At 44.2% G+C, this 115,343-nt stretch carries 99 protein-coding genes, 1 tRNA gene, 2 other RNA genes and 1 pseudogene (1 of these 103 running past the window's edge); 38 read left to right on the top strand and 65 right to left on the bottom strand.

Annotated features, from left to right (window positions below; translation table 11 throughout):
• Positions 1-110 precede the first annotated feature (110 nt).
• Both AB2J24_RS01835 and AB2J24_RS01830 read left to right on the top strand, forming a co-directional pair.
• Entirely contained in the window at positions 111-1,067 is a 957-nt protein-coding gene (locus tag AB2J24_RS01835) for a methyltetrahydrofolate cobalamin methyltransferase (RefSeq protein ID WP_367384214.1), read from the top strand.
• Between the two features lie 51 nt (positions 1,068-1,118).
• Positions 1,119-3,164: an ASKHA domain-containing protein gene (locus AB2J24_RS01830; RefSeq protein WP_367384213.1), complete on the top strand. Its 2,046-nt coding sequence runs from the start codon at positions 1,119-1,121 to the stop codon at positions 3,162-3,164.
• A gap of 17 nt (positions 3,165-3,181) precedes the next feature.
• Here AB2J24_RS01830 and AB2J24_RS01825 read toward each other — a convergent pair whose 3' ends face one another.
• The 4 genes from AB2J24_RS01825 to AB2J24_RS01810 all read right to left on the bottom strand — a co-directional run bounded on the left by AB2J24_RS01825 (position 3,182) and on the right by AB2J24_RS01810 (position 8,571).
• The gene (locus tag AB2J24_RS01825) at positions 3,182-3,394 is read right to left on the bottom strand and encodes a cold-shock protein (RefSeq protein ID WP_162652584.1); all 213 of its coding nucleotides are present in this window, start codon (positions 3,392-3,394) and stop codon (positions 3,182-3,184) included.
• Between the two features lie 298 nt (positions 3,395-3,692).
• Positions 3,693-6,056: a mechanosensitive ion channel family protein gene (locus AB2J24_RS01820; protein ID WP_367384212.1), complete on the bottom strand. Its 2,364-nt coding sequence runs from the start codon at positions 6,054-6,056 to the stop codon at positions 3,693-3,695.
• Positions 6,057-6,228: 172 nt separating this feature from the next.
• Complete coding sequence (locus tag AB2J24_RS01815; protein WP_367384211.1) at positions 6,229-7,338, bottom strand: endonuclease/exonuclease/phosphatase family protein; 1,110 nt, start codon at positions 7,336-7,338, stop codon at positions 6,229-6,231.
• A gap of 57 nt (positions 7,339-7,395) precedes the next feature.
• Positions 7,396-8,571, bottom strand: a complete 1,176-nt coding sequence (locus tag AB2J24_RS01810; protein ID WP_367384210.1) for a PLP-dependent aminotransferase family protein — start codon at positions 8,569-8,571, stop codon at positions 7,396-7,398.
• Between the two features lie 174 nt (positions 8,572-8,745).
• On the opposite strand from AB2J24_RS01810, the gene AB2J24_RS01805 reads away from it, so the two are divergent.
• Positions 8,746-9,345, top strand: a complete 600-nt coding sequence (locus tag AB2J24_RS01805; protein WP_367384209.1) for a LysE family translocator — start codon at positions 8,746-8,748, stop codon at positions 9,343-9,345.
• Here AB2J24_RS01805 and sthA read toward each other — a convergent pair.
• The 5 genes from sthA to AB2J24_RS01780 all read right to left on the bottom strand — a co-directional run bounded on the left by sthA (position 9,342) and on the right by AB2J24_RS01780 (position 14,490).
• Positions 9,342-10,733 carry a Si-specific NAD(P)(+) transhydrogenase gene (gene sthA, locus AB2J24_RS01800; protein WP_367384208.1) on the bottom strand — a complete coding sequence of 464 codons (1,392 nt, stop codon included), beginning with the start codon at positions 10,731-10,733 and terminating at the stop codon, positions 9,342-9,344. The two genes, AB2J24_RS01805 and sthA, sit on opposite strands and share 4 nt — an antisense overlap.
• A 133-nt stretch (positions 10,734-10,866) precedes the next feature.
• The gene (locus tag AB2J24_RS01795; protein WP_367384207.1) at positions 10,867-11,709 is read right to left on the bottom strand and encodes a hypothetical protein; all 843 of its coding nucleotides are present in this window, start codon (positions 11,707-11,709) and stop codon (positions 10,867-10,869) included.
• 304 nt (positions 11,710-12,013) lie between these two features.
• Positions 12,014-12,583, bottom strand: a complete 570-nt coding sequence (locus tag AB2J24_RS01790) for a hypothetical protein (RefSeq protein WP_162652591.1) — start codon at positions 12,581-12,583, stop codon at positions 12,014-12,016.
• A gap of 176 nt (positions 12,584-12,759) precedes the next feature.
• On the bottom strand, positions 12,760-13,779 hold the full coding sequence (ilvC, locus tag AB2J24_RS01785) for a ketol-acid reductoisomerase (protein WP_162652592.1): 1,020 nt from the start codon (positions 13,777-13,779) through the stop codon (positions 12,760-12,762).
• A 57-nt stretch (positions 13,780-13,836) separates the two neighbouring features.
• A complete protein-coding gene (locus AB2J24_RS01780) occupies positions 13,837-14,490 on the bottom strand; it encodes a TetR/AcrR family transcriptional regulator C-terminal domain-containing protein (RefSeq protein WP_367384206.1) in 654 nt (217 codons plus the stop codon).
• Between the two features lie 169 nt (positions 14,491-14,659).
• Here AB2J24_RS01780 and AB2J24_RS01775 point away from each other — a divergent pair, with 169 nt between their 5' ends.
• Both AB2J24_RS01775 and bfr read left to right on the top strand, forming a co-directional pair.
• Positions 14,660-14,986, top strand: a complete 327-nt coding sequence (locus tag AB2J24_RS01775; protein WP_420883604.1) for a (2Fe-2S)-binding protein — start codon at positions 14,660-14,662, stop codon at positions 14,984-14,986.
• Between the two features lie 126 nt (positions 14,987-15,112).
• The gene (gene bfr, locus AB2J24_RS01770; protein ID WP_162652594.1) at positions 15,113-15,598 is read left to right on the top strand and encodes a bacterioferritin; all 486 of its coding nucleotides are present in this window, start codon (positions 15,113-15,115) and stop codon (positions 15,596-15,598) included.
• A 45-nt stretch (positions 15,599-15,643) separates the two neighbouring features.
• Here the strand turns inward: bfr and AB2J24_RS01765 are convergent, their stop codons facing one another.
• Both AB2J24_RS01765 and AB2J24_RS01760 read right to left on the bottom strand, forming a co-directional pair.
• Positions 15,644-16,399, bottom strand: coding sequence for a pyridoxine 5'-phosphate synthase (locus AB2J24_RS01765; protein ID WP_367384205.1), 756 nt, complete (start codon positions 16,397-16,399; stop codon positions 15,644-15,646).
• 205 nt (positions 16,400-16,604) lie between these two features.
• Positions 16,605-18,248: a chloride channel protein gene (locus AB2J24_RS01760; protein ID WP_367384204.1), complete on the bottom strand. Its 1,644-nt coding sequence runs from the start codon at positions 18,246-18,248 to the stop codon at positions 16,605-16,607.
• 113 nt (positions 18,249-18,361) lie between these two features.
• On the opposite strand from AB2J24_RS01760, the gene AB2J24_RS01755 reads away from it, so the two are divergent.
• Positions 18,362-19,777: an FAD-binding oxidoreductase gene (locus AB2J24_RS01755; protein ID WP_367384203.1), complete on the top strand. Its 1,416-nt coding sequence runs from the start codon at positions 18,362-18,364 to the stop codon at positions 19,775-19,777.
• A 111-nt stretch (positions 19,778-19,888) separates the two neighbouring features.
• Positions 19,889-23,794, top strand: a complete 3,906-nt coding sequence (locus AB2J24_RS01750; RefSeq protein WP_367384202.1) for an AsmA-like C-terminal region-containing protein — start codon at positions 19,889-19,891, stop codon at positions 23,792-23,794.
• 12 nt (positions 23,795-23,806) lie between these two features.
• Here AB2J24_RS01750 and AB2J24_RS01745 read toward each other — a convergent pair whose 3' ends face one another.
• The 3 genes from AB2J24_RS01745 to ssrA all read right to left on the bottom strand — a co-directional run bounded on the left by AB2J24_RS01745 (position 23,807) and on the right by ssrA (position 25,040).
• Positions 23,807-23,986 carry a DUF4169 family protein gene (locus AB2J24_RS01745; RefSeq protein ID WP_162652598.1) on the bottom strand — a complete coding sequence of 60 codons (180 nt, stop codon included), beginning with the start codon at positions 23,984-23,986 and terminating at the stop codon, positions 23,807-23,809.
• Between the two features lie 15 nt (positions 23,987-24,001).
• Entirely contained in the window at positions 24,002-24,529 is a 528-nt protein-coding gene (locus tag AB2J24_RS01740) for an SspB family protein (RefSeq protein ID WP_162652599.1), read from the bottom strand.
• A gap of 140 nt (positions 24,530-24,669) precedes the next feature.
• Positions 24,670-25,040: a transfer-messenger RNA gene (ssrA, locus tag AB2J24_RS01735) on the bottom strand.
• 142 nt (positions 25,041-25,182) lie between these two features.
• Here ssrA and AB2J24_RS01730 point away from each other — a divergent pair.
• The 7 genes from AB2J24_RS01730 to AB2J24_RS01700 all read left to right on the top strand — a co-directional run bounded on the left by AB2J24_RS01730 (position 25,183) and on the right by AB2J24_RS01700 (position 30,830).
• Positions 25,183-25,497 (top strand): DUF2853 family protein, encoded by a 315-nt coding sequence (locus AB2J24_RS01730; RefSeq protein WP_367384201.1) that lies wholly within the window; start codon positions 25,183-25,185, stop codon positions 25,495-25,497.
• Between the two features lie 132 nt (positions 25,498-25,629).
• A complete protein-coding gene (locus tag AB2J24_RS01725) occupies positions 25,630-26,424 on the top strand; it encodes a thymidylate synthase (protein ID WP_367384200.1) in 795 nt (264 codons plus the stop codon).
• Positions 26,425-26,453: 29 nt separating this feature from the next.
• Positions 26,454-26,972, top strand: a complete 519-nt coding sequence (locus tag AB2J24_RS01720) for a dihydrofolate reductase (RefSeq protein ID WP_162652602.1) — start codon at positions 26,454-26,456, stop codon at positions 26,970-26,972.
• A 118-nt stretch (positions 26,973-27,090) separates the two neighbouring features.
• Entirely contained in the window at positions 27,091-28,188 is a 1,098-nt protein-coding gene (hflK, locus tag AB2J24_RS01715; RefSeq protein ID WP_162652603.1) for an FtsH protease activity modulator HflK, read from the top strand.
• A 2-nt stretch (positions 28,189-28,190) separates the two neighbouring features.
• Positions 28,191-29,093, top strand: coding sequence for a protease modulator HflC (gene hflC, locus AB2J24_RS01710; RefSeq protein ID WP_367384199.1), 903 nt, complete (start codon positions 28,191-28,193; stop codon positions 29,091-29,093).
• Between the two features lie 15 nt (positions 29,094-29,108).
• Positions 29,109-29,294, top strand: coding sequence for a DUF2065 domain-containing protein (locus AB2J24_RS01705; protein WP_162652605.1), 186 nt, complete (start codon positions 29,109-29,111; stop codon positions 29,292-29,294).
• A gap of 111 nt (positions 29,295-29,405) precedes the next feature.
• Complete coding sequence (locus AB2J24_RS01700; protein ID WP_367384504.1) at positions 29,406-30,830, top strand: Do family serine endopeptidase; 1,425 nt, start codon at positions 29,406-29,408, stop codon at positions 30,828-30,830.
• A gap of 13 nt (positions 30,831-30,843) precedes the next feature.
• On the opposite strand, the gene serB is transcribed toward AB2J24_RS01700, so the two are convergent.
• Complete coding sequence (gene serB / locus AB2J24_RS01695) at positions 30,844-31,734, bottom strand: phosphoserine phosphatase SerB (RefSeq protein ID WP_367384198.1); 891 nt, start codon at positions 31,732-31,734, stop codon at positions 30,844-30,846.
• Between serB and miaA the strand changes: the two genes are divergently transcribed.
• On the top strand, positions 31,733-32,635 hold the full coding sequence (miaA, locus tag AB2J24_RS01690; RefSeq protein WP_367384197.1) for a tRNA (adenosine(37)-N6)-dimethylallyltransferase MiaA: 903 nt from the start codon (positions 31,733-31,735) through the stop codon (positions 32,633-32,635). The two genes, serB and miaA, sit on opposite strands and share 2 nt — an antisense overlap.
• Positions 32,636-32,639: 4 nt before the next feature.
• Here the strand turns inward: miaA and AB2J24_RS01685 are convergent, their stop codons facing one another.
• Entirely contained in the window at positions 32,640-34,556 is a 1,917-nt protein-coding gene (locus AB2J24_RS01685) for an ATP-binding protein (RefSeq protein WP_162652608.1), read from the bottom strand.
• A 326-nt stretch (positions 34,557-34,882) separates the two neighbouring features.
• Here AB2J24_RS01685 and AB2J24_RS01680 point away from each other — a divergent pair, with 326 nt between their 5' ends.
• The 8 genes from AB2J24_RS01680 to AB2J24_RS01645 all read left to right on the top strand — a co-directional run bounded on the left by AB2J24_RS01680 (position 34,883) and on the right by AB2J24_RS01645 (position 45,048).
• Positions 34,883-36,682, top strand: a complete 1,800-nt coding sequence (locus AB2J24_RS01680; protein WP_162652609.1) for an acetolactate synthase 3 large subunit — start codon at positions 34,883-34,885, stop codon at positions 36,680-36,682.
• 12 nt (positions 36,683-36,694) lie between these two features.
• Positions 36,695-37,288: an acetolactate synthase small subunit gene (gene ilvN, locus AB2J24_RS01675; RefSeq protein ID WP_162652610.1), complete on the top strand. Its 594-nt coding sequence runs from the start codon at positions 36,695-36,697 to the stop codon at positions 37,286-37,288.
• A gap of 59 nt (positions 37,289-37,347) precedes the next feature.
• Positions 37,348-38,475: an ATP-dependent DNA helicase gene (locus AB2J24_RS01670; protein ID WP_162652611.1), complete on the top strand. Its 1,128-nt coding sequence runs from the start codon at positions 37,348-37,350 to the stop codon at positions 38,473-38,475.
• 27 nt (positions 38,476-38,502) lie between these two features.
• Positions 38,503-39,243, top strand: coding sequence for a DUF2259 domain-containing protein (locus AB2J24_RS01665; protein WP_367384196.1), 741 nt, complete (start codon positions 38,503-38,505; stop codon positions 39,241-39,243).
• A gap of 34 nt (positions 39,244-39,277) precedes the next feature.
• A complete protein-coding gene (locus tag AB2J24_RS01660) occupies positions 39,278-40,051 on the top strand; it encodes a phosphatase PAP2 family protein (RefSeq protein ID WP_367384195.1) in 774 nt (257 codons plus the stop codon).
• Between the two features lie 80 nt (positions 40,052-40,131).
• On the top strand, positions 40,132-41,394 hold the full coding sequence (locus AB2J24_RS01655; RefSeq protein ID WP_367384503.1) for a DUF3422 family protein: 1,263 nt from the start codon (positions 40,132-40,134) through the stop codon (positions 41,392-41,394).
• 57 nt (positions 41,395-41,451) lie between these two features.
• Positions 41,452-43,905: an ATP-dependent helicase gene (locus tag AB2J24_RS01650; RefSeq protein WP_162652615.1), complete on the top strand. Its 2,454-nt coding sequence runs from the start codon at positions 41,452-41,454 to the stop codon at positions 43,903-43,905.
• Between the two features lie 111 nt (positions 43,906-44,016).
• A complete protein-coding gene (locus AB2J24_RS01645; RefSeq protein WP_367384194.1) occupies positions 44,017-45,048 on the top strand; it encodes a Fe(3+) ABC transporter substrate-binding protein in 1,032 nt (343 codons plus the stop codon).
• A 99-nt stretch (positions 45,049-45,147) separates the two neighbouring features.
• Here the strand turns inward: AB2J24_RS01645 and AB2J24_RS01640 are convergent, their stop codons facing one another.
• On the bottom strand, positions 45,148-46,767 hold the full coding sequence (locus tag AB2J24_RS01640; RefSeq protein WP_367384193.1) for an ABC transporter permease: 1,620 nt from the start codon (positions 46,765-46,767) through the stop codon (positions 45,148-45,150).
• Between the two features lie 176 nt (positions 46,768-46,943).
• Between AB2J24_RS01640 and AB2J24_RS01635 the strand changes: the two genes are divergently transcribed.
• Positions 46,944-47,279 carry a TIGR01244 family sulfur transferase gene (locus AB2J24_RS01635; protein ID WP_162652617.1) on the top strand — a complete coding sequence of 112 codons (336 nt, stop codon included), beginning with the start codon at positions 46,944-46,946 and terminating at the stop codon, positions 47,277-47,279.
• A 2-nt stretch (positions 47,280-47,281) separates the two neighbouring features.
• On the opposite strand, the gene AB2J24_RS01630 is transcribed toward AB2J24_RS01635, so the two are convergent.
• Together AB2J24_RS01630 and AB2J24_RS01625 are read right to left on the bottom strand one after the other, a co-directional pair.
• The gene (locus AB2J24_RS01630) at positions 47,282-47,797 is read right to left on the bottom strand and encodes a hypothetical protein (protein ID WP_367384192.1); all 516 of its coding nucleotides are present in this window, start codon (positions 47,795-47,797) and stop codon (positions 47,282-47,284) included.
• Positions 47,798-47,803: 6 nt separating this feature from the next.
• Positions 47,804-48,703: an FG-GAP-like repeat-containing protein gene (locus AB2J24_RS01625; protein WP_367384191.1), complete on the bottom strand. Its 900-nt coding sequence runs from the start codon at positions 48,701-48,703 to the stop codon at positions 47,804-47,806.
• A 110-nt stretch (positions 48,704-48,813) separates the two neighbouring features.
• Between AB2J24_RS01625 and uvrB the strand changes: the two are divergent.
• A pseudogene (uvrB, locus tag AB2J24_RS01620) lies at positions 48,814-51,294 on the top strand (excinuclease ABC subunit UvrB); the annotation flags it as partial.
• Between the two features lie 21 nt (positions 51,295-51,315).
• Here uvrB and AB2J24_RS01615 read toward each other — a convergent pair.
• The 3 genes from AB2J24_RS01615 to AB2J24_RS01605 form a co-directional block, all read right to left on the bottom strand.
• Entirely contained in the window at positions 51,316-52,053 is a 738-nt protein-coding gene (locus AB2J24_RS01615) for a polysaccharide deacetylase family protein (protein ID WP_367384190.1), read from the bottom strand.
• A 125-nt stretch (positions 52,054-52,178) separates the two neighbouring features.
• Positions 52,179-52,898, bottom strand: coding sequence for a glycosyltransferase family 25 protein (locus tag AB2J24_RS01610; protein WP_367384189.1), 720 nt, complete (start codon positions 52,896-52,898; stop codon positions 52,179-52,181).
• Positions 52,899-53,021: 123 nt separating this feature from the next.
• Positions 53,022-53,098: transfer RNA gene (locus tag AB2J24_RS01605), tRNA-Ile, on the bottom strand.
• Between the two features lie 156 nt (positions 53,099-53,254).
• Here AB2J24_RS01605 and AB2J24_RS01600 point away from each other — a divergent pair.
• Complete coding sequence (locus tag AB2J24_RS01600; protein WP_367384188.1) at positions 53,255-53,995, top strand: SIMPL domain-containing protein; 741 nt, start codon at positions 53,255-53,257, stop codon at positions 53,993-53,995.
• 51 nt (positions 53,996-54,046) lie between these two features.
• Here the strand turns inward: AB2J24_RS01600 and AB2J24_RS01595 are convergent, their stop codons facing one another.
• The 3 genes from AB2J24_RS01595 to AB2J24_RS01585 all read right to left on the bottom strand — a co-directional run bounded on the left by AB2J24_RS01595 (position 54,047) and on the right by AB2J24_RS01585 (position 55,646).
• Positions 54,047-54,412 (bottom strand): hypothetical protein, encoded by a 366-nt coding sequence (locus AB2J24_RS01595; protein WP_162652622.1) that lies wholly within the window; start codon positions 54,410-54,412, stop codon positions 54,047-54,049.
• Between the two features lie 105 nt (positions 54,413-54,517).
• Entirely contained in the window at positions 54,518-54,934 is a 417-nt protein-coding gene (locus AB2J24_RS01590) for a secondary thiamine-phosphate synthase enzyme YjbQ (RefSeq protein WP_367384502.1), read from the bottom strand.
• 1 nt (position 54,935) lies between these two features.
• Entirely contained in the window at positions 54,936-55,646 is a 711-nt protein-coding gene (locus tag AB2J24_RS01585) for a glutathione S-transferase (RefSeq protein WP_367384187.1), read from the bottom strand.
• 137 nt (positions 55,647-55,783) lie between these two features.
• Between AB2J24_RS01585 and AB2J24_RS01580 the strand changes: the two genes are divergently transcribed.
• Entirely contained in the window at positions 55,784-56,383 is a 600-nt protein-coding gene (locus AB2J24_RS01580; RefSeq protein ID WP_367384186.1) for an SCO family protein, read from the top strand.
• A 72-nt stretch (positions 56,384-56,455) separates the two neighbouring features.
• Complete coding sequence (locus AB2J24_RS01575; RefSeq protein WP_367384501.1) at positions 56,456-57,343, top strand: 50S ribosomal protein L11 methyltransferase; 888 nt, start codon at positions 56,456-56,458, stop codon at positions 57,341-57,343.
• A gap of 54 nt (positions 57,344-57,397) precedes the next feature.
• Here AB2J24_RS01575 and AB2J24_RS01570 read toward each other — a convergent pair whose 3' ends face one another.
• Positions 57,398-57,571 carry a hypothetical protein gene (locus AB2J24_RS01570; protein WP_174244218.1) on the bottom strand — a complete coding sequence of 58 codons (174 nt, stop codon included), beginning with the start codon at positions 57,569-57,571 and terminating at the stop codon, positions 57,398-57,400.
• Positions 57,572-57,756: 185 nt separating this feature from the next.
• Between AB2J24_RS01570 and AB2J24_RS01565 the strand changes: the two genes are divergently transcribed.
• Positions 57,757-59,586 (top strand): aminopeptidase P family protein, encoded by a 1,830-nt coding sequence (locus tag AB2J24_RS01565; RefSeq protein WP_367384185.1) that lies wholly within the window; start codon positions 57,757-57,759, stop codon positions 59,584-59,586.
• Here AB2J24_RS01565 and AB2J24_RS01560 read toward each other — a convergent pair.
• Positions 59,583-59,900, bottom strand: coding sequence for an AzlD family protein (locus tag AB2J24_RS01560; protein WP_420883603.1), 318 nt, complete (start codon positions 59,898-59,900; stop codon positions 59,583-59,585). The two genes, AB2J24_RS01565 and AB2J24_RS01560, sit on opposite strands and share 4 nt — an antisense overlap.
• The gene (locus AB2J24_RS01555) at positions 59,897-60,598 is read right to left on the bottom strand and encodes an AzlC family ABC transporter permease (RefSeq protein WP_162652626.1); all 702 of its coding nucleotides are present in this window, start codon (positions 60,596-60,598) and stop codon (positions 59,897-59,899) included. Before AB2J24_RS01555 ends, AB2J24_RS01560 begins: the two co-directional genes overlap by 4 nt.
• Before the next feature lie 98 nt (positions 60,599-60,696).
• Here AB2J24_RS01555 and AB2J24_RS01550 point away from each other — a divergent pair, with 98 nt between their 5' ends.
• Positions 60,697-61,425, top strand: a complete 729-nt coding sequence (locus AB2J24_RS01550) for an SDR family NAD(P)-dependent oxidoreductase (protein ID WP_367384184.1) — start codon at positions 60,697-60,699, stop codon at positions 61,423-61,425.
• Here AB2J24_RS01550 and ligA read toward each other — a convergent pair.
• The 25 genes from ligA to AB2J24_RS01425 all read right to left on the bottom strand — a co-directional run bounded on the left by ligA (position 61,422) and on the right by AB2J24_RS01425 (position 90,881).
• Positions 61,422-63,536: an NAD-dependent DNA ligase LigA gene (gene ligA / locus AB2J24_RS01545; protein WP_367384183.1), complete on the bottom strand. Its 2,115-nt coding sequence runs from the start codon at positions 63,534-63,536 to the stop codon at positions 61,422-61,424. The two genes, AB2J24_RS01550 and ligA, sit on opposite strands and share 4 nt — an antisense overlap.
• A 3-nt stretch (positions 63,537-63,539) precedes the next feature.
• A complete protein-coding gene (gene recN, locus AB2J24_RS01540) occupies positions 63,540-65,213 on the bottom strand; it encodes a DNA repair protein RecN (RefSeq protein WP_367384182.1) in 1,674 nt (557 codons plus the stop codon).
• Positions 65,214-65,231: 18 nt separating this feature from the next.
• A complete protein-coding gene (locus AB2J24_RS01535; RefSeq protein ID WP_420883609.1) occupies positions 65,232-66,104 on the bottom strand; it encodes an outer membrane protein assembly factor BamD in 873 nt (290 codons plus the stop codon).
• 176 nt (positions 66,105-66,280) lie between these two features.
• Complete coding sequence (gene lpxC / locus AB2J24_RS01530) at positions 66,281-67,234, bottom strand: UDP-3-O-acyl-N-acetylglucosamine deacetylase (RefSeq protein ID WP_162652630.1); 954 nt, start codon at positions 67,232-67,234, stop codon at positions 66,281-66,283.
• 255 nt (positions 67,235-67,489) lie between these two features.
• Complete coding sequence (ftsZ, locus tag AB2J24_RS01525) at positions 67,490-69,208, bottom strand: cell division protein FtsZ (protein WP_367384181.1); 1,719 nt, start codon at positions 69,206-69,208, stop codon at positions 67,490-67,492.
• Positions 69,209-69,259: 51 nt separating this feature from the next.
• Positions 69,260-70,585, bottom strand: a complete 1,326-nt coding sequence (ftsA, locus tag AB2J24_RS01520) for a cell division protein FtsA (RefSeq protein ID WP_367384180.1) — start codon at positions 70,583-70,585, stop codon at positions 69,260-69,262.
• On the bottom strand, positions 70,582-71,511 hold the full coding sequence (locus AB2J24_RS01515; protein WP_367384179.1) for a cell division protein FtsQ/DivIB: 930 nt from the start codon (positions 71,509-71,511) through the stop codon (positions 70,582-70,584). The genes ftsA and AB2J24_RS01515 overlap by 4 nt, the downstream gene beginning before the upstream one ends.
• Complete coding sequence (locus AB2J24_RS01510; RefSeq protein ID WP_367384178.1) at positions 71,499-72,425, bottom strand: D-alanine--D-alanine ligase; 927 nt, start codon at positions 72,423-72,425, stop codon at positions 71,499-71,501. The genes AB2J24_RS01515 and AB2J24_RS01510 overlap by 13 nt, the downstream gene beginning before the upstream one ends.
• 203 nt (positions 72,426-72,628) lie before the next feature.
• On the bottom strand, positions 72,629-73,600 hold the full coding sequence (gene murB, locus AB2J24_RS01505; protein ID WP_367384177.1) for a UDP-N-acetylmuramate dehydrogenase: 972 nt from the start codon (positions 73,598-73,600) through the stop codon (positions 72,629-72,631).
• A 2-nt stretch (positions 73,601-73,602) separates the two neighbouring features.
• Complete coding sequence (murC, locus tag AB2J24_RS01500; protein ID WP_367384176.1) at positions 73,603-75,012, bottom strand: UDP-N-acetylmuramate--L-alanine ligase; 1,410 nt, start codon at positions 75,010-75,012, stop codon at positions 73,603-73,605.
• Positions 75,009-76,133: a UDP-N-acetylglucosamine--N-acetylmuramyl-(pentapeptide) pyrophosphoryl-undecaprenol N-acetylglucosamine transferase gene (locus tag AB2J24_RS01495; RefSeq protein ID WP_367384175.1), complete on the bottom strand. Its 1,125-nt coding sequence runs from the start codon at positions 76,131-76,133 to the stop codon at positions 75,009-75,011. Before AB2J24_RS01495 ends, murC begins: the two co-directional genes overlap by 4 nt.
• Before the next feature lie 7 nt (positions 76,134-76,140).
• Positions 76,141-77,301 (bottom strand): putative lipid II flippase FtsW, encoded by a 1,161-nt coding sequence (gene ftsW, locus AB2J24_RS01490; protein WP_367384174.1) that lies wholly within the window; start codon positions 77,299-77,301, stop codon positions 76,141-76,143.
• A complete protein-coding gene (murD, locus tag AB2J24_RS01485) occupies positions 77,301-78,725 on the bottom strand; it encodes a UDP-N-acetylmuramoyl-L-alanine--D-glutamate ligase (RefSeq protein WP_367384173.1) in 1,425 nt (474 codons plus the stop codon). The genes ftsW and murD overlap by 1 nt, the downstream gene beginning before the upstream one ends.
• Positions 78,726-78,729: 4 nt before the next feature.
• Positions 78,730-79,833 carry a phospho-N-acetylmuramoyl-pentapeptide-transferase gene (gene mraY / locus AB2J24_RS01480; protein ID WP_162652640.1) on the bottom strand — a complete coding sequence of 368 codons (1,104 nt, stop codon included), beginning with the start codon at positions 79,831-79,833 and terminating at the stop codon, positions 78,730-78,732.
• 27 nt (positions 79,834-79,860) lie between these two features.
• Positions 79,861-81,288 carry a UDP-N-acetylmuramoylalanyl-D-glutamyl-2,6-diaminopimelate--D-alanyl-D-alanine ligase gene (locus tag AB2J24_RS01475; protein WP_367384172.1) on the bottom strand — a complete coding sequence of 476 codons (1,428 nt, stop codon included), beginning with the start codon at positions 81,286-81,288 and terminating at the stop codon, positions 79,861-79,863.
• Positions 81,288-82,736, bottom strand: a complete 1,449-nt coding sequence (locus AB2J24_RS01470) for a UDP-N-acetylmuramoyl-L-alanyl-D-glutamate--2,6-diaminopimelate ligase (RefSeq protein WP_420883608.1) — start codon at positions 82,734-82,736, stop codon at positions 81,288-81,290. The genes AB2J24_RS01475 and AB2J24_RS01470 overlap by 1 nt, the downstream gene beginning before the upstream one ends.
• Positions 82,737-82,815: 79 nt before the next feature.
• On the bottom strand, positions 82,816-84,540 hold the full coding sequence (locus AB2J24_RS01465; RefSeq protein WP_420883602.1) for a peptidoglycan D,D-transpeptidase FtsI family protein: 1,725 nt from the start codon (positions 84,538-84,540) through the stop codon (positions 82,816-82,818).
• The gene (ftsL, locus tag AB2J24_RS01460) at positions 84,537-84,878 is read right to left on the bottom strand and encodes a cell division protein FtsL (protein WP_162652644.1); all 342 of its coding nucleotides are present in this window, start codon (positions 84,876-84,878) and stop codon (positions 84,537-84,539) included. Before ftsL ends, AB2J24_RS01465 begins: the two co-directional genes overlap by 4 nt.
• Positions 84,879-85,910, bottom strand: coding sequence for a 16S rRNA (cytosine(1402)-N(4))-methyltransferase RsmH (gene rsmH, locus AB2J24_RS01455; protein ID WP_367384169.1), 1,032 nt, complete (start codon positions 85,908-85,910; stop codon positions 84,879-84,881).
• A 14-nt stretch (positions 85,911-85,924) separates the two neighbouring features.
• On the bottom strand, positions 85,925-86,365 hold the full coding sequence (mraZ, locus tag AB2J24_RS01450; protein WP_367384168.1) for a division/cell wall cluster transcriptional repressor MraZ: 441 nt from the start codon (positions 86,363-86,365) through the stop codon (positions 85,925-85,927).
• Between the two features lie 344 nt (positions 86,366-86,709).
• Positions 86,710-87,123: RNase P RNA component class A (rnpB, locus tag AB2J24_RS01445), an RNA gene on the bottom strand.
• A gap of 56 nt (positions 87,124-87,179) precedes the next feature.
• Positions 87,180-87,668 (bottom strand): lytic transglycosylase domain-containing protein, encoded by a 489-nt coding sequence (locus AB2J24_RS01440; protein WP_162652647.1) that lies wholly within the window; start codon positions 87,666-87,668, stop codon positions 87,180-87,182.
• A gap of 139 nt (positions 87,669-87,807) precedes the next feature.
• Complete coding sequence (locus AB2J24_RS01435) at positions 87,808-88,554, bottom strand: N-acetylmuramoyl-L-alanine amidase (RefSeq protein ID WP_162652648.1); 747 nt, start codon at positions 88,552-88,554, stop codon at positions 87,808-87,810.
• Positions 88,554-89,264, bottom strand: a complete 711-nt coding sequence (locus AB2J24_RS01430; protein ID WP_367384167.1) for a TerB family tellurite resistance protein — start codon at positions 89,262-89,264, stop codon at positions 88,554-88,556. Before AB2J24_RS01430 ends, AB2J24_RS01435 begins: the two co-directional genes overlap by 1 nt.
• A 129-nt stretch (positions 89,265-89,393) precedes the next feature.
• Positions 89,394-90,881: a diguanylate cyclase domain-containing protein gene (locus AB2J24_RS01425; protein WP_367384166.1), complete on the bottom strand. Its 1,488-nt coding sequence runs from the start codon at positions 90,879-90,881 to the stop codon at positions 89,394-89,396.
• 268 nt (positions 90,882-91,149) lie between these two features.
• Between AB2J24_RS01425 and AB2J24_RS01420 the strand changes: the two genes are divergently transcribed.
• On the top strand, positions 91,150-92,322 hold the full coding sequence (locus AB2J24_RS01420; RefSeq protein WP_244627919.1) for a lytic murein transglycosylase: 1,173 nt from the start codon (positions 91,150-91,152) through the stop codon (positions 92,320-92,322).
• Positions 92,323-92,337: 15 nt separating this feature from the next.
• Positions 92,338-93,612: an amidase gene (locus AB2J24_RS01415; RefSeq protein ID WP_367384165.1), complete on the top strand. Its 1,275-nt coding sequence runs from the start codon at positions 92,338-92,340 to the stop codon at positions 93,610-93,612.
• Here the strand turns inward: AB2J24_RS01415 and metF are convergent.
• The 3 genes from metF to ettA all read right to left on the bottom strand — a co-directional run bounded on the left by metF (position 93,609) and on the right by ettA (position 97,428).
• The gene (gene metF / locus AB2J24_RS01410; RefSeq protein WP_367384164.1) at positions 93,609-94,538 is read right to left on the bottom strand and encodes a methylenetetrahydrofolate reductase [NAD(P)H]; all 930 of its coding nucleotides are present in this window, start codon (positions 94,536-94,538) and stop codon (positions 93,609-93,611) included. The two genes, AB2J24_RS01415 and metF, sit on opposite strands and share 4 nt — an antisense overlap.
• 9 nt (positions 94,539-94,547) lie before the next feature.
• Positions 94,548-95,534 carry an ArsR/SmtB family transcription factor gene (locus AB2J24_RS01405; protein WP_367384498.1) on the bottom strand — a complete coding sequence of 329 codons (987 nt, stop codon included), beginning with the start codon at positions 95,532-95,534 and terminating at the stop codon, positions 94,548-94,550.
• A gap of 244 nt (positions 95,535-95,778) precedes the next feature.
• Entirely contained in the window at positions 95,779-97,428 is a 1,650-nt protein-coding gene (gene ettA, locus AB2J24_RS01400; RefSeq protein ID WP_367384163.1) for an energy-dependent translational throttle protein EttA, read from the bottom strand.
• Between the two features lie 134 nt (positions 97,429-97,562).
• Here ettA and AB2J24_RS01395 point away from each other — a divergent pair, with 134 nt between their 5' ends.
• Entirely contained in the window at positions 97,563-98,492 is a 930-nt protein-coding gene (locus AB2J24_RS01395) for an alpha/beta fold hydrolase (protein ID WP_367384162.1), read from the top strand.
• An 82-nt stretch (positions 98,493-98,574) separates the two neighbouring features.
• Entirely contained in the window at positions 98,575-99,360 is a 786-nt protein-coding gene (locus AB2J24_RS01390) for a TerC family protein (RefSeq protein WP_367384161.1), read from the top strand.
• A 19-nt stretch (positions 99,361-99,379) separates the two neighbouring features.
• On the opposite strand, the gene AB2J24_RS01385 is transcribed toward AB2J24_RS01390, so the two are convergent.
• The 6 genes from AB2J24_RS01385 to AB2J24_RS01360 form a co-directional block, all read right to left on the bottom strand.
• Positions 99,380-99,682, bottom strand: coding sequence for a DUF1905 domain-containing protein (locus AB2J24_RS01385; RefSeq protein WP_197742808.1), 303 nt, complete (start codon positions 99,680-99,682; stop codon positions 99,380-99,382).
• Positions 99,672-100,355: a helix-turn-helix transcriptional regulator gene (locus AB2J24_RS01380; RefSeq protein ID WP_367384160.1), complete on the bottom strand. Its 684-nt coding sequence runs from the start codon at positions 100,353-100,355 to the stop codon at positions 99,672-99,674. Before AB2J24_RS01380 ends, AB2J24_RS01385 begins: the two co-directional genes overlap by 11 nt.
• A gap of 6 nt (positions 100,356-100,361) precedes the next feature.
• On the bottom strand, positions 100,362-100,661 hold the full coding sequence (locus AB2J24_RS01375; RefSeq protein ID WP_162652658.1) for a hypothetical protein: 300 nt from the start codon (positions 100,659-100,661) through the stop codon (positions 100,362-100,364).
• 124 nt (positions 100,662-100,785) lie between these two features.
• Positions 100,786-102,834: an RNA polymerase sigma factor RpoD gene (gene rpoD / locus AB2J24_RS01370; RefSeq protein ID WP_367384159.1), complete on the bottom strand. Its 2,049-nt coding sequence runs from the start codon at positions 102,832-102,834 to the stop codon at positions 100,786-100,788.
• A 333-nt stretch (positions 102,835-103,167) separates the two neighbouring features.
• Entirely contained in the window at positions 103,168-105,114 is a 1,947-nt protein-coding gene (gene dnaG, locus AB2J24_RS01365) for a DNA primase (protein ID WP_367384158.1), read from the bottom strand.
• 114 nt (positions 105,115-105,228) lie between these two features.
• On the bottom strand, positions 105,229-105,948 hold the full coding sequence (locus AB2J24_RS01360; protein WP_162652661.1) for a helix-turn-helix transcriptional regulator: 720 nt from the start codon (positions 105,946-105,948) through the stop codon (positions 105,229-105,231).
• Between the two features lie 254 nt (positions 105,949-106,202).
• Between AB2J24_RS01360 and carA the strand changes: the two genes are divergently transcribed.
• Positions 106,203-107,393, top strand: coding sequence for a glutamine-hydrolyzing carbamoyl-phosphate synthase small subunit (gene carA / locus AB2J24_RS01355; RefSeq protein WP_162652662.1), 1,191 nt, complete (start codon positions 106,203-106,205; stop codon positions 107,391-107,393).
• Positions 107,394-107,407: 14 nt separating this feature from the next.
• Here the strand turns inward: carA and AB2J24_RS01350 are convergent, their stop codons facing one another.
• From AB2J24_RS01350 to AB2J24_RS01340, 3 genes are all read right to left on the bottom strand, one after another.
• Positions 107,408-108,775 carry an MATE family efflux transporter gene (locus tag AB2J24_RS01350; RefSeq protein ID WP_162652663.1) on the bottom strand — a complete coding sequence of 456 codons (1,368 nt, stop codon included), beginning with the start codon at positions 108,773-108,775 and terminating at the stop codon, positions 107,408-107,410.
• A gap of 160 nt (positions 108,776-108,935) precedes the next feature.
• Positions 108,936-109,862: a neutral zinc metallopeptidase gene (locus AB2J24_RS01345; RefSeq protein ID WP_367384157.1), complete on the bottom strand. Its 927-nt coding sequence runs from the start codon at positions 109,860-109,862 to the stop codon at positions 108,936-108,938.
• 90 nt (positions 109,863-109,952) lie between these two features.
• Positions 109,953-110,351 (bottom strand): DUF2306 domain-containing protein, encoded by a 399-nt coding sequence (locus tag AB2J24_RS01340; protein ID WP_162652665.1) that lies wholly within the window; start codon positions 110,349-110,351, stop codon positions 109,953-109,955.
• An 83-nt stretch (positions 110,352-110,434) separates the two neighbouring features.
• Here AB2J24_RS01340 and AB2J24_RS01335 point away from each other — a divergent pair, with 83 nt between their 5' ends.
• The 3 genes from AB2J24_RS01335 to carB all read left to right on the top strand — a co-directional run.
• Positions 110,435-111,229 (top strand): LytTR family transcriptional regulator DNA-binding domain-containing protein, encoded by a 795-nt coding sequence (locus AB2J24_RS01335; protein ID WP_367384156.1) that lies wholly within the window; start codon positions 110,435-110,437, stop codon positions 111,227-111,229.
• Between the two features lie 157 nt (positions 111,230-111,386).
• The gene (locus tag AB2J24_RS01330; RefSeq protein ID WP_367384155.1) at positions 111,387-111,863 is read left to right on the top strand and encodes a hypothetical protein; all 477 of its coding nucleotides are present in this window, start codon (positions 111,387-111,389) and stop codon (positions 111,861-111,863) included.
• 239 nt (positions 111,864-112,102) lie between these two features.
• Positions 112,103-115,343, top strand: partial view of a carbamoyl-phosphate synthase large subunit gene (gene carB, locus AB2J24_RS01325; RefSeq protein WP_367384154.1) — the 5' portion only. It continues 245 nt past the right edge of the window; the window shows 3,241 of its 3,486 coding nt (coding positions 1-3,241); the start codon lies at positions 112,103-112,105; its stop codon lies off the right edge, out of view.

The raw sequence follows: 115,343 nt of genomic DNA, 5'->3' as shown, positions 1-115,343 counted from the left end.
TTGGTATTGTAAGAAACCATCACTTCATATAAAGATATCTTTATATCTTGATGGCATTGCATTTTAATGACTTACAATGTCGCTAAATCAGGCAAAAGGAGCCGCCTTAAATGACACGTACGATCGTCGCCTCAGCAACAAAAGAAGTTATCATTGGTTTTGATCAACCATTTTGCGTTATCGGAGAAAGAATTAATCCGACGGGCCGCAAGAAACTTGCAGCTGAGATGAATGCCGGCAACTTTGACACTGTGAAAGCTGATGCTTTGGCGCAGGTTGCAGCCGGTGCGAGTATGCTTGATATCAACGCGGGTGTCACTGCCGTTAATCCCAATGAGACCGAACCTCCCCTGCTCGTGAAAACGCTCCAGATGGTTCAGGAACTAGTCGACGTACCGCTTACAATTGATAGCTCTGTGACAGCGGCAATCCAAGCGGGTCTGGAAGTTGCAAAAGGTCGCCCATTGGTAAATTCGGTAACGGGCGAAGAAGAAAAACTCGAAGCCATTCTTCCGCTCATTAAAAAATATGATGTTCCGGTTGTGGCTATCTCCAATGATGAAACAGGTATTTCTGAGGACCCGGATGTACGCTTTGCCGTAGCAAAGAAGATTGTGGAGCGTGCCGCAGATTTTGGAATTAAACCGGAAGATATTGTTGTAGACCCGCTGGTTATGCCAATCGGTGCGATGGGAACTGCGGGTGAGCAGGTTTTCAAGCTTGTTCGCCGCCTTCGTGATGAACTTAAAGTCAACACAACATGCGGACTTTCAAACATCTCATTTGGCCTACCACACAGGCATGGTATTAATGCGGCATTTCTACCGATGGTCATTGGCGCAGGCATGACATCTGCGATCATGAACCCCTGCCGCCCTCAAGAGATGGAAGCCGTACATGGTGCAAATGTTCTAAATGGAACAGATCCAAATTGTCAGAATTGGATTATGACCTACCGTGACCACAAGCCGACAAGTTCCACCTCATCTGCGGCTGCAGGCGGCGAAGCTTCCGGCGGGGGACGTCGCAGAGGTGGCCGTGCAGCGCGACGTAGTGGCGGTGAATAAGACATGATGTTCAATGGATAGTTACTGAATGATAGAAAGCCACATCTTCAAATGACAGATCATCTCGTCCTTTTCATGCCATCTGGCAAACGAGGCAACTTTGCAACGGGCACCCCCATTTTGGAAGCAGCCCGTCAGCTTGGTGTCTATGTTGAAAGTGTATGCGGCGGTCGCGGCATATGTGGACGATGTCAGGTGGAAACACAATTCGGGCACTTTGCAAAACATGGTATTACATCTGAACAAAGCAGCATTTCCGAGCTGGGTGCCAAAGAAATTCGTTATGCCGAAAAACGTGATCTAAAAGAAGATCGGCGTCTTTCATGTTCGGCCCTCATCATGGGTGATCTGGTTGTCGATATACCGCAAGACACAGTTATCAACGCACAAGTAGTACGCAAAGATGCAGATCAACGTGTTATTGAACGCAATTCAGCAGTTCGCATGTGTTATATAGAGGTTGAAGAACCAGATATGCATAGCCCTTCGGGTGACATGGATAGGTTGATCGATGGGTTAGAGAAAGACTGGCAGATTTCTAACCCACGAATAGACTCTCATCTTGTTTCCGAGGTGCAATCGGTCCTACGTGCTGGAAATTGGAGCGTAACTGTTGCTGTCCATCAAGAAACTGAAAAGTCTCAGGCAGAAATTATTGCAATCTATCCCGAGCTTAAAAATGAAGCCTATGGCATAGCCTGTGATATCGGCTCAACGACGATTGCGCTTCATCTGACATCCCTACTGTCAGGCTCAAATATAGCATCTGCTGGCACATCAAATCCACAAATTCGCTTTGGCGAAGATCTGATGAGCCGTGTTTCCTATGTCATGATGAACCCAGATGGCCGAGAAGCCATGACGAAAGCGGTACGAAAATCTATCAATGAATTAATCGATCAAGTATGCGAAGATAGCGGCATAGACCGTCATAACATTTTGGACAGTGTATTTGTTGGCAATCCCGTCATGCATCACCTTTTCTTGGGCATAGATCCAACAGAACTTGGCGGCGCGCCCTTTGCTCTGGCTGTTTCTGGTGCAGTTCACCTGAAGGCAAAAGAGATTGATATCGAATTGAATGAAGGTGCTCGCACATATATATTACCCTGTATTGCCGGCCATGTTGGCGCGGATGCCGCAGCTGCCACGCTTTGCGAAGGGCCGCATCGTCAAGATGAAATGATGCTACTTATTGATGTTGGTACAAATGCTGAAATCGTTCTCGGAAACAGTAGTCATGCCGTTGCAGCGTCATCTCCAACTGGCCCCGCATTTGAAGGCGCTGAGACATCTTGTGGTCAGCGGGCAGCACCTGGAGCCATCGAACGCATTCGAATTGATCCTGAAACCTTAGAACCGCGTTATCGTATCATCGGTGTTGAACAATGGTCAAATGAAGATGGCTTTGAGGAAAAAGCAAAAGAAATCGGCATTACGGGCATATGCGGTTCCGGTATTATCGAAGTTATTGCCGAAATGTATCTAGCAGGCATCATTAGCGAAGATGGTGTTTTAAATGGGAAACTCGCAGAAAAGTCTGACAGAATTTTTGAAGATGGCCGTACATTCTCCTACCTCGTAAAAGAAGGCGAGCCTCGCATTATCGTAACGCAAAATGACGTTCGGGCAATCCAGCTTGCAAAAGCAGCTCTTTATGCTGGCGTCAAATTGTTGATGGACAAACAGAAAGTCACGTCAGTAGATAAAATCGGTCTGGCTGGTGCATTTGGTTCGTTTATCGACCCTAAATATGCAATGGTTTTAGGACTGGTCCCTGATTGCATCGTTGAAAATGTTAAAGCTGTTGGAAATGCGGCAGGAACGGGCGCACGCATGGCCCTACTCAACCGCGACTATAGACGCGAAATTGAGAAGACAGTTCGGGATATTGAAAAAATCGAAACGGCTTTGGAGCCAAGCTTTCAGGAACATTTTGTCAATGCAATGGCATTTCCTAACAAGGTAGATCCATTTCCAAAGCTTGAAAAAACAGTCATATTACCACCGCGAGAAATGAATTCCGTGCAGAGAAAACAATCGGATCAGACTCAGCAGTCCCGCAGACGAGGTGGGCGTAATCGGCGGCCTAGGTAAAATAAGCCGCCAAATAATTAATCGTTTATCAACTGCAATGAAGCAGCTGCGGATCTACCATTTCGACCTTCTTCCAACTCATAAGAAAGCTTCTGATTGTCCTGCAATTCTGAGAGGCCTGCCGCTTGCACCGCAGAAATATGCACAAATATATCCGCTCCGCCATCATCGGGCGCGATAAAACCATAGCCCTTAGTTGCATTAAACCACTTTATTGTACCGGTTGCCATAAAACTCGACTCCATATTCCAATCATAAGAAGCAAGCAAAACGACCAAGAATTGCCCGCTCGCAATCTCTCAGCGATCAGACACCTCTAACGGTTTGAGACCTTCCAGAAACTGCACAAAAATAAACTAGCCAATTAGATTAAAATTGCAAGTAAGATTTTTTGACAGAACAAAAGGTCAAAATAGCGATAGCTCAACAAAAAATTATGCAAAAGATGAGTTATCAGACTTATAGAAGATAACTTTATCTATAAATTTCAATACACAAGGGGTGCATCAAATAAAATAACTCACCATCTTAGTTTTCAGATTCTTCAGGTCCGTGCAAATAAACCTCCCGATGAGGATATGGAATTTCAATTCCTTCAGCCTGAAGACGATCATATATTGCGACACGCAGCTCATTACGAACATTGAATCCATTGCTAATATCCGCAAGAAACCCTCTTAAAGAAAAATCCAGTGATGACGCTCCAAAGTCAACAAATTCAACACTTGGCTCAGGTATTTTAAGAAGATTTGGATTTTCATCCGCAATCTCCAGCAATAGATCCATAATTTTCTTTGGGCTATTATCGTATGAAACACCAATCGGAACCTCAACACGTCCAATAGAGTTTCGATGGGTCCAGTTCCCCACAGCACCATTTACCAGCTCTGAATTGGGTACGATAACTGATTTACGGGAAAAAGTTTCAATCTCAGTAGCACGAACGGATATTTCTTTTACAATGCCCTGCACACTGGTTGTCTCTACCCAATCACCAGCCTTAAAGGGTCTTTCCGCCAGAAGAATAAGACCAGATACAAAGTTACTAACAATAGTTTGAAGTCCAAAACCAATACCCAATGAAAGCGCACCAGCTACAAGTGCCAGCGAGGATAAGTCAAATCCTGCGGCGCTCACCGCGATCATCGCAGCAACAGCTATTCCAAAATATCCGATAACTTTGCGAACAGAATTACGAACTCCTAACTCAACCTTACCACGACTTAAAATATTACGATCCAACCATTGTTGGAAGCGCCGCGTCGCAAAATAACCTATAGCAAAGAGGATGAGGCCAATTCCGATATTAACAATCGAAATTGTTATTCCGCCAATTTGTATGCGAGTAAAAAGATCAAGCCCCCCAGTAATCAACTCCTGCGGCCGATACCCCCACTGCAAGAGCACAAATGACAGACCAAGCCCAAATAAAAGGATGTTAATAATAATGCCTGTAACAAGACCAAGACTATTCAATAGGCTCTGTGAAAACTGAAAAGTTGTGATCAGATGCTTGCCCAAAAGAGATTCGGCGAAAGCATTTTCCTGCATAATTGCTTTTCCAGATAGCAATCCAAAATAAACTACAATCAAAATAGCGCCCGTAACAATGATTTGCGATGACATGAACGCACCCAATGCAACGTAACCAGCCAAACAGCTAAAAATTAATCCAACCCCTGTCATCAACATTGGCAGGCGAACCCATAGCGGCCAAGGTTCGCCATGACTACCAGAGCTCTCGTCTTTCGGAACCAGCGGTCTCAGTTGCGACGTGATAATCAGTATAAGTGCAAAAAGTACTGTTTCGACAAATGCTTGAAGAACACTGCTCTGGATAGGTAAGTTCAACAATTCACGCACACCAGCACCAAGATAACTGACGGTCTGAATTAAAAACGTGAAAACTGCCAGACCATAAAGAGCCTTTGCGCTTCGGTCTGTCAAATTCAATAATCGCCCGCGAGGTGCCCACGGCCCCAAGATAACTGACGCCAGCTTCAAAACGAGAACGAGCAAAACAATAGCCTGAAGAACGCGTGCGAATAGGGACGCAAAGTCCACTCGCAACACACCGAAGTTCAACAACAGAAAATACGTGCTTACACCAAAAGCTGCGACCGACAGGGTGGGAATAATAGCTGACCAAAAAGCCGAATTGAGCCTACTTCCAAAGCTTAGTTCGGCACGAGTGCTCTCATTATGTATAAACTGGCCAAAATACCTGTACCCACCAAAAAAAATCGCCATACCCGCAAGTATAGACAATGCAATGGAAATCAGGACACTTTGTTTTTTAAACTGCCAGACGAATGAAAGCCAAGAAAATGTCTTTGCTTTAAATACGGCAAATTCTCGCGAGAATGCTGTGGTAATATTTTCAAACGAAATCGTATCTATCTTCACGCGTTCAAACACTTGCGAGGTGAACATATCCCGACGCAGAAGACCAATATCAAAAATTAAATCCTCACCGGCAGCAGCAACTCCATCCAATTTCCCAATAAATACGGTAAGTAGCGCACTGTTTTCGGTTAGTTTATTGCGTTCTACCGTGATCGCCTCAGCCTCGGGTTCTGCACCATCAGCGGGTGCATCGCCGAGCGCGGTAAGGCGCTCCTTGTCCTTAACGCCTTCAGCACGCAGTCGATCAAGCATCTCCAAAACAGGTGCTAGAAAATCCTCTGTATCCGTGCGTAACTTAATAAGCTCATCTTCATTTTCCTGGTTATCGGTAAACCGCCGCTCCAAAATTTGTATCTGGGTCTCAAAAGACTCGATTTGCTTTTGATCTCGCTCAAAAGACGGAGAAATATTCTGCGCAGATGTAACCGTCAGCACACTGAAATTAACAAACAACATTGCAATGAAAAATCGCAAAAAATTACTCATATCTTAGCCTTTGGAATCAAGTGCTTCTTTAGATTTAAGGTTACTTTATCATATAGTTTTTTAAAAACACCAATCCAACATTGTTTTCAGATGGAGCGGCATTCTTTTGGATGGTCTGTAAAATAACAAACGATCATCATCTTCCCAATCAACCAATCAGAATTTCAAAAAATTACACTATATTGATCGACATCGCTAAAGGACAATGATCCGAAGCTTTCGGCCTATCCCAACCGACACGTGGATAACGCTCTACGTCCTGCCCATCGGGAAATACTGTACGCCAAGGCTGGCCGGCGCGAATTATATCCGGCTTTATGCTTGCAGAAGATTTTGCGAGAGCTGGAGATAATAAAATGTAATCAAGTTGACACAAATGCTGCACATCTGGTCCACGTGTATGGTAAACTGTCCAGCGATCTAATTCACTTCGGCGCTGTATTACATTCTCTGTAAACCCATCAGATAAAAAAACATCTATTGCACTTTGTTTTTCGTGCTCAACCTTAAAATCATAACCTGTTCTTCGATCACCAGTTACGACAACACGCTCATCGTAGTCATTCATGTCCCCACAAATGATAAAGCGTTTACTGTCAGTCTTCCCCTTACCAAAACGCTTTTCAATGATTTTGCGAACTGCCTTTGCCTCCGCCGCCCTCACTGGCATCGTATAGGTTTTCCCATCCAACCCATTTCGTGAAGATCCCATTGATTTAAAATGGACGACATAAATGGTCAACGGTTTACCGCCAACTAGCACGTCAATCTCTAGGCAATCACGTTTGAAAATGCGATCCTTAGGATTATATCTTTCTGACAATTCTTCGGTAAATAGATCAAAATCTTCATAGGTTACATGGGCATGGCTTTGCATACGTACAAATTCTATGTCCTGCCCGTCTCTGGTTTGCTCGCGCATCATAACACCAACATCGATGCCCCGACGGTCATTGCCTTCCGCTAGGTATTTCTGGCGATAACCTTCACCAACCATCTTATAGAGATAGCCACGCTCAAATGCACTCAATGTATCGATATCTTCAACTTCTTGCAGGCAGACAATGTCAGCGTCAGTATCTGCTATAGCAAGCGCAGTGAGTTGTCGTGTATCATCTGTTAGAGAAACAATCCGAGCAATCTCCATCTGCTTATATTGTTCTTTGTCTTTCGGATCATACAATTGATTGACACGATCTTGACGATGATCTCGTTCGAAACCGGAAAAATCAAAACGACTTAATAGATTTTCAGCGTTAAACGTCGCTATTCTCAATACCATACTGACCACATTCCCTCATTATCCTGAAATGAGGGTTGGGCTTTTTTGCACCCAAGGTCAAGTGAAGTTTGATATACATTGACCAAGTTCAGCTATTCCCGTTTGGATATTCTCAATACTTGGATGCGAAAAATTTAGCCGCAATGTATTTTTACCCTCACCATTTGCATGAAATGCATGCCCCGGCACAAATGCGATTTTGTGCTTATGCAATGCATGTTTTAGCAGCTTTGTCGCATCCATTGTCGTTGGCAATTTCAGCCAAATGAACATGCCGCCCTCTGGTTTTGTCCAACTTACGCCGTTTGGCATATTTACATCCAACGCGCCCAACATGGCATCACGTTTTTGGCAATAAACCAACTTGAGACCTTCAACATGTTCATCAAAATCATGTTGCACGACCTCGTAAACAGCCATCTGATTTATCGTTGGCGAATGTAGATCCGCAGCCTGTTTTATGAGCACCAGCTTTTCGATGATTTCCTTTGATGCGCAAACCCAACCTATCCGCAAGCCAGGACTAAGTGTCTTTGAAAAACTTCCACAAAAAATCGTTCGTACGTCATTGATACTTTTCCCATCTTCCATTTCCAACGCCAAAAGAGAAGCTTCATCAGTCCCAGAATAACGCAGAGCCTTATAGGGTGCATCCTCAATGACAATTGAATCCGAAACCTCCGCACTCTCAAGAATTCTGCGCCGCTCATGTTCACTTAGTGTAACTCCCGTTGGGTTTGCAAAATCAGGCACAGTATAAATAAACTTTGCTCGCCCATTCCGTTTTTGCTCGATTTGAAGCGGTTCAAATTCAGGCTCATAAGGCCTAAATGCCTGCAATGCTCCAAGATATGTCGGATTATCAACAACGGCTACATCATCCTTAGAGAGAAACATTTTTCCAAGATAATCTAATGCCTGCTGCGATCCCGACGTTATGAGAATATTATCGACATCACAATCAACATTCAGCTTCGCCATATACTCGACAAGCCAATGTCTCAGTGGCAAATACCCTTCGCTAACCGAATATTGTAGGCTTTGTTCTGCATTCTCGCCACTAAGAATTTTGCTAAAAGCACTTTCAAATCGCTTCTTGGGAAACAATGTTGGATCAGGAATCCCGCCTGCAAAAGAAATAATATCATCTTGATCCAAAATTTTCAAAAGTTCACGAATTTCTGAAGCTTGCATATTCTTCATGCGATTTGCGAATAGGTCTGATATATTCATCGGATTCTCATTTATGTCAGCATTACTGACCTAGTCAGATATATTGACGTATTGAAAATTGCAACACTTTTCTTTTGTTTGATGTGCAGAACTTCCTATTTGGAAAAATAGATATAAGGTTTAATGGAACTCATACACTTTGTTTCATATGAAATTGAACTTGCGGAATAACCTTTGATTACGTTTATAATTGCAGTGTTTCTTCTTCTAACCACACCAGGTCCCGGTGTTTTAACGCTCGCCGGTGTTGGTTCAGCATATGGCTACAGACATGGCTTTCGATATCTAATCGGTCTGCTTATCGGTCAAAACATTGTTGCCATTGCAGTTGCTACCGGTCTAGCGGCCATATTGCTAGCAGCGCCAATCATTCGAAATATTCTACTTGTTTTATCCGTATCTTATATGATCTTTTTAGCATATAAGATTGCATTCTCAGGTTCAAAAATTGCATTTATTGGCGCCAGCAAATCACCTGGAGTACGCGGCGGCATTATTCTGCAAATCATCAATCCCAAAGCTTATGTCGTTAATACGAGCCTATTTACGGGCTTCTCAATTTGGCCTGATAGTTTCACCACAGAGATTACATTCAAATTCTTTGCATTAAATCTAATTTGGCTATGTATCCACATATTGTGGTTAGCTATGGGGGTAACGATACATAGGCTTAGTTTATCCGCGAGAATTCAGCATTTTATCAATATAAGCATGGCCATAGCGCTCATAGCCGTTGTAGGGTTAGCATTATGGGCACAATTCTACACCAACTAATGTGGCATTTTATTCCAAGCATCCAGCGCGGCAATTTTGTAAGCTTCTGCGAGCGTCGGATAATTGAATGTATTTTCAACAAAATATTCAAGCGTGCCACCAAGATTTATTACCGCCTGACCAACATGGATTAGCTCTGTAGCTCCCTCACCCACGATATGACAACCAAGCAATCGACGTGTTTTCAATGAAAATATCATTTTTAACATGCCTGTTTCCAGACCCATAATATGTCCGCGCGATGTCTCACGAAAACGCGCTATGCCACACTCATAGGGAATATTACGTTCGTTAACTTCTTCTTCCGTCATGCCAATAGTCGAAATTTCGGGCACAGCGTAAATACCATAAGGGAAATATTCTGGCGGTTCATGCGCCTTTTCTCCAAACGCATGGCACGCAGCAATTCGACCCTGCTCCATTGATGTCGAAGCCAAACTAGGAAACCCGATAACATCACCAGCGGCATATATGCCATTAACACTTGTTTCAAAAGTATTTGCATTAACGGAAATACGCCCGCGATGATCGCACTCAATCCCACAATTTTCCAAACCTAGACTATCTGTTGCACCCATCCGGCCAGCGGCAAATAACACCATATCCGACTTAATTGAGCGTCCATCTTCCATGTCAATCTGACATCCAGCTCCATCGAGTTTCTTCACTTTTTCAACTTTCTTGCCAAATCGTAGAATCATTCCGCGATCACGCAACTGGTAAGTAAAATCGCTGATTAGTTCTTTATCGACAAAATCGAGCATAGAGTCCCTCGGCTCAATCAAGGTAACATGCACATCCAGCGCATTGAAAATAGTCGCATATTCGACACCAATCACACCTGCACCAATAATGGCGATACTACGCGGCAGGTTCACCAAATCCAAAATCTCATCACTATCCAAGAATGTTTTACCATCGAAAGGATAGTCTTTTGGCCGAAATGGTTTTGTTCCTACTGTGAGAAGAAATTTATCGGCTGTTAGTTCGATAATCTCACCATCTTCCCCCTGCACCGAGATCTTCTTTTCTGCAATGAACTTGGCTTCACCCTTAATCGTATCCACGCGATTTCGTGCAAATTGATGTTCAAGCACTTCAACTTCGTGATTAAGCGTAATATGCAGACGCTCGCGCAAATCATCAGCCGAAAGGTTTTCCTTCACACGATATGCACGACCGTAAAAACCCCGTTCCCGCCATCCACTCAGATTTAGCGCGGTTTCTCGTAGAGTTTTTGATGGAATTGTACCAGTATGAACTGAAACGCCACCTACTCGTCTGCCTTTTTCAACAACACAGACTGATTTCCCCAGTTTGGCGGCTTGAATTGCCGCACGGCGCCCAGCCGGCCCGCTGCCGATAACAATAAGGTCATGATGATCCAATGCATTCTCCCCAGATAGAATGGATAATTCATCTCATCAAAAACATATTCTAATTGCGTCGGGCTTACCCATACAAAAAGGGCCCGCTTTCATAACAGAAGCGAACCCAATTATTTACTTGTAGGAATTTGCGTCAGTAATCGTTGTAAAATGAGTCCGTAAACAGACTTGGCAACTGCTCGCGCGCATTTTCTGCAATTGTTTTCATAATTTCAAGCGCGGCTTCCATCTCTAGATCAACAATAGCTGCAGCAGTTAATGGGTTTTGTCCGGCAGGTTGAGGACCGAGAGAACCGCTTGGACCACCATCAAACAGACTTGCCATATCATTTAAACTTGCAGAACCTCCGCCGAAGCCGAGGCCGCGCTGGTCACCATAGGCCATATAAGATGCTTGTGTTACTTCCGACCGCTCGAAAGACAATGTGGAAATTGAATTTCCGTTCTCATCTTCGGTGACAGAGAAACTGATACTAAACGATTGGGTATTTGAATAAGAAATATTTTGATATCCACCCGAAGCATTGGAGCCCTCGAACGAGAATGCAGTCGACATCTCAAAATCAAGATTAAAACTTGTTAACTTGCCGTCGACTTGCTCCATATCGAATGAAAGCCCTGCATAAGACTCCAAATCAAGACCCGCGCTGTTGCCACGGCCATCGCTTTTGGATGCAGATACAGAAAGCGAACTCTCAAATTCGGCGCTTGTAAGCTGGGTAAGACTTCCCGCATTATTCCCACCCTTTACAGGTTCATCCGAAATTCGGTTCTGCATACTATCTAGGAAGGAGGTAAGGATCTGCGACGCAGCTTTATCAAAAGCCTGTCTGGCACCATCAGTATGGCCCTGCAGCGCACCTAATACATTTCTAGGGCCGGGAGGTGCCGATTTTTGCTGCCCGCCATTATCGCTTCCAGATTGTTGGAGTGATACATTGGCAAATTGTTGGTAACCTGCATATGCTGAAATCATAATACTTGTCCGTTACTCCGTGTCCCCCCGAACACAAATTGAATATGGCATGCCTTAAAAAACATGCACCATCTACGATCAAGAATACCTCTCTAGTATTAAGTGCGGCTTAACTTACCATTGCCAGAAATCGCGATATATCGTTAAGATTTGGGAAACCATAACAGCCCCCTTAAGCAAATTTGCACTCAAATAAATAGCAAACTATTCTCATAAATAATTAAGCCCTGAGCAAATGCACAGGGCTTAATTATTCGACAAACTCGCGAATGACGCAAATAAAATTAACAATCAGACGGCAAGCCTATCGCGCATTTTTGAGCCATTTTTTCAAATTATTAGAAAAGGAAGTAACAATTAAATCAATACGCTTGTCCGTCTTAGCCGTTGAGACATTCTTGATAGCGGAATAAATTAAGCCAACAGGGATACCATTGATTGAAGAGCCATTATTGCTACCTCGATCCTCTCCTCTAATTTTGTGCGCAGCAATAGTCGCATTAGTGTCCACATCAACAATGCTTACGACACCGCTGACATAGGAATCAGAAGCCAGCGCAACGCGACCAACGCCGGAAGCTATGCTGGCTTTATCCAAAAGAATAACAAGACGGGCTGGCTTTTGCCCAGTCATCAAATTTGGTAAATCAGCAGTAACACGCGCTTTGACTTGATCCGAAAATTTTTGTGCCAAAACCTCGGACGACTCATCTCCAAGTGATTTAACTCCTGTGCTAAACCGCAAAGATCTATTAACGACAACCGACTGGGCATAGTAATTAGAAACCGCATTCACTGTGGCTGGATCTGGCTTTGTTTGGCAGGCAGTAATACTAACAAGAACAATAAGTAATACAAAAAAACGTTTAATCATCTGCAAGTCCCTAAGATTTTGAAGCCTTTTGGCTTAATAAGAAATAGATAGTCAAAACTACAAAGTAATGTAGATGCAATGCACCATTTGGCACAAAAAAACCAACCCCATCCAATTATTTAATAAAATCAATAATTGGATGGGGTTGGCAAAAGAGATCAAAATTGAAAATCGCTCTAGTTTTTAGCTTTATCAACCAACTGATTTTTGGCAATCCAAGGCATCATACCGCGAAGTTTTGCGCCAACTTCTTCGATCTGATGCTCATCGTTCAAGCGACGGATACCTTTAAAGCGGGCACCACCAGCACGGTATTCTTGCATCCAGTCAGATGTAAATTTACCAGTTTGAATATCAGTTAGAACACGTTTCATCTCAGCTTTTGTTTCGTCTGTGATGATGCGTGGACCTGAAACATACTCGCCCCACTCAGCAGTGTTTGAAATTGAGTAGTTCATGTTTGCAATGCCACCTTCATAGATAAGGTCAACGATGAGTTTTACTTCGTGCAAACACTCAAAGTAAGCCATTTCAGGCGCATAACCAGCCTCTGTCAATGTCTCAAAGCCAGCACGGATCAATTCAACAAGACCACCACAAAGAACAACCTGCTCACCGAATAGATCAGTTTCACACTCTTCACGGAAGTTTGTTTCAATGATGCCTGAACGACCACCGCCAACGCCACAAGCATATGACAATGCAAGATCATGTGCATTACCAGAAGCATCATGATGAACAGCGATCAGGCATGGCACGCCGCCGCCCTTCATGTATTCGCCGCGCACTGTGTGACCAGGGCCCTTCGGTGCAACCATAACAACATCTACTGTTGATTTTGGTTCAATAAGACCGAAATGAACATTAAGACCATGGGCAAACGCAATCACAGCGCCATCGCGAATGTTCGCCGCAATGTGGTCCTTATAAATGTCAGCTTGAAGTTCATCAGGAGCCGCCATCATCATAAAGTCAGCCCAAGCAGCCGTATCGGCTACAGACTTAACTTCAAAACCATCTGCTTCAGCTTTTTTCACTGTCGGAGAGCCTTCACGAAGCGCAATAACAATACCTTCCGCGCCAGAATCTTTAAGGTTCATAGCATGAGCACGACCTTGTGAACCGTAACCGATGATTGCAACTTTTTTCGATTTGATGAGATTTAGATCCGCATCAGCATCATAATAAACGCGCATTTTATATCCTTCCAATAACAAGACTTATGTCTGTTTTTCTATTAATTATTTTCTCACTCAGCTCTTTATTGAGCCAAACAACTTGTAAAACTGTTCAACCGCTTGGTTGGCAGTATTCTCTATTTCATCTGCGCTCATATTATTGTTATCGCCGAGCAACAAACGCACATGAAAATCTGAAACGATAAGCCCGTATAAAACTCGATAAGTTTCATCGACCTTCGCAAATTTTAAAAAGCCTTTATCCTTCGCCGAATTGAGAAATGCGTGTGCACGCGCCTCAATCAATCCGCGACCATTCTTCATCAAAAGCGGCCCAAGCTGAGAAGCCTCGTCACTCGCCTGCCCTATGGCAAGCCGATTTAATGCTAATGAAATTTCACCCGACAAAACCGTAAGCAACTCGGTTGCAAAACGTACGAGATATTCTTTAAATGCAGCCGTACTTTTAAAAACATCATTATTCAAAACAGCTCCTACTTTGCTGCCTTGAACCGTCATCATTGCAGCAAGCAAACCATTGCGATCACCAAACCACTTATAGAGACTTTCTTTGGAACAATTTGAAGCCCGCGCAATGTTTGCAGTCGTCAACGCCTTCCCGCCGCCGGAAACAAGCAAATCCAGAGCGTTTTCCAACACTTCTTTCTGACGTATTGTCAGTTCGGATTGTCCATAATCTTGGACACCTAAATGATCAGTTTGCAACATTAATTTCTCCAGTACCGTACGGTACGGTTCTTCAATATTTCAAGTTTATGTCGTCGTCAACCATTTTTGCCAATTAATGAGCGGAATCGTCATCTTGGATCAAAATATATTGACTCCAACGCGCGACTGGATAATAAGGTGACTTAATTATTCATGTTAAATAACGTTGATGCGTATGATTGTTTGTAGCTGCAATATTATTTCCAAACAAGAAATTGAAGAAGTCATAATTGAGCTTCTCCAAGATGACCCTTGGCGCCTAATTGTCCCCGGTGTTGTATACCATGCGATGAATGCACGTGGGAAATGCTGCGGATGCTTCCCTGGTGTTGTGGACATCATCGTCGCAACAACTCAAAAATTTCATGAAGAACAACAGACACCTTCAGCAGAGATTATTTGCTTCATGGATAAATTGAAAAAGCATCATGATGCCTGTGAAACAGCACGTATGATTGCTCGGCATCGTCAACTAAAGACCCGCAAACAAGCTTAGTTTCTTTTTTCTTTAAAAAACCACTCCCTCCCCCCTAGACAAACTCACGCAAATCACTACTTTAGAATTATTCTAATCTGTAGATTCCACTGGAATCCAACCTATGTTAAAGAGAAGGGGTTAGCCATGAAGGGTAGCGCAAAAGTTATTGAACGATTGAATGAAGCTCTATTTTTAGAACTTGGAGCTGTAAACCAGTATTGGCTACATTATCGTCTAGTTGATGATTGGGGATTTGCTTTGCTTGCAAAGAAAGAACGCGAGGAGTCAATTGAAGAGATGCAACATGCTGACAAGCTGATCGACCGCATTATTTTTCTCGGTGGACACCCGAATATGCAAACCATAGCACCACTTAAAATTGGCCAAAACATCAAGGAAGTTTTAGAGGCTGATCTGGAAGGCGAATATGGTGCACGCAAATCCTACTCAGAATCTCGCAAAATATGCGAAGCTGAAGGTGATTTCGTTTCGATGCGTCTTTTCGATGATCTATTGGCCGATGAAGAAGGTCACATCGACTTCCTTGAAACTCAACTTGAGCTATTGGAAAATATTGGCGTTGAGAAATACGGCCAGCTAAATGCCGAACCAGCAAACGCTGCGGAATAATAATCAATATGTCTGGGTAACGCCTGTCGTTAAACGTTACCCAGACTAAGTCGTCGGCCAGCCACTAGCAGACAAAAACCGCTTTACGGTTCCTTCCATCCCAAATTCAAGTGCGTCTGCAATTAAACCATTTCCAATTGAAACTTCTAAAAGATTATCAACTGCACCTGCCAATCCTAGCATATTTGCGACGGTTAAGTCATGCCCCGCATTAACATCCATCCCATATTTGGCTGCAAAACCTGCCGTATGAGAAAGATCAGCGAGAGCATTCTCCGCAGCATCCGAATCGTCAAAAGTACTGCCATAGGGACCAGTATAAAGCTCAATCCGATCAGAACCAGCTTCACTAGCTGCAATAATTTGGGTTTCATCAACATCAGGGTCGCAAAAACACGATACGCGAAATTGCTTTGTTTTTAAGCGCGTTATTATCGGCACCAAAACATTGTGGTTTGAAATAAAGTCCCATCCATGATCAGATGTTGCTTGAGATGGATCATCTGGCACAAGCGTCACCTGGTCGGGCTCGTGTTTTTCAACCAACTCCAGAAACTCACCTGTTGGGTAGCCTTCAATGTTCAATTCAGCATCGGGGAATTCATCATCAATAAGCGCACGTAGCGGGGCCAAATCTGAAAACCTTATATGCCGCTGGTCAGGTCTTGGATGTACCGTCAAACCATGAGCCCCGGCATTTAACGCAATACGCCCTAAACCAACGACATCTGGCCAAGGTAGATCACGCCTATTTCGAAGCAAGGCGACCGCATTCAAATTTACAGATAATTTAGCAGGCATTTCACTAACCTCAACTTCAAACACTATCTTAATATACGCTAGTACATTGTCTATGAATACCAATATAAATTGATGTAACCAGTTAAAAAATTCATATGTGACAGCTTTATTTTGAGATTGCATAACGCAAGGCGCTGCAATTTGATACAGTAAACTAAACTGTTCTCAAGTTTCATCACATGTCAAGTTTCATACTCCGACAACATCATTGATGTTCTTCTTCCTGAACATCTATAAGCGACTGATTAATAAGGTCGATCGCGTTGGTATATTCTGCCCATGCAATGATTTTTCTGTGATCATTTGATCCAACAACAGGCAATCGCATCTCACCTGTTTCATCAAACAACTTCAATGCAGTTTCAAAATTATCTGTCGACTTCAAAACCAAAACATCGCCCTCAGCAAGAACATCATCACCTTGGCCACTTGCAGATCCATCAAGCTCAATCATGATATCAGAAACCCAAAGATTTCTCAGCATTGCGCGGTACGGCCCGTGTCTTACGTCCAACCCACGCAACTCAAGCTGCCAATGGAAAAAGGAGCGACCATGGATAGCCTGATTTATCCCGTGAGAAACCGCGATAGTAAGAAGCAATGCTATAGAAAGCGTATATCCTCCCGTCAATTCAAACGCGATCACCGTTGTCGAAATCGGAGCTCCAATGACAGTTGCAGCCACCGCCCCCATGCCTAAAATTGCATATAGACCTGGATCAGAGGCCATCTCTGGCAATATTCCTGCCGCAGTAATACCGAATACACCACCCGTAAGCGCACCTAAATAAAGAGCTGGTGAAAACACACCACCACCAAATCGGGAGGCATACGTGAGAGCCGATGCAAATATTTTCAGCGTGATCAAAACGACCATAAGCATAACGGGAATTCTTGTCCAAAGAGCATCATTTGTCGTCTCATAACCAATGCCCAATATTTGCGGATAGTAAGTACCGATTATCCCTAATGCTAAACCACCAAGAACGGGCCTGATCCACAACGGAAGGTCCAGCTTTTTCGCCGAATAGTCCGCGAGGAACAGACTAAATTGGAAGACAATAGCAACAAACGCACAAACCATTCCCAAAAGGAAGAAAGCCGGAAATTCAAAATATGAGATAATTTCATAACTTGGAATAGAAAATACCGTATCTTCACCCAACCAAAGTCGGGAAATGACAGTACCTGATACCGAAGACAATACAATTGGAACAAAAGAACGAGCAGAATAGTGCCCAAGTATGACCTCATGAGCAAACAATACGCCAGCAATCGGCGCATTGAAGCTAGCAGACACGGCAGATGCAGCTCCCGCAGCCAGCAATGTTCTACTCGATTTTTCTGGCAATTTCATCTTGCTTGCAAGTGAACTCGCAAATGATGCGCCAAGATGAATGACTGGACCCTCACGACCTGCGCTTGCTCCTGCCCCAAGAGAAATGACAGTTACAATTGCAGACCAAACACCTTCTCGAAAACTCAATTTACGACCAGAAACATGTCGAGCTTCCATAACATCAGCTACACTTCCAGCGCGGTGTATTTTCAATACAAACTGCAACAGTAGACCTACAATTAACCCGCCGGCAGCTGGCGTTAGTAAAATTACGAGGAAGTGTACATCTTTAAGCTTTGCAAGAAAAATTTCGCTCCGTTCACCTGACCAAACATATTGTACGAAACCGATAAATTCATTGAATAAAACAACAAGGATTGCTGCGCCAATACCGATTATAATGCCAAGCATCCAAATTAGAGGCTGTCGATGTGTTGTAAAGCTAGATAAGTTAGGCCGTATCCACTGAGAAAAAAGCCCTATGGTTTTACTGGTGATTTCAAAGAGCAATTATATTCCCCATCCATTTATATTGCTTCAATTTCGTGCACTAAATCACTAAAATCTAGACAAGTTAGACGAACCCTATCATAAAGAATCAAAGCTTTTTGGAAGGATAACATATGCCTGCGGCAAGTTCCGAGCAACGGTCTGAAAAAGTCTCTCTCGTGATAGATGTATTGCGGCAGCAGTTAGGAGAAAAAATCAACACAGGTGAGAGCGTACGTTCACAGCACTCTCATACAACGACATCTCTCCCTCCCCAACTTCCAGATGCAGTTGTCTTTGCAGATAATCCTGATGACATTACTATAGTTGTTAACACCTGCGCTAAATATGAAGTACCAGTTATACCGTTTGGAATTGGTACATCTCTTGAAGGACAGATAAATGCTGCAAACGGCGGCATCTCAATCGATGTATCCGGCATGAATAAAATCCTTTCAGTTAATTCAGAAGATATGGATTGCACAGTCGAACCCGGGGTAACCCGCGAACAGCTTAACAGTTACTTAAGGGACACAGGCCTTTTCTTTCCCATCGACCCTGGAGCCAACGCAACAATTGGCGGAATGACTGCCACGCGCGCCTCAGGCACAAATGCTGTCAGATACGGTACAATGCGCGAGAATGTAATTTCAGTTGAAGCTGTCACGGCAGATGGAAAGAAGATCAAGACAGCGAATCGCGCTCGCAAATCATCCGCAGGCTATGATTTAACACGGCTTTTCGTTGGTTCCGAAGGCACCTTAGGTGTAATAACAGCCATAACGCTGAAACTACATAGTGCCCCGTCAAGTATATTGAGCGGTACTTGCGTGTTTGACGACATTGAAGCAGCTACAAACACGGTGATCATGACCATCCAAATGGGTATCCCTGTAGCAAGAATAGAGCTTATGGATGCCGTGCAAATTAGAGCTTCAAACATTTACTCCGACATGGATAATCCTGAGAAACCTACGCTCTTTATCGAATTACACGGAGAGGAGGAAGATGTTGAAAAACAAGCAGAAATGTTCGCTGAAATCGCAAAGGATTTTGGCGCACAAGACCCACAATTTTCTTCTATTTTGGAAGAAAGAAACAAACTCTGGAAAGCACGCCATGATGCTTATTGGGCAATGAAAAGCCTTAAACCAAATACTGATATGATTACGACGGATGCATGTGTGCCCTTATCCCGGTTTTCTGAGTGTGTTGTAAAGTCTCAACAAGATCTAGCTGAATTGAACCTGTTCGGCGCAATTATTGGACATGCCGGAGATGGAAATTTTCATACTCAAGTCATGATCAATCCTGATGATGATGATGAACTTGTTCGAGTAAGAGAATATGCCTCACGCGTAAGTAAGCGGGCAATTGAGATGGATGGAACTTGCACGGGTGAACATGGCATCGGACAGGGAAAGCAAAAATATTTAGATCTAGAACTTGGAGATAGTGTGGATATTATGCGACAGATTAAAAAAGCACTGGACCCAAAAAATATAATGAACCCGGGTAAGGTTTTTCAATTGAACGGACAAACAAAATGAAACCGTTGCGTTACTTAAATTCACCGCACTTAAGTGCTAAAAGTAACATCTAGCGCAATCTCATCATATTAAACTTGTCATAGCGAGAACAAAAGAGTGTAACATAGAGCCATGATTTTAGTTCGGTTGTTTATTTTTTTTGGTGGTTTGCTCGCTCTTGGGCTTATAGCACTTCTCGTCGGTCCGTATTTTATCGATTGGTCAGATTATCGATCAGACTTTCAAAAACAAGCAAGCCGCATATTAGGGCAAAAAGTCATTGTTAATGGTGATGCTGAGCTCCGGATACTCCCTTTCCCGTCCCTCACATTTAATGACTTAACTGTCGGAGAAAACGCCTCCGGTCAACCAATGATGACTGCCAAGCAATTCGAAGCCGATTTAGAAATTACTCCTTTTTTAAGTGGAGAAATTCTAATTTTCGACATGAAGATTGTTGAACCTGATTTGACAGTTACCCTGCTTGAAGATGGAACTCTTGATTGGGCTTTAAGGAGCGAAAAACAACTCGCGGGCAACACGCTGGTTCTAGAAAATATCATCGTATCAAATGGTAAGATCACCCTTGTTGATCTACAAAACCAACGTAGAAAACGTGTTTCCGATATTAACGCGACACTTGCTGCACCAGAAATTTCCGGTCCGTGGAATATCAACGGTTCAGCTATACTTGAAGATCACACCTTCAACTACACATTAAACACGGGAATAGCCAATGAAGATGGTCATATTCGATTAAGATCCAAACTATCAATCGATGGCTTTCCATTGCAGTTAGAAAGTGAAGGCGATGCCAAAATCATTAACAATAAGCCTTCCTACCTTGGTAAATTTTCCGTAGCAAAACAATCAGATAAGAATGTTCTTAATACGAGTGCAGAATTCAGATCGTTACTTTCATTAAATATCAAAGGTGAATTCAAAGCCAATAGCGAGCGACTTGATATCCCCACTTACAGGCTAACATCAGGCAAAACATCCGATCCTTACATTATCGAAGGTAAGGCGCTTATTGATACCGGCTCAAAGCCTGAATTTTCAATAACGGCGAAGGGACAACAAATAGATCTAACCCAACTTGCCGCTACAAAAAACCAAGAAAAACCACATACAGATATCACGTCCGGCTTTATCCGATTGAGCGAGATCGCCCAAGATATCCCTATCCCAGACATGCCTGGTCAAATAGATCTATCCCTTCCAGCCGTTGTCGCAGGGCAAACCACTATTCGCGAGGTAGAACTACGAGCAAGACCTATAGGCAGAGGCTGGTATCTCGACCGATTTGAAGCGAAATTACCTGGCCGAACGAGCATCGAAGCAAGAGGTAGCATTCAACTTAGCGAAAGCCCTAGTTTTGAAGGAAACATGCTGGTCGCTTCTCGCCAACCATCAGGATTTTCATCATGGCTAATCGGAAGTGTGGACCCTGTTATACGAAAAATGGGCACAGCAGGCTTTTCAGCAAATGTCCTGATCAATGAAAAAATTCAACGCTTGGAAAATCTGGAACTGATACTCGGCACCGCTATCATTAACGGCAAGGCAGAACGACAAAGTCTTCCTAAACGGAAACCATCACTGACAGTAAATTTGATTGGTGATGAAATTGACTTAGACAGAATAGCTGCCGTAGCAAGACTTATAAATTTGGATAAAACAATTGATGAAAGCGGTGGTCTTCTTAACCATGACGTAGCGGTTCAAGTTGATGCAAAGGTCATGAAATATACCCACCTTTCCGCTAAAGAGGTTGCAGCGATAGCAACTTGGAGGTCGGGAAGTTTAAACCTTGATAAAATTACGTTCGGCAATTTTGCAGGCGCTAAGGGTAGATTGTTTGGCTCGCTTGAGAACCTGTTTGAAAAACCTACCGGGAGTATCGATTTCAATTTTTCTGCCAATAGCGCAAACGATATCTTCTCACTCGCAGGAAGCATGTCAAATAAACATCCAGTTGTTGAACGGTTGCGAAGAAATCAATCATATTTCTCCAACATGGACTTAACCGGAAATCTTACAATCGCAGACGATCAAATTCCGGAATTCATACTAAATGGCAAGATCAACGAAAGTGAAATAACTCTCATAGCCAAAGGAGCAGAAAATTTCGGTGCGATATTGGCCAGTCCATCCACCGCATCCTTTGCAGCAAATGTTACCGCAAGCAATCCACAAAGCGCAAAACTATTATCGCAACTAGGTTTTGAAGTTCTACCGTTTGATTTTGAAGAAAGTGCGGAAATTAATCTTGAAATATCTCAACTTAATTCTACTAACACTGATGTAGCAGCAAAACTAACATCCGGCTCTACAAGTGTCGCCCTTGAAGGAACTTTACTATCTGACAAGAACGAGGATATTTCTCTTGCTACTGGTGAATTCGCACTCGAAGTAAACTCTGACGACATTGAACCACTCCTACTCTCTTTAGGCCAAAACCCTCCTGCGATTGGCACCGGACAACCGCTAAAATTTAGTGCAGATATGCAAACCTCTGGTGAGGTCATTGGACTTAAAAACATTCAAGGTAACGCAGACGGAAACGAATTTAGTGGTGAATTGGTATTCGATAGTAGCAAACGAAATTTGCGCGTAAACGGTCATCTTAATGTAGACCAACTAGAGCTAGAATGGTTCTATGAACTAGCGCTCGGCGTCCGCATTCAAACCTTGTCTGATGAGACCTGGAATTCAACATCTTTTCTTCCACCATATGAGTTTACACCTCATGCAGAATTGAAATTATCTGCAAACAAATTATTCATACCTAACACTGAAACAGTAGAAAATTTCTCGTCTAAGATAGCCATCGGACCTGGTGATATAGCCATATCGGATATATCCGGCCAATGGTTTAGTGGAGAGTTTCTTGGAGACCTGTCCATCTCAAACCCAGACGGGAAAGCATTTACCAGTATAAAAGGCACCCTCATCGGTGCTGATCTCAATCATTTCACCTGGATCAATAACGAACAACCGGTGTTTGAAGGCGAGATAGATATTTTAGGCCATATAGAGGGCGCCGGCACAAGCTTATCAACCATCACGGAATCGTTAAATGGAGGAGGGCTTTACAAGATCAGCAATATTAAAATCTCAAACTTCAACCCTGATATTTTAGATGGATTGCTGAGCAATGTGGACAAACAAGGTCTTGAGATTACACCCGAAACAATAGCTGATCTGAGTGGTCAGCTCGTATCGGAGAGCGATTACAACATTGAGAGCCTATCCCTGCCCTTTACAATTACTGGTGGACAACAACGGCTTTCAAGCATCAAAGTTGACGATGCCTTATTTAGTCTCACAGGCGAAGCCAAATTTAACATTCCAACCAGAAAAATGGATGTAAAAGTAGATGTACTTCACGACCCCCAACTTGAAATACAGACAGGCGCAACCTCTGAACTAACCTACATATTTGACGGTCCCATTGAAGCCCCTTCGCGTTCGGTGGATGCCAATGCGATGAGTAACTTTCTATCTATTCGCGCCTATGAGCGAGAACGCAGGCGCGTCGAATTACTTCAAGCCAGCATCTTGGAAAAACAAAGTCTGCGACGCGAAATCTCACTTGTTAAAGACCAACAGTTCAAACGCGAAGAACAGGCACGTTTAAAAGCAGAGGAAGAAGCTCGTATCTTAGCCGAGCAAGAAGCTTTGAGATTGGCAAAAGAGAAAGCCGAACAAGAAGCAGAGGAAAAACGTTTGAAGGCCTTGGAGCAAGCACGCATTGCCGAGGAGGAAAAGAAGGCAAAACGTTTAGCCGAAGCACAAAAACGCGCCGAGGAGGAAGAAAAGGCCGCTGAACTTAAGGCACAGTTAGCTGCAGAAGAGGCTAAAAGGCTGGCGAAAGAGCAAGAACAAAAAACTGCTGCTGCAAAAGAAGAGAAGGCTAAGATAAAGACCGAAAACTGGGAAAATTCTGTCGAACGAATTTTAAGAGGTGATCAAGACGCGGCCACGATTGATGGCATTATTGTCTTACCTTTAGATGCACCAACCAGTGAGTAATTTCAAATAGACTCAATCTTCAATTTTCTTTTTATCGATATCTGAAATTGCTTTCTGATTTAATCGGTCGGTCAACTTCTTTTCGCTTTTTGTGCGGCCAAAGCTAATTCTATTCTGCTCAGCGACCTTGTCTTTGTCCGAGCGCTTCTTTTGTTTTCGAACTAATCTGAGATTAACAACATTATCTGCCATTAAAGTGCTCAATATCTAAGTTTTTTTGCGAAAAGCATCCAACGATACGACATCTGCGCTGGCATCACCTTGCTCTTTTTCATCATCATCATCGGAAGTTTTATCTTCAATAACAACGGGCTTTGTTTCAAGCGTCTGAACATCAGCATCTGCTTGATCTTCACTTGCCTGCTCTTCTTCGGTTATCAAGTTATCAAATTCTAGCTCAAAATTAACCGAAGGATCATAAAATCCTCTAATAGCACTGAATGGCACAACCAACTTTTCCGGTTGATCAGAAAACGAAAGCCCGATTTCGAATAATGTGTCCGTAACTTTCAACTCCCAAAATTGATGTTGAACAACGATAGTCATCTGATCAGGATAACGTTCTTGCAAAGCGCTTGAAATTCGAACACCAGGAGCTGTCGTAAGAAAGGTTATGAAAAAATGATGCTCCCCGGGCAATTGCCCGGCAGCAGCAGTCTCGATCAGCACTTTTTTTATAACGCCTCTAAGCGCTTCTTGTGCCAAGATGTCATAACGAATTTGATCTTGCGACATATTTATCCCCAAACTTGCGCCAACTTATCTCAACGCCACCTAAAATATTTAAAGCGCTATAGAAATAAACCGAGTCGATTTCAACTAAATATACCGCAATATTACGTTAAACCAAACAATTACCAAAATTTTGAAGAAAAAGTGAAGGCTTCTGTTGCCAGGTGCCTTCGAACCCCGCCTAGTCGTGCGAACAACTAGGACTTAATGTGAAACTATCGAACCGCAATTAAGCAGCTAGACGTGCTTCCGCATAGTTGTTATCATTTGCAACTACAAGTTTAGTCCGATAACGGTGGTACAATGCCGAGTAAAAGTACAATCTTTACGCCCTCGTCGATCCTATTTCGCCCCCATCATAATTAGATCTATCTTGATCAGAAGGATCAAATTATGGTGGAGGCGCCGGGTACCGCCCCCGGGTCCGAATGGTTTATTACACTGCCAATTTATTACCATAGCTACACAAGGTAGCCTCCTATATATAGTGCCTTATGAAGTTCATGAAAAGGGTCATCAGATTAAAATTCAGAAATCAGGGAGAATTCATCGCAATTTTAATGGTTTTTGCTTGCAAAATTGTCATAAAACATGTGTTTATTAGCAGATAGAACAGCAAATAACTTGCGATTATGGGGAATAGGTGAGGAAATTTTATGAGTGATTATCTAGCAGACGTACAAAAATATGATTCCGGTGCGGACGAAGCCGTTGTAAAGAAGATCGTAAGTCATCTTGGCATTGCGCTTCGCAACAAAGATTCATCAATGGTAGCGTGCTCAGACACAAGTGAACTTGATCGCGTTGTTGAAAAATGGTGTGGCAAAAAACTTGGTGTAACTGGTGATAAAGCTGAGGACGCTGTTTCAAAGACTTGCGAAACAATGAACGCTGATCGTTCAAAATCTCGCGTCACATTTTACTACCTTGTTGCCAAAGAACTTGGCAAACTAGGTGAGTTAGCAAGCTAATTCGTCCAATTTTTTAACTACAGCAAACCCTGCTCCAGTGCGGGGTTTTTTGTTGGAAACCAACCATCCTACTTGTTTCAAACATCAATTACCTTAGCTTAACAACAATGATTCTATCCTGATAGGAAGACAATGCAGCAATATCTCGATCTGTTAAAGCATGTAATGAAAAATGGGCATGACAAGGGTGACCGCACAGGAACTGGTACGCGGTCGGTATTCGGCCATCAAATGCGATTTGACCTTTCAGAAACGTTTCCTGTTCTAACGACAAAGAAACTGCATTTGCGCTCAATAATTCATGAACTTTTATGGTTTTTGCAAGGCGATACGAACATAAAGTACCTTAAAGACAACGGCGTACGTATTTGGGATGAGTGGGCCGATGAAAACGGCGATCTTGGGCCTGTCTATGGTGCACAATGGCGATCTTGGCCGACTCCAAATGGAGAAAGTATCGACCAGATAACAAAACTTATTGATAGCATCAAAAATAATCCAAACTCACGCCGACATATCGTATCCGCATGGAATCCGGCTTTGGTCGATGAGATGGCGCTACCACCCTGCCATTGCTTGTTCCAGTTCTATATTGCTGATGGCAAACTGTCTTGCCAGCTCTACCAACGATCCGCGGACATATTCTTGGGTGTTCCGTTTAACATCGCCTCTTACGCATTACTGACACTTATGCTTGCGCAAGTCACAGGCCTCAAACCAGGTGAATTTGTCCACACATTGGGAGATGCTCATATTTATCACAATCATTTCGAACAGACAGAGTTGCAATTAACGCGAACACCAACACAGTTGCCAACGATGTGGATTAATCCAGACATCACCGACCTTTTTGATTTCAAATTCGAAGACTTCAAATTGGAGAACTACGACGCTGAACCGAATATAAAAGCGCCGATTGCTGTTTAGTAAGACATATCAACTGCCGGATCATCTTTATGAATAATATGACGATATCAATGATAGCAGCCGTCTCCAAAAACGGTATTATTGGCCGTGATGGTGATATGCCTTGGCGGCTCTCAACCGATCTCAAACGTTTTAAGAAGGTAACTATGGGTTGCCCTATTATTATCGGCCGGAAGACTTTTCAGTCCTTTGGTGGTCGCCCCCTCCCTGGAAGACAAAATATTGTTGTTTCTAGAAGCCCGTTTGAAGCGGAAGGCATTACCAATACGCACTCACTCGAAGATGCTATTGGGATTGCAAGTTCAACGGCTAAGAAAACCAATAAGAACGAAATCTTTATTGCCGGCGGCGGTCAAATATACGAGCTAGCTCTGGAGTACTCCAGTCGTTTATACATTACCCACATTGATGCCAAGATTGATGGCGATACGAAATTTCCAAAAATTGATTCGAATATCTGGAAAATATCTCATGAAGAGTATATTCCAACAGGTGAAAAAGATAATTACGCGACGCGATATGTGATCTATGATCGCTTAGAGACGTAAAAAGCTTTATAAAACGACAATAAATTGAAAACACACACTTTGACGCGTTGAAAGCAGAGGTCGCGATACCTATAAAAAGGGGTAATACGTAACTTTTGACCAACAGAAAGAGATCTGGATGCCTTGGAGCAATCAAAATGGTGGCGGCGGAGGCCCTTGGGGCGGCGGCGGAAATAATGGCGGCGATGGCGGAGGCCCATGGGGCAACGGTCCCAAACGTCCAAATGGCGGTGGCGGAAATCCACCAGACATAGAAGAAATGCTGCGCCAAACCCAAGACAAGTTTAACAAAGCAGTAGGCGGCGGCAGTTCGCCCTTTATCTTTATCTTAGCTTTCATAGCTCTTGCTATTTTTTGGGGAATGCAAGCGATTTACACAGTACAGCCAGATGAACGTGGTGTTGAACTTCGTTTTGGTAAACCCAAAGAAGAAGTCGCAATGCCTGGCTTGCATGTAATTTTGTGGCCTCTCGAGACTGTAGAAATTGCGAACATTTCAGAACGTGAAATCACGTCAGGCAGCAAGGGTCGCTCTGGATCAACAGAAGGTTTGATGCTTTCCGGTGATCAAAACATTGTAGATGTCGAATTTAAAATTCTATACAATGTATCAGAACCAGCAGCTTATCTATTTAATGTTGCTCGTCCGGAAGATACGCTGCGTCAGATTTCTGAAAGCGCGATGCGTGAAATTGTAGGGCGTCGTCCTGCACAAGATATTTTCCGTGACAATCGTGATGCAATTGCGAACGAAGTTCAGGAAATTGTTCAAAATAGCATGGATAGTTTCAGTGCTGGTATCTCCATCAACACAGTTTCTATCGAGGATGCAGCTCCACCGCGTGAAGTGGCGGATGCGTTTGATGAAGTGCAAAGAGCTGAGCAGGACGAAGATCGTTTTGTTGAAGAAGCAAACCAATATGCCAACCAAAAGCTTGGTCAGGCACGAGGTCAAGCAGCCAAACTTCGCGAGGAAGCTGCAGGTTACAAAGACCGTGTCGTCAACGAAGCTAACGGTGAAGCTGCACGTTTCATTTCCATCTATGACGAATACAAAAAAGCGCCTGACGTAACCCGTCAGCGATTGTATCTTGAAACTATGGAAAGCGTTCTAGGGCGTTCAAATAAAGTTATCATCGAGCAAGGTGGTAATGCACAAGGTGTGGTCCCTTACCTTCCGCTTAATGAACTTAATTCAAAATCGAGAGGCAACTAATTATGGCTAATCGTATTCCTTTCCTTCTTGGTGTTCTGGCGGTTGTCGCTATTGCTGCATATTCATCCATATTTGTCGTCAATGAGCGAGAACAGGCAATTGTCATTCGCTTTGGTGAAATTCAACGCGTTGAAACGGAACCAGGTATTTATTTCAAAGTCCCACTTACATTCGCAGACTTCGATAGTGTTCAGTATGTTGAAGATAGAACTTTACGTTTTGATCTTGAGGATATTCGAGTTCAGGTATCTGGCGGTAAGTTCTACGAAGTTGATGCATTTGTTTTATACAAAATTTCAAATGCAAAAACCTTTAGACAAACAGTGTCTGGTGATGTGGTTGCCGTTGAATCCCGACTTAGAACACGTCTAAACTCTGCGCTTCGTACAGTTTATGGTCTTCGTGGATTTGAAGCTGCTCTTTCAGCGGAACGCGCATCTATGATGCGTGAAGTTCGTGATCAACTTCGCCCTGAAGCTGAAGCGCTTGGTGTAACTATTGATGATGTGCGCATTAGACGGACAGACCTTACGCAAGAAGTCTCACAGCAGACATATGAGCGTATGAAAGCTGAACGTCTTGCGGAGGCTGAAGCCATTCGTGCTCGTGGTATTGAAGCGGGTCAACGCCTAAGATCAATCGCTGATCGTCAAGTGGTTGAGTTTGTTTCCGCCGCTGGTAGAGATGCAGAGATTATCCGCGGTGAAGGTGATGCTGAGCGAAATGCAATTTTTGCGGATGCTTATAATCGTGACCGAGACTTTTTCGAATTCTATCGTTCAATGACAGCTTATGGTAAAGCTATCGATCCTGATGGCACGACAATGGTTTTGTCGCCAGATTCAGAATTCTTTAAATTCTTCAAAAACTCGCTTGGTGCGCCTAAAACGCCTCCAGCAAATTAAAAAAGGCCCACCGTCATGTCTGAATTTATTGTGGCGGTGGGTTTATTCTTCGTATTTGAGGGACTTATCTATGCCCTTGCCCCCGGATCTGTGAAAAAACTCGCACAAATGTTACCGGAAATCCCAAACCAACAATTGCGCAACTTCGGAGTTATTGCCATCATCTTAGGTGTTGGTATAGTTTGGCTTATTCGCGGATGATCTTCGCTTAAGCGGTTGCAAAAAGGATATGTAATGAAAGCTCGTGCTATAAATTTTCCCGATATGTCAATCGTTGCGAAAATGGCTACATTATCCTTATCATTGCTCTTCATGTTATTGACGATAAATTTGGTGCAAGCACAATCGCCCCCAACAAATGGGCCGGCATCCGTTGCTGACCTTGCTGAAGGCTTAATGGGTGCGGTTGTCAACATCTCAACATCACAATCAGTCGAAACCCCTTCTCGCAACAAGCCTCCACGCAACAGTCCGGATGGGGCACCATTTCAAGAGTTTTTTGATGACTTTTTCCAAGATCGAGGTGAAGGCGGGTCTAACCCTTCGAGAAATGTTAGTTCCTTAGGTTCCGGTTTCGTAATAGATCCCGACGGGACGATTGTCACTAATAATCATGTCATTCAAGACGCTGATAATATTGAAGTTATTTTCGCAGATGGTCGCCGATTAAAAGCTGAGCTTCTAGGTGCTGATCCAAAAACAGACTTAGCTGTCTTGAAGGTAGAACCAGAAGAACCGCTTGTATCCGTGCCAATTGGCGATTCCACATCCATGCGCATTGGTGACTGGGTGATGGCTATTGGCAACCCGTTTGGTTTAGGCGGCTCCGTTTCTATTGGCATCGTTTCAGCCATTGGCCGCGATATCAATTCAGGCCCCTATGATAATTACATACAAACAGATGCAGCCATCAACAGAGGCAATTCAGGCGGGCCGCTTTTTAATATGAATGGCGAAGTTATCGGCATTAACACTGCAATCATCTCTCCATCTGGCGGATCAATTGGTATTGGTTTTTCTGTGCCTACCGAATTAGCCGAAAACGTAATCACACAACTTCGAGACTTTGGCGAAACGCGCCGCGGCTGGTTGGGCGTGCGTATACAGCCTGTAACAGAGGATATTGCTGAAAGCCTCGGGATGGACAAGGCAAAAGGGGCTCTCGTTGCAGGCGTAATTACAGATGGACCGGTAGACGGCATCATGCAAGCTGGCGATATAATTATAAAATTCGATAATAAAAATGTAGTTACCGTTCGTGACTTGCCACGTATTGTTGCAGAAAGCCCAGTGGGTAAGGAAGTTAATGTTGAAATTCTTCGCAAAGGCGAGATGCAGACTATAAAGGTAGAACTCGGACGCCTTGAAGATGGTGAGAAAAAACTTGCTGAAGCAAATGGGGTAGACGAACCTTTGGCGGAAGAAGACACACGTCAGATTCTTGAATTAATGGGCATGGAATTAACAGAGATTACGGAAGCACTTCGCGAGGAGTTCGGTATTTCTGAAGATGTAAACGGTGTGCTTATTAATGCCGTTGATGAAGGTTCTAAAGCCTACAACAAAGAAGTAGAGGCTGGCCAAGTGATCGTTGAGGTCGCTCAGGAGGAGGTCAAGAAACCCGAAGATGTTCAGAAGGTCATAGATAAATTAAAGGCCGACGGTCGCCGAAATGCGTTCTTTATGATCGCAAATCAAACTGGTGAACTTCGATTTGTAACATTACGAATAGAGTAGCCCCTAGCGCGCGCTAAGCTTCAATGAAATCTGACTTACGATAACCTTGAAGGTACAGAAGCGCAGTTAGATCACCATGGTCAATGCGGATTTTAGCCTGCGCGGCAACACTTGGTTTGGCATGCAACGCCACGCCACTTCCCGCTATACCCAGCATACCCAAGTCATTAGCACCATCGCCCACAGCAATTGCATGCGCAGGCGTGATCTTTAACCGATCTGAAATCTCATTCAATGCATCTACTTTTGCTTGCATCCCCAAGATTGGGTCGGCAACCTGACCAGTAAGAACACCGTTCTCTTCCAAAAGAACGTTAGCCCTATTTTCATCAAATCCAATGATATCCGCAATTTTCTGCGTAAACACGGTAAATCCACCAGACACTAACGCACAATATGCATCATTCTTTTTCATGGTGGCGATAAGTGTCTTACCGCCTGATTTAAGTGTTATTCGACCTGCAATAACGTCATCAACTACACTGATCGGGAGCCCTGACAACAGCCCTACCCGTTCGCGCAACGCAGCATCAAACTCAATCTCACCATTCATTGCCCGTGCGGTTATACCGGATACTTTTTCTTTGAGTCCAACTTCCGCCGCCAGTTCATCAATACATTCCTGATCGATCATGGTCGAATCCATATCTGCAATCAGTATTTTCTTTCGTCTCGTTTCAGCATCTTGAATAGCAAAATCAATTGGTTGATCAGCTATCGCAAGTTTTATGACTTTCGCACACTCATCTAAATTGGCACCATCCTTCAGCGCCATATCGCACGCTATGCCATCAGCCAGCCAGTATAGATCAGATACATCAAGCTGCTTGGCAATTGTTTCTGCCAACTGCGGAACAAGAATAGGGTTTGACGGCGGGGCTAGAAGCGTGGCAACGAAGGGCATGGAAAAGTCTCTCGAAATAAATAATCAAACTGCCATCCAAATAGCTGGCCCGACCGCAAGCGGCAAGTCTGCATTGGCCGTTAAGTTAGCCCAATTGCATAATGGTGAAGTTATCAACACTGATTCCATGCAAATATATAAGATTCTAGATGTCCTGACTGCGCGCCCATCTGTGAGCGAACTAAAAAGTGCACCACACCATCTCTATGGCCATGTAAATCCAGGAGATGAATATTCCACCGGCCATTGGATAAAGGACGTGCAGAAAATACAGGCGGATATACAACGTCGGGGAAAGTTACCAATTTTTGTGGGCGGAACCGGTCTTTATTTCAAAGCCTTAAATGGCGGTCTATCAAACATTCCATCAATACCTACCGAGGTCAGAGATAAATGGCGTGGCAAACTGGAAACAGACGGCATCGAAACACTTTATAGCGAACTGAAAAGGCTGGACCCTGAAAGCGCTCAGAATTTAAAGCCAGCAGATAAACAACGTATCACCCGCGCGTTGGAAGTGTATGATGCTACAGGAAAATCCATTAGACACTATTATCAAAATACGGGACCAACTCTCGTTGATACATCCACATCAAAGAAAATTATCTTGCTGCCCGACCGCCCGACCCTTCATGAACGTATAGAAAATCGATTTACGAAGATGTTCGCAAACGGAGCTCTACAAGAGGTGGAGCATTTGCTCACTCTGGGAATCGATACAAATCACACCAGCATGAAAGCAATTGGTGTAAGAGAATTATCAGCGTATATTAAAGGTCTAATGACTCAAGACGAAGCTATTGAGAGATCAATTATAGCGACACGCCAATATGCCAAGCGGCAATCCACATGGTTTCGGAATCAACTCGATAGTGACTGGTTGCGTATTACAAATATTTAACCTGCTATTTCCCCAATAAACGCGCTCTCAATTCGCTCATCTCACGTTGTAGGTCATTGCCACTGGTTGTATTTTCAGTAGCAGGTTTGGCAAAAGTCTTATCTGATGGTGCAGAGGCAGGTGATGCTATTTTACGTAGCGTATTCGTAGGAGTGGCCGCGTCTTTTCTCTCACCTGCAAGTTTTGCACTTCTAAATTGCGCATCGGCGGTAGACTTATTCTGTGCATTTGAAAAGCCATCCATATTCGGAAAATCGAGATCATCAGATGCCTTTTTCCCACCCTCTGTAGACCGCATTTTCTCGACGATGGAACTCAGGTTAAGCGAAGTTACATTGCTTTCACTTAATCCTGTCGCGCACGGCAACTCATTCTTTGGAATACGTTCAAACATCATGCGCATAGGAACCGTCACAGCTTCACCAAAAGCGATTGCTTCCCCGTTACCAATAGATGCAAGAAAACTTGTTGTAGAGCTGGACGAATTCGGAAGTGCCGAACGAATAATTTCCTGATCTCGATCATTTGCCAATCGCATAGCAAATACGGTTGAACATTGCGAAAGAATTGTCGGATCAAGTTCACCTGGTCTTTGTGTAATAATACCAAGACTTACGCCGTATTTGCGGCCTTCTTTCGCAATTCGGGAAATAGCCTGACGCGTTGGTAGGAAACCAATACTCGGGTCGGATGAGATATATCGGTGTGCCTCTTCACAAACAACCAATATCTTAACGGCCCCCTCACTCCAAAGCGCAATTTCAAACGCTAAACGACAAAGAACCGATGCCACTGAATCAACAACTTCAGACGGAATACCAGCAAGTTGAAACGTTGTTAGAGGCTTGCCATCCGCGGGTATTCTGAAAATAGTCCCGATGGTTTGCATAATTGTGTCGCTAATTGTGCTTGAGGAGAACATAAATCCATAGCGCGGATTATTAATAGCAGATTGGATTCGAACCTTTAGCGACATTAGATGCGGTTTATCACTTTTGCCATCCAACCGACCAATCCTATCGTCTAGCAACGAAAGGAGATCTGCAATTCGATACGGAACAGGTGTATCAGCCGTGAAGGATTTATTTTCTCTTTTCCGGCTGAGGCCACTGCTGCTATCACCTTTAAATGCTCGTTTGGCTTCACCAATGAGGTCACGCAATGCATTCATTTCGTTGGTGACTTTAGGCTGTCCGCGGAAAATGACCTCTGCAAATTCTTCAAATTTGAAAAGCCAAAACGGTAAGTCCAAAGTATCAGGTCCAATCGCAACAGATATGCCATTAAAAGCTGAAGCAAATTCATCATGCAGGTCGAGGATAAGGACTCGCAATTTCGGGTCGCTTTGAATAGCCTTGTTAACGAGCAGAGAGAGAGCTGTTGATTTGCCAACACCAGTGGTCCCAACAAGTGCAAAATGTCGCGATAACATAGACGGAATGCAAATCGTCGCGTCCATGTCCTGATTTTGCGATAGTTTTCCAACGACAACAGGATGATCAGTTCCAGCATCATAAATGAGTTTCAAATCTTCCGCACGAATATCATGAGCATCGGCACCTAAATGTGGATAACGTGTTATACCAGTTGAGAAAGTTGTGCCTGTTTCATGCTGGCGAACTTCTCCGACAAGTTCGGCGGTAATTTGAAGTGTATTAACACCATTAACATCCCAACTTGCATCCGGTGTTTCCATAGAGCTTACAAGAGCAACAACCCGATTTTGATCAACAACAATGGTGACGAGACGACCAACAGACCAACCAGCAGCAACCGCCACATCATCAGGGCCAACGGAAGTTGATATCTCGATCTTCGAACCGGTACATGAAACAACATGACCGAGAAGGCGATCCACTGGTTCGGGCGCACGACGTTCTACAGAATGATAATCATAAGTGCTGTTTGTTAAGTCAGACAAGTTCGCCCCCGAACAAATGAAAAGGTAATATGTTCAATCTAACCAATGAACGTTAAAAAAAAATGTAGGCAAAGGGTCTAAATCATAACAAAATACTCACCTTCTCTTCTATACGACGACGCTTGAATTATTCGTTGACGCATTATTCAAATAAGGCTAAAAGTTAGCTATGAAACAAAAAATTGAAATTCTGGTGGTGGGAAAGCGTATGGGCAAGATGGTGTAACCATCTGGCGAAAGCATCCCATGCGCGATACGAAGGCTCCTAAAGGAGCCTTTTTTTATGCCATCAAAATTGACTTAATAGAGTAAAAGAAGACAAAAAAATGACTGGAACTGACAACGAATTGTCCGAGGATGCAAACCATATGACCGGTGCCGAAATGGTACTTAAAGCGCTGGAAGAAAATGGTATCGAGCATATTTTTGGCTACCCGGGCGGTGCAGTATTGCCAATCTATGATGAAATTCATCAGCAAGATGCGGTTCAACATATTCTCGTTCGTCATGAGCAAGGCGCTGGCCATATGGCTGAAGGCTATGCTCGCTCAACCGGAAAAACGGGGGTCTGCCTTGCAACCTCTGGTCCAGGCGCGACTAACGTTGTGACCGCGCTTCAGGACGCCTTGATGGATTCTATCCCAATGGTTTGCATCACTGGTCAGGTGCCAACCAACTTGATCGGATCTGATGCTTTCCAAGAATGTGATACAGTTGGCATTACGCGCCCATGCACAAAGCACAACTGGTTGGTTAAAGATGTAAACGACCTGGCTAAGACCTTGCACGAGGCATTTCATATTGCAAGCAGTGGTCGCCCCGGTCCAGTTGTTGTTGATATTCCAAAGGATGTTCAGTTTGCCACTGGAACATATGTACCAAAAGCAAAAATGGCCAGTCGAAAAAGCTATAAACACGCAACATCTGGTGATATGAACCAGATTAAGAAAGCTATTGAATTGTTGAAAGGTGCCAAACGCCCAGTCATCTATTCAGGTGGCGGCGTCGTGAATTCTGGTCCGGAAGCGTCAAAACTACTTAGAGATTTGGTATCTTTAACATCGGCGCCAATTACATCAACGTTGATGGGTTTAGGTTGCTACCCGGCCTCCGGTGAAGCCTGGCTGGGTATGCTTGGCATGCACGGCACTTATGAAGCCAATATGGCCATGCATGATTGCGATGTTATGCTGTGTGTTGGGGCTCGATTTGATGATCGTATAACAGGCCGCCTTGATGCGTTCTCACCCAATTCAACAAAGATTCATATTGATATAGATCCATCTTCAATCAATAAAAATGTATATGTGGACGTCCCTATTATTGGAGATGTGGTGCCTGTACTTGAAGATATGGTCCGTATTTGGCGCGCAGAAGCAGCCTCACTGGAAAAAAGCAGGTTAGCTAAATGGCATGCGCAAATTGATACATGGCGGGCGCGTAATTCGCTCGCATATGCGGACAATAAAGATGTAATTATGCCGCAATATGCCGTTCAACGTTTGTACGAGTTAACCAAGGACAAGGACACATATATCACCACCGAAGTCGGTCAACATCAGATGTGGGCAGCACAGTTCTACGGTTTCGAGGAGCCAAACCGTTGGATGACATCAGGTGGCCTCGGTACGATGGGTTATGGTTTTCCAGCTGCCATAGGTGTGCAAGCGGCCCATCCTGATAGTTTGGTAATCGATATTGCAGGCGACGCGTCTATTCAGATGTGCATCCAAGAAATGTCGTGTGCAGTTCAGCACAATTTACCCGTTAAAATATTTATTTTGAACAACAATTACATGGGTATGGTTCGCCAGTGGCAACAACTATTACACGGGAATCGTCTATCAAATTCTTACACAGAATCCATGCCTGACTTTGTCAAACTAGCAGAAGCTTATGGTGGTGTGGGAATACGCTGCTCTAAGCCAGCAGATCTTGATGGAGCCATTAATGAGATGATTTCAATCGACAAACCAGTTATCTTTGACTGCAACGTGGCAACTCTTGCCAATTGTTTCCCAATGATCCCGTCTGGCAAAGCACATAACGAAATGCTGTTACCGGACGAGGCCACTGATGAAGCTGTTGCCAATGCAATTGATGCCACTGGTCGTGGACTGGTATAAGGAGGAGCTATTATGAACGCACAAGAAAAGCCAACAGGCTCAGCCTATTTTCACCAAGTTGTTGAGCATGAGATCGTCACACGCACACTTTCTGTTGTCGTGGATAATGAACCGGGCGTATTAGCACGCGTTATCGGCCTATTCTCTGGCCGTGGCTACAACATTGAAAGCCTCACCGTTTCTGAGACCCAACACCAACGCCATCTGTCTCGCATCACGATTGTTACGCGTGGAACGGAACACGTGCTGGAGCAGATTAAAGCACAGCTAGAGCGAATTATTCCTGTTCACCGCGTGATTGATCTGGATGAAACTGCAGCCAAACTAGGCTTTGAAAAACCCATAGAACGGGAACTTGCGTTGGTTAAAGTCAAAGGTAAGGGTGAAGCCCGGTCCGAAGCATTACGGATTGCCGATGCTTTCAAAGCAGAAGTTGTTGATGCGAATACTGAGCATTTTATTTTTGAAATCACAGGACGCGTTTCTAAAGTCGAGCAGTTTATCCAAATTATGCGACACCTTGGTGCTATTGAGATTTGCAGAACTGGTATCACAGCGATGAATAGAGGTTCCGAAGGCATCTGGGGCAGCGAGCAACCAAGTTAATGTTCGACTAGGATTAAAATCTTATTGCTAAATCGTGCGAATCCTGTAACGGAATGGCAATGGATTTTTCACCTCAACAAGATGAAGCTCTTAAAGCCGTTGCAAAATGGCTTAAAGAAGGTTCAACCCCAATTTTTCGCCTGTTCGGCTATGCAGGAACGGGGAAAACAACGCTGGCACGGCACTTTGCGGAACATGTGGATGGCGATGTTTTGTTTGCCGCCTTTACAGGAAAAGCAGCTCAGGTATTGCGTTCGCGCGGTGCCTCAAATGCCAATACTATTCACTCCCTCATCTATCGCCCGCGAGGTGAAGAAGAGGTAGAAGACGAAACGACCGGTAAAACGACAATCGCTCCTATGTTCTCCGTCAATCGGCAAAGTCCTGTTGCAAAAGCAGCGCTTATTGTCATTGACGAGTGCTCAATGGTAGATGAAGAACTGGGTCGCGATCTGTTAAGTTTTGGGACTCCCATTCTCGTTTTAGGTGACCCGGGCCAACTGCCGCCGATATCAGGTGGAGGCTATTTCACCGAGCATGAACCAGATTTTCTCTTAACGGAAATTCATCGTCAGGCACGCGATAATCCAATCATAGATCTAGCAATGCAAGTTCGTGAGGGACGTGACCTAGCTTATGGCGATTATGGCACGACGCAAATAATCTCCAAACAGGATGTTAATCAGGATCTGGTGTTAGATGCCGATCAGGTTTTGGTAGGAACCAACAAGACAAGAAAACGGTACAATCAACGTCTGAGGATTCTCAAGGGTTTTGACAGGCCTCATCCTCAAAGCGGAGATAAACTTGTTTGCTTGAGAAATGACCCAAGCAAAGGACTGCTTAACGGTTCGCTATGGCAAGTCATGACATCATCAAAAGAGACCACAAAGCCAGGGATAAATCTTCTACTCCGACCAGAAGATGATGATATGGGGCGTGGTTCTGCAAAGGTCCGCCTTCTAAAAGCCGCCTTTGAAGAGCATGATACTGAAATTCCTTGGTCAACAAAAAAACGGTTCGATGATTTTGATTTCGGATATGCATTAACCGTACACAAAGCCCAAGGATCGCAGTGGAACAATGTTGTATTGTTTGATGAAAGCTGGGCTTTTAGAGATACTTCAGTGCACTGGTTATATACAGCAATCACACGTGCAGTGGAAAAATTGACCATTGTTCGATAGAATAATCAGAGCGCTGGAGGTTACCCAATGAATAAATTCAGAATTGCATCACTGTCACTTGTACTTTTCCTATTTAAATTAAACCATGTAATTGCCGGCGATTTCGCAGAGTTTCACTCATTAGGGTTTTCTGCTGACGGAAAGGTCTATGCATTTGAACAATTTGGCATCATGGACGGGTCCGGTTTCCCCTACGCAGATCGATTTTTTATTAATGTTGAAAGCGATACCTATGTGAAAGGCACTCCCTTCCGAGTGCGCATTGAAGATGAGGAAGCAGGCGTTTTGCAAGCTCGCAAATTGGTTGCTGAAAAGAGCGATGTAAAAATGAAAACCTTGGGTATTGGGACCAAGCCGGGTCGCTTAGTTGCGTTCAACCCCTCAACGGAAGTTGTCAATGATAGCAAAAGCATCATTTACTTCCCAAATCACTATAAAGTTAATCTGGGCGAGCCAATCACAATATCATTAGAAACATTTGAAGCTCAATTACCATCTGGCCATGATTGTCAGAACTATGGTGGTCTAGACATCAATATTTTCAGGCTCAAGTTACGCCCCTCACCCGACGAAGCATCCGAAACAATTTATGAAGATAAAAGCCTGCCCAAAAGCAGGCGGTGTCCACAAGATTATAATATCGGAGGCGTCGTGACACTAGACGAATTTGGCGAACCGGCAGTGCATGTTTTTCTTGTCCTTTATGAGAGTTTTGGGTTTGAAGGTCCCGACGGACGATGGATTGCCATTCCTAAGGTCATGAACTAGAACAAAACTAGTTCTAACTCATTAGAAAACGTGCATGACCGATCACCCAAATTATTACGCGATCACAATGATATTCGTTATTGCGATGACTATTGCTGTGTCTGTCGTTTTCTTAATCTATCCGCAATTAGACATCTATCTGGCAAGTTTTTTCGCTGATGGCAAGAATGGGTTCCCGTTAAATCAAAGCCAATTCCTCGTTGCTCTCCGCTTTTTGTATAATGTTGAAATTACGGTCCTGTGCGTCACTGCAGTGTCGATGTCACTATATACGCGCCAAAATCGGCAAATTACTAAAACCCCTCATCAATTTTGGGACTTAATAATCGCAAGCTTTATCGCGGGTCCCCTTGTGCTTGTTAATATGATCTTGAAAAGCTATTGGGGCCGCCCACGGCCTGCACATATCACCGAGTTCGGCGGAACATCAGATTTTGTCCCACCTTATTATATCTCTGACCAGTGCCAATCAAATTGCTCATTTGTATCTGGCGAAGGTAGCGCTATCGCCACATCCGGCATTTTACTTGGCATCATCGCTTGGACAGTACTTCCTCACAAAAGAAAGTTGATTATCACGCTTATTACAATCCTAAGTGCCTTAGGCATTGGGCTTAGATTTGTCAAAGGTCGTCATTTTATGAGCGACTCCCTTTTGGCCGCACTTTTTAGCGCTATTGTAATCCTGCTGATCTATAAAATATTCAAAATCTCAAATATTCGGGATAAAATCACTCTGGAAAACATCACCCATGACTTCGGTCTTATTGCAACAAGTCTTCGTTTAAAGCAAAATAGGCGAAAATAGCGACAATTTGAACCTATCTACACCTTGCATCAGCTTAGAGTCTCGATCATCTTCAACCGTCAGAGGAACCTATTTTGACTATGCAAAATCCAGATGTTGAAACTTTGTGGGCATATCACGACGATCGGCAGGCTGCTATCGATGAAGTCCATGCGCGTCCCGCAATGGAAATTATCGCTCCCGCGATTGTTTTGCACATCGCATTTACATGCGAAAGTGACACGATTTCAGAACTTTTCACACAAGTTAGCGGTAAAACATCAGCAGAAATTCGTCGCCACGTCATCAATAAAACCGGAAACATAGACACCAAAATAGAACGCCATACCGAGTTTACCAGTTGTACTTTTGTTGCAAGCAATAACAGTGATGGCGCAGAACTCATTGAGGCATATAGATCTCTACTCATCAGAAAAAACGTTAAAGTGCTATCAAAGTGTCAGATATCAATTGTCACAACTGCAAAAGAGCTGGCTAAGAAAAGTGATTTTGGTAAGCGCTTTTATGGCGGGACCATGCGCGGAGAGCTACAAGTCCACTCAACGCTGGAAACTGACAATCAGAGCACGATAAATTATACCGTTATGTCCGAGAAAAGTGGTCCTAACGAACTTGGGCGTCGAATTCAGCGCATATATGAACTGGAAACCTATCGTATCATGGCCCTTATTGGGCTGCCGCTTGCACGACGTCAATCGTCTCGCCTGACCAAACTTGAAGACCAACTCAATCAGATTACATCAAAACTTGAGGCAGCAAGCAGCGATGAAGATGTCTCTGACGAAGATCTGTTTCAGGAACTATCTATCTTATCTGGAAAATTGGACAATTTGCGATCTGAGACGCGATTTCGTTTTTCTGCGAGCAATGCCTATTTTGATATCGTCGATGCTAGAATAAAAACCCTTGTCGAGCAGGAACGTGGGGACCTCCAAACGATATCCGGCTTTTTAAAATCAAGGCTTGAACCCGCTCGAGCGACGATCAAGAGCGTTGAGGGTCGTCAAAAAACTCTGACAGAGGATATAAGTCGAGCACTTGCCCTACTGCGAACGCGCATAGATATTAAGATGAATCATGGCAATCAAGCGTTACTTAAATCGCTAGATGGGCGATATAAACAACAATTGCTCATCTCCCAAGCCGTTGAAGGCTTGTCGACGATTGCTATCACCTATTATGCCATCGGGTTGTTATCTTATTTTCTCAAGGCTTTCGATAAAGCAGGTCACCTACCGGTGTCATACACGCTTATATTAGCCGCTGCAGTACCTGTAATTATGTTCACCGTTTGGTATTCTGTTCGAAGACTGCGATTAAAGCTGCATGGAAGCGAAGATTAGGCATCATATCTCTCGCCGCCCCTAGCAATTTGGGCTCGAATCACTAAATTAGTAGGGATGAGTGGATATGACGACGACATACCTTTTTTCGATGATGAAACCCCAACCCCGCCAACATCTGGCGGCTTGGGTATTGCGGCGCGTGCCATGGCAGCACGTCAGAAACCGACCTATTTAGATGGCCTAAATCCAGAGCAAACTGCAGCTGTCGAAACCATACGAGGACCTGTTTTAGTTCTTGCAGGCGCAGGTACTGGTAAAACACGTGTTCTTACGACACGAATTGCACATATATTAAACCAAGGACTAGCATATCCATCTCAAATTCTAGCTGTAACATTTACCAACAAGGCCGCCCGAGAAATGAAAGTTCGTATCGGCGATCTTGTGGGCAATGCTGTTGAAGGCATGCCGTGGCTTGGCACATTCCACTCCATTGGCGTGAAGATGCTGCGTAAACATTGTGAGCTTGCCGGCTTACGTTCTGATTTTTCAATTCTCGATACAGACGATGTGATCCGTCTCATTAAACAGCTCATCCAAGCCGAAGGCATCGACGATAAGCGCTGGCCTGCACGCCAGTTTGCAATGATGATCGACGGTTGGAAAAACAAAGGCCTTGCGCCACATGAAATATCTGAAGGCGATGCGCGATCATTTGCAAATGGAAAAGGGCGCGAGTTATACGCTGCCTACCAAGATCGCCTTAAAACACTCAATGCATGTGACTTTGGTGACCTCTTGTGTCACCCCATCCGCATTATGCGTGGCCATCCCGATGTTCTAAAAGAATACCAGAGTAAATTTCGCTACATTTTGGTAGACGAGTATCAGGATACGAACACATCACAATATATGTGGCTTCGCCTTCTTGCCCAGCGCCCGAACCCGGATGATGGTCCTGCTAACATTTGCTGTGTTGGGGATGATGATCAATCCATTTATGGCTGGCGTGGGGCCGAAGTAGAAAATATTCTGCGTTTTGAGAAAGACTTCCCCGGAGCCGCAGTTATTCGTCTTGAGCGCAACTATCGCTCAACTGAGCATATCTTGGGCGCTGCGGGCCATCTCATCAGCCACAATGAAGGTCGGCTTGGCAAAACGCTTTTCACCGAACAAAAAGACCCTGACGATGACAAGGTCAAGGTTCATGCGGCTTGGGATTCAGAGGAAGAAGCTCGCGACCTCGGTGACGAGATTGAACAACTCCAACGCAATGACCACAAACTCAACGACATCGCAATTCTCGTGCGAGCATCATTTCAAATGCGAGAGTTTGAGGATCGCTTCGTCACATTGGGACTGAATTACCGAGTTATCGGTGGGCCGCGCTTTTACGAGCGATTGGAAATTCGCGATGCTATGGCGTACTTCCGCGTTGTATGCCAACCAGCTGACGATCTTGCATTTGAACGCATTGTAAATACGCCAAAGCGTGGTCTTGGCGACGCTGCAATTAAGCAACTTCATGATTATGCTCGAAGCAGAAATATTCCAATGTTTGCCGCAGCCGCTGAAATAATATTAACGGATGAGTTAAAGCCGCGCCCTCGAAAATCCCTAACAGAAGTTGTCCAAAATTTCCAACGATGGCAGGCTGAACTTGATAGGACACCACACACCGAACTTTCTGAGCAAATCCTAGAAGAATCCGGCTACACAGAAATGTGGCAAAAGGATCGCTCTGCAGAAGCGCCGGGCCGTTTGGACAACCTTAAAGAGCTCATCCGGTCAATGGAAGATGAAGAATCTTTGCGTGGGTTTCTTGAGCGCGTTTCTCTCGTTATGGATGCTGAAAAGAATGAGGATTTGGATGCTGTTAATATCATGACACTCCACTCCGCCAAAGGACTTGAATTTGAAACCGTCTTCCTCCCTGGTTGGGAAGAAGGTCTTTTCCCCCACCAGAGATCATTGGACGAAGGTGGCCGTACAGGTCTTGAGGAAGAAAGACGCCTTGCCTATGTTGGTATAACACGTGCAAAAAGACGTTGTCATATCTGGTTTGTTTCAAATCGGCGAATTCATGGCCTATGGCAATCCACAATCCCTTCACGCTTCATGGATGAGCTACCCGAAGCCCATGTCGAAGTGGCCGAAATGGACTCATCTTACGGCGGTTATGGTCGTGGGCAATCAGGTGGTCCCTACGGTTCATCACGGTTTGATAAACAGGACAATTTTGGATCAAGTAGCTATCAGACACCGGGCTGGAAACGCGCGCAAGCCAACAACTCAGATGCACTGAAAAATAACTGGGGCAGTCGCTCCGGCCATTCAGTCGAACGCATGTCTTATGGGGAAAGCGGACCACGCGCTAAAACCATTGAAGGCGAACTGGTTGCTAAATCAAGCACAGACACCCCTTCTCCCTTTTCTAATGGTGATCGCGTGTTTCACATGAAGTTTGGCAACGGCAATGTTGTGAATATCGATGGTAATAAGCTTACAATCGAATTTGATCGCGCAGGGCAAAAGCGTGTCCTAGACAGTTTTGTAGAAACCGTTTAATCAATTTTCCGAATTTAAACTTGAGTATTTAAGGAAAGTATTTGACTTGCGATTCAAGTTGGTATTTAAACATGATAAATTAAGTCATGTTTGTAAAATAAGGAAATTAGCATGCATATTCGAACAAAAAATCTAGTCACTTCAGTTATTGGGGCTTTGGCGATCACATTAAGCGCAAGCGCAGCTTATGCAGATGGCGAAGTAAATATCTACTCATCACGTCACTATGACACAGATGATCGCCTTTATTCTGATTTCACAGAAGCAACTGGCATTAAGGTCAACCTTATTGAAGGTAAGATCAACGAATTGATCGAACGTGTAAAGGCAGAGGGTACAAATAGCCCTGCCGATATTATGATTACAACAGATGCTGGCCGTCTGTATAAACTGGAGCAAGAGCAACTTTTGCAAAAAGTCGAATCTATGACATTGAGCAAAGAAGTTCCCGCAAATCTTCGCCACCCAGAAGGTTATTGGTACGGTGTTTCAAAACGCGCGCGCGTCATTTTTTATGACAAGGCGAAAGTCACTGAACCACCAATGACATACGCTGATCTAGCTGACCCTAAATATAGAGGTATGGTTTGCGCACGTAGCAGCACAAACATCTACATGCTTTCATTACTAGCGTCACAAATCGCACATAATGGCGAAGCTGCAGCCAAAACATGGGCAGAAGGCCTTCTTTCAAACCTTGCACGCGAACCACAAGGTGGCGACACAGATCAACTTCGTGGAATTGTATCCGGCGAATGCGCTATTGCCGTTGGTAATACGTACTACTTTGCTCGCGCACTCCGTAAAGATGTCAAAAACCTTTCTGGTAGCACGGATAAGATTGGCTGGGTGTTCCCAGATCAAGAGGGCAATGGTACGCACGTAAACATCTCAGGTGCAGGTGTTACGAAAAATGCTCCAAACAAAGAAAATGCAGTAAAATTGCTTGAATATCTAACGAGTGAATCAGCACAAAACTATTTTGCTGCTGGTAATGACGAATACCCGGTTGTTGAAGGTGTTGCACTTTCATCATCCGTACAACAACTTGGTACTTTCAAAGAGGATAATTTGGGTCTTGAAGAGCTCGGCAAACACCAAGCAGCAGCGCAAAAAATCTATAATGAAATTGGTTACAAGTAACCCCCAAAGCTTCTAAATTACTGAAGCTTCTTCTGACTGGCTCTGATAACGTCTCAGAGCCAGTTTTTTATTGCCTTACAAAGAGGGAGCAGTCGATACTTATCGCGATCGATTAATGGTTGTGCAAAGCAGAATAACTGGCAACAACCCAAAGAAAACAATCATCAGTGATGGAACGGCGGCAGCTTCCAATCTTTCGTCAGAGGCCAATCGATATGCTTGAACAGCAAGCGTATCAAAGTTAAATGGCCTCATGATCAATGTTGCAGGCAATTCTTTCATCACATCAACAAAGACAATCAACAGCGCTGTTAAAAGGCTTGGCCTCAAAAGCGGGAGATGGATTTGCCATAGCATTTTTTTAGGGGTTCGTCCCAAAACGCGCGCTGCCGCATCTATATTGACTTTAATCCCTGATATTCCACTATCAAAAGCATTAAGCGCGGCAGCCATATAACGAACCATATATGCTACGATTAAAAGCGTGATGGAACCTGTAAAGAACAGTCCTGTTGAAAATCCTAAATGCTCCCTAGCCCACGCATCAATAATATTATCAAGATGAGCGAACGGCACAAGAAGCCCCACAGCGATAACTCCGCCGGGAACAGCATATCCAATACCTGCTATTATCGTTGCAAAACGGGACGCCAAACTTGGCGCTATTCTAGCACAAAAGCCAATGATTGTCGCCCCAATCACTGTCACCACTGCCGCTGTTCCAGCAAGTATTCCAGAATTTTCCATAAAGTTCATATAGCGCTTTGAGAATGGAGAATGATCCCCCGTTAGTGCCATGTTACCCAGAACAATTAGCGGAATAATAAAACCAACAAGAACAGGTACCAAACACACAACTGTCGCACCCCATGCCTTGGCTCCATGAAGTATTTCGCGCTGATGGCGCTCGAGCTTTGCTCCCGCTGAATGCCGTTTTGCTGCACCGCGCTGAATTCGCTCAAGGCCAGCAAATAAAAGAGCAACGGTTAAAAGGCAAAGCGCTAATTGAGCAGCAGCGGCACGATCACCCAATCCAAACCATGCTGCATAAATTCCGGTAGCAAAAGTTTGAACACCAAAATGCGCGACTGTCCCAAAATCCGCAATTGTTTCCATCAATGCTAACAAAACACCACCAGCTATTGCCGGTCGTGCAATTGGTATGGATATTCGCAAAAACGCAGAAACTGACGATGAGCCTAAGGCCCGCGCAGCGAAATATGCTGTGGCGGATTGCTTTGCAAATGCTGTTCGCGCAAGTAAATAAACATAAGGGTACAATACAAATATCAACATCGTAGCAGCACCACCAAGTGATCGTATCTCTGGAAAGTAATAGTCACGTGGGCCCCACCCCATGAAATCCCGTAAAGCTGTTTGCACAAAACCGGGATGATCCAGCAGATCTGTATAGGCATATGCAAGAACAAATGCGGGAAAAGCAAGCGGCAAAGCCAGCAGAATTTCCAAAACTCGGCGGAACGGAAATTTATAGGCGACGGTTAACCAAGCAGTCGCGGTTCCAATAATTGCGGTTCCAATACCAACAAATACAACCAGCAGAACCGTATTCCATATAAACCCCGGAAGCACCGTTGCAAATAGGCTCCCCCATGTCTCCAACGTACCATTAGCGGCCGCTATAACAGCAGCAATCATTGGCAACACACATATAGCGGATACAGCCCATGCGGCAGATTTTAACGTACGATGTTGCAAATAAACCCCAGCACTAAACAATCAATCAGATAATGAACCTATCAAAAGAACCCGACAGGTTTTAATACTTGACTATTCTATGCATGTTTTAGCGTCAACTGATATGATTGTCACTAAGAGTTGTTGTTGACCTTCTCCAGCTGACATTCTAATAAAACGGAAACAAAGGATACATTATGGATATTCGCCAAGTTACCGAAAATTATGCTGTTTCAGAGCAGATCACTGTTGAAGATATTGCCGAAATCAAAGCACAAGGCTTTAAATGCATTGTCTGCCATAGACCAGACGATGAAGAGCCAAATCAACCTCGTTTTGATGACATCAAACATGCGGCAGAAGCGGCGGGACTAAAAATCCGCCATATCCCAGTAACAAGCGCCGGCCTAACAATGGAAGCCGTTCTTGAGATGGTGGATGCAATTGAAGAGATGGATCAACCAATGCTTGGTTACTGTCGTTCAGGAGCCCGCTCGACTGTAATATTCAAAAATGCCGAAGCCAAAATGTAGTGTCATTGCCAATTGGCATTGATGTTCTTTTTGATGTTCCGAAGCCTCGCCTTTATGGATGCAGGCTCGGTTTCCATTGCAGAATTTATAACCACATCTAAGCCATCTCGAAATTCGTGATAAAGGTTGGCCAATTCATAAAGTCCATTATAGCCCCAAGCTCTAACGAATTTATTCTCATCTTCGGTTGCAAATCGGCAAAATTTGGCCAATTTATATCTAAGTTCTTCCGGTACTCTAAGCATCGGCATAATCTGTAAAAGATGAAGTCTTGCCTGCCAGGTAGCTAACGCATCAGCATTACTATAAAATTCATATGTTTGGCTTTGATCCAGTAAAACACCATTCTCAAGTGCATGTTTGAGCAGCCAAGTCGTTGCAGTTTGAAGGCTTTCTTCTGTAAGCACATCAAATAGCTGATCGACGAAAATCGAATCTGATTTTATCAAATCATATAAATTGCCCAGATAGTCCGTTGATTTACCATCCCAATTAGATAATTGTTCTTTCAGGTTCATATCGATCTATTTCCGGTCCAATCTATAGACGGCACCATCTGCCGTACCCACAACTAAAGCTTTGTTGGAACTATCAACTAGAACAGCCTTATCTATGCTTGATGAAAAACTGACCGAACTTAGCTCCAAAACGGCTTCGTTTTTAAAGCTAATAAATCTTAGGTCTCTTCGGTTATTTGACGGCACAGCAAGATCCAAAACCCCATCACCATCAAAATCAGCAGTTGCAGATAAGCGCATTTCTCGCGAGCCAATAAAATGATTGGAAAAACCGTATACATCACCGACCTGCCTAAATGAACCATTCCGATAACTATAGAAAAATAATGTACCGCCAATATGTGGTGTCCGCACAAATGCAATATCTTTGAAGCCTGTCCCACGATAATCGGCAATTCCTGCAATATTCAACCACCTGTTAGCAAGACCGTGATAGCCAGTTGTCGCTTTTTCTATAAGCCTGCCATCATCAAGCCCATATATTGTAACCGATGCACCTTGATTGAGCGAAGACTTGATTGTAATGACCTCAGTCGTGCCATCGCCATCTAAATCTACCAAACGCGGATAACGATCTTCAAAAACCTCACTTTTGGGCAAGTGAAGTATTTGAACTGAACTATCAGCTGTCTCAACTAACAGCGTACCTGCCTCAATTGCGTCGCCTAAAATTCCATGAGCATAGCGCGTTGTGGGTTCACCGTACCAAGCTGATGAAATGTCAGAGTCACCTTCACCCGTTGCAATCAATCCATCTGGTAACCCATCAATCGCCTTGGCTCGAGTTTCCTCTACTATCTCGTATGGGAATTTCTCTGCATTAATCTGCTTAACAATCCACTCCAATGCGGATGCGCCGCTCAAACTCATTAGAAATAACAAAGTGGTTAAGAATATTTTTATCATTAAAAAACTCGTTGTTGTTGAGCAACAAATCTAACAAAATCTACTGATTAGGAAAGGAAAACATTCCTGAACCTCTTCACATTTTTGTCAGTGCATACCATATTGTTCTTATGTCAAAATCGAACAAAAATTCACCCAAATCATCCTCTGGATTTGAGGAAGCCCCACAGGCACCTTTTGAGGGCGTTCCGCTTTCGGAAAACGTATCTGATTGGGCCGATGAAATGCAAAAACTTGCCGAAGCAGAAACTGTGCCTAACCGGCGCAAAGTCGCATCCGATGCAGGCAAACATCGAAAACGTGCCGCAGCACAGCCAACTGAATCCAGATCGGCACGCGGAACGTCAATTGGTGGTACCAATGACCCTAAAAAACGCGCCGCCGCAGGTTTAAATCCTGTCGCGGGTTTAGATGTATCGGTAGAAGAAGCTGGCGTTCTGTCTGAGGGCGCAAATACTGCAACAGTTCAAGCACTCACTGATCTCATTACATCAGGAAATCCGCTCTTTAAAAATGGGAAATTATGGGCACCTCACAGACCTGAACGACCAGAAAAGTCCGAAGGTGGTCATTCGCTCAAAATGGAAACTGAGTATGAGCCTGCGGGAGATCAGCCAACAGCTATCGCCGATCTCGTTGAAGGTGTAAATGAAAATGAGCAAACGCAAGTGCTTCTCGGTGTAACAGGTTCTGGTAAAACCTTTACAATGGGCAAGGTTATTGAAGAAACGCAGCGCCCCGCTATCATTTTAGCGCCCAATAAAACACTCGCAGCACAACTTTACTCGGAATTTAAAAACTTCTTCCCAAACAACGCTGTTGAGTATTTCGTATCTTACTACGATTACTACCAGCCAGAGGCTTACGTTCCGCGCACGGACACCTTCATAGAAAAAGAATCAACAATTAACGAACAGATTGACCGAATGCGTCACTCTGCGACACGAGCGCTTTTAGAGCGCGATGACGTTATCATTGTTGCATCTGTTTCCTGTATTTATGGTATCGGCTCAGTTGAAACATACTCAGCCATGAGCTTTGAACTCTCCGTTGGTGAGCAGATTGATCAGCGGCAGTTATTGGCAGATTTAGTCGCACAACAATACAAGCGGCGAGACATGGATTTCCAACGTGGCTCATTTAGAGTACGCGGTGATACGGTAGAAATTTTTCCTGCTCACTTGGAAGATGCTGCTTGGCGCATATCCATGTTTGGTGACGAGATTGAAACCATCACAGAATTTGATCCGCTTACGGGAAAGAAATTTGGCGATCTAAAATCCGTTAAGATGTATGCGAATTCACACTATGTGACACCGCGCCCGACGTTGAATCAAGCTATAAAGTCCATCAAAGATGAACTTAAGCATCGATTGCAAGAGCTTGAAAATGCTGGACGATTACTCGAAGCACAAAGACTTGAACAACGTACACGTTTTGACGTTGAAATGATGGAAGCCACTGGTGCATGCCAGGGGATTGAAAACTATTCTCGTTACCTAACCGGGCGCGAACCAGGCGAACCGCCGCCAACATTATTCGAATATATTCCAGATAATGCATTGGTTTTCATTGATGAGAGCCACGTTACAATCCCACAGATTGGTGCGATGTACCGAGGGGATTTTCGCCGCAAAGCAACACTTGCCGAATATGGTTTTCGCCTTCCAAGTTGCATGGACAACAGGCCCTTGCGTTTTGAAGAATGGGATGCGATGCGCCCACCTACAGTTGGTGTATCTGCTACGCCGGGCAGTTGGGAAATGGAACAATCCGGAGGTGTTTTTGCGGAGCAAGTCATTCGCCCAACAGGCCTGATTGACCCACCAGTTCAAGTTCGCCCAGCAACAAATCAAGTTGATGACGTTCTTGATGAAATTCGCAAAACAGCGGACGAGGGTTATAGAACCCTTGTAACCGTGTTGACCAAACGTATGGCAGAGGACTTAACGGAATATCTTCATGAGCAAGGCGTTCGCGTTCGGTATATGCACTCTGACATCGATACTCTTGAGCGTATCGAAATCATCCGTGATCTTCGTCTTGGTGCATTTGACGTACTTGTGGGTATCAATTTGCTTCGTGAAGGCTTGGACATTCCAGAATGTGGTTTTGTCGCTATTCTTGACGCGGACAAAGAAGGTTTTCTCAGATCGGAAACATCGCTTGTACAAACAATTGGCCGTGCCGCACGTAATGTCGACGGTAAGGTTGTTCTATACGCAGATAAAGTGACTGGCTCCATGACGCGCGCCATGGAAGAAACCGGTAGACGCCGCGACAAACAAGTTGCCTATAACGAAGCCAATGGGATTACACCGGAAAGTGTAAAATCAAAAATCTCGGACATTTTGGACAGCGTTTACGAAAAAGATCATGTGAATGCGGATGTTACCGGAAAAGACGGCAAAGGATTTGCAAAAGAAGGCCATATGGTTGGAGCGAATCTCAACACCCACCTTGAAGCGCTTGAAAAGCAAATGCGTGACGCAGCTGCGGACCTTGATTTTGAAACAGCAGCACGTCTTCGCGACGAGATCAAACGCCTAAAGGCAAAGGAGCTTGATATTCTGGAAAATCCGACAGCAAAGTAATATAAACCTGAAAATTACTTAAATTAGACAACGAAAAAGTACTTTCAGACCGGGATCTGTGCGGCGAACTGTTATTCTCGGCAACGAAAACCTTTCGTCACCGGTGCGAACATGGCTTTTCTTTGTAGTTGTTGCGCTGGTATATTCAGCGTTTTCAACCAGGGTTCGAATGTTGGTATTATGAGAACCATGAGGGTAGCAAAAAGCTTTCACAGGTGCGCCAGCTGCGTCTTCAATTACCTTTTTACAATCGGTAATTTCTTGCTGTGCCGCTTCATGCGACAAGTCAGCTAAAACCGGATGGGATATCGTATGGGCACCAGCTTCATGGCCATTGTCAACCCATTCACGCATTTCCAACTCTGTCATTAGTGGTAGTTTAGGAATTTTTCGGGGGACATCCCACTGATTGTACCCTCCAATTTGGCCTGACACAAAATAATTGGTGGCCGTAAAGCCAAGATCGCCGAGTATCGGAGCCGCATTTTGCAAAACATTACGGTAACCATCATCAAAAGTCAGGCCGAAAACGCGCCCTGCTTTCTTCCCCTCAAGATAAGGCATTAGATCGCAAATCGATAACCCCTGATAGCCAAACGCTTTCAGCCAGCGCATCTGCGATTCAAACCGCTTGGGATGAACACTAAGGCTTCTCGACGGCGTTCCGGTAGGCGCGGGAGGTTCAATTTTATGGTAAAGAAGAATCGGAATAGCTGACGATGGTTTAATCAACTCGTTATTTTTTTTGTCCATCATTGCAAAGTCTCTTCTATTAAGGTTTACCCCTTTCTAAAGTATCTATCATCAAATGTGGATGCTGTTTAGTAATTAGCCGTACATCAACTATAGATTTACAGCTGACACCCCTCACCCGTTAAACATCACTGTCGCGCTCGAAGCGATATTCTTGAACGATAAATTGGCCGAAGAATTTCCCGTTTCAGTTTCATCAACCTATCCTTTCGTTTTTCAAGCGTTGTCCCACCGAGTGTATTAGAAATTTCCATAATACCTCCAGGAACAATTGAGTGGGGATGAACACCAGTTACCCAGTGCATCTGTAGCAAAGTATCTACCGGACGATCGAACTGCTCTGTTGTACGCAGTAATTGTTCTGCGGTGCGCCTATCGATCAGTTGCGCAACCATACCAAGACCTGTGCAGTTTGGCTTAATCAGTTGAGCCGTACCATCTTTATTGATCACTTCACCTCGTTCCCGTCCATCACGAAACGGAAAACGAATAAAGCCAGCCTCTTCAATATGTTTAACAGCTAAATCAAGGCTATCGTGAAAACTGCTTACAGGTTGAGCATCATCTTCCATCACAAGCGCAGCATCAAGATTACTCTCTAATATTTCTCGCCATACTTTGCGGTGAGAAAGAAAACAGGAAATTTCATTGCGACTCATCACAAAGGGATATGACGGCCTGTGCAGTTTACGTCGATAGTGCCGCTCTATCTCATCCACGGTAATCGTCTGCCCATCCACAGCATCAACGATGCGCCCTTCAAAAGGCAAACCAGAGATGACATTTTTTACATGAGCACATCTTTGTTCAGCGCGCTTGAGATGAATGATAAGTGTTTCTATACGCATACGAAGCCCCCCAGCCCTATGCAAGTTCATACATACCAATACAGAATGTATTGAGTTGATATGATGATTGCAAGATTGTTACATGGCAAAGGATCTAAAACATTACCTTAATATCAAAAGGAGTGGTGGGCCCGGAGGGATTCGAACCCCCGACCAAGCGGTTATGAGCCGCCGGCTCTAACCAACTGAGCTACAGGCCCCACCTTTTACCTTTTAAGGTAGTGATGAAAACCGCTTATGCCGCACGTTTGTTCATTCGTCTAGTCCAAAAATGCGATCTTCCAAAAACTTCGCCCTATTCCGTTCACATTCTACTGCCAATTGTGTAATTAAACGCAAGGAAAACGGAGCATTTCATGACGAAGCAAAACACAACCTTTCTCGCGACAGCACTGCTGGCCGGCCTAATCGTCGCCTCACCCGTTTATGCTGATGAGAAAAAAGATGAAGTCGGCCTTATTAGCGTCACAGGCGTTGGCACAGTGAAAACAGCTCCTGATATGGCGACAATAAACCTAACTGTTTTACGCGAAGCCGAAACTGCGAAAGAAGCATTGCAAAACAATACTCAAGCAATGTCAGATATACTGAATGCAATGAAACAATTCGGAATTGAAGATAAGGACCTTCAAACTTCAAATTTTTCTATCAATCCACGCTATATATATCCAAAACATAGAGATGGAGTTCAACAAACACCTAAGATCGTTGGGTATCAAGTCTCAAACTCTCTGACGGTCCGAATTCTTGATCTAGACAAAGTGGGTGAGATTTTAGATCAATCAATTACGCTCGGCGTAAACCAAGGTGGTAATATCATCTTTGGAAATTCAGATATTGCAGAATTGCAGATGCAAGCCCGCGCCATGGCAATGAAGAATGCGCTTAGGAAAGCAGAGGTGCTAACAAAAGCTGTTGGCGTAGATATCGGGAACATCAAACAAATAAACGAGAACTCATTTCATGCTGAGCCACAACCAATTATGCGTGCCGAAATGGCAATGGCAAAAATGGCGGATAGCGCACCGGTACCAATTGCTGGTGGCGAAAACGCCTATCGTATAACGGTAAATGTGACATTTGAAATTGAACAATAGTAAGAAAACACCTCTGGGAGATCATCCCAGAGGCTTGTAAAGCATATAAACTTAACGATATGCAATTAATGGACAACCCTTCCGATTAGCGAACACCAATTTGACTGGGTGTCCATAATTATATCCCCTAACAACCACCTTACGCTTATTTACACGTGTGATTTCACTATGGCGAACTCCGTATTTATGACGCGCCTTCTTTAGTGCTTTGCGCGGACGACAACGTTTTCTGCTGTGATGTTTGTATTTATGATATCTAGGCTGTGTGTTGTAGTAGCGGAATTGCGGTGATGAATGATGACCACCGAAATGTAATTCAAATCCAAAATTTCCAGCTGAAGCAACGGTTGCGCCTGCAAGCGATGTTGTTGCAGCTATTAAGAGAACAGCTATTGATGATTTAAGTTTAGATTGCATGACGACCTCCATGTGTTTCAATATGAGGCCAAATTAACCTTTTGCTTCTGAACCCAAACGGAACTACCTGTTCATATTCGGTTCAGAAAAGTCAGCGATTTACATTCATAAAATATGTAAAATCACATTTCTTCTATGCGGCATATTTCTATGCTCAAACAAATAAATCCCCTGCCATGTCCCAAGACCAAGCGAACCATTAATGATAGGAATCGAAAGCGAAACCGGCAACAATGCAGATTTGATATGCGCGGGCATATCATCCGGCCCTTCATATGTATGAGTTATCCACGACATACTCGGATGATCACTGCTGGGCACAAGGCGAGAGAAAAACTCTTTCATATCCACCTGGACCTCAGGATCAGCATTTTCTTGAATAAGTAACGAGCAGGAGGTGTGGCGAACAAACAATGTTAATAATCCAGTTTCCACTTCCTGTTTTTTAACAAAGTTCTTTGCATCACCTGTAAATTCGTAAAGAGCCTGCCCGCGCGTTTCAATGGTAAGTACCTGCTGCATATCATTCACTCATATTATTATTCTGACCGAAAACCGTGATCGCATCTCCTTCCTTCCACAAAGGATATTTAGTCATCACCGACAAAAACAATGGAGAGCTAACAAATTGATCGAGGGCAGAAATCAGTTTTGTCCACTTTTGGGCTTCAAACCAATCAAAGTCTACATTGGCAAACTGCCTTACAAAAGGGAAGATAGCCAAATCAGCAATAGAGAATTTTGATCCCATTAGAAACGGCCCGTTCTCAGATAGATGATCATTGAGTTTGAATAAAAAATCGCTAGCGTTCTGGCGAGATGTCTCTTTATCAACGCTCTCATAACGATTTGAATATTTGTAATGATCCAATTCTGATTTAAACGGTCCGTCATTTTCTGCAATTAACGACATGGCATCATCCAATGTGCCTTGTTCTGGCATCAATAAATTCATCGGGTCTGACTGGCCCAGAGCATACAGCACGATGTCAAGGCTCTCATCCACAACTTGACCATCTGTTAGAATCAAAACAGGAACGGTACCCTTAGGTGATGCTTGCAACATTGATGGAGGTTTTTCTCGCAATATAATCTCACGCAATTCAACGCTTCGCCCGCTGGAATACAACGCTAACCGCGCACGCATAGCATATGGGCACCGTCTGAAAGAATAGAGTATAGGTAGCGATTGCAAATCATTCACCTTTGTTTTTATAACAACAATAATTTTCAAGCCGTATTCCTGACAGGATCTGCGCTCACGTCAACATTTAAGCGACGCCTCACTATTAAGTGATCTACTGGGGCACTTTGCCCTAGGGCGTTTTTCAGCCAGAATACTTATGCCTAATGCTGAGCATGGAGAATAGAATGAAAATATTTCGAATTATATTGTGGTCAGTAACAATAGCAGTTGTTGTAACTCTGGGAGTGATAAGCTTCGGATGGCAAAAAGAAACAACAACAAATAATGAACCCTATGGAGTTACTTTTCAGCTCATCGATCAAAAAAACAACGAAATCACTGAAGCAGCGTTTCGAGAAAAGCCTACCGCTGTATTTTTTGGCTTTACACATTGTCCGGAAATTTGCCCTACCACACTATACGAACTTGATTCGTGGCTCGAGCAAGTCGATCCAAATGGTGATAAAATCTCCGCATATTTTGTATCTGTTGACCCTGAAAAAGATACCGCCGAGATTTTGGATCTTTACGTAGGTAATGTAACCAAACGCGTGACTGGTATAACTGGTGCGCCGGAAAAAATTTCGAAAATGCTCAAAGGCTTCAACATATACTTCAAAAAAATTCCATTGGATGCAAACGAACCAAATGGTGATTATACGATGGATCACACGGCCTCAATATTCCTCCTAAAGGATGGTGGGCGCTTTAAAGGTACGATTGCATATGGAGAAAACCCGGAAACTGCAATTCAGAAGCTTAAAAATTTGATCAGCGGCAGCTAGTGGTCTATGGGTTTGTGAACTTCAATGACGCAGATGCAATTTGCAAATCACTTTCACTCATTCAGGCACAATATGACCCAAACCAGGCTTTATGTAACGACTGACGAAAAAACGTCCGACCTTCTATCAGATTTATTTGAAGTAACGTTTGAAGAAGATGGTTTTGCTTCATCAACGACAGAAATTGATGAAGTCAACAAAATCTGGGAAGCGTCCGTTTATGTAAATCCCGAAGATGCACAAACCACGATTGAACGCCTTAACGAGATCTTTGCTCAAAACTCGCTTACTTTAGATATCTCGCATGAAGTACTACCAGATATTGACTGGGTTACGCACACGCTCAAAGGTTTAAAACCGGTCACTTCCGGACGTTTCATTGTGCATGGATCACATGATCGAAACTCCGTTCAGCCACATCATATTCCTGTTGAAATTAACGCAGCGCAGGCATTTGGTACAGGCCATCATGGAACAACAGCGGGTTGTTTGGAGATGATCGAGCATGTCAGCAAAACATCGCATACAAATTTGCGTAGCACTGCACCAATTTTAGATCTAGGCACAGGGTCTGGCGTATTGGCTATTGCCGCAGCTAAATTAGCCCGTACTTATGTTTTGGCGACTGACATAGATCCGATTGCCACTAAAATTGCCGAGGAAAATGCCGTTTTAAACGAGGCTGCAAATTACATCGAATTTGCCACGGTCAATGGGTTTGCATCAAAAGTTTTTAACGAAAGAGGACCATTCGGGTTGATCATTGCCAATATATTGGCACGGCCTCTTATGAAAATGGCACCCAAGATCGCAAAAAATCTTCAAACAGGCGGTACAGTCATTTTGTCGGGAATACTTGCCGAGCAGCGATGGAAGGTTTTGTCCGCCTACAATAACCAAGGCCTTTATCATCAAAAAACGATCTGGCGAAATGGTTGGGTAACCATCGTGCTCAAATAAAAAGCGGCCCGAAAGGACCGCTCATCATACATTGTCAAATCAGATTGATTTGCCTTATACACCGTAAGGCTGATAGCCTTCTTTACGGATTTGATCACGTGTACGGCCAATAGACTTCAATGTGTCATCATCAAGTCCGATTAGAGTACCATTGACATAGCGACGAACTTGACGTTCACGTGCTGAGATCATGCTTTCGAATGCAGATTTGAATATTGAATTTGCCATTTTATCTTTTCCTTTGTGTGGATTTTGCTAACCACTGCTTACAAATTCAATATAGTGCATAATGAAAATATTTGGAGCGCTATCTCGTCAATAGAGCTATGCATAGAGAACATAGGTAGGTAAGTTGGGCCATAAGAAAACTTTTGAATGAGTCTATGAGCTTTTTCATCGCCTAAGGAATATTCATGTTTCAGAAATTTGTTACCGTCTCCAAACCAGAAACAGCATCAGCGCGTGTCGTAAAACTCCGCAACCTATTTGATGAACTGGATGTCGATGCCATCCTAGTTCCGCGCAGCGATGAATATCTGGGAGAATATGTGCCTACCTGTGCGGAACGACTAGCATGGCTCACCAGCTTTACCGGCTCTGCAGGAACAACACTTATATTGCGAGACAAGGCGATAATCTTCACAGACGGACGGTATACATCTCAAGTCAGCAAACAATGTGATCTGGACATATTTTCAATTGAGGACCTGATAACAAATCCACCATCTAAATGGATTGAAACAAATACGTCAGGTTTAAGATTAGGGCTTGATCCTTGGACGCTTCCAGGTTCGAGCATTAAAAACCTCGAAAAAGCATTAAACGCCACCCAAGGTGAAATCGTAACTCTAAGCTCAAACCCCGTGGATCAAATTTGGAGTAATAAGCCAGAGGAACCTTCTGCAAAAATATCAATTCAACCAGAAAAATATTCAGGGCAATTGGCGAAGGATAAAATCGCGACAATTCGTTCAGATTTAAAAACAAAAGAATCAGATGCCGTTATTATCGCTGATCCACTATCTGTATGCTGGATTTTTAATATCCGAGGGCAAGATGTCGCCCATACGCCCCTCACCCTGTCTCGCGCGATCATATATAAGGATTCTGAATGTAAAATATTCATTGATGCAAAAAAATTAGATATGCAGACCGAAGCCTATTTAACTCAGCTTGCAGAAATCCATCCAATCGATGAGTTTGAAATAGCTCTCAAACATCTGGGCAAAGACAATGCTCATGTTCTGCTTGACCAACAGATTTCTTCACACGCCATATCAACGATACTTACTGGTAGCGGCTGCAAGGTCATAAATAAATCAGACCCCGCATTAAAACCTCGTGCCATCAAAAACAAAGCAGAAATTGATGGAGCCATCGAAGCACACAAAGTAGATGGCGCGGCACTTGTATACTTCCTAGCCTGGCTGGATGCTCAAACCCCAGAACAACTCGATGAAATTAAGGTCGCAACAAAACTTGAAAATACAAGAGAAGAAATAGGTCAGAAATTTCAAATGCCGCTCAGAGAAATTTCATTTGATACTATTTCCGGTTCAGGCCCCCATGCAGCAATCATTCACTATCGTGTGGATGAGACTAGCAATCGACAACTCAAAAGTGGTGAAATGATGCTGATTGATTCCGGTGGTCAATATGAAGCCGGTACAACAGATATCACAAGGACAATCGGGTTCGGAGACGTACCAGAAGAGCAAAAGCGCTTCTTTACGCTTGTACTGAAGGGTATGATCAATATTTCGCTTCTAAAATTCCCTAAAGGCACACGTGGTGTTGATATCGACGCTTTTGCGCGCATAGCTCTTTGGAAAGCTGGTGTGGATTATGCTCACGGAACAGGCCATGGTGTTGGCAGCTATCTATCTGTCCACGAAGGTCCACAATCAATCTCCAAGCGATCAATGGTAGAGCTTGAAACAGGCATGATTGTATCAAACGAACCTGGCTACTACCGTGATGATGCTTTTGGCATACGCATTGAGAACCTAGTTACGGTCGATGCACCTCAGGATATTGACGGTGGCGAGATAGCTATGCTTGGCTTCAATACACTTACTCTTTGCCCGATTGACCGCAATCTAATTTTACCAAATCTGTTGAGTTCGGATGAATTGGAGTGGTTAAACAGCTATCATCAAACGGTATATGATGAACTATCCCCACTCATTGAAGATAATAAAACATTAGAATGGCTAAAGTCAGCTACAGCTAAAATTCATTAAAGGCCCAGCGCTCTTAGAAAAACAATTGATACCCACCCAATAAAGAATACCTGTAACAACGAGAATCGTAAGCTTGCAAGCCCTGCGATGAGAAGCGTAATGGTTTCTGCCCAGCCTCCTGTTACAAGTGAAGGTATGACTATTGCTGTTATAACAGCAATAGGAACAGCGTTAAGTCCTGCTTCAGCACGCGGGTGGATAGTATCAAATCGTGACAAGATGATATGCCCGCCTATACGCGTAAGATAGGTTACGATCGCTGCAAAAATGATAATCCAAAAGTTGGTCGAGAAAAGAAACTCGTGCTCCATCATTCAACCTCACTCTGATCTATATTAATAGGCCAGAAAAAAGCGACCAAAACTCCGAAAAGCGCGCCCACTGAAACATGCCAAGGCGACCCAATAAAATGATATGTCGCAGCCGAGCTTAATCCGCTAATCAAAACAATTGGCAGAAATTTAGAGCGCTTACGAAATGTCATAAGGAGAGCGAAGAAATAGACAGATAAAAGAAAGGTTATTCCAAGTGCATGCGGATTTTCAATCAAACGGCCGAACAACACACCGATCCATGCTTCTATAATCCAGAATACATATAGCGGCATAGCAACCCCTATATACCACCAAAATGGTACAGCGCCCTCCACCTGCCCCTTTTGCTCAGCCATAGCAAACTGCGGATCCGTCATAAAAAATAAGGAAACATACTTCTGTGTAAAGGTCATATTATGAAGAAACCGACCTAACGTAGCCGAATAAAGAACATGACGAAAGTTAACTGCAAAAATAGAAAAAACGATTATCCAAGGTGCAATGGATTGCCCAAACAGTTCTATACCAACCATCTGACTGGCACCGGCAAAAACGAAGGCACTCATTGACACAGCCTCAAGCGCAGAAAGCCCATTATCCGAAGCAAGAGCTCCGAAAAGCAAGCCAAAGGGAGCTGCTGCCACAACGACAGGAAAGCCTTCTTTTAAACCTGTTAAAAATTGAGAAGAGTTAGACAAATAATCACCGAGTAAACAAGCAGAATCGCTTCTAGCGCTATGAGTCTACCTCACGTTATTATGTCAAACCAGAACCATATTTAATGCGTAATAAGAATATGAGACATCAAAACCGAAATATAGCAATCATTGGCTCGTCAGGCGCGATAGGTCAGGCAATAACTGAACGATTAGTTTTGGATCAATCTATTGAGCGCATTTACGCATGTTCGCGCCAAGGCAAAATGTTTCAATCTAAAAAGATAGTCTCTGCAGTGCTAGATTATAAAAATGAAGATAGCATTCACAACGCCGCTAAAATAATCGGTAAAGATAATCCGCTAGACCTAGTCATAATTGCAACTGGTTTCCTGCACAACGAAGACACAACACCTGAAAAATCAATTCAGGATCTGTCTCATCAAAACTTCATCAAAAATTTTATGGCCAACACAATTGGTCCAGCCTTAGTTGCCAAACACTTCCTGCCTTTAATGTCAAAAGAACACCAAAGTGTTTTCTCCTGCATCTCCGCGCGCATTGGCAGCATATCAGACAACCGCTTGGGCGGATGGTATGCATATAGAGCCTCAAAAGCAGCCCTGAACATGACGTTGAAAAACCTCAGCATCGAAGCATCACGACGCTTTAAACAAACAATTATAGTTGGCCTGCATCCAGGAACCGTGGATAGTTCCCTCTCCAAACCCTTTCAAACATTCGTATCAGATGATAAATTATTTACACCTGAATACGCAGCTGAACGCCTTATCAACGTGATTGATAATCTTGAACTTCGAGACAGCGGTAAGATATTTGCCTGGGATGGATCGATGATTGACTACTAATTAGCTTCCACAAGCTCAAACCATTCGTCCTCAGTAATCGTTTTGATACCAAAGTCCGTTGCCTTCTTGAGTTTTGATCCGGCTCCGGGACCAGCAATAAGCAAATCTGTTTTCTTGGATATGGAACCCGCTACCTTTGCGCCCATACGTTCAGCCATTGCCTTCGCCTCATCGCGCGACATTCGCTCGAGTTTACCCGTAAACACAACGGTTTGGCCAGATATAACGCTATCCCCAGAAGGCGCTTCCGCGTCAATAATATCAAGTTGAGCAACAAGATCATCTACCATTTTACGGTTTTTAGGCTCAAGAAAAAACTGCCGAAGAGCATTGATGACAGCAGGGCCAATATCATCAAGCGCAATGAACTCTTGAACAAGCGTCTCATCTCCATTTGCAATAGATGAAACCGCTGAATTAAAATCAGACCAGGTTAGGTAAGCTCGTGCGAGTGTTTTTGCTGTTGCCTCGCCAACATGGCGCACACCCAAAGCATAAATCAGTTTCTCTAATGGGATTTGACGCTTCAACTCAATGGCAGTAAAAAGTTTCTGCGCAGAAAGTTCACCATAACCATCTCGGTTTTTGATTTTGGTCAAACCCTTTGCATCCCGCTCGGCTAGCGTGAATATATCGGCAGGTGCTCTAATCGGAAGAGCATCATCATCATAGAAATACTCAATTTGCTTCTCGCCCAGACCATCAATATCGAAAGCTTTGCGCGATACAAAATGCTTGAGGTGCTCTTTGCGCTGAAATGGACAGGCGAATTCACCAGAACATCGACGAATAACCCCCTTCTCACCACTTGCTGTTTCTTCCTGAACAACTTCAGTTTTCAACTCACACGGGCAGACTGTTGGGAAAATAAAGTCCTTGGCCCCTTCAACTGAAGATATGACTTCAAGCACCTTTGGTATCACATCACCAGCACGTTCAATTTTAACCGTGTCACCGACACGTACACCTAAGCGCTCAATCTCTTCCGCATTGTGCAAAGTTGCATTTGTTACCACAACGCCGCCAACGGTAATAGGCTCAAGCCTTGCAACCGGCGTCAGCGCACCCGTTCGACCGACTTGAATTTCGATATCATTCAAAAGAGTTTGCGCTTTTTCTGCCGGAAATTTGTGCGCAATTGCCCACCTAGGGCTACGAGATATGAAACCCAATCTCTGCTGAAGGGCTAAATCATTCACCTTATAAACGACACCGTCAATATCATAGGGCAACTTTGCGCGCTCTTGCTCAATGAAATGATAGTGATTGATAAGATCATCGACATTATCAAACCGCCTCATCAGCGGATTAACGGAGAAACCCCATTCCGCAAATTTCTCAACCATCTCCATCTGGGTTGTCGCAGGAGTTTCAGGTTTAATTTCGCCCCAAGCATACGCAAAAAACTTAAGCGGTCGAGACGCGGTTATCTTAGAATCCAACTGCCTTAACGAACCCGCAGCTGTATTACGTGGATTAACATATGTCTGCTTGCCACGCTCCAATTGCCGCTCATTCAACGCCGCAAAATCATCGCGGCGCATGTATACCTCCCCACGAACCTCAACGACATTGGGAACATCATCAGGTAATTCCCTTGGTATATCCTGCATTGTCAAAACGTTTGCAGTTACATTTTCACCTACAGCACCATTACCACGCGTTGCAGCAGAAACAAGGTGCCCGTTTTCATATCGTAAAGACAGCGAAAGACCATCAATTTTAGGTTCGGCCGTTAATGCAATGACATCTGATGATGTGAGTGACAAAAACCTACGGATTCGAGCAGCAAAATCTTTTACATCCTGATCATTAAATGCGTTATCTAATGACAACATAGCAATTTGATGCTGGATTTTAGAAAATCCCTGAGCGACCGGTGCGCCAATTTTTTCAGATGGTGAATCCGCCCGTTTAAGTTGAGGGAATTTCAACTCAATTTCAAGATTTCGTCGCTTTAGCGCATCATATTCGGCATCGGATATCTCTGGTGCATCATTCGCGTGATAAAGCTTATCATGATGCGCCATAGCCTTGGCTAAATGCTCAAGCTCACTGGCTGCCTGTAACTCAGTCAAATCGTTGATATCTATGTTCTCAGACTCTGACATTTTCTATCCAGTATTTGACAAAAGTTTAGCCGCTGCTGCCCGCGCTTCGTCTGTAACCGTCGCGCCGGCCAACATCCGCGCAATCTCTTCCTGGCGTTCTTGCAAATCAATATCCCTTACATTCGTCGATAAAAGAACACTATCTTCGCTCGATTGGGATTTAGATATTAACAAATGGGTTTTGGCACGCGCTGCAACTTGCGGCGCATGGGTAACTGAAAGCACTTGGATTGATTTAGAAAGTGTTTCCAAGCGTGCTCCGATAGCATCAGCAACTGCGCCCCCCACACCCGTATCAATCTCATCAAACACAAGCGTTGGGGCTGACCCTCGATCTGCGAGAGCAACTTTTATGGCGAGAAGAAAGCGAGATAATTCTCCGCCGGAAGCAACTTTCATGATTGGGCCTGCTCGCGTACCGGGATTTGTGCGTACATGAAACTCAATCTGATCAATGCCGTTGGCACCAGCAATTTCTTCATTAGTTTGAATATCGACAATAAATTCCGCGCGCTCCAACTTAAGCGCGGGCAATTCGGCCATAACGGATTGTGTTAATGCTTGTGACGCGTGGATACGCTTTTCCGAGAGATTACGGCTGGCAGCAAAAAAATCTGCACGTATCTGCTGAACATTATGCTCCAGCTCGTGAAGTTTATCTTCTCCCGCATCAATCGCTGCAAGATCCGAAATCATTGTTGATGCAAGTTCTGCAAGATTTGCGACCGGAACATTATACTTTCGGCTAGCTGCACGCAAAGCAAAGAGCCGTTCTTCTGTATCTTCTAGCTCTTTGGGGTTAAACTCACTGTCTCGTAATGCGGCATCAACTGAGTTTTGCGCATCCGACAGTCCATCCAGCGCGCGACCAAGCGCCTCGATCGTATCATCAAGCATTCCAGGCACTTCAGCAGCTTTACGTTCCAAACGTCGGAGCAATTGGTTTAATGATGGTATGGGAGAATGATGTCCGCTTAGTGAGTCCTGCGCCTCGGCGATATCAGAAACTATTTTTTCAGCCTTCATCATATGACTGCGGCTTTCGGCCAATTCTTCTTCTTCTCCATCCTGAGGAGAAAGCACTTCTAACTCATCGACTGACGCACGAAGCCAGTCTGCCTCCTTTGCGGCAGTCTCAATTTTTTGTCGGTGCTCCTTTAGCTGCCTATCTGCCACCTTCATGGAAGAAAACAGGCTGGCAACATCCTCACAGTCTTTCTCCAGGCCAGCAAAAGCATCAAGCAGCAGACGGTGTGCATCAACATCAATAAGAGCACGATCATCGTGCTGTCCGTGAATTTCAACAAAATGTGGCCCTATGGAGCGAAGCAGAGAAATACTACAAGGTTGGTCATTTATAAAAGCACGTGATCTACCATCAGCTGATTGAACTCTGCGGATGATGATATCACCTTCATCTTCAATATCATTCTGCTTTAAAATATCACGTACGTGATGGTTTGCCGCTAGATCAAATACAGCAACTATTTGCCCTTTATCGCAGCCCTGACGAACCAGATCTCCATCACCGCGCCCGCCGAGAGCAAGAGCTAAACTATCTAGCAATATAGATTTACCTGCGCCAGTCTCGCCCGTTAACACAGACAAACCTTCGTTAAATGATAAATCCAACCGTTCGATTAAAACGATATCACGGATCGAAAGCTGTGCAAGCATTTGTCCCCCTGCAGGCGACTAGGTTTTAAATCCGGCTGCACGTCGCGCAGCACGAGATATCCAGGAACCTCTGTTTTCCCTCGGCTCAAGACCACCAGATTGCAATAATTTGTATGAATCCGCATACCATTCACTATCCGGGTAGTTGTGCCCAAGTACCGCAGCCGCTGTTTGCGCTTCACCTGTAAGGCCAAGGGCGAAGTAACTTTCAACCAACCTGGAAAGCGCTTCCTCAACTTGCCGCGTGTTACCATACTCCTGAACAACAACTTTATATCGGTTCACTGCTGCAACATATTCACGTCGTTCCTGATAGTAACGCCCAATTTGCATTTCTTTTCCAGCTAACTGATCGCGAGCCTTGCGCAGTTTTGCCTGGGCATCATCCACATATTCTGAATCAGGATAACGATCTATAACTTCCTGCATAGCGTTAATTGCTCGGCTTGAAGCCCTCTGATCGCGCGTAACATCAGGTATCTGTCTGAAATAAGCGAGGCCAATGATGTATTGAGCATATGCGGCGTCTTGATCGTTGGGATATAAATTTAAGAAACGCTTCGCGTCGGTTATGGCCTCTTGATTGCGACCAGAGCGGTACTTCGTAAATGCATTGAGAACCAATGCTTTGCGCGCAAATTCCGAAAACGGGTGCTGCTGATCAATCTTATCGAACTTATTAGAAGCTTCTCTAAGTTTACCTGCATCCAAATTTGCTAACGCTTGATTGTATAAAAGATCAGCAGGTTCAACCGAATCAACAAGTGAATTAATGTCTATATCTGGGTCAGATTGACATCCAGCTAAAGCCATCATCAACAAAGACATGGTAATTATGCCAATAACGCGGCCTTTTTCAACGCAATGATTTAGCGTGGCTTTAAACAACATATTCAAAAAGACCTCTTTCCGCCCTAGGACTTAAAACCTTGAAAGCAATGTCTAACGGGTTTTACGAATAAAATCCATACATCAAGGCTGTCATCTGCCAGCATTATTGCTTTTTTGTGGCAAAATTAGATTATCACCTGAAAGTGTTTTTATATATTGTTTTAGTAACGAGGGTTTTAAATAGTCCAAGGTGAAAAAACAGGTGCATTTACTGCAACCAATTCACCATATCCACCCTTACGGTACGATTGCGTTGTTTCAACAATCTCATAAGCATCTGTTTGAGCAAGGAGCTTACGTAAAGCGATGGAATTAAGCTTGTGCCCCCCCCGATATGATCGATAACAACCAATGAACTGAGCACCGGCGAGCGCCAAATCACCAACGGCATCTAATGTTTTATGACGAGCAAATTCATCCTTAAAACGAAGGCCTTCCATATTAATGACGTTGTCATCTTCACCTATAACCACAGAATTTTCTAATGATGAACCCAATGCATGACCGGAAGCCCATAAAAACTCAACGTCTCTCATGAAGCCAAATGTACGGGCCCGCGCAAGCTCATTGCGAAAACTATCTGATGTTACTTCACCACACCATGACTGACGACCAATAACATCCGAATTAAAATCGATATCAATTTCAAATCGTGTTCCTTCATGTGGGACAAATTCTGCCCAAGAACCGCCCATCTCTGCACGAACATGCTTCTTCACTCGAATATAACGGCGTTTTTCATCAAGATAGATTGTTCCTGTTGCATCGAGTAAATCAATAAAGACCGCCGAACTGCCATCCATAATAGGCACTTCACCGCCATCAATTTCGACAACAACATTGTCGATACCCATTGCATACAAAGCAGCCATCAAATGCTCAACTGTCGCCACAGAGCGATCAGGAGCGTCACCTAATAACGTACAAAAATCCGTGGAGCCAATTTGAGAAGCAACGGCGCGAAGTGTAACAACTTCACCGCCTTCGCAAATACGGTGAAATACAATACCGGTATTCGCTTCCGCTGGGTTAAGAGTAATGGTTACATTTTGTCCAGAATGTACACCTACGCCAGACAATTTTGCAGTTTTTGCAATTGTTGCCTGAAATTCATACAAATCATTCTGCATTTATTCACACTCGCTTCAGCCTAAACGCAACGCGCTTTTAGCGAAACACCTTGTCACTGAGTTGCCGCTTACAATATCCAAGGCGTCCCCTGCCTTAAGCTAAAAATAAGCCTTATTTCGATTCTTTCCAAATCACGCTTTATTTCGAATTGTAACGCAACTGTAACATTGCATCAGAATTTCCGAATTATGCTTTAAAAACAAAACGCAACCGCTCGTAAGCGGTTGCGTCATTTCACTGATCATTTCAGTAATCTATCTCACTTGCCTTCTAAGAAAGGCAGGAATTTCGAGTTGCTCGTCTTCCGTCATTGGCGCTGGTTTTGGAGCTGCACGACCATGATCATCCATTTGAGTTGACTTTGCGGCCAAATGAGCTGGATCTTGTGTCAATGGACGACGAGGCTGAGGAGCAGCCTGTTCAACAGCCTGTTGCGCCGCAGAACCGAGATCTTCATCTCCCATTCCCAAACTTGAGCTAATGCGCTTAAACAAGCCTTTTGCACCTTTTTCCTCAGTTGGTTCAGTTCTTACAGATGCTCTCTCATTCATCTCAGCCTTCACAGTTGCTGGAAAGTCCTCTATTTGAGGCATGCGAGTTGGAGCCATCGGCATTTCTTCTGAAACTTGCGCAGCCACTGTTGGTGCCGGAGCAACAGGAGTTGGTGCTACAGGTTCAGGAGCACGTAAAACAGAAGGTGTTTCAGCTACTTTCGCTACAGCCTCTATTGCCATTTCAGTTTTAGCTTCAGGCGAGAACAAACGATTACGCGGCATTTCTTCAGCTGGTTTTGCGGCCACTTCTAGCTCACGTTCAATTTTAGCCTCAGCATCGGATAGCATGCTATCCAAAGAACTTGCTTCAGATGTTTTCTCAGAAACCGTTGGAGCAGGTGCAACAACAGGCGCAGGCTCTTTCGCCTCAGTTTTCAACTGATTCATTTGAGCTTGCATAGATGCCATTGCCGGACGCATATCTGTTTCCGGACGTCCCGCCATTTGCGTGGCTGTAACATCAATACCAGTTGCAACAACAGAGACCCGAATAACACCTTCAAGTGACTCATCAAACGTCGCACCAAGTATAATATTTGCTTCCTGATCGACTTCCTCACGAATGCGCGTTGCAGCCTCATCAACTTCAAACAGCGTCATATCTCTACCACCAGTGATGGAGATCAACAGACCGCCCGCACCGCGCATTGATGTTTCATCAAGCAGCGGATTGGCAATCGCAGCTTCTGCCGCTGCCATTGCGCGACCTTCACCTGAAGCTTCACCGGTTCCCATCATGGCTTTGCCCATTTCGCGCATCACAGAGCGAACATCGGCAAAGTCTAGGTTAATTAGTCCTTCTTTGACCATCAAGTCGGTGATGCAAGCAACACCGGAATAAAGGACTTGGTCAGCCATCGAAAACGCATCGGCGAAAGTTGTGTTTTCATTGGCTATTCTGAATAGATTTTGGTTTGGAATAACGATCAGAGTATCAACATTTTTCTGAAGCTCATCAATCCCTTGATCAGCTAGACGCATGCGTCGCTGACCTTCAAAATGAAATGGTTTGGTCACAACTCCAACGGTCAAGATACCTTTTTGACGAGCAGCTTTGGCTACAACTGGTGCAGCACCAGTACCGGTACCACCACCCATTCCGGCAGTTACAAAGCACATATGCGTACCATTGAGGTGATCATTGATCTCATCAAAACATTCTTCTGCGGCAGCTGCACCAATTTCTGGCTGTGAGCCAGCGCCCAAGCCTTCAGTCACTGCAACACCAAGCTGAATGATGCGTTCTGATTTTGACATCGTCAATGCTTGCGCATCGGTATTTGCTACAACGAAGTCAACGCCTTCTAATCCAGCAGTGATCATATTGTTAACAGCATTTCCGCCGCCACCGCCGACACCGAACACGGTAATGCGTGGTTTAAGTTCTGTGATATCCGGCTTCTGTAAATTGATGGTCATGATAGCCGTCCCTTCCTTAGTTAATACTGCTTCGCCGCAGCAGTTTCAAAATTAAAAACTCTCTTTAAGCCAGTGCCCAACCCGAGCTAGCCGTCCGCCTGCCCCGCTTGCTGCTGACATATATGAATGAGAAGCATGAGCTTCAAAATCAGCAACTTGCGGGTAAATCATTAATCCTACTGCCGCAGAAAAGGCGGGGCCTTTTACCGCAGCAGGAAGACCTGAGACGCCAAGTGGTCGACCAATACGTACACTGCGCGCTAATATTCTTCGCGCTGTTTCCGACAAACCAGTCAACTGACTTGCGCCACCCGTTAACACTATTCGCTTCCCCACTATGGAGGCGTAACCTGACTGTTGAATACGATCGCGAACCAATTCAAGCGTCTCTTCAACACGTGCTCTAACAATCTTGGCAACCATAGCTTTTGAAACTTGTGCGGAGTGATCGTTAGAACTATCACCAATTGGCGGTATTGAAATCATATCTCGATCTTCACAAGCCGATGGAAGCGATGAACCATGCATAACTTTAATGCGCTCAGCATCTTCAAACTTAGTCGTTAAACCACGCGCCAAGTCCATTGTGACATGATGCCCACCGAGGGCAATTGCATCTGCGTGGATAAATTTACCTTCGTTGAAGACAGAAATCGTTGTCGTCCCACCGCCAAGATCGACTGCAGCACAACCCATTTCAGCTTCATCTGCAACAATTGACGCAAGACCAGAGGCATAGGGTGTGGCAACCATAGCTTCAACAGTCAAATGAGCGCGATTAATACAGAGCTCCAAATTTTTAAGAGGCGAACGATCACCACTTAATACGTGCAGGTCAACACCAAGCTTATCGCCAAACATCCCTTCAGGGTCATTTATACCGCGCTCGCCATCCAGCGCATAACTTGTTGGCAATGAATGTAGTATGGATCTTTCATGACTTAGTGTGCGCTGCGTTACAAGATTGACGACATTTGAAATGTCACTTTGTGAAATCTCATGGCCACCTAAATCAACCGCAGCAGTATACACTTCACTCTTAAGCCGCCCACCGCTCACATTTACAATGAGCGAGTCAACGGTCACGCCAGCCATGCGCTCCGCAGCTTCAACGGCCAAACGAATTGAGCTTTCGACTTTTTCAAGATCCATAATCACGCCAGCTTTAATGCCGCGCGATTTTTGGTGCCCTATTCCAATGATATCAACTTTATGGGTTCGCTGAGACAAAACCTCTGCGGAAGCCAAGGGAGTCAAGCGCCCGATAAGACAAACAGTTTTAGAGGAACCAATATCCAAAACAGTCACAATGCTAGGACGTTTCAAAGATAGCGGCTTTAGCCTTGGAAGCGAAGATGATTGTTTAAAGAAACTCATGAGCGCGTCTCCTTCTTCAACATCTTTGCGCGCTCTAGAAGTGCAGATTTCCGACGCTCTTGCGCCTCTGGCGTTAATCTAACCGTTACACGGTCTAACAAACGCAAATCAACTTCCGCTATATCTCTGCGCAGTAAATCCTGCTCTTGGTTCAACTCCTCAAATTGAGCCAAAGCAACATCAACATCTTTTTCAGGGAGGTTAAGCGTTACACCATTATCAAGTCGCACATCCCAACGACGCTCAGCCACACGAATGAGGGCCTTCAATTGAGTTGAAACACTTGGCCAACTGGCAAGTTTATTTAAAAACTCACTCGCACCTTGTTCTGCCCCGACCCCAACTAATAATGGAAGTCCTTGGCCAGTAACGCCATCAAACGGCGTAATGACATCACCATCATTATCAATGAGTGACAGCTGACTACCATGCTGCCAGATCGCAAATGCTTGGCGCTCACCCAGTTTAACCTGAAGCGACGCAGGATAGATTTTGCGCAGTTCAACATGATTAACCCAAGGCAATGACATTAATTTTGCATGTGCGGCCGCTAAATCCAGCGTTAGCAGAGAAGACGTTTCGTTTAAGCCTAGCTCCTGCAATACATCAATATCAGATGTTTCAGCATTGCCGGAGATTTGAATTTCTTCGACAGCAAACCCAACCGCAGATGTCACTGTACGCATGGCCACATTGCTGTGACCACCGATAAATGTGCCGTAGCTCAAAACACCAGCAAAAAAAGCTAACGTCAAAGCAGATCCTAAATGCTTAGGAACGATAATTTCATCTAAAGTAAATCCAGCAGAATATTTGCGGGTCCGGCGAAGAACGGGACGGAACATACGATTGATAAAAGAATGCTCACCATCGCCACGATGTGCGATGCTAGCTTGAGCAGAATTTCTTTTACCTAACGAGAGCACGAAGCGTCTTCCACCATCCAATTAACAAATTCTTCAAAACTGTAACCCGCATGTTGGGCCAGCTCTGGCACCAAAGACGTTTCGGTCATTCCCGGTTGAGTATTAACCTCCAACCAAATGAGCTCTCCATCTTCGGAAAAACGATCATCAAATCGAAAATCTGACCTACTCACACCGCGACAACCAATCGCTCTATGGGCCTTCAAAGCCAATATCTCAATTTCTTGGTAAATATTTGGTAAAATTTTTGCAGGACATTGATGTTTTGACCCACCTTTTTTATATTTTGCGTCAAAGTCGTAGAAACTGGAGCCTTGTTCAAATATTTCTGTAACGCCGAGAACCCTATCGCCCATCACAGCGCAGGTTAATTCGCGTCCATGCACGAATCTCTCTGCCATAATGTGATCGCCATAGGACCACTCGTTCGATTTTATGATTTGCGGTGGATGGCGTTGATCCTCTTTGACCATAACCACGCCAAAACTCGAACCTTCTGAAACTGGTTTAACGACATATGGCGGCTCAATAGGGTGTGTGGACGGAAAGTCATGCCGGTCCATGTATTTGGCCTCAGCAACTGGAATACCGTGATGACTTGCTACGATTTTCGATTGCTGCTTGTCCATTGCAAGCGCCGACGCTAAAACACCTGAATGGGTATAGGGTATAGCTAAAAACTCCAGTAAGCCTTGAATAGTACCATCTTCACCAAACGGTCCATGAAGCGCATTAAAACAAACATCCGGCTTAATCTCCGTAAGAGTGTTCGAAATATCTCGATCAACATCAATGTGCGTTACTTTATGACCGACACGTTCCAACGCATTGGCACAGGCCTCGCCCGACCATAAACTAACCTGTCTTTCAGATGAGAAGCCACCATAGAGTACTGCGACATGTTTTTTTGACATACATTCCCCCAATTTTTACTGGAACTAGAAATGCTTAAACGCCGACTCACTTAGCAAATCTTTATACCATAAGAATCAGAGGATTGAGGTGAATTCAAGTTCTGTTTGATAATTCGAGGAAAAGATTAATTTCACTGTGAGACACTGTTTGTGACAAATAAAACAGGCAAACCCTATCGGGGAAACGAATTTTTCAGAGGAGCCTAAAGCAACTGACCTAAAAACGGCTCAACACTCTGACCGGATGGGAAATCGCCTAAACGCTTGATTTCCCATTCCAATTGAACGCCAGAATTTATCAGTACTTTTTGCCTGACTGTCTCGCCTAAACGCTCCAAATCATAAGATGTCGCCTGCCCCATATTGATCATAAAATTGCAATGCATCGGTGACATTTGTGCGCCGCCGATTGTCAGACCACGACAACCCGCATCATCAACAAGCTTCCAAGCTGAATATCCCTTGGGGTTTTTAAACGTTGATCCGCCTGTTTTCTCTTTGATCGGTTGGGACGTTTCTCTATGGTGCTGAACTTCATCCATAGCTTTTTGAATATCGTCCTTTGAGGTTAGTTCACCTTCAAACACAGCTTTTGTAAAAATGAGATCACGTGATGACCCTGATTTTCTGTAGGAAAAATCCATGTCAGCATTGCTAAGAACATGCTTCGTTCCTGACCTATCTACAGCATGAATTTCTTTAACGCATGAAACTGTCTCTCGGCCATTAGCGCCGGCATTCATTCGCAGTGCTCCGCCTATTGAACCTGGAATACCATGATAAAAATGCATTCCACCAATACCTGCTTCCAGCGCTTTTACTGCCAAGCGTTTATCTGGACAAGCCGTTCCAGCGACAAGTTCAGTGTCTGAAATCTGATTAGCAAAACCAAAGCCCTTCGCCGACAAACGAATAACCACAGCATTAAGTCCACCATCACGAATAATTAAATTGGACGCCATACCGATGGGGAAAACTGGCACCTCCTGTGGTAGAAGAGACAAAAAAGCAGAAAGATCATCTTCGTCCGCAGGCTGAAACAAGATAGCAGCCGGCCCACCGGTACGAAACCAAGTGATTTGGGACATCGGCGCATTTTCTGTTATGCGCCCACGAATAACAGAGAGCTTATCGCCAAGTTCCTCTACTAAATTCGTACAATTATATCCGGCCATTTCTAACTCTTTTCCAATGCTTCCAGTTCTTTCGGCAATGCTGCGGCCCATTGTGTAATACTACCGGCACCAAGGCAAAGAAGGAAATCTCCCTTCTGACCTATTGTTTTCACAAGCGGCGCTAAATCGGCAGGACCATCAATTAATCTAACGTCTCTATGACCAGCAGTTTTCAAACGTGAAACCAGAGCGGCAGAATCTGCTCCTTCAATATGATCTTCTCCAGCAGCAAATACTGGTGCAAGAATAACCGTGTCCGCATCATTGAAACAAGATGAAAATTCATCTAACAGACTTTCAAGGCGTGAATAACGGTGAGGTTGAACAACAGCAATAACACGTCCATTACATGCTTCGCGCGCCGCGCCCAGAACGGCACTAATTTCGACGGGATGATGACCATAATCATCAAAAATATCCATTCCATTCCAGGAACCTGTATGCGTAAATCTACGTTTTACACCGCCGAATTTGGCCAAACCTTCTTTAACTTGCTCAGTCGTTAAACCCAGTTCCAGCGCAATCGTAATCGCTGCCGTTGCATTGGAAACGTTATATTTACCTGGCATAGGAAGTTTCAAATCTTTTTCCAATACGATATCGGAAGACTTGCGATCTCTGATTTCAAGATCGAACACTGACATACCACCTTTTTGCCTAAGATTAATAAATCTCACATCAGCTTGCGGATTTTCGCCATATGTCACAACGCGGCGATCTGAAATACGACTTGTAAGGGCCTGCACTTCCGGATGATCCAAACACATCACGCCGAAACCATAGAATGGGACATTTTCGACAAATTGCGCAAACGCTGCACGAACTGCGTCAAAGTCTCCATAATGATCTAAATGCTCTGGATCAATGTTGGTCACAACAGCAATATCGGCCGGAAGCTTTAAAAATGTTCCGTCAGACTCATCCGCCTCGACAACCATCCACTTACCCTCACCCATCCGCGCATTGGTACCATAAGCATTGATAATGCCACCATTGATAACAGTTGGGTCTAATCCGCCCGCTTCAAGAAGCGTCGCAACCATGGATGTTGTGGTCGTTTTGCCGTGCGTGCCGCCAATAGCAATTGAATTGCGAAACCGCATCAGCTCAGCAAGCATTTCAGCTCGTCGTACAACGGGAAGCAGTTTTTCACGCGCTGCCACAAGCTCGGGATTATCTTGTTTAATAGCCGTCGAAACAACCAACACTTCTGCGGCACCTAAATTGGCAGCGGAATGCCCTATAAAAACGTCAATGCCCTTTTCTCGAAGGCGCTGAACGTTGGCACTATCTGATTGATCAGACCCTTGCACTTTATATCCAAGGTTATGAAGCACCTCGGCAATCCCACTCATCCCGATGCCGCCAATTCCAACAAAGTGAACAAGGCCGATTGTCTCTGGCATTTTCATGCGTGTGTTTCCTTAAATTCTTTAATCGTTTGACCATCCGCAATAGCTTCTAGCATGTCAGCAAGCAAGCTTGTCGCATTCAATTTTCCTGCAAGCTTCGCTTTTCCTGCCATTTCCGCCAGCTCATCAGGCGCATTCATACTATTTTCGAGCAGTCCCGCTAGTTTGTTTTCATCTAATTCCGGTTGGCGAACCATTGTCGCACCACCGATACCAACCATGTTTTGGCCATTCACACCCTGATCATCATCCAGAGCGTGGGGAAGCGGCACAAGAATTGAAGGCCGACCTATTGCGCCAAGCTCTGTGACCGTAGATGCGCCAGATCTTGAAATAACGAGATGAGCTTCTGCAATTTTCAATGCCATATCATCAATAAAGGGTGCAACATAGGCATCAACACCATGTGCCGCACATTGCTCTTTCGCATATTCTAAGTCTTCCGGTCGCGCTTGAAGCGTCAGACGAATTCGCTTTCGCAACTCTTCTGGCAGTAAACCCAAACTTTGAGGAAATGTACGTCCAAAAAAACGTGCGCCTTGGCTTCCACCAAATACAACAAGATTAAATGGTTCATTCTTTTTAGATGCCACATAAGGCATACCCTCAACATCAAGTACGGCCTGACGAATTGGATTACCTGTCGCGAATATTTTGTCAGAAAATGGACCCACATCATCGCGCAAAAAACCACCCGCTATTGCGGTAACCCTACCAGCAAGAAACTTGTTGGCTCTGCCCATAACACCATTTTGCTCATGCAATATAGATGGATAGCCATATTTGGTCGAAGCAATTAGCGGCGGAATAGTCGGGTATCCACCAAAGCCGATAACAGCATGCGGTCTAACTTTCGCAAGAACTTTGCTTGCACGCTTTATGCCGGAATAAAGCTTCCATAGAACTAGAAGCATCTTAACAGGGTTCTTTGATCCAAAAGTTGCAGATGGAATGACGTGCATCTCATCACAAGGAAAATCACCTGCATATTTTGCAGCCCGGTTGTCGGTCGCAAGATGCACTTTCGCGCCGCGAGAACGCAATTCATTTGCAAGAGCTTGTGCTGGAAACAAATGCCCGCCTGTGCCACCTGCGCTTAATAGATAGGTTTTTTGTTCCATATTACACCTATTCTGTGACTGAAGAGACCATCGAACCTGATCGTCGAACGACATGATTACGCGCTCGTTTTTCCGGTCTGTGGCGGGTCAGTGCAAGCAAGAAACCAACTGATATAGCAATCGCCAACATCGATGAACCACCATACGATATAAACGGAAGTGTCATTCCTTTTGCAGGAAGTAGTTCTAAATTTACTCCGATATTAATCATTGATTGAGCGCCGATCAAAAGCGCCAATCCGGACACCGCCAACTTTGTAAACTCATCCTCTTCTCTGGCTGCATGAACAAAAGAGCGCAAAACGATGAATGCAAAGATGGCAACCAGCACCAAACAGAAAATTATACCAAACTCCTCAGCTGCAACCGCAAAGACAAAATCTGTATGACTATCCGGCAAAATCTTTTTGATTGTACCTTCACCTGGGCCTCGCCCAAACCAATCGCCTCTAATAATAGCCTCACGCGCGGTGTCGACTTGAAATGTGTCGCCTTCGCCTGTCAAAAATCTATCTATGCGGCCAGCCACATGTGGAAATATTGTATAGGCAACGGCAAAGCCAACAATACCCAGGACGCCAAGAACTATAATCCAAACCCATGGCATGCCTGCGAGAAAGAACATGGATGCCCAAACAGCTGTAACAAGCATCGTTTGCCCCAAATCAGGCTGCGCAACCAATAACGCTGCAACGATACCAAACAAGATAATAGCAAACAGGTTTCCTGGAATTTCAGGGTGTCGAGAACGCTCTGAAAACAGCCACGCGCATATAATGACAAATGCAGGCTTCATAAACTCTGATGGTTGAAGTGTGAAACCAAACAAAGATATCCAACGCCGAGAACCCTTAACTTCACCACCAATAAAAAGCGTTAAAAGCATTAACCCAAGTGCCCCGAGAAGCAAAAGAATTGACATTCGCCGAACCATCCGCGCTTCTAAAAAGGATAGCGAGACAAGCACCGCTAATGTCGGAATCATAAAAACGGCATGACGTTTTATAAAATGAGAACCATCCAAATTAATGCGTTCAGCAACGGAGGGGCTGGCAGAAAAGGACATCATGAAACCTAAAAAGATAAGGATGATGAATGCGAGCAATAAAAAACGGTCAATTGTCCAAAACCAATTGGCAACAGGCCCTCGTTCAATACGGCTAACCATCACGCATCCTCATTCATTTGATATGGAATCAGCATTTCTATACCAGGAATTCGTGCAACATTTTTTACAAAACAATCGCCACGAATTTCAAAATTCCGAAACTGGTCAAAGCTAGCGCAAGCTGGAGAAAACAATATGGCAGATGCCTGCCCTGTATTTTTGGAAAATTCAACAGCTGCATGAGTAGCCGCGCGAATGGCACGATCTACTAATTCTGAAATCTCGAAATCAACGCGCCCTCCCAACTCAGCCGCAAATTCTGGTGCAGCCTCGCCGATAAGAAATGCCTTATTAACACGGTTAAACAATGGCGCAAGCGGTCGAATACCTTCATCCTTTGCAAGGCCACCTAATATCCAAAAAATATTTTCATAACTTTGCAGTGCGGGCGCTGCAGCCTCCGCATTGGTGGCTTTTGAATCATTAATGAATATGACATTATCCAACTTTGCGATTGGCTGCATTCGATGTTGCAAACCGGAGAATGATTGCATTCCGCTCTGAATTTGCTCTGTACTTAAACCGACATCCATACACGCGAGTGTCGCGGCCGCTGCATTTTGAGCATTATGTTGCCCACGTAACGTTTCGATTCCATCAAGTTCGATCAATACATCTTTATGAGCATTGCTTGGTTTAATCAAATTCGAACCTTCTAAATATGGTCCGCTTTCAATCTCAGTTTGAACGGAAACCTGCTTTGGATTTCGTCCTGCCTCACATAATTTTCGAATGATGTCACGGCACCACACATCATCAACGCCAAGAATTGCCGTATCGCTTTTCTCAACAAGTCGTGATTTCACACTCGCATAATGCTCCATAGAACCATGCCGATCCAGATGATCAGGTGTCAGATTTAATAATATCCCAGCTGTTGGATGAAGAGATGGTGCTAGATCAATTTGATAGGATGAGCATTCAACCACATAGTATTTATCGCCGGACGGTTCGTCCAATGAAAGAATGGCAGTTCCAATATTGCCACCCATTTGTACATCTCTACCAGCAGTTTCTAAAATATGCGCGATAAGGGCTGTCGTCGTTGACTTTCCATTTGTTCCTGTAACAGCGATCAAAGGTGCATCTGGTGCTACATTTGCCCTCTCTAGCGAAAATATTTCAACGTCGCCAATTATGGGTATGTTATTGGCATTCGCCTTCTCAACACTCCAATGTGGTTTTGGGTGTGTAAGAGGAACACCGGGGGCAAGCACGAATGTGTCAATCGATGACCAATCTACATTTCGCAAGTCGCCTGTTGATATTCCGAGATTCTTAGCAACGTTCACCTGTGCAGGATTATCATCCCATGCGGTAAGATCAGCGCCACCAGCTTGCAGTGATTGCGCAGTGATTACACCCGATCCACCAAGCCCAAACAAGGCAACTTTCTTACCATTAAATGATGTGGCCGCAATCATACACTTATCTCAATTTCAAGGTAGCAAGACCAACCATCGCAAGCATAACCGCGATAATCCAGAAGCGCACCACAACCTGACTTTCAGTCCATCCCTTTTTCTCATAATGATGGTGAATTGGTGCCATTCGGAATACACGCTTGCCAGTTAACTTAAAAGATGCCACCTGAATGATCACGGACATTGTTTCAAGTACAAACAGACCACCGATAATTGCCATAACAATTTCATGCTTTGTCGCAACTGCAATTGTACCAACAAGACCGCCAAGCGCCAATGACCCAGTATCCCCCATAAAAATAGCAGCGGGCGGTGCGTTAAACCACAAAAAGCCTAAACCAGCACCAATGACAGCGCCAAGTATAACTGCGAGTTCACCCGTTCCCGGAACAAAATGTATCTGCAGATAATTGGCAAAAACAGCATTACCTGCAAGATAAGCAATCGCACCAAAAGACGCCGCAGCTATCATAACAGGAACAATTGCCAAACCATCAAGACCATCCGTCAGATTAACAGCGTTACCGGCTGAAACGATAACAAACGCACCAAATGGAATGAAAAAGATACCTAGATCTAAAAGAAAATCCTTAAAGAACGGAAATGACAGTGATGTCGCAAACGTGTTGCTTTGGTCCGACGTTGCAATCATCGACTGATTTAAAATGAAATAAACTGCAACTCCTGCGAATAAAAATTCAAGCAATAATCGTACACGACTGGAAAAACCTTTATCTGATTGTTTCGAAACCTTTAAATAATCATCATAAAACCCGATCGCACCGAAACCTAGAGTCACAAGTAGCGTTGTAATAACATACGTATTTGCAAGATCCGCCCATAAGAGAGAGGCAACAATGATACCGGCCAAAATCATCAGGCCACCCATTGTTGGTGTACCTGCCTTTTTGAAATGTGTCTGAGGTCCATCAGCACGAATGGGTTGCCCTCGCCCCTGCCTAACTCTGAGTGAATCAATCATTTTAGGACCAAACAGGAAGACGATTAAGGCAGCGGTAAATAATGCCCCGCCGGTTCTAAATGTGATATATCTGAACAAGTTAAAAAGAGGAAAACTATCCGAAAACTCAACCAACCAAACAAACATAAATCCCCCTTATCACCGAATTGGCGATTATTCTTGTTCATTGCTTTCAGGAAATTGTTCCAGCAATTTTTTAACTATTTTTCCAAAACCAACACCAAGTGATGATTTAACCATAACAACATCGCCCGGGCGCAATTTAGTAACCAACCAATCAATTATCGCCTTGATTTCAGACCGATAATAAACCTGGATTTCACCTCTCAAGACATCAGCCAAATGGCTCATATCTTGACCGGAAAGAGCAACGATATCCACCTGCGCCTCATACAATGGCTCCGCAAGTTCTGCATGAAGTGCCTCTGAGAATCGGCCCATCTCCAACATATCACCCAAAACAGCTATTCGTCGCCCCCCGCGCCCCACATCTGTGGATGAAAGAAGGGAAATGGCTGCACGCATGGATGCAGGATTTGCATTGTAACTTTCATCAATGAGTGTGAATGTTCCATCACCAATTGAGCATTGAGTGCGAGCACCTCGACCTTTTTCGGCAGAAAAATCAGCAAGCGCTAAGGCAGCACGTGCCATGTCAGCACCAACAAGCGAGCAAACACCCAATACACCAAGTGCATTTTGTACGAGATGATCGCCTGGGGCGCCGAGTTTGACGGCAGCTTCTTCGCCATCAATAATCATACTGAAACACGAACAATCGCTGTGGCTCTTACAAGAAATCAATCTAAAATCGGATCGTTCATCTTGACCAAAAGACTTTGAATTTTGAGCCATGCCTAGTTCTTCTGCACGCTCTAAAAGGTGGTCATACTGATCATTATCTCGATTTAAAACAACAGAACCTTCTGAAATAACACCTTCCATAATTTCAGATTTCGCATCTGCGATCTCGGCAATGTCGTTAAAATTGCCCATATGTGCAGCTTCAACGGTGGTAATCAAAGCTATATGAGGTTGGACCATATCTATGAGTGTTCTAATCTCTCCCGTATGGTTCATTCCGACTTCAAAAACACCGAAATTAGTATCCTTTGGCATTCTAGCCAAAGTTAGGGGAACACCCCAATGGTTATTAAATGAAGCCACAGAAGCATGAACTTTTCCTGATGGGCTAAGCGCTGTTCGCAACATTTCTTTGGCAGTTGTTTTGCCAACAGATCCGGTGATAGCAATCACTTTACCTGCTACTCGGGCTCTGGCAGCTCGGCCTAAAGCCTCCATTGCGACTAAAACGTCTTCCACAATTATCATCGGTGCGGTTAGGCTCACAAGTGAAGGTATTTTTTCCTCTGCGACAACCAAGACACCTGCACCATTTGCAAGCGCTGACGTTACAAATTCATGCCCATCAAATCGATCGCCCTTAATAGCAAAGAATGCGCCACCTTGATCCATATTACGACTGTCAATTGAGATGCCTGTAATACCTTCAGGCATATTACCATGTGCACGACCATGCATAACCGAGATCATATCGGAAATTGTCCAAAGAAGATCCATCAGTAAGCACCCTTAATAGCCTTCAATGCTTCTTTATGATCCGAAAATGGCAAGGTTACATCTCCGACAAGTTGTCCTTCTTCATGCCCTTTTCCTGCAATAACCAAAGTATCACCCTCTTTCAGCATTCTAACTGCTTGCTCTATGGCCTCGCCTCGTCCTTCTATTTCAATGGCATCGGGCACGGCTTTAAGAATCTCAGATCGAATTTGAGCGGCATTTTCTGTACGCGGGTTATCATCTGTCACAATTGAGATGTTAGATAAACGGTGCGCGATTTCTCCCATGATCGGGCGTTTGCCCTTATCTCGATCACCACCGCAGCCAAAGACTAAGACAATACGCCCAGTGGTAAACGGTCTAACCGCGCTTAACACCTGTTCAAGTGCATCCGGTTTATGTGCATAATCGACATAAACAGGGGCACCAGACTTAGATTTACCAATTAACTCTAACCGACCGGGAGCCCCTTTAATCTGGCTAAGCGCCTTAAACACACTCTCAGCCGATGTACCAGTCGAGATACATAAACCAGCAGCTACAAGCGCATTGGAAAGTTGAAAATCACCAGCCAAAGGCAAATCTAATGAAAACAATTGGCCATCAAACATAACTTCGGCGCGTTGACTATGGCGCAATTGTTCAACACGTTTAACCGTCAAATATTTGCCATTTCGCCCCACGGTGTGCACATTATTTCCGGCAGCCTTGGCCGCGGAAATGGTTGCTTGCGAATATTCATCGTCTGCAAAAATCACTGCCGGAGCACCATTTGGTAAAACACGCCTGAACAATTCAAGCTTCGCATCCAAATAATGCTCTATAGTAGGGTGATAATCCATATGATCACGGCCTAAATTCGTAAACGCCCCTGCGGTTAACTCAACCCCATCAAGTCTATATTGATCAAGACCATGACTTGAAGCTTCCATAGAACAATGGGTAACACCATCCTGCGCCAGTTGATCAAGCAGTTTATGAAGTGTCACTGAATCGGGCGTCGTTAAGCTACCATATTCGGTACCCTTTGGAGAAATGACTCCGGTGGTGCCGATCATCGCGGCCTGATCTCCTGCAAATTCCCAAATCTGGCGAACGAAAGAAGCAACTGATGTCTTGCCCGCTGTTCCAGTTACCGCCACGATACAGCGCGGCTGATTAGGATAAAATTTCGCTGAAATCCGCGCCAATGCAAGGCGTGCATTCTCTGAACGCAACACTGGAACAGTGCTATCAGCTATATTAGAGCTATCTTCGCAAACAATCGCTATCGCACCTTGCGAAATAGCATCAGCAACAAAGTCTGCACCTTCTGCACGACTGCCGGATAGAGCAAAGAAGACATCGCCGGACTTAACCTTACGACTATCTATATTAATTCCAACAATAACAGGATTTGATTTGTGAGACTCCGGATTGGTAAGTTTTAAACCCACCAATTCAATCATGTCGTCTAATTTCATGCTACCCTCATATCCGCAATCAGGCCGAATCTATACCACAAACTTGCGTTCAAAATGTGGTTTATTAGTATGATTGAAGTAAAGCTTCACCGTTTTTCCCGAATTTTGGGCGAACACCTAAAAGAGCAGCAGAGCGTCTGATGACAGCTTGTACCGTCGGAGCTGCATTTGTACCAGCGGTTGCGTATTTCTTGCCTTCTTCTGGCTTTGGTTCATCAACGATGACCAGGACAACATATTGCGGATCATCAATTGGAAACGCCGATAAAAACGCATTAAACCTTACTTTCGAAGAATACCGACCATTGACGACTTTTTCAGCCGTTCCCGTTTTGCCACCAACCCAATAGCCTTCAACCTCGGCATTGCGTCCAGACCCTTTTTCAACATTCATACGCATAAGTGTTCGCATAGATTGACTGGTCTTCTCGGTCATCACGTGCCGCATAACTTTGTCGGCCTCTTCGCGTGATCTTGGCAAAAATGTTGGCGAAATAAGTTTGCCGCCATTCATCAATGCAGCCGCCGCAACAGCTGTTTGCAACGGTGTAGTCGCAACACCATGGCCAAATGAAATGGTAACAGAATTGATTTTCTTCCACTTTGCCGGCTCAGAAGGTCTGGCAACTTCTGGGAGTTCCGTTTTCATACGATCAAGAAGGCCTAAACGTTTTAGGAAATCCCGATGACCTTCGATACCTACAACATCCGCCATTTTTGCGGTGCCAATATTGGACGAATAAATGAAGATTTCAGGAACAGACAGAACACGTTTCTTTCCATGAAAATCAGAGATGGTAAAACCACCGATGCGGATCGGCTTGCGTGCATCAAAACGACTATTCATAGTAACATGACCAGAATCAAGTGCCATTGCAGTGGTAAATGCCTTGAACGTCGAGCCCATTTCATAGGCTCCCGCCGTCATCCGGTTCAAACGATCTTTTTTCAGCGCATCAACAGGATCATTCGGATTGTAGTCAGGTAGTGAAGATAGCGCAATCACTTCTCCAGTGTGCACATCGAGAACAACACCTGCCGTCGCAATTGCTTTATATCGCTCCATTGCCGCAGATAACTCATCGCGCAAAACGTGCTGAACACGAAGATCCAATGATAATTGAACAGGTTCTAAAGCTTCATCCACTGTTAGCCCTGCGAGCGCTAGATCGCCAAGTCCCTGCCCGTCAACAAACTTCTCCATGCCCGCAATGCCAACATTATCGATATTGACATGCCCTACAACATGAGAAGCGGTTGGACCACCAGGGTAAAAGCGGCGCTTTTCTGGCCTAAAACCAATGCCTGGAATCCCTCTAGCGAGAATCGCATTTTGTTGGCCTGGTGTAAGCTGACGTTGTAACCACTGAAAACGGGATTTGGACGACAGTTTCCGATATGTTTTTTTGATATCAAGATCCGGCAACACCAATGCAAGCTGCTCCACCACTTCATCAGGATCAATAATTTTATGTGGTTGTGCAAATAGAGAGACAGTTCGAATATCCGTTGCCAATACTTCCCCGTTGCGATCATGAAGATCAGGGCGGGAGGCAAGAAGCCGATTGCTTGGTGGAATGGAAGATACTGTCTCTGGTGATCGAAGACCATACTCAATAAGTCGTCCACCCATTGTGGCAAATACTAAGATGAAGGCTATCATAGCTAGTGCGACACGATTACCACCACGATTTGCATCTGCTTTATGATTTCCATCTATTAAGATAGCGCTTTCAGGAGATGCATTTTTTGATCCAGAAAATGTTGAACGGAATAATTTCATGATCATTCCACCGAGCCTGTCATAATTGCATCAGCAATTGCATCTACTTCAGGCTCCGGCCTAAATCGGGGCAATTCACTGGCAGTTACAATCTGTTGTGCTTCAGTCGTTTGCAATTGCAATTGCTCTTGAAATGCCTGAATTAATTTCTGAACTCGACTTGGCTGATTAAGCAAACTCCAGTCAGCTTCTAATAAATCGATCGTATCTTTGTGATCACGAATTTCACTCTGAAGGCGTTTAATTTCCGCCAAACGATCCTCCGATTGCCCCTTAATATGAAACGTATAGGCTGACGCGCTGAGGATCAGGGCCATGAGGATAACTTCAAATGCTCTAAACATCTAGGAACTCCTCAAAACTAAATGCAATGGATACAAATCAGGCAAACCAAAGACCTTCATATCAGATGTGCCTGCGGGAGCATGAGTACGAATTCCAGCTCGCAGCTTCGCCGAGCGTGATCTAGGATTGATCGCGAGCTCTTCATCTCTGGCACTTATCACACCTTTTTTGCCAATCGCCTCAAAACTTGCCTCAACAACATGGACTTGAGGAAGGTGTCGCGAACCTGAAATCCGCCCAAAACGATCTGCGAAAAACTTCTTCACAATTCGATCCTCTAATGAATGAAACGTAACAACAACCAAACGCCCACCAGGCTTCAATGCTTTTTCAGCGGCCAACAAAGATCGCGCCAACTCACCCAACTCATCGTTGACGTAGATTCGCAACGCCTGAAAAACACGTGTTGCTGGATGAATACGATCCTTCATTTTTCTTGGCGATGTTTTTTCAATGAGTTTTGCAAGTTCGCCAGTCGTATGAAACTCTTGCTCTGCACGAGCATCGACTATCGCACGTGCAAGACGACCAGCCTTTTTCTCTTCACCATAAAATCCAAAAATTCTTGCGAGGTCGCCAAGCTTCAAACGGTTAACAACATCAGCAGCGGTTACCCCATCTTGTGCCATGCGCATATCAAGCGGACCATCTTGCATAAATGAAAACCCGCGTTCTGCCTGATCAATCTGCATAGAAGATACGCCGATATCCAGCACGACGCCATCAAGTGTGCCATCTTCACAAAAATCAGAAATTTGAGAGAACTTGGCATGTTTTAACGAAAGCTGTTCGGCATATTTTTCAACAAGATGGGATGCATTATCAATTACATCTGGATCTTGATCTGTGGCAATAACATTTGCGCCTCGCTCCAAAAAAGCGGTACTATAACCACCGGCACCAAACGTGCCATCAAAGATTAGTTTTCCATCTGAAGGTTCAAGTGCCTTAATAACCTCAGAGAGAAGAACCGGGATATGATCGACTGGTCCGCCATCGACGTCGTTATTGCCGTCAAAACTCGTCACCATCCCGTTTCCTCGTCTCAGGTTGAACGAATATTTTTGTCTATCCGCTCTTGCCGGGTTTCGTCTTGCATCCTCGACAATGCAGACGGCTCCCAAATCTGAAAATGATCGCCGCGACCTACAAAGGTCACTTGATCCTCTATCCCAGTGAAATCGCGAATAAAATCGGTTATCACCAGGCGCCCCTCTCCGTCGAGCTTCATAAACACGCCGCCGCCGTGAATAAGAAGTGACATCTTGTTGGCATCCATCGAAAATGGATCGCCTTGATCTATATGCCTTTCGAACCGCTCCAAAACCTCTGGTCCAGCGACCGAAATCGCGGGAAATATAAAATCCTGGAACACGTACAGTTCGTCTATATTCAAGCGCATCAACACATTGCGGAATACCGATGGAACCGACACGCGACCCTTGGCATCCACTTTTTTTGTCACCTGTGACAAAAACCTGTTCATGACGCACGACTAACTTACCTGCCAGGCGACCAGACTTTTGCTGACCTGCAAAAGTTACAGCCGTCTGAAATTCACCAAACCGCCCAAAATATCGTTCCGCACTTTCACGAACACTGAGGGATAACAAATCCGAATATTTTGACCTTCTTTGGGATATCATGGGCATATTTGGGCGTCAATGGGATTTTACAGTTTGTTAATAAATCATATTACCAATTCACCCATTCATGACTCTTTATGATTAATGAACAGTTAGGATTCGCTCTTAAGAAGAAAAATTCGAGAATATCTGACAGGTTTGGATCAAAAGCTCACCAACCAGTCAAACACACAAAAAAATTTAAAATGCCAGTCGGCCTATAAGCCGGGTTTTGTATGGCCACTGCCTTCGCAGCAGCGTGACAACCATTCCTCTGGGACAGCGCTTACGCACTGCCTCCTGCAACCTACCCGGATGATTAGCTTGGAAAAAGCCGGTGCCGAAGCACCACATCATCCCTATTTGGTCTTGCTCCCGATGGGGTTTACACTGCCGTCTTTGTTACCAAATAACGCGGTGGGCTCTTACCCCACCATTTCACCCTTACCCAATATTTTGCCGCAAAGCGACTTAGTATCAGGCGGTATAATTTCTGCTGCACTTTCCCTAGGGTCGCCCCCGCCGGATGTTATCCGGCACCGTTTTTCCATGGAGCCCGGACTTTCCTCTCGCAGCAAGCTAAAATTAGCGAACTACAAGCGGTTGCCCAGCCGACTGGCAAAAAAAGCCCTATACCAAGCGCGCAGGAATATCCAGCAATAATAGTTACAATGATTAGCGGAGAATTGCTTTTACTTTCTGGCAATATTTTGCGGAAACTGGATTCATGCGCTTAGCATAGTGCCCTGCATTGTACTTGAGGATCGCACCACAGGTCGTTCCGCCACCGCGCTTATAAGCTTCACCCAAATATTTCATGCCATAAGCGATGTTATTCTCCGGATTATATAGCGCTTTCGTTGAACCAGTATAACCCATGCCGCGCGCGGTTGCGGGCTTAATCTGCATTAAACCAACTTCACCCGCACGACCACGAGCGCTGGCTTTATAATTGCTCTCAATTTTTACAATTGCATGTGCTAGCTTTACAGGCACGCCATTTTTTTTGGCATGTTTGGAAATTAGCTTATTATATGGCGCACTATTTTTAGTTGATTTTGAAACAGATGAAGTTTTTGTTGATTTATCAACACTATTTGCTGTCTGACACGCAGACAGAGATAATAAGCTGACCGTCAGGCCAGCAGCGATATTGAGCTTCATAGAAGATCCTTGTTATTTTTGAATTTCCTTGGGAGGAAGATAAGCGTTAGTTGCGCTCTCTAAACGGCGAAATCTAGTCAAAAATGTGTCAAAGGATTCAATTTCCGTTACAGAACTGACACATTAGTTGCTTCAAATTCTAGTTTTCTGCCAAAAGCCGATGCAAAGTTTCGATTGTCGACATATCTGCAATGCCATCGACCTTCTCCGGTCGAAAATGTCGCTGGAACGCAATGATAACAGCCTCAGTCAACTCATCAAATTGACCGTTCACTTCTAAACCATATCCATATAGGCCGAGCATGGATTGCAATGCCTCTATCGGTTGACCACTTTCACCGCGCATAAAATAACGCCCGCCAGAAATAGGAGATGGGTCCACATAATGCCCTACTCCCTGATCGGCAAGTGCTTTCCAAGAAAACCATTCACCTGGGTCACGCTTACGTAAAGGAGCAATATCTGAATGTGCCAGAACACGTTTAGGATCGATATTATGACGAGCAATAATTGATCGAGATAAACCGATGACAGATTGCATCTGGACATCAGGATAAATTGGGCATCCAGCTTCATGGCCTTGATTAGCAACTTCTATTCCGATTGACCTTGAATTAATATCGACTTCGCCATGCCAACTGCTCTGACCTGCATGCCACGCTCTTTTTTCTTCCGCCACGAGTTGAGAAATTTCACCATTTTCATCAACAAGATAGTGAGCAGAAACTTCTGCTTCTTCCGCACAAAGCCAATCACATGCCGCTTTTGCTGTTTCCATCGCAGTATAGTGCAGAACAAGCATATCGGGCTTAGATACACCTTTACGCTCCCCAAAATTTGGAGATGGAACAACAATTGCACGATCAAAATCCGGCGCAAATGTCATTAAGCTCGCACCTGCAATCTTTCAATAGCTTCAAATGCAAGATTTAGCTTTGCCATACGGTCACCAGCAATCCTCATAAACTCATCAGGAACACCACGTGCACGTAAATTATCAGGATGACTTTTCTTGGCCAGTTCGCGATAACGCCTCTTAATCTCATCAAAGGGCGTGCTTTTTGTAACACCAAGCACAACAAAGGGATCAAGCCCTTCAGGATGTACATGTCGAGCCGCTATCTGCGCCAATCGCTCTTCATCCAACCCAAATATCTCACCGATATGTTGGAGCATCACATTCTCATGTTCATGGATAACACCATCAGCCTTTGCGATATGATAAAGGCCATCCATCACGTCTTCCAAAAGGGCGCAATTGGATACTACCGAACTACAAAGGCCCGACAAACGGCGAGCATAAACATCATAACCAGCGACATCCTGTTTGGCTAAGTTATATAGTTTAGAGACGTTTTCTGCCTCAGATTGAGGGATTTCAAAAATCTCTTGGAAGGCGCTCACCTCTGCTTGCGTGACCACTCCATCAGCCTTCGCCATTTTTGCAGATAACGCAATAACAGCAACCGAAAAAGCCACCTGCCGACGAGTCTCAGGATCACCCTCAAAGACTGTTCTAACTGCCTCGACAATTTGTGACACAAAGCTTTGGGCCGCTTCGCCAACGGCCTCTAATATTTTACATATAGATAACATGGCCGGGACGTTACTTCATTTGGAAAAAAAATTCGAGCGAAAACATCCAAATTCGTAAACTATTCTTGATAAAACTAATCATATTATCGTGAACACAGAAATAGCTGCCACATTCACGAAACAAACTGTCTAAACTGAGGATTTAATCTTCTCAACAGCACTACCTTTAATTAGTATGTTAGGTAACTGAGATAAATGTTTCATCTGGGACGCCGTTTCAACACCTTGCACAATTATTTTAAGTCCCAGCCCCTGTGCAAGCTTGATAAGGTTTTCCAATAATTCAAAAGAACCTGCATCTTCCGTAACATTTTTCACCCAATTCTTTTTTAAAATTAGATATTTATGCTGATTTTTTTCGCCGGAAATAAAATCGCTTATATTCCCGCCTAGACCATAGCTTGCGATCCTCACACCTAAATCAACCAGTCCCTGCAGATTGGTTCCAATTAGCTCAGGGTTTTCTGTACGTTCCAAAGTATCAAAAGCAACGACCAACCGATTACATTCAACTTTATTCTTACGAAGCGTTTCTGAGAGATAGGACACAAAATTTGGATCAAGTAGCTGGCTTGAACTCATATTGATGACCACCTTGCTTTGCTTACTCCAAGAAGCGATATCTTCCACTAAACGTTCAAGAACAACTCTATTAAACGGTATTATCAGTCCAGTTTCATTTAAAACATTCACATAATCATCATTAGCTAAAAGATAACAATCAAACCCCTGCCGTAAGATGTTAACTTCGAAATGATTTACTTTAAGGTCATCAGCATAGGCGATAGGCTCATAACTCAAATCAAAACTTTGATCGACAACAATGGATCTGACTATATCTTCCATCTCGCGCTTGCTTTGCATTTCAATTTCAATTTGCTTGCAGAAAAAACGATGCGCAGATCCAGGCATCGATTTAGCTTTATAAAGCGCCATATCCGCCCGCTTAAGCATAGTTCCCAAGCCTGTATCAGCTTCATTCTGCCAAGTAATCCCAATACTACATCCACCTTCGACCTCGGAACGGTCAATGAAATACGGCACGGATAGGCATTGTTTCACATCGATACAAAATGCATCCACTTCGGCAAATGATGGTCCACCGGTCCAAAGGATGACAAATTCATCGCCACCCAGGCGAAAACAGGCCATATCGGACTTATCGATAGTTAAATCTTTAAGACGATGGGCCAGGTCCCTTAAAATCTGATCACCAGCGTCATGACCAAACGTGTCATTTATCAGCTTAAACCTATCAAGATCGAGCAACATGACAGCTACGCGATTTTGAGTATCAAATTTTTCATCGAAAATGGACGAGACATGGCCTTCTAGACCTCGTCTATTTTTTAAACCTGTTAAAGGATCAAGAAAAGCAATTGTCTGCAAGTTGGACACAAAATCTTCGTCAGGTTTTCGTTCAGCTTTTTCGAATTTCAAAGGAAATGCAAGTGAGGCGAACAATATTTGTTGGCCTTCGGCACTCCATTCACCTAAACCAAAGGTGCTCGCAGCCAAAAACAACACTGCGAGGGCGCCAATACTCAATACGATCATCGTCAGTCGTGCGAACTCATGACGCACAATTAATTCTGACGGAAACCATTTTAACTTCATGTTAAAAGCTCCTATTTGTGCAAAAACTATCACGCTGAGAATTAAGCAATCCTTACTCGGCTGTGCAAAGAATTGAGGGTTTTGAGCAGATCTCAAACTAAGGTTAATACGCTGCTAATCTGCGACTTCAAGCCTTCATATGAACAAAATAGAAATCTATGGCTATTGATCTGATCAATATGTATATTTTTGGCAAAAGAATCGTCAAAAATAATCAAATTTATGATCGCATCAAAACTGGAGCAGACACTTGCTAAAATATATTCGTATCCCTGCCCTCACTCTAAGCTTACTACTTACGACAGGAATAACAGCAAACGCAACAGAATGCGGAGGCAATTTCTCCCAATTTCTCAAAGGTGTAAAACAAGAAGCAGCGTCTGAGGGAATTGGTCAACGGGCAATTAATTCTGCTTTAAAAAATGCTCGTATAACCAAGAAAGTGCTTTCGCGTGATCGGGCACAAGGCGTTTTCAAGCAAACGTTTCTTGAATTTTCAAAACGCTCTGTCAGCACAAACCGTCTGCAGCATGGCGCAAAGAATATGAAGAAATACGCTTCTGTTTTTAAGCGAGCAGAACAAGAGTTTGGTGTACCCGCAGCAGTCATCGCTGCATTTTGGGGATTAGAAACAGATTTTGGTGCATTTCAAGGTGACTTTAATACACTCAATGCACTTGCAACACTTGCTCATGATTGCAGACGACCTCACCTTTTTCGCCCGCAACTAATAGCTGCGATCAAAATGGTAGAAAATGGTGATCTCATCCCTTCACAGACAACAGGTGCTTGGGCTGGTGAAATTGGCCAAGTCCAAATGCTACCAGAGGATATTGTACGATTTGGCACTGATGGCGATGGTGATGGACATGTACGTCTTAAAAAAAGCTCACCAGATGCCATTCTTACAGCGGCAAATTTTATCCAAAGTTTAGGATGGCAACGCGGACAACCATGGATAATGGAGGTCAAATTACCTTCCGGTAATTTCCCATATGAGCGTTCAGGCCTTAAAAAAGGAATGACATCTGGAGACTGGGCTAACCTCGGTGTAAAACCAACATCGGGCAACCTTCCAAATGCAGGTCTTCCTGCCGATCTTCTTTTACCACAAGGGCGAAAAGGTCCTGCATTCTTGGCTTTTCCTAATTTCTCAATTTATCTAGAGTGGAACCAATCCTTCATCTATACAACATCTGCAGCATATTTTGCCACGCGGCTTGCAGGTGCACCGCGCTATAATGCGGGTAAGCCAGAACAAGGTCTTTCTGACGCTCAGATGAAATCACTTCAGAACAAACTCGCGGCCAAGGGTTATGATGTTGGAAAGATCGATGGGATTTTAGGCGCAAGAACACGCGATGCCGTACAAGCAGAACAAGCAAAATTTGGCCTACCAGCAGACGCCTGGCCAACGGCAAAACTCCTGAGTAAACTCTAATCAGGGTTGGTTGGCATGTCCTTATTTAAACCTGTTTCTTTCTCCGAACTGATATCAGAACGTGAACTAGGAAAAACATCACCCGAAGAAATGCTTGCTTTATCCGTAAGCCGTGTTTGTGAGATAGAAGAACAAGTTCAGGCATTCGAACATTTTGCAAATGATGATATCGAAATAACCAATAACAAACCACTTTCAGGTATAGGTGTTGGTGTCAAAGATATCTTTGACACATATAACATGCCAACCTCCTACGGAAGCACCATCTACGAGCGACATAGACCAAAAATAGATGCTGCAATCGTTTCTATGCTGCGTGCAAAAGGTGCTAGCATTATCGGCAAAACAACAACCACAGAATTTGCCTTCTTTAAACCTACTAAAACCAAGAACCCGAATAATCTGGAATATTCCCCTGGAGGTTCGTCGGCGGGTTCTGCAGCTGCTGTTGCCTCAGGAATGACATCCGTAGCAATTGGTACACAAACGGGTGGCTCTATGATCCGCCCCGCTTCCTTTTGCGGTGTTGCTGGCTTCAAACCTAGCTATCGAATGCTGCCAACTGTTGGGATGAAATATTTCGCACAAACTTTAGATACAGTTGGGGTATATGGAAAATCTATCGCAGACATCTCCCACTTCCTTACCCTTCTTACTGACCGCCACTTATCAGTCATAGATATCAACCCCAAAGATATTCGAATTGGCATCTATTCCAGCATCATTTCTCAAGAAGCATCTAAGGAAATGAAACAAGCATTACAGCATGCAGCGCAAATTGTTGAACAAACAGGATTTACAGTCGTAAATATCACCGAGCCGGATGAGCTACGTAAAGCCTACAATGCCCACGAAATTATCCAAAATTTTGAAGCTGCTCAATCTTGCGCATCAGACTATGTGCTTTTCAAAGATCAACTGAGCGATAAACTAGCAAGAACCATAGAAACCGGTGCAAATATATCTCCCCAGGAGTACGACGCTGCAAGGCGCGCAAGTAAAATCGCTCGTCGTAAAACTCAAGATATTTTTGCTCAAGTAGATATACTGCTTACACCATCAGCTCCGTCATCAGCACCGATTGGATTTAAGACTACAGGCATTGCAACATTCAATAAGCTTTGGACACTATTGGGAACGCCATCGGTGAATATTGCAGGTCTTCGTGCAAAAAATGGAATGCCACTTGGAATACAGGCGATTGGAAAATTCGGTTCAGACCAAAAACTCTTATCTATCGCCCATATTATCGAAACAGCTATCAGAAATGATGAATTATTTACTCTTTAGGCAGCATTCCGGTTTTCGTCACCATTGGAATTTCCATTCTGATTAAGGCCAAGCATCTGGCATACTGCAAACACAAGTCTCGCTCGGTTCATAGTGTAGAAATGGAATTCTTCAAACCCACGATTTGCTAAATCGACAACTTGTTCGGTGGCTATCGCTGAGGCAACCATTGAGCGGACTTCTGGTTCATCTTCAAGACCATCAAATCTTCTTACAAGCCAATCTGGTATCGAGGTTCCACACATCGCGGCAAATTTTTGCACTTGTGTAAAATTATGAATAGGAAGAATGCCCGGAACAATTGGTATATAAATGCCGGCTTTACGCGCGCGCTCCACATAACGTTCAAAATCATCATTATTAAAAAAGAACTGCGTGATTGCGCGGGTCGCACCATTATCGACTTTACGCTTGAGCATATCCAGATCGGTCATAAAGTCGGGGCTTTCAGGGTGTTTTTCCGGGTATGCCGAAACTGAAATCTCGCAATCACTTATATCACGCAGACCACGCACAAGAGCTGCAGCATTTTCATAGCCATCTGGATGCGGCTGATATTTTGTGCCGATTCCACTAGATGGATCACCACGAAGTGCTACAAAATGCTTCACGCCCGCATCACGAAATTCCTGCACAACATTATGTACTTCTTCCTTTGAAGCTTCAACACATGTCAAATGCGCCGCGGGATTAATGTCAACTTCGTTACTATCAATTATTCGCTTGATCGTATTAAGTGTAGGTTCTTTCGTAGATCCACCTGCCCCATAAGTCACCGACACATATTCAGGATTAAATGGCGCAAGCTTAACTACGCTTTCCCAAAGCTGTTCTTCCATCTTCCCGTTTTTGGGAGGGAAAAATTCGAATGACACCTTGATGTTGTCATTGTTGACAGATGATTCAATATGATGAGGCGACGCCATCTACTTATCCTATACTCGAGCCAGGCCCGATTCACTTTGCTCTGCGATTAATAAACGAGGGTCTTTTCCCATCCATATGGTCACAGTTAACTTTTGGTCTTGTTCATTTTGCGGTGTCAAATCTGATATTTTTTCTACATCCAACCCCTGAGACTTCATCCATTCAGCGACTGTTTCGTGCGGGAAACCAAGTCTTGCATGCGCAAAATCACTTCTAAGATAATCAAGATCATGAGGTGCAAAATCAATCACCACCATTCGCCCGCCCGGAGAAAGCATTTTTGCAGCTTCTTTGATGGCAGGAGCTGGATCGTATAAAAAATGCAGAACCTGATGAATAATAATGAGGTCAAAACTTTGTCGCTCAAAAGATAGGTTAAAAATATCTCCCTGACGAACAGACGCGTGCGTAATGCCAGCTTTATCCAATTTGTCACGAGCGATTGTCAACATCCGATGACTGGCATCAACTCCTAATCCGCGACGATATTGACCTTGTAGTAACTCCAGAATTCTTCCCGTACCAGTACCCAAATCCAAGAGTGAATTAATTGGAGCGGAACCAATGATATTGCATAATTCCTTTTCAACACGCTCTTCGGGAACATGGTGGCGGCGAATTTCCTCCCAGCTTTCGGCATTCAATGAGAAATATTCTTGCGCTTTTGCTGCACGTGTTTCCTTTACTGAAACCAATCGCTCATGATCATGGCTAAGAATTTTATCATCACGAGATAATCCTTCGATGATTTGACGTAACAAATTCGCATTACGCCCTTCTTTTATTGACCGGAAATAGGCCCAAGCTCCCTCTTGATAACGCTCAATAAGGCCAGCGTCTGCCAAAAGTTTTAAGTGGCGTGAAATTCTTGGTTGTGATTGACCCAAAATATCTGTCAAATCTGAAACGGTTAAATCACTTTGCGAAAGCAAAATAAGAAGCCTCATACGCGTTGGCTCACCAATAGCCTTCAGCACATCAACAGCGTCTTCCATCTCAAAACTAGAATGATTCAATGCGATAACCTCAAAAAGATATAAAGATATCTTTATATGATTTTCCACTTCCTTGCAAGTAATTTATCCTGTTTGAATTGAGGAAGCGTAAATAACGAATGAGGTAAAACTCCAAATTGGTATCGAGATTAAATTGATAACGAATTGATATATATAGAAAAAAGAGCGCCTATACTAAGGCACTCTTATTAATCTGATTACAAAATCAGGCAAAATGGAAATACTAACGTGTTAAAGGCTTGTACGTTACACGCTTTGGATTGACAGCATCAGCGCCCAAACGGCGAATCTTGTCCTGCTCATAATCCTCAAAATTACCCTCAAACCATTCGACATGGCTATCGCCTTCAAAAGCTAGAATATGTGTGGCCAAGCGATCCAAGAACATGCGATCGTGAGAGATAATTACCGCACATCCAGCAAAGCTCTCAAGCGCATCTTCAAGCGCTGCGAGCGTTTCAGTATCCAAATCATTTGTTGGTTCATCGAGAAGAATAACATTACCACCAGATTTGAGCATTTTTGCCAAATGGACACGGTTCCGCTGACCACCCGATAAATCGCCAACCTTCTGTTGCTGATCCCCACCTTTAAAATTGAATGAAGAACAATATGCACGACTGTTTACTTCATGTTTTCCGAGTTTAATAATGTCGTTACCCTCAGAAATCTCTTCCCAAACAGTTTTCTTACCATCAAGCGCATCGCGACTCTGATCGACATACGACATTTCAACGGTTTCACCGATTGTAATTGAGCCAGAATCTGGTGTTTCCTGCCCAGTTATCATCCGAAACAGGGTTGATTTACCCGCACCGTTGGGGCCAATCACACCAACAATGCCACCAGGAGGCAATTTGAATTCTAAATTGTCTATCAAAAGCTTATCACCATATGCTTTCGAAAGACCTTCAGCGTCGATCACAACGTTACCGAGACGCTCGCCAACCGGAATAATAATCTGCGCATCACCAGGGCGCTTATCCGCCGCTGCCTTTACCAATTCGTCATAGGCTTTAATCCGTGCTTTAGATTTGGCTTGACGCGCTTTCGGGCTAGACGAAATCCAGCTTTGTTCACTTGAAAGCGCACGTTGGCGAGACGCTTCTTCGCGGCCTTCTTGCTGCATACGTTTTGCTTTAGCTTCCAGATAGGCAGTATAATTACCTTCATATGGAATACCGCGCCCGCGATCGAGTTCCAAAATCCAACCCGTAACATTATCCAGGAAGTAACGATCGTGGGTAATCATGAGAACAGAACCGGGATATTCCCGTAAATGTTTCTCCAGCCATGCAATCGTCTCAGCATCCAAATGGTTGGTAGGCTCATCAAGGAGTAACAAATCTGGCTGACTAAGTAGCAATTTACAAAGCGCCACACGGCGAATCTCACCACCGGAAAGCTTATCGACAGCGCTATCACCTGGCGGGCAGCGCAATGCTTCCATCGCCATTTCAACTTGGCTATCCAAATCCCAAAGGTTTTGACTATCAATTATGTCCTGAAGTCGAGCACCTTCATCAGCGGTCTCATCAGAATAGTTCATCATCAATTCATTATATTTATCGATGATTGCCTTTTTATCAGCAACACCTTCCATCACATTTTCTGCAACAGTCTTTGACTGGTCAAGATGTGGCTCTTGCGGCAAATAGCCAAGCGTAGCTCCATCTGCCAGCCACGCCTCACCCGTGAACTCCTTATCAAGTCCCGCCATAATACGTAATACGGTAGATTTACCCGCACCGTTTGGCCCCAAAATACCAATTTTTGCATCGGGGTAAAATGAAAGATGTACGTTCTCTAAAACTTTTTTAGTGCCGTAAGACTTATTAAGCCCTGCCATATGATAGATAAACTGACGCGCCATTGATCCGTCCTGTTAATAGAATTGTTTTTGCACATGTAAGAGATTTGCAAGCTGCGGGCAATGGATGATATGGATAGTTACGAATATTCCACTGGTACCACCCGTTTCAACGGCTTAACATTACGAAAATTGACATGGTAAAAATCAAAACCTTGCAATTGCGCTCCAATTCGGGTGCAAACCTCTACCTCCGGCGATCCAAGCCGAAAGGCAAAGTGAAAGCCGTAGTGCAGATCAATCATGGTCTCACTGAGCATTCAGGTCGCTACGAACACTTTATGAAGCACTTGTCGGCAAATGATTATGCCGCAATTGCGCATGATCATCGAGGGCATGGCTTAACAGAAGCGGAAAAACTTCCAAGAGGACAATTCTCAACGCGTGATGGTTCAAGGAAAGTTTTGAAAGATGTCGATTTTATAAATAATTACATTCGGTCTGAATTTCCTGATACGCCCATTATTTGCTTTGGTCACTCTATGGGGGGACTAATCGCAGCAAATTATGCCACTGGACATCCCCATAAGATTGATGCCCTTGCGATATGGAATTCCAATTTTCAAGCAAGTGATTTCACACCTTTTGTACAATTCATATTGGGATTTGAAGCTTTTTTCTTAGGATCTGATGTCCCAAGTGCAATCATTCCAAAACTTACATTTCAACGATGGTCAAAATCGATTGACGGCGCAGTGTCTGGCACCGACTGGCTAAGCAGTGATCGTGAACAACTTGACGCGATCGCTGATGACGATTTAACTGGATGGAAGCCAAGCATTTCAATGTGGCAGGATGTTTTTAATTTCATGTCACGTGGTGCCAAAGTGGACACAATTGCACGCTTACCAAAAACATTACCTATAAACCTAGTTGGAGGTGGCGAAGACCCTGCAACCAACAAAGGGTTAGCCGTTAGTTGGCTTGCAGACAGGCTAAAAAAAACCGGCCTCAGCAATATAAATTTCAAAATTTACAAAGATGCTCGCCATGAAACCTTGAATGATTTTGATCGAAAAATAGCGATGGACGACTTTGTACTTTGGGCAAATAAGTTCATGGCTTAAAAAATAAAACATATCTTTGCGCTTGGCAAAACCCAATGAGTTTTGTTACGAGTTACAAAATCCCAAACCAATGGAGCTTCTTATGCTTGAAGGGCTATTCACTCTCGATAATCTAACCACGTTTCTTATCTTAACAGCCTTAGAAACTGTACTTGGATTTGACAATCTTCTTTACATCACCCTCGAAGCGAAAAAAGTTGACCCGGCAAAAGAGCGCTTGATCAGAAGGTGGGGCATTATACTGGCCATTGCTCTGCGCATCGTTTTGTTATTTGTCGTACTTCAGCTCATTCAGGCTTTTCAAGACCCCATATTCTCTGTTGACTGGTCTTTCTTTACTGCAAATGTAAGCGGACACTCACTGATCGTACTCGCAGGTGGATTGTTCCTTATGTATACTGCCATGAAGGAAATTTACCATATGCTCGGTGTGTCGGATTTGATGGACGAGGGATCGCGCGCAAGACGTAACTCATTCGCAAAAGCATTATTGTGGATTGTAATCATGAATGTAGTGTTCTCATTCGACACTGTGTTATCGGCGGTCGCACTCACAGACAATTTCATAGTCATGACATCAGCCATTGTTATTTCAGGTATCCTCATGGTCGTAATGTCTGATAGTGTTGCAACCTTCTTATCAAAAAACCGCATGTATGAAGTACTCGGACTATTCGTTCTGCTATTGGTGGGCATCGTGCTTATTGCAGAAGGTGGGCATATAGCACACCTTACATTCTTCGGTTTCCCAATCGAACCGATGTCCAAAGCAACTTTCTACTTTGTCTTGTTCTCACTGGTTTTGGTCGAAGTGGTGCAAACACGCTACCAACGCAAGCTTTTGAACGAACAAGGTTTAGGGCATTAAATTTCAGTAGCGTGGGTGCCTAGACATCCACGCTTACATTTATGTTAAATACCGGACCAACAGCCAGCTTTTCACGTTTACGAATATCTGCCTTTATGGGCAAAAAATAGCATCCGCTTGCCTTATCGGGGAAAAGTGACGTTTTCCATGAGGTCTCACCAACTCGCACTTTAACCCTGACAGAACCAAAGCTGGTTTTCTGATCAACACAGAAAGAACTAATATGCTGTGATATCTCTTGTGGTACAGTCATAAAATACCATGATCCACCAGAACTACGCCACATCTCAGTTTCGAAAGCATACTCAAGGTCAGATATCATCACGTCTCATACTTTCACCGTAGTCCTTATAGGTTTTGCCTTTTTCAAGCTTAAATTTTTGCCCCGTTAGACTACATCTTTCAATAAGGTCTACTCGAAAAACACGAAAATCATCGCGCAGCTCGCACCAAGTTGTACATGTCCAAACATGCCCCCAATATTCCAGCCCTAAGGGTCGCATTACTCGATTGGTCGCCTGTCCGGCTTTATCACGATAATCAATCTCAACTTTATCATGATTATCAACAGCGCCTCGAATTATCCCTAACGTCTCTCTTAACTCTGCGTCACTCTCGATGTAAACGGCTGTCGATGGCCTTATGGACATTGTTCGCCGGTTGGTAGGCAACGCGTCAATAATTTTAAACGAGGCTTCCTCTGCCGCAGCTGCCATCTCAGTATCAGCGATTGCCTTGACCATGTCAGCGCCCAGACGAAGGGCCTTGAGTTCTAACGGTGTAAAATGCAATGGCGGCAAATCTATTGGCTGATTAATCAAATAACCGACACCCCGCTCACCTTCGATTGGGATGCCAGATGCCATCAGGCCTGAAATGTCGCGGTATATTGTGCGCTGTGAAACACCTAACTCAGCTGCGATAAACTCAGCTGTGCGTAGTCTTTTACCACGCAACAGCTGCACAATTTCGAAAAGTCGGTCTACTTTTCTCATGAAATCCTAACTGGTTAACTTACTATCCAGATGTAACATCCGAACAGTTTTTCCATCAATCATGGAACCAAATTCAGCATTTCGAGAATCTTCACCAAATTTACTTCCGGCGAGTTTTGCATCTTCCATGTTTTGCCACTTAATAATATCAATCCAAATACCATCAGAGTTTTTGGTAAGAGACCTACTTATGAAGCCAGATTGATCCTTCGCAAATTGGGAAACTTTCTCTGCAGCTTTAAGCGCAGTAGCTTCGTCAATTCCTGAATTAAGTTTGAACTCTACCAGTTCAATTACATTTGTCATTATTGTCATCTCCTATTTGTTGACAATAACGGGTATACCTTAGTCCAACTGACACCTTTTGTCAGTTATAGAACATAAAAAAACCCGGACTGAGTCCGGGTTCCTAAATTCTATATAATCGTGACTAGCTATCCAAGAAACTACGTAATTTACGTGAACGACTTGGATGCTTAAGTTTACGTAATGCTTTCGCCTCAATCTGACGAATACGCTCTCGCGTCACACTAAACTGTTGGCCAACTTCTTCCAAAGTATGGTCTGTGTTCATTCCAATACCAAAGCGCATACGCAAAACGCGTTCTTCACGAGGTGTTAGCGATGCAAGAACGCGAGTTGTTGTCTCACGAAGGTTAGCCTGAATAGCTGCATCAATCGGAAGAATAGCATTCTTATCTTCAATAAAGTCACCCAAATGGCTATCTTCTTCGTCACCAACAGGTGTTTCAAGTGATATCGGCTCTTTTGCAATTTTGAGAACTTTACGCACTTTCTCAAGTGGCATTGCAAGTTTTTCAGATAATTCTTCCGGCGTTGGCTCACGACCAATTTCATGAAGCATTTGACGGGATGTGCGGACAATCTTGTTGATTGTCTCAATCATATGCACAGGAATACGGATCGTACGTGCTTGATCGGCAATCGAACGTGTAATTGCCTGACGAATCCACCAAGTCGCATAAGTCGAGAACTTATAACCACGGCGATATTCAAATTTATCAACCGCCTTCATAAGACCGATATTACCTTCTTGAATAAGATCGAGGAACTGAAGACCACGATTTGTGTATTTCTTCGCAATTGAGATAACCAAACGTAGGTTTGCTTCAACCATTTCCTTCTTAGCAATACGTGCTTCACGCTCACCTTTTTGCACCATATGTACAATACGGCGGAATTCAGCGATAGAAATACCGGTTTCGGTCGCAAGATTTTGAATCTCACCACGCAGGTTATTTACCTTACGCTCTTCAGCCGCAGCCAATTCCTGCCAGCCTTTGGTAGTCAGCGTTGAAATTGTCTCCATCCAATTCGGATCAAGCTCAGAACCCTGGTAATGCTCAAGAAAATCTTCTCGACGAACACCATAACTCTCAGCAAGACGAAGCAAACGACCTTCATTTTGTACAAGTCGTTTATTAATGTCGTAAAGCTGTTCAACAAGCGCATCAATACGGTTTTGATTAAGCGCTAGTGATTTCACAGCCTGAACGAGCTGATTTTTAAGCGCTTTATAGCGTTTTTCCTGCTCAGGCGACAACTCGTTGTCATCATTCTCACTTAAGCTAGATTCAACTTGTTGATCTTGCAATTCACGCAGACCAAAATAGGTATTAGCAATTAGATCAAGTGTTTCCATGACTTGAGGGCGAAGTTCACCTTCCATCGCCGCAAGCGATAGATTGGCTTCATCTTCGTCATCTTCATCATCATCTTCAATTAAGCTTTCGCCGCCAACATTAGTAACATCATCAGCACGTTTACGTTCAGCGAGGCGCTTTTCTTTCTCTTCCGCAGCTTTCCTGTCAGCCTCAATTTTTTCAGGGCTTTGAAATTGCGGTGCAGCTTTAGCTTCCGGACCAGAGTACGTCGTTTCAAGATCGATGATTTCACGCAATAGCGTAATTTCTTCGTTCAGTTCCTCGCGCCAAATAATCAAAGCCTGGAATGTCAAAGGACTTTCGCAAAGACCAGCAATCATGGTCTCTCGACCAGCCTCGATACGCTTGGCAATCGCAATCTCACCTTCACGGGAGAGCAATTCCACAGTACCCATTTCACGTAGGTACATACGAACCGGATCATCAGTACGATCAGTTGGCTCTTTTTTCTTTGCTTTTTCAACAGCCGTGCCGGTAGCAGTAGCTACTTCTTTGCTGGAGGTCGATGCAGCAGCTGCAGCAGCCGGCTCCTCCTCCTCAGCGACATCTTCTTCTTCAACGACGTTTACGCCCATCTCAGAAAATAAAGACAAAATATCTTCAATCTGCTCTGAGGTAACTTCCTCAGACGGCAGAACCGAATTAATTTCATCCATAGTAACATAACCGCGCTTTTTAACCGCCTTGATAAGCTTCTTTACCGCATTATCAGACAGATCAATTAGTGGGCCATCTGCACCACCATCACGCTCATTATCTTTTTCGTCTTTTTTTTCTTTTGCTTTTGTTGCCATAAGCCAGCCATTTCCTTGCAAACTGAACTTTTACCCAATGTCCAACATACGAGTTGGAGCCACACCGAGAATCACTTCAAGGCGATTTGACCAGTCGATGCTTAATTCCTGATTAACTTTAGGATATTCATGTGTTGGTGATTCCTGTAAAAATGCGCCACGTCAAGTATTTTTACGAAAAAACACCACATCTACCGTCTTTTTGCCTGTTTAATCTACTACACGCTTCTCAAATCTTAATTGATTTGGGATTGAATGACTTAAATTACAAGACGGATTCTCAGTTTTCTAGAGCTTAAGAGACGAAAAATAGTTATCCAACTCCAACTTTCATCAAGAATTAGTTCGACCACGTCCAGACAATACGCCAAATCCTTCAATAATTGCTTCTTGGCTTTCAAGACGTTCAATTTCGATTTGAATTTCATTTAGTGCAGACATTAATCCGGGAACAGATGCCTCATCACCCTCTTCCGTCACACTGGCAATATCTCGCTCCAGTTCGTTTTTTTGCTTTTTCAATGAGCGGGTACGTTGCTGTAGTGAAAAAGCCTGCAGAAAACCTTCGCGCGCATCTTCTGGCGCTGCATCACTGAGCGCTTGCCATAAGCGGAGCTGCCGCATTTGCTTTTCAAGTTGCTCGACCATCCCATTCATACTCTTCTGTAAAAGATGGCTGATCATTTCCCCTCTGCTCAACCGGCTGCCATCTGCACATGCTTCTTGCATAACCTTCCACAACTCGTTTAACTCACGGTTCTCAAACTCAAGCTCACTCAACATGTTGAAATCATCTATCAACATATGCGGATGGCTGATGATCGTATAGGCAAGTAAGCTTTCCCGAAGGGCGGGTAAACTAGACCGACCCGAAACCAATCCTGATCTCTTTAATCTATCAGAAGCGCCGACATTAGTGTTTGCTTCGGCTTGTTTGCCCCGGCCCGAGTTCTGATTGCGTCGATTAGAAAAGTTGGTGTTGTTCGTAAACTTGCTTCGAAAAAAACCACGCAACCTATCACGGATATCCTGCTGATAGTGTCTGCGGATGTTTTCATCAGTTATTGTGTTCGTTAGTTGCGCAAACCGTTTTTCAAGTTCGGCTTTGCTTTCCGGCGTATCATACACGCCCGTGCTCGTTTCACGGTTCCAAACCATATCGGCCAGACTGTTGGCATTACCAATAATTGCATCAAAAGCAGAGCGCCCTTCTTCATTTACAAGATCGTCAGGATCTTTTCCCACTGGCAACATCGCAAAACGAAGCGATTTACCTGGGCTTACATGCGGCAATGCGAGATCAATTGCACGCTCCGCTGCGCGGCGCCCTGCACCATCTCCATCAAAACATAATACTGGCTGGCTGGACACTCTCCACATCAAACGCAACTGGTTTTCCGTAAGCGCAGTACCAAGCGGAGCGACAGCGTGTTCTATCCCAGCTTGGTGAAGCGCTATGACGTCCATATATCCCTCAACCGCAATAATTGAGATGTCATCATTCTTGATCACTTTTCGCGCTCGGGCATAGTTAAAAAGCACATTACTTTTATGAAAAAGCTCTGTCTCATTCGAATTGAGGTATTTTGCAGGCGCACTTGGGTCCATTGCGCGCCCGCCAAATGCAATTGTTTTTTCTCTTGAGGATGGAATAGGAAACATGATCCGGTCACGAAATCGATCATAGGAAACTGCGATATCTGGGCCGTGCACGACCAGACCGCAAGCCTCTATCAGCTGTTTATCAATACCTTTCTGCGACAAATGTTCTTTAAGAGCATTGCGGCTATCAGGTCCAAAACCCAACCGAAACGTTGATATGGTTCGCCCCGAAAGCCCTCTATCTCGCAAGTAAGAGCGAGCCTTGGCTCCAACAGATTCTTGAAGTTGCATTTCAAAAAAGCTGGTTGCCATCTCCATAACATCTTCAAGCGTCGCTCTTTTTTCCTGCCTTTTCGCGGCCTCAGGATCAGGTGCCGGCAATGCGATACCTGCCTGATCAGCAAGACGAGAAACAGCCTCAACAAAATTGAGCCCCTCATATTCGGTCAGGAACTTGAAATGATCGCCTTTTTCACCACAACCAAAGCAGTAATACCTGCCCTTTTTATCTTCACAATGAAAACTTGGTGATTTCTCACCATGGAATGGACAACATGCCCAATAATCACCGCGAGGCGCATTCGTTTTCTTTCTATCCCACGTTACATGACGACCGATGACATCGGATATGGGTACCCGATCCCTTATTTCGTCTAAAAATGAGTTAGAAAAACGCAAAAGCCCCTCCTTGAACCGATATAGGCTACATTAAAACAACAAGCATATATTAGAAGGAGCGGTCTAGGCCAGTCATCTAAAACTGGTCAAGCAAAATTGTATGATTTTTTTAAATTATCTGATAAGACCGAGACGCATGGAGCGCACAACAGCCTGGGTACGGTTAACACACTCAAGTTTTTGCACTGCCAGCATAGCATAGTGATTAACAGTATGCTCAGACAGTGTCATGATCGTCGCAATTTCAGCGCTTGTTTTTCCTTCGGCGATCCACTGCAAAACTTCATTCTCACGCTGTGAAATGTTAGAATCCACTGCATGGTTTCCAGGAATAATTTCAAGCGTTTTTTCTACAAGTCTCGTTGCAAATAGTTGTATGTTTGCCAGCTGTTCATCTGACAACACAACATTTTTAGTTCCCGTTAAAACCAAAAGGTGCAAGCCATCGCCGTTATTAACAGGGAAATATGCATTTCGCTCGAAGTTGTAACTTTTAAGCAGTTTCCCATGCTCTTCGCTTAGGTTTGCAAATGGGATATCTTCTATAACTGGCGCAAGTTTGGTGCGACCAATATCCACTATGAACTCACATTCAGCGCGTCCCATAACATCATAATGGCCAAGCAGTTCCATCGGCCAGTTATTGGTAATGGCAATTGATCCAATAGACAGTTTTTCATTCTCAGAATGAGGAATTTGCGCGAGGATAAAATGTTTAAATCCATAGGATTCACAAGTCGCCCGTAATATTTGCTTTACATCGAAAACAGTCGCAATATCCGCTCTGAAATCGGGGGTAAAGACGTCCCTTGTTATTTCGGCGACTTGCCCCATTTAAAACCACCTATCTATTTTGTTGCTAACACCAACCTATTGGAAGCAACTTGTCCGAAACTGTCGGATTTCATATCAAATGACGAATTAATGAATAAATTTAGTGACCTACGATCAAAATGTAATTCAACATTTCTCAAATCCTATAACTTTAAGACCAGAAGACTGTTAATGAGAAAAAATTTTTATACACAAGCAAGTTGACCCGCAATTACTGCTCGTTTATCAGCATTAAAACTCCAAGGGATATTTCCATGACAAATACTGATACGATTGATCTTGCTTGGCCAAAAACCAAACCCACAGCATTGCTCGTTCTGGCCGATGGCACGGTGATCGAAGGTCAAGGACTGGGCGCAACCGGCGAAGTTGAAGCAGAAGTGTGCTTTAATACCGCCCTCACCGGTTATCAGGAAATTTTAACCGACCCATCTTATCTCGGACAGATCGTCACGTTCACCTTTCCACACATTGGAAACATTGGCGCGAACGATGAGGATATCGAAGACCTAACGCCCGTCGCTGCCCGTGGAGCGGTCGGCGCCATATTCAAGGCAGACATTACCAACCCTTCTAATTATCGCTCAGCTGAACACCTTAATGCTTGGCTTAAGAAACGCGGCATTATAGCTCTTTCCGGCATCGATACACGTGCACTCACGGTGTGGATTCGCGAAAATGGCGCGCAAAATGCCGTGATAGCGCATTCTCCCGATGGCAACTTTGATGTTGCAGCTCTAAAACAAAAAGCGGCTCAGTGGTCTGGTCTAGAAAATCTTGACCTTGCAATCGAAGCAACCAGCGGACAATCCAGCAAATGGGACGAAAAACCATGGGTATGGAATAAAGGATACGACACCAATACCGCTTCAGATCTGCATATCGTGGCTTTAGACTTCGGCGTAAAACGAAATATCCTACGCTTATTCAGCGGACTAAATTGCAAAGTAACCATCGTTCCAGCCAAGACTTCTGCAGAAGAAATTCTAGCGCACAGCCCTGATGGGATATTCTTATCCAACGGTCCTGGCGATCCATCTGCAACGGGTGAATATGCAGTTCCTACTATTCAAAAATTGATGGAAAGCAAAGTTCCAATCTTTGGCATTTGCCTCGGTCATCAAATGTTGGCTCTGGCACTTGGCGCTAAAACAGTAAAAATGCACCAGGGCCACCACGGCGCAAACCACCCCGTCAAAGACCACACGACCAACAAGGTGGAGATCGTTTCGATGAACCACGGCTTTGCTGTTGATAGCGAAAGTTTGCCAGCTGAAGTGGAAGAAACACATGTTTCATTATTTGACGGAACAAATTGTGGTCTACGCGTGAAAGACAAACCTATCTTTTCGGTACAGCACCACCCAGAGGCCTCACCTGGCCCACAAGATAGTCATTATCTCTTCCAAAGATTCATTGACTTAATTCAATCTCAAAAAGGCTAACTAACACCGCAGCTTTACGATACGGCAGGATCTACCTCTTGCCGTATACGATTGATAATGAAAAGATAACGCCCTGCCAAGAATATACTCGCAAAGACGAGCCCCAGTGTTAGGCCATACCAAATACCAACCGCGCCAAGTTCAAAAACAAACGCCATAATATAGGCAGATGTAAGACCTATAGGCCCGTAACATGTAACGGCAAGAAGCATCGGCACAGTAGCATCTTGAAATCCACGCAACACGCCCCCAGCAATAGCCTGCCCTGCATCAACAAATTGAAATGCTGCAGCAACCAATAACAACGGTAAAGCAAGTGCTGCCACGTCGACGGCATCTACTTTAGTCTCATCTAAAAAGAGCGAGATAAGTTCCGTTGGGAAAAGCGCCATAATCGCCGCTGTCAGCATAGCAAACCCGATAGATACAAATAATGCGGCTTTTGCGGCATTCCCCACATCCATTAGATTACCTCTTCCATAGGCTGAACTTACGCGTACCGTGGCGGCACCTGAAATTCCTAACGGGATCATAAATGCAATCGCGGCTAACTGCATTGCAATTCCATGGGCTGCAAGCTGGCGCGCACCAAGCCAACCCATCAATATTGAGCCGCCTACGAACATTGTAATCTCGGCCAAAATAGAGATAGAAATTGGAACGCCCAAAGTTGCCACTTTACGAAAAACTTCCCAATCTGAACGCCAAATGCGAGCTAACAACTGGTACTCACGATATTCAGGTCGTGCATAAATCCATCCAAGAACAATGAGCATGATAATAAGGTTCGTCGCAAGCGAAGCCCATGCAGCCCCGACAACGCCCAAAGCTGGCGCACCCCAATTTCCATAAATTAATATGTAATTGAGGAATATATTTATAAAAATTCCAGGTATAATTGACCAAAAAACAATTTGAGCACGTTCGATTGAAGAAAAGAAATTGCGTAATACCAATGCCCAAACACTTAGAAAAGTTCCCCATTGAGCAACCCGAATATAATCACTTGCAAGTTTTGAAATTTCCGGTTCCTGGTTCAAGAATATAAAAACCTGTTCAAAATTCCATAGGATCGGCATTGAGACCAACCCTACAATAGTACCCAGCCATAGCCCCATTCTAACAGCTCTACGCAAGGCTATTTTATCACCACGTCCGTGGGCATTACCCGCTAGCGGCACCACTGCGTGGCCAAATCCTGCTCCTATAATGAAAAAGAAGAATATCGCTTGTGTGCCCAAAACTCCGGCAGCCAGGCTGAATGTCCCATCCAAACCAAGCATAATCGTGTCAGTTGTGTTAATCGCTATTTGAGCGAGCTGGCTTCCAACCAAAGGAACGCTAAGTAACAGCGTTCGCTGAACATGTTGAGAAAAGTTCATCGTAATATCTTATAAGCATGAGTAGATCTAAATTGCTCACCGCAAATTGACCAAAAAGACTCGCACCATAACGCGGGAATGCTCTATCCGATAGATATATTCGTATCAGCATCAGCAAAATGACGCCATATCAGAGATATCACTTTGAAATATTTAAAGATTAAATATTTGTGTTGAACGTGTCACAGGATGCCAATTTTCCAGTTTCAAAACCGCGAGTAAACCAGTTTTTACGCTGCTCCGAAGTCCCATGATTAAAGCTTTCAGGCACAACAAAGCCTTGCGAACGTTTTTGCAAAGTATCATCACCAATTTGGTTAGCAGCATTAAGCGCCTCTTCGATATCTCCACGCTCCAGAAGGCCTTTTTGTGCGGTGAAGTGTGCCCAAATTCCAGCAAAGCAATCTGCCTGCAACTCTACTCGGACAGACATTCTATTTTCCTCGACTTTCGACATTGATCGACGCATCTGGTTAAATTTTGGAAGAACACCAATCACATTTTGAACATGATGACCAACCTCATGAGCAAGAACATAGGCTTGAGCGAAATCTCCCGCTGCACCAAATTTGCGAGCAAGTTCATCATAAAAACTTAAGTCAATGTAAACTTGGCTATCGCCCGGGCAGTAAAATGGACCGGTAGCAGAACTTGCGGTACCGCAGGCAGAGTTCACACGACCACGAAAACTTACGAGTGTAGGCTCAGGGTAATCGACACCTTCAGACTTCATAATACCATTCCATACATCTTCTGTTTCAGCCAGAACGGTACGGACAAATTGCGTCATTTCATCTTGCTCGGCGGTAGAGGACTGGCTTTGAGTTGTCTCAAAATTGGACGCTGACTCTCCACCCATATTTGAGAGAATATCGGCAGGAGAAACGATACCAAACGCCCAAAGCCCCAAGAAAATGACACCCAGTAGAAGCATCGACTTAAAGCTCATACCTCCTCGACCACCCATTTTACCTCGTGATGGCAATCTAATACCACCTCGCCCAAACGGACTGCGCGAACCACGCCCGGAAGACTGGTTTGTTCTATCTTCAAAATTACTTGATTGACGACGGCCTTTCCAGCGCATGATCACTCCCGATCTTGATATTATTTTCCCCATTCGTAATAGCTCTAAGGAAAATAATCAATTGGCGTTGAGCGCGACTATTCAATCCAATTATCCAAAAAAGACCCTAAACATCAAACGCCCGGGAAGAAGTGTAAAAAAACCAGCACCAACAATGGCATAAAAATATAATGTTTTCATGTTCTTCATATGAGCAGATATTTGGCCCGATCGTGCCTGCTTTATACCTTGGTAGACACTCCAGAGTGCAAAGACAGACAAAAGATGTATAGGACTAAAGGGCCCAATCATCTTAATACCGGAAATCCAAAAACTGGTTATGGCAACCACGACCATTAATCCAACCCAAAATCTACCAGAATTTTTATGTATTTGGGTGCCCTTTTTTGTACTGAGAACAAATGCACCAACAAACAATGCTGCAATCGCTCCATAAGTGTGTATTTGTATAATCAGCGAAGTTTCAAAAAGAAGCTGAAAATTAGGCATTTAGGTATCCCTATCATTGAATAATGTTAAAGGCGCATTTATGATACGACTTGCCATGAGCAAACTTCTTCTTCGTGAAACACATGATAAAAAACGCGAGTAACAATTTACTACATTTGACGCTTCGTGAAATGCAGTCCGGATTTTTGAACATCAAATTTGTAATTTGCATGATCGCCGCGGTTACGATTCTGACAATAGCCGGTCCCTTTGGGACCCTCCGCTCTTTCAATATATTAGAACGCTTTGCCTATTGGCTCATACTCACGCCTATAACTTTTCTAATCGCAAGTTTCTGCGCAACATTTATTGTAGTTTATTTATCAAAACTAGGAAGTGGAAAATGGCTCAGCCACGGGATAGCCGGCATAGCCGCTGGCATTCCTGTTGGCATTTCTGTTTGGGCATTTCATCTTCTACTGAACAATCAAATTGCGCCTGATTGGAATTTTTTATCAACGATGATATCAAATACAATTCCAATTACCTTTGCCATCACCATGGCCTACGCCTCACTATCTCAAAATAATACATCCAGCGTTGCGAATGTTAAAGGCTCAAAATCCAGCGATTTGTTCTTCAATCGATTGTCGAAAAAACTCGGCCGCGATATAATCAGCCTCAATGCTCAAGATCACTATGTGGAAGTCCGGACAACGCTTGGCAGTGAATTGATTCTTATGCGAATGAACGACGCAATTGCGGAGCTTTCCGACCATGAGGGCCTTCAAATACATCGTTCATGGTGGGTTGCAAGAAAACATGTTGTCAAAATTCTGTCGAGAGACGGCAAAAAATTCCTGCAACTGACCAACAAAACAAGAGTACCGGTAAGCAGAAGTTTTTCAAAAAATATTCAAAGCCTTACGCAAAAGTAAGACAGTTGAAAATCAAGCCCACAAATTTAAATTTTGTGTGCAGTGCAAAAAATAAACCTTGGTTTGGCCTCACAAATACCGTAATGCGCGTCTTATTATCGGCATATAATTAGCCTAATAGTGGCAATTTATGCCCTATCTCAATCAGGAAGTACCAATGAAAAAAATACTAATTGCGCTCACAATGTCTGCAGTTGCTGCCGTTGCTTTGACAGGTTGCAACGATGAAGAAAAGAAAAAAGCGGAAGCTGCTGAAAAGGCAAAAATAGCAGCAGAAGAAAAAGCCGCAGCTGAGAAGAAGGCCGCCGAAGACAAGCTTGCCGCTGAGAAAAAAGCAGCTGATGAGGCTATGGAAAAAGCTAAGATGGAAGCAGAAGAAGCTGCTAAAGCCCTAGAAGAAAAAGTTAAAATGGAAGCTGAGGCTGCCCTTAAAGCGGCTGAGGAAGCAGCTGAGAAATTGAAGATGGAAGCTGAGGCGGCACAAAAGGCTGCTGATGAAGCTGCGGAAAAAGCTAAAATGGAATCGGAAGCTGCAAAATCTGACGTTGAGAAAAAATTAGATCAGGTTGGCGAGACTGTCGACGCTGTTAAAGATGCTGCGAAGGCTATTGAAGGTCTTACAAAAACTGACTAATTTTGCATACAATTATGTAGACAAAATTCACGTTAAAGCGGTCTGTTTTCAGGCCGCTTTTTCATTTGGGCTAAAACAATCAAACTAATCTCAAGACTTGCCCACAATTTTCCATATCTAAGGGGTTACAATTTATCCATCATACCCTATAAGGCACGCTTAGCCATTGAATTTTTATATGCCAAGCTGGTAGGAGGCCCCTGCCGGTTTTATTGTGCAAAATGATACGGATAAGCGCCATGGGTAAAAGAACAGATATTAAATCAATTCTCATTATTGGCGCTGGGCCGATTATTATCGGGCAAGCCTGCGAATTTGACTATTCCGGCACGCAAGCATGTAAAGCACTTAAAGAAGAAGGTTACCGGGTCATTCTGGTCAACTCAAACCCCGCCACGATCATGACGGATCCAGAGCTGGCCGACGCAACTTACATTGAGCCGATCACGCCGGAAGTTGTCGCAAAAATTATTGCAAAAGAGCGTCCAGATGCTCTGCTGCCCACTATGGGCGGTCAAACAGCACTGAACACCGCTCTTTCATTAAGGCGCATGGGTGTTTTGGATCGCTATAATGTGGAGATGATTGGCGCTCAACCAGATGCAATCGACAAAGCCGAAGATCGCTCGCTGTTCCGCGAAGCTATGACCGAAATTGGATTAGACACGCCAACGTCCATGCTTGCAAACGCAACTGACATCAAGAACGCAGATCGCGAAACACACGAAGCTGCACGAGATGAACTGCGCAAAAAATTTCAAGGTGAAGCACTCGACAAGAAGTTAGACGCGCTTGAAAACACCTGGAACCTTGGCGAAACTGACCGTAAACAACGCTACATATCGCACGCAATGGGATTGGCAGCCCAAGCGCTTGATCTTGTCGGTTTACCAGCAATTATCCGCCCTTCTTTCACAATGGGTGGAACAGGCGGCGGAATTGCCTATAACCAATCCGAATATATGGAAATTGTAAGAAGCGGCCTGGATGCTTCTCCGACAACGGAAGTCCTTATTGAGGAATCCATACTTGGTTGGAAAGAATATGAAATGGAAGTTGTCCGCGATAAAGCGGATAATTGCATCATTATCTGCTCCATTGAAAATTTTGATCCTATGGGTGTTCACACTGGCGATTCCATCACTGTGGCACCGGCCCTCACTTTAACGGATAAAGAATACCAAATCATGCGTAATGCATCGATTAGAGTATTGCGCGAAATAGGTGTAGAAACAGGTGGTTCTAACGTTCAATTTGCGGTTAATCCTGCAAACGGTCGCTTAATCGTTATTGAAATGAACCCGCGCGTGTCGCGTTCATCTGCCCTTGCATCCAAAGCAACTGGGTTTCCAATCGCCAAAGTTGCGGCTAAACTTGCCGTCGGTTATACGCTTGATGAACTGGAAAACGACATTACGGGCGGCGCAACGCCTGCATCATTTGAGCCATCAATTGATTATGTTGTTACAAAGATTCCACGCTTTGCATTTGAAAAATTCCCAGGTTCAGAGCCAACATTGACTACTGCAATGAAATCCGTTGGTGAAGTTATGGCCATTGGCCGGACATTCAACGAATCCTTGCAAAAAGCACTTCGCGGTCTTGAAACTGGCCTAACTGGTCTTGATGAGATTGATATACCTGGACTTGGTGAAGATGATGATCAAAACGCCATCAAAGCTGCAATCAGCACGCCAACACCAGATCGACTTCGCATGGTCGCACAAGCCATGCGTCTTGGTATGTCAAATAAAGAAATCCACGATACATGCTGGATTGACCCCTGGTTCCTTGAACAGCTCCGCGCTATTATCGATATGGAAGCCCGAGTGAGAACCCACGGCCTGCCTGAAGATCAGGATAACTTTCGCACGCTCAAATCAATGGGCTTTTCAGACGCGCGTCTTGCGTCACTAATCATGAAAGACGAAGCCGACGTTTCAAAAATACGTCGTGAGCTTGATGTCATACCAGTCTATAAGCGCATTGACACGTGTGCTGCAGAATTTGCATCCCCTACGGCTTATATGTACTCGACTTATGAGACACCATTTGCAGGAGAACTTCGTTCGGAAGCCGATATATCGGATAAGAAAAAAGTCGTCATCCTTGGCGGCGGACCAAACCGTATTGGCCAAGGTATCGAATTTGATTATTGCTGCTGCCATGCGTGTTATGCGCTCAATGACGCCGGTTACGAATCCATCATGATTAACTGTAACCCTGAAACGGTTTCAACAGATTATGATACCTCGGATCGCCTGTATTTTGAGCCGCTGACAGAAGAAGATGTCATGGAAATTCTACTCGCTGAGCAGACAAATGGTTCTCTTGAGGGTGTTATTGTACAATTTGGTGGTCAAACTCCGCTTAAACTTGCAAATGCGCTCGAAAAAGCAGGTATTCCAATTCTTGGCACGGCCCCTGATGCAATTGATCTTGCAGAAGATCGTGACCGCTTCCAAAAGTTACTGATTAAACTTGATTTAACACAACCGAAAAATGGCATCGCCTATTCTGTCGAGCAATCACGTTTGATCGCCGCTGAAATAGGGTTCCCACTCGTCGTTCGACCATCTTATGTTCTTGGCGGACGCGCGATGGAAATTATTCGTGATGAAGCAACCCTGTCACGCTACCTTCTGGACACTGTTCCCGAACTTGTTCCTGAAGATATCAAAGCTAAATATCCAAATGACAAAACGGGGCAAATCAATACTCTTCTTGGCACAAATCCGCTATTGTTCGACAGCTATCTAACAAATGCAATTGAGGTCGATGTTGACTGTCTATGTGATGGCGATAGTGTTTATGTTTCGGGCATTATGGAACATATCGAAGAAGCGGGCATTCACTCAGGCGACAGCGCATGCTCTCTTCCTGCGCATTCCCTAAGCGATGAGATTCTGGATGAACTAGAAAAACAAACAGAAGCACTTGCAAGAGCGCTCAATGTTGGCGGATTGATGAATGTTCAATATGCAATAAAAGACGACACGATTTACGTGATTGAAGTGAACCCGCGCGCATCGCGGACTGTACCCTTCGTTGCAAAAACAGTTGGTGCACCAATTGCAAAAATTGCTGCCCGAATTATGGCTGGTGAAAAGCTGGACAATTCATTCTCTGCTTATGGTGACAAACCAAACCCAAGAAAACTCAACCATATTGCAGTTAAAGAGGCTGTATTCCCATTTGCACGCTTCCCCGGTGTCGATACTCTGCTTGGTCCTGAAATGCGATCAACTGGTGAAGTTATGGGGCTTGATACCGATTACGCACTATCCTTCGCGAAATCCCAACTTGGCGCTGGCGTCGAACTTCCGCGCAGCGGTTGTGTCTTCATCTCAGTAAAAGATGAAGATAAACCACGGGTACTAGGCGCTGCAAAAAAACTATCCGGCCTTGGCTTTAAAATAATGGCAACAACAGGCACGGCAAATTATTTTGAAGAAAATGATTTAGACATTGTTCGTGTCA

Source organism: Lentilitoribacter sp. EG35 (assembly GCF_040784015.1).
Classification (GTDB): Bacteria; Pseudomonadota; Alphaproteobacteria; order Rhizobiales; family Rhizobiaceae; genus Lentilitoribacter.
The sequence above is the reverse complement of the archived record's forward strand: the minus strand, read 5'-3'. Positions and strand labels throughout refer to the sequence as shown.

Excerpts from the sequence above, each read along its gene's own strand:
- AB2J24_RS01835 (WP_367384214.1), top strand. The coding sequence starts at position 111 with ATGACACGTACGATCGTCGCCTCAGCAACAAAAGAAGTTATCATTGGT.
- AB2J24_RS01830 (WP_367384213.1), top strand. The coding sequence starts at position 1,119 with ATGACAGATCATCTCGTCCTTTTCATGCCATCTGGCAAACGAGGCAAC.
- AB2J24_RS01825 (WP_162652584.1), bottom strand. The coding sequence starts at position 3,394 with ATGGCAACCGGTACAATAAAGTGGTTTAATGCAACTAAGGGCTATGGT.
- AB2J24_RS01820 (WP_367384212.1), bottom strand. The coding sequence starts at position 6,056 with ATGAGTAATTTTTTGCGATTTTTCATTGCAATGTTGTTTGTTAATTTC.
- AB2J24_RS01815 (WP_367384211.1), bottom strand. The coding sequence starts at position 7,338 with ATGGTATTGAGAATAGCGACGTTTAACGCTGAAAATCTATTAAGTCGT.
- AB2J24_RS01810 (WP_367384210.1), bottom strand. The coding sequence starts at position 8,571 with ATGAATATATCAGACCTATTCGCAAATCGCATGAAGAATATGCAAGCT.
- AB2J24_RS01795 (WP_367384207.1), bottom strand. The coding sequence starts at position 11,709 with ATGATTTCAGCATATGCAGGTTACCAACAATTTGCCAATGTATCACTC.
- AB2J24_RS01790 (WP_162652591.1), bottom strand. The coding sequence starts at position 12,583 with ATGATTAAACGTTTTTTTGTATTACTTATTGTTCTTGTTAGTATTACT.
- ilvC (WP_162652592.1), bottom strand. The coding sequence starts at position 13,779 with ATGCGCGTTTATTATGATGCTGATGCGGATCTAAATCTCATCAAATCG.
- AB2J24_RS01780 (WP_367384206.1), bottom strand. The coding sequence starts at position 14,490 with ATGTTGCAAACTGATCATTTAGGTGTCCAAGATTATGGACAATCCGAA.
- AB2J24_RS01775 (WP_420883604.1), top strand. The coding sequence starts at position 14,660 with ATGCGTATGATTGTTTGTAGCTGCAATATTATTTCCAAACAAGAAATT.
- bfr (WP_162652594.1), top strand. The coding sequence starts at position 15,113 with ATGAAGGGTAGCGCAAAAGTTATTGAACGATTGAATGAAGCTCTATTT.
- AB2J24_RS01765 (WP_367384205.1), bottom strand. The coding sequence starts at position 16,399 with ATGCCTGCTAAATTATCTGTAAATTTGAATGCGGTCGCCTTGCTTCGA.
- AB2J24_RS01755 (WP_367384203.1), top strand. The coding sequence starts at position 18,362 with ATGCCTGCGGCAAGTTCCGAGCAACGGTCTGAAAAAGTCTCTCTCGTG.
- AB2J24_RS01750 (WP_367384202.1), top strand. The coding sequence starts at position 19,889 with ATGATTTTAGTTCGGTTGTTTATTTTTTTTGGTGGTTTGCTCGCTCTT.
- AB2J24_RS01745 (WP_162652598.1), bottom strand. The coding sequence starts at position 23,986 with ATGGCAGATAATGTTGTTAATCTCAGATTAGTTCGAAAACAAAAGAAG.
- AB2J24_RS01740 (WP_162652599.1), bottom strand. The coding sequence starts at position 24,529 with ATGTCGCAAGATCAAATTCGTTATGACATCTTGGCACAAGAAGCGCTT.
- AB2J24_RS01730 (WP_367384201.1), top strand. The coding sequence starts at position 25,183 with ATGAGTGATTATCTAGCAGACGTACAAAAATATGATTCCGGTGCGGAC.
- AB2J24_RS01725 (WP_367384200.1), top strand. The coding sequence starts at position 25,630 with ATGCAGCAATATCTCGATCTGTTAAAGCATGTAATGAAAAATGGGCAT.
- AB2J24_RS01720 (WP_162652602.1), top strand. The coding sequence starts at position 26,454 with ATGAATAATATGACGATATCAATGATAGCAGCCGTCTCCAAAAACGGT.
- hflK (WP_162652603.1), top strand. The coding sequence starts at position 27,091 with ATGCCTTGGAGCAATCAAAATGGTGGCGGCGGAGGCCCTTGGGGCGGC.
- hflC (WP_367384199.1), top strand. The coding sequence starts at position 28,191 with ATGGCTAATCGTATTCCTTTCCTTCTTGGTGTTCTGGCGGTTGTCGCT.
- AB2J24_RS01705 (WP_162652605.1), top strand. The coding sequence starts at position 29,109 with ATGTCTGAATTTATTGTGGCGGTGGGTTTATTCTTCGTATTTGAGGGA.
- AB2J24_RS01700 (WP_367384504.1), top strand. The coding sequence starts at position 29,406 with ATGTTATTGACGATAAATTTGGTGCAAGCACAATCGCCCCCAACAAAT.
- miaA (WP_367384197.1), top strand. The coding sequence starts at position 31,733 with ATGGAAAAGTCTCTCGAAATAAATAATCAAACTGCCATCCAAATAGCT.
- serB (WP_367384198.1), bottom strand. The coding sequence starts at position 31,734 with ATGCCCTTCGTTGCCACGCTTCTAGCCCCGCCGTCAAACCCTATTCTT.
- AB2J24_RS01680 (WP_162652609.1), top strand. The coding sequence starts at position 34,883 with ATGACTGGAACTGACAACGAATTGTCCGAGGATGCAAACCATATGACC.
- ilvN (WP_162652610.1), top strand. The coding sequence starts at position 36,695 with ATGAACGCACAAGAAAAGCCAACAGGCTCAGCCTATTTTCACCAAGTT.
- AB2J24_RS01670 (WP_162652611.1), top strand. The coding sequence starts at position 37,348 with ATGGATTTTTCACCTCAACAAGATGAAGCTCTTAAAGCCGTTGCAAAA.
- AB2J24_RS01665 (WP_367384196.1), top strand. The coding sequence starts at position 38,503 with ATGAATAAATTCAGAATTGCATCACTGTCACTTGTACTTTTCCTATTT.
- AB2J24_RS01660 (WP_367384195.1), top strand. The coding sequence starts at position 39,278 with ATGACCGATCACCCAAATTATTACGCGATCACAATGATATTCGTTATT.
- AB2J24_RS01655 (WP_367384503.1), top strand. The coding sequence starts at position 40,132 with ATGCAAAATCCAGATGTTGAAACTTTGTGGGCATATCACGACGATCGG.
- AB2J24_RS01650 (WP_162652615.1), top strand. The coding sequence starts at position 41,452 with ATGAGTGGATATGACGACGACATACCTTTTTTCGATGATGAAACCCCA.
- AB2J24_RS01645 (WP_367384194.1), top strand. The coding sequence starts at position 44,017 with ATGCATATTCGAACAAAAAATCTAGTCACTTCAGTTATTGGGGCTTTG.
- AB2J24_RS01635 (WP_162652617.1), top strand. The coding sequence starts at position 46,944 with ATGGATATTCGCCAAGTTACCGAAAATTATGCTGTTTCAGAGCAGATC.
- AB2J24_RS01630 (WP_367384192.1), bottom strand. The coding sequence starts at position 47,797 with ATGAACCTGAAAGAACAATTATCTAATTGGGATGGTAAATCAACGGAC.
- AB2J24_RS01625 (WP_367384191.1), bottom strand. The coding sequence starts at position 48,703 with ATGATAAAAATATTCTTAACCACTTTGTTATTTCTAATGAGTTTGAGC.
- AB2J24_RS01615 (WP_367384190.1), bottom strand. The coding sequence starts at position 52,053 with ATGATGGACAAAAAAAATAACGAGTTGATTAAACCATCGTCAGCTATT.
- AB2J24_RS01610 (WP_367384189.1), bottom strand. The coding sequence starts at position 52,898 with ATGCGTATAGAAACACTTATCATTCATCTCAAGCGCGCTGAACAAAGA.
- AB2J24_RS01600 (WP_367384188.1), top strand. The coding sequence starts at position 53,255 with ATGACGAAGCAAAACACAACCTTTCTCGCGACAGCACTGCTGGCCGGC.
- AB2J24_RS01595 (WP_162652622.1), bottom strand. The coding sequence starts at position 54,412 with ATGCAATCTAAACTTAAATCATCAATAGCTGTTCTCTTAATAGCTGCA.
- AB2J24_RS01590 (WP_367384502.1), bottom strand. The coding sequence starts at position 54,934 with ATGCAGCAGGTACTTACCATTGAAACGCGCGGGCAGGCTCTTTACGAA.
- AB2J24_RS01580 (WP_367384186.1), top strand. The coding sequence starts at position 55,784 with ATGAAAATATTTCGAATTATATTGTGGTCAGTAACAATAGCAGTTGTT.
- AB2J24_RS01575 (WP_367384501.1), top strand. The coding sequence starts at position 56,456 with ATGACCCAAACCAGGCTTTATGTAACGACTGACGAAAAAACGTCCGAC.
- AB2J24_RS01570 (WP_174244218.1), bottom strand. The coding sequence starts at position 57,571 with ATGGCAAATTCAATATTCAAATCTGCATTCGAAAGCATGATCTCAGCA.
- AB2J24_RS01565 (WP_367384185.1), top strand. The coding sequence starts at position 57,757 with ATGTTTCAGAAATTTGTTACCGTCTCCAAACCAGAAACAGCATCAGCG.
- AB2J24_RS01560 (WP_420883603.1), bottom strand. The coding sequence starts at position 59,900 with ATGATGGAGCACGAGTTTCTTTTCTCGACCAACTTTTGGATTATCATT.
- AB2J24_RS01550 (WP_367384184.1), top strand. The coding sequence starts at position 60,697 with ATGAGACATCAAAACCGAAATATAGCAATCATTGGCTCGTCAGGCGCG.
- ligA (WP_367384183.1), bottom strand. The coding sequence starts at position 63,536 with ATGTCAGAGTCTGAGAACATAGATATCAACGATTTGACTGAGTTACAG.
- recN (WP_367384182.1), bottom strand. The coding sequence starts at position 65,213 with ATGCTTGCACAGCTTTCGATCCGTGATATCGTTTTAATCGAACGGTTG.
- AB2J24_RS01535 (WP_420883609.1), bottom strand. The coding sequence starts at position 66,104 with ATGTTGTTTAAAGCCACGCTAAATCATTGCGTTGAAAAAGGCCGCGTT.
- lpxC (WP_162652630.1), bottom strand. The coding sequence starts at position 67,234 with ATGCAGAATGATTTGTATGAATTTCAGGCAACAATTGCAAAAACTGCA.
- ftsZ (WP_367384181.1), bottom strand. The coding sequence starts at position 69,208 with ATGACCATCAATTTACAGAAGCCGGATATCACAGAACTTAAACCACGC.
- ftsA (WP_367384180.1), bottom strand. The coding sequence starts at position 70,585 with ATGAGTTTCTTTAAACAATCATCTTCGCTTCCAAGGCTAAAGCCGCTA.
- AB2J24_RS01510 (WP_367384178.1), bottom strand. The coding sequence starts at position 72,425 with ATGTCAAAAAAACATGTCGCAGTACTCTATGGTGGCTTCTCATCTGAA.
- murB (WP_367384177.1), bottom strand. The coding sequence starts at position 73,600 with ATGGCCGGATATAATTGTACGAATTTAGTAGAGGAACTTGGCGATAAG.
- murC (WP_367384176.1), bottom strand. The coding sequence starts at position 75,012 with ATGAAAATGCCAGAGACAATCGGCCTTGTTCACTTTGTTGGAATTGGC.
- AB2J24_RS01495 (WP_367384175.1), bottom strand. The coding sequence starts at position 76,133 with ATGGAACAAAAAACCTATCTATTAAGCGCAGGTGGCACAGGCGGGCAT.
- ftsW (WP_367384174.1), bottom strand. The coding sequence starts at position 77,301 with ATGGTTAGCCGTATTGAACGAGGGCCTGTTGCCAATTGGTTTTGGACA.
- murD (WP_367384173.1), bottom strand. The coding sequence starts at position 78,725 with ATGATTGCGGCCACATCATTTAATGGTAAGAAAGTTGCCTTGTTTGGG.
- mraY (WP_162652640.1), bottom strand. The coding sequence starts at position 79,833 with ATGTTTGTTTGGTTGGTTGAGTTTTCGGATAGTTTTCCTCTTTTTAAC.
- AB2J24_RS01475 (WP_367384172.1), bottom strand. The coding sequence starts at position 81,288 with ATGGATCTTCTTTGGACAATTTCCGATATGATCTCGGTTATGCATGGT.
- AB2J24_RS01470 (WP_420883608.1), bottom strand. The coding sequence starts at position 82,736 with ATGATTGAATTGGTGGGTTTAAAACTTACCAATCCGGAGTCTCACAAA.
- AB2J24_RS01465 (WP_420883602.1), bottom strand. The coding sequence starts at position 84,540 with ATGATCATGAAATTATTCCGTTCAACATTTTCTGGATCAAAAAATGCA.
- ftsL (WP_162652644.1), bottom strand. The coding sequence starts at position 84,878 with ATGTTTAGAGCATTTGAAGTTATCCTCATGGCCCTGATCCTCAGCGCG.
- rsmH (WP_367384169.1), bottom strand. The coding sequence starts at position 85,910 with ATGGTGACGAGTTTTGACGGCAATAACGACGTCGATGGCGGACCAGTC.
- mraZ (WP_367384168.1), bottom strand. The coding sequence starts at position 86,365 with ATGAACAGGTTTTTGTCACAGGTGACAAAAAAAGTGGATGCCAAGGGT.
- AB2J24_RS01440 (WP_162652647.1), bottom strand. The coding sequence starts at position 87,668 with ATGAAGCTCAATATCGCTGCTGGCCTGACGGTCAGCTTATTATCTCTG.
- AB2J24_RS01435 (WP_162652648.1), bottom strand. The coding sequence starts at position 88,554 with ATGACATTTGCGCCGGATTTTGATCGTGCAATTGTTGTTCCATCTCCA.
- AB2J24_RS01430 (WP_367384167.1), bottom strand. The coding sequence starts at position 89,264 with ATGTTATCTATATGTAAAATATTAGAGGCCGTTGGCGAAGCGGCCCAA.
- AB2J24_RS01425 (WP_367384166.1), bottom strand. The coding sequence starts at position 90,881 with ATGAAGTTAAAATGGTTTCCGTCAGAATTAATTGTGCGTCATGAGTTC.
- AB2J24_RS01415 (WP_367384165.1), top strand. The coding sequence starts at position 92,338 with ATGTCCTTATTTAAACCTGTTTCTTTCTCCGAACTGATATCAGAACGT.
- metF (WP_367384164.1), bottom strand. The coding sequence starts at position 94,538 with ATGGCGTCGCCTCATCATATTGAATCATCTGTCAACAATGACAACATC.
- AB2J24_RS01405 (WP_367384498.1), bottom strand. The coding sequence starts at position 95,534 with ATGGAAGACGCTGTTGATGTGCTGAAGGCTATTGGTGAGCCAACGCGT.
- ettA (WP_367384163.1), bottom strand. The coding sequence starts at position 97,428 with ATGGCGCGTCAGTTTATCTATCATATGGCAGGGCTTAATAAGTCTTAC.
- AB2J24_RS01395 (WP_367384162.1), top strand. The coding sequence starts at position 97,563 with ATGGTAAAAATCAAAACCTTGCAATTGCGCTCCAATTCGGGTGCAAAC.
- AB2J24_RS01390 (WP_367384161.1), top strand. The coding sequence starts at position 98,575 with ATGCTTGAAGGGCTATTCACTCTCGATAATCTAACCACGTTTCTTATC.
- AB2J24_RS01385 (WP_197742808.1), bottom strand. The coding sequence starts at position 99,682 with ATGATATCTGACCTTGAGTATGCTTTCGAAACTGAGATGTGGCGTAGT.
- AB2J24_RS01380 (WP_367384160.1), bottom strand. The coding sequence starts at position 100,355 with ATGAGAAAAGTAGACCGACTTTTCGAAATTGTGCAGCTGTTGCGTGGT.
- AB2J24_RS01375 (WP_162652658.1), bottom strand. The coding sequence starts at position 100,661 with ATGACAAATGTAATTGAACTGGTAGAGTTCAAACTTAATTCAGGAATT.
- rpoD (WP_367384159.1), bottom strand. The coding sequence starts at position 102,834 with ATGGCAACAAAAGCAAAAGAAAAAAAAGACGAAAAAGATAATGAGCGT.
- AB2J24_RS01360 (WP_162652661.1), bottom strand. The coding sequence starts at position 105,948 with ATGGGGCAAGTCGCCGAAATAACAAGGGACGTCTTTACCCCCGATTTC.
- carA (WP_162652662.1), top strand. The coding sequence starts at position 106,203 with ATGACAAATACTGATACGATTGATCTTGCTTGGCCAAAAACCAAACCC.
- AB2J24_RS01350 (WP_162652663.1), bottom strand. The coding sequence starts at position 108,775 with ATGAACTTTTCTCAACATGTTCAGCGAACGCTGTTACTTAGCGTTCCT.
- AB2J24_RS01345 (WP_367384157.1), bottom strand. The coding sequence starts at position 109,862 with ATGCGCTGGAAAGGCCGTCGTCAATCAAGTAATTTTGAAGATAGAACA.
- AB2J24_RS01340 (WP_162652665.1), bottom strand. The coding sequence starts at position 110,351 with ATGCCTAATTTTCAGCTTCTTTTTGAAACTTCGCTGATTATACAAATA.
- AB2J24_RS01335 (WP_367384156.1), top strand. The coding sequence starts at position 110,435 with ATGATAAAAAACGCGAGTAACAATTTACTACATTTGACGCTTCGTGAA.
- AB2J24_RS01330 (WP_367384155.1), top strand. The coding sequence starts at position 111,387 with ATGAAAAAAATACTAATTGCGCTCACAATGTCTGCAGTTGCTGCCGTT.